Annotated in this window: 103 protein-coding genes (1 of these 103 cut by a window edge); 59 read left to right on the top strand and 44 right to left on the bottom strand. The window is 28.4% G+C overall.

The genetic code is table 11. The features are described 5' to 3' along the window. From HW276_RS06225 to HW276_RS06140, 19 genes are all read left to right on the top strand, one after another. Positions 1–192, top strand: partial view of a hypothetical protein gene (locus HW276_RS06225; protein WP_147003649.1) — the end only. Its footprint begins 351 nt before the window's first position; only the last 192 of its 543 coding nucleotides appear in the window; its start codon lies beyond the left edge, outside the window; it ends in the stop codon at positions 190–192. A gap of 46 nt (positions 193–238) precedes the next feature. Further along, positions 239–1,141: a UTP--glucose-1-phosphate uridylyltransferase GalU gene (gene galU / locus HW276_RS06220; RefSeq protein WP_147003648.1), complete on the top strand. Its 903-nt coding sequence runs from the start codon at positions 239–241 to the stop codon at positions 1,139–1,141. A 411-nt stretch (positions 1,142–1,552) separates the two neighbouring features. Next, entirely contained in the window at positions 1,553–2,206 is a 654-nt protein-coding gene (locus HW276_RS06215) for a hypothetical protein (RefSeq protein WP_178937822.1), read from the top strand. A gap of 383 nt (positions 2,207–2,589) precedes the next feature. After that, the gene (locus HW276_RS06210; RefSeq protein ID WP_178937821.1) at positions 2,590–14,211 is read left to right on the top strand and encodes a YadA-like family protein; all 11,622 of its coding nucleotides are present in this window, start codon (positions 2,590–2,592) and stop codon (positions 14,209–14,211) included. A gap of 501 nt (positions 14,212–14,712) precedes the next feature. Then, positions 14,713–15,063: a dihydroneopterin aldolase gene (gene folB / locus HW276_RS06205; protein WP_147003643.1), complete on the top strand. Its 351-nt coding sequence runs from the start codon at positions 14,713–14,715 to the stop codon at positions 15,061–15,063. A gap of 14 nt (positions 15,064–15,077) precedes the next feature. Continuing rightward, entirely contained in the window at positions 15,078–15,575 is a 498-nt protein-coding gene (gene folK / locus HW276_RS06200) for a 2-amino-4-hydroxy-6-hydroxymethyldihydropteridine diphosphokinase (RefSeq protein WP_178937820.1), read from the top strand. A 345-nt stretch (positions 15,576–15,920) separates the two neighbouring features. Then, complete coding sequence (gene folE / locus HW276_RS06195; RefSeq protein ID WP_178937819.1) at positions 15,921–16,526, top strand: GTP cyclohydrolase I FolE; 606 nt, start codon at positions 15,921–15,923, stop codon at positions 16,524–16,526. Between the two features lie 78 nt (positions 16,527–16,604). Continuing rightward, a complete protein-coding gene (locus HW276_RS06190; protein ID WP_178937818.1) occupies positions 16,605–17,984 on the top strand; it encodes a folylpolyglutamate synthase/dihydrofolate synthase family protein in 1,380 nt (459 codons plus the stop codon). Positions 17,985–18,250: 266 nt separating this feature from the next. Continuing rightward, positions 18,251–19,333, top strand: coding sequence for a dihydropteroate synthase (folP, locus tag HW276_RS06185; RefSeq protein ID WP_178937817.1), 1,083 nt, complete (start codon positions 18,251–18,253; stop codon positions 19,331–19,333). A 165-nt stretch (positions 19,334–19,498) separates the two neighbouring features. Further along, on the top strand, positions 19,499–20,596 hold the full coding sequence (locus tag HW276_RS06180; protein WP_178937816.1) for an RNA-guided endonuclease TnpB family protein: 1,098 nt from the start codon (positions 19,499–19,501) through the stop codon (positions 20,594–20,596). A 432-nt stretch (positions 20,597–21,028) separates the two neighbouring features. Next, complete coding sequence (locus tag HW276_RS06175; protein WP_178937815.1) at positions 21,029–21,823, top strand: M48 family metallopeptidase; 795 nt, start codon at positions 21,029–21,031, stop codon at positions 21,821–21,823. 42 nt (positions 21,824–21,865) lie between these two features. Further along, positions 21,866–22,846, top strand: coding sequence for a tRNA dihydrouridine(20/20a) synthase DusA (gene dusA / locus HW276_RS06170; protein ID WP_370464629.1), 981 nt, complete (start codon positions 21,866–21,868; stop codon positions 22,844–22,846). 303 nt (positions 22,847–23,149) lie between these two features. Next, on the top strand, positions 23,150–23,575 hold the full coding sequence (locus HW276_RS11815) for a formate/nitrite transporter family protein (RefSeq protein ID WP_255460369.1): 426 nt from the start codon (positions 23,150–23,152) through the stop codon (positions 23,573–23,575). Positions 23,576–23,597: 22 nt separating this feature from the next. Next, positions 23,598–23,900 (top strand): formate/nitrite transporter family protein, encoded by a 303-nt coding sequence (locus HW276_RS11810; RefSeq protein WP_255460367.1) that lies wholly within the window; start codon positions 23,598–23,600, stop codon positions 23,898–23,900. A gap of 77 nt (positions 23,901–23,977) precedes the next feature. After that, positions 23,978–25,042: an anaerobic sulfite reductase subunit AsrA gene (gene asrA / locus HW276_RS06160; protein WP_178937814.1), complete on the top strand. Its 1,065-nt coding sequence runs from the start codon at positions 23,978–23,980 to the stop codon at positions 25,040–25,042. Continuing rightward, the gene (gene asrB, locus HW276_RS06155) at positions 25,039–25,911 is read left to right on the top strand and encodes an anaerobic sulfite reductase subunit AsrB (protein ID WP_178937813.1); all 873 of its coding nucleotides are present in this window, start codon (positions 25,039–25,041) and stop codon (positions 25,909–25,911) included. The genes asrA and asrB overlap by 4 nt, the downstream gene beginning before the upstream one ends. Before the next feature lie 42 nt (positions 25,912–25,953). Then, positions 25,954–26,931, top strand: a complete 978-nt coding sequence (gene asrC, locus HW276_RS06150; protein ID WP_178937812.1) for a sulfite reductase subunit C — start codon at positions 25,954–25,956, stop codon at positions 26,929–26,931. A 39-nt stretch (positions 26,932–26,970) separates the two neighbouring features. Then, the gene (locus HW276_RS06145) at positions 26,971–27,114 is read left to right on the top strand and encodes a hypothetical protein (protein WP_169458045.1); all 144 of its coding nucleotides are present in this window, start codon (positions 26,971–26,973) and stop codon (positions 27,112–27,114) included. A 193-nt stretch (positions 27,115–27,307) separates the two neighbouring features. Next, complete coding sequence (locus HW276_RS06140; protein ID WP_178937811.1) at positions 27,308–27,733, top strand: hypothetical protein; 426 nt, start codon at positions 27,308–27,310, stop codon at positions 27,731–27,733. A 268-nt stretch (positions 27,734–28,001) separates the two neighbouring features. Here the strand turns inward: HW276_RS06140 and HW276_RS06135 are convergent, their stop codons facing one another. Continuing rightward, positions 28,002–29,183, bottom strand: coding sequence for an IS110 family transposase (locus tag HW276_RS06135; protein WP_255460366.1), 1,182 nt, complete (start codon positions 29,181–29,183; stop codon positions 28,002–28,004). Between the two features lie 286 nt (positions 29,184–29,469). Between HW276_RS06135 and HW276_RS06130 the strand changes: the two genes are divergently transcribed. The 17 genes from HW276_RS06130 to HW276_RS06050 all read left to right on the top strand — a co-directional run bounded on the left by HW276_RS06130 (position 29,470) and on the right by HW276_RS06050 (position 47,560). Further along, positions 29,470–30,006, top strand: a complete 537-nt coding sequence (locus HW276_RS06130; protein ID WP_178937810.1) for a HEAT repeat domain-containing protein — start codon at positions 29,470–29,472, stop codon at positions 30,004–30,006. After that, positions 30,003–30,179, top strand: coding sequence for a hypothetical protein (locus tag HW276_RS11805; protein WP_255460365.1), 177 nt, complete (start codon positions 30,003–30,005; stop codon positions 30,177–30,179). The genes HW276_RS06130 and HW276_RS11805 overlap by 4 nt, the downstream gene beginning before the upstream one ends. A gap of 442 nt (positions 30,180–30,621) precedes the next feature. Further along, a complete protein-coding gene (locus tag HW276_RS06120) occupies positions 30,622–31,296 on the top strand; it encodes a hypothetical protein (RefSeq protein WP_178937809.1) in 675 nt (224 codons plus the stop codon). Positions 31,297–31,302: 6 nt separating this feature from the next. Beyond that, positions 31,303–31,641 carry a transposase family protein gene (locus tag HW276_RS06115; RefSeq protein ID WP_178937808.1) on the top strand — a complete coding sequence of 113 codons (339 nt, stop codon included), beginning with the start codon at positions 31,303–31,305 and terminating at the stop codon, positions 31,639–31,641. Then, on the top strand, positions 31,638–34,283 hold the full coding sequence (locus HW276_RS06110; protein ID WP_178937807.1) for a hypothetical protein: 2,646 nt from the start codon (positions 31,638–31,640) through the stop codon (positions 34,281–34,283). Before HW276_RS06115 ends, HW276_RS06110 begins: the two co-directional genes overlap by 4 nt. Before the next feature lie 24 nt (positions 34,284–34,307). Next, on the top strand, positions 34,308–35,111 hold the full coding sequence (locus HW276_RS06105) for a hypothetical protein (protein WP_178937806.1): 804 nt from the start codon (positions 34,308–34,310) through the stop codon (positions 35,109–35,111). A 2-nt stretch (positions 35,112–35,113) separates the two neighbouring features. Next, positions 35,114–36,868, top strand: coding sequence for a hypothetical protein (locus HW276_RS06100; RefSeq protein WP_178937805.1), 1,755 nt, complete (start codon positions 35,114–35,116; stop codon positions 36,866–36,868). Further along, positions 36,868–37,458: a 4Fe-4S single cluster domain-containing protein gene (locus HW276_RS06095; protein ID WP_178937804.1), complete on the top strand. Its 591-nt coding sequence runs from the start codon at positions 36,868–36,870 to the stop codon at positions 37,456–37,458. The genes HW276_RS06100 and HW276_RS06095 overlap by 1 nt, the downstream gene beginning before the upstream one ends. Positions 37,459–37,472: 14 nt before the next feature. Further along, a complete protein-coding gene (locus HW276_RS06090) occupies positions 37,473–38,936 on the top strand; it encodes a hypothetical protein (protein WP_178937803.1) in 1,464 nt (487 codons plus the stop codon). 12 nt (positions 38,937–38,948) lie between these two features. Further along, entirely contained in the window at positions 38,949–40,109 is a 1,161-nt protein-coding gene (locus HW276_RS06085) for a hypothetical protein (protein ID WP_178937802.1), read from the top strand. 56 nt (positions 40,110–40,165) lie between these two features. Then, positions 40,166–40,903, top strand: a complete 738-nt coding sequence (locus HW276_RS06080) for a hypothetical protein (protein ID WP_178937801.1) — start codon at positions 40,166–40,168, stop codon at positions 40,901–40,903. Between the two features lie 9 nt (positions 40,904–40,912). Continuing rightward, entirely contained in the window at positions 40,913–43,447 is a 2,535-nt protein-coding gene (locus HW276_RS06075) for an AAA family ATPase (protein WP_178937800.1), read from the top strand. After that, positions 43,437–44,144, top strand: a complete 708-nt coding sequence (locus tag HW276_RS06070; RefSeq protein WP_178937799.1) for a hypothetical protein — start codon at positions 43,437–43,439, stop codon at positions 44,142–44,144. Before HW276_RS06075 ends, HW276_RS06070 begins: the two co-directional genes overlap by 11 nt. Positions 44,145–44,400: 256 nt before the next feature. Beyond that, positions 44,401–44,901: a HEAT repeat domain-containing protein gene (locus HW276_RS06065; RefSeq protein WP_178937798.1), complete on the top strand. Its 501-nt coding sequence runs from the start codon at positions 44,401–44,403 to the stop codon at positions 44,899–44,901. Continuing rightward, positions 44,898–45,479: a DUF4291 domain-containing protein gene (locus tag HW276_RS06060; RefSeq protein ID WP_178937797.1), complete on the top strand. Its 582-nt coding sequence runs from the start codon at positions 44,898–44,900 to the stop codon at positions 45,477–45,479. The genes HW276_RS06065 and HW276_RS06060 overlap by 4 nt, the downstream gene beginning before the upstream one ends. Before the next feature lie 161 nt (positions 45,480–45,640). Beyond that, positions 45,641–46,972 carry an FAD-dependent oxidoreductase gene (locus HW276_RS06055; protein ID WP_178937796.1) on the top strand — a complete coding sequence of 444 codons (1,332 nt, stop codon included), beginning with the start codon at positions 45,641–45,643 and terminating at the stop codon, positions 46,970–46,972. 45 nt (positions 46,973–47,017) lie between these two features. Further along, complete coding sequence (locus tag HW276_RS06050) at positions 47,018–47,560, top strand: hypothetical protein (protein ID WP_178937795.1); 543 nt, start codon at positions 47,018–47,020, stop codon at positions 47,558–47,560. Positions 47,561–47,644: 84 nt separating this feature from the next. Here HW276_RS06050 and HW276_RS06045 read toward each other — a convergent pair whose 3' ends face one another. Together HW276_RS06045 and HW276_RS06040 are read right to left on the bottom strand one after the other, a co-directional pair. Beyond that, entirely contained in the window at positions 47,645–48,013 is a 369-nt protein-coding gene (locus HW276_RS06045; RefSeq protein WP_178937794.1) for a pheromone cAD1 o protein, read from the bottom strand. Between the two features lie 89 nt (positions 48,014–48,102). Then, positions 48,103–49,008 (bottom strand): toxin-antitoxin system YwqK family antitoxin, encoded by a 906-nt coding sequence (locus tag HW276_RS06040; RefSeq protein WP_178937793.1) that lies wholly within the window; start codon positions 49,006–49,008, stop codon positions 48,103–48,105. A gap of 183 nt (positions 49,009–49,191) precedes the next feature. Here HW276_RS06040 and HW276_RS06035 point away from each other — a divergent pair, with 183 nt between their 5' ends. The 11 genes from HW276_RS06035 to HW276_RS05985 all read left to right on the top strand — a co-directional run bounded on the left by HW276_RS06035 (position 49,192) and on the right by HW276_RS05985 (position 63,323). After that, the gene (locus HW276_RS06035; RefSeq protein ID WP_178937792.1) at positions 49,192–50,085 is read left to right on the top strand and encodes a hypothetical protein; all 894 of its coding nucleotides are present in this window, start codon (positions 49,192–49,194) and stop codon (positions 50,083–50,085) included. 15 nt (positions 50,086–50,100) lie between these two features. Continuing rightward, complete coding sequence (locus HW276_RS06030) at positions 50,101–51,024, top strand: hypothetical protein (RefSeq protein WP_178937791.1); 924 nt, start codon at positions 50,101–50,103, stop codon at positions 51,022–51,024. A gap of 403 nt (positions 51,025–51,427) precedes the next feature. Continuing rightward, positions 51,428–53,413, top strand: a complete 1,986-nt coding sequence (locus tag HW276_RS06025) for a lipopolysaccharide assembly protein LapB (protein ID WP_178937790.1) — start codon at positions 51,428–51,430, stop codon at positions 53,411–53,413. Positions 53,414–53,416: 3 nt separating this feature from the next. Continuing rightward, positions 53,417–54,082 (top strand): hypothetical protein, encoded by a 666-nt coding sequence (locus HW276_RS06020; RefSeq protein WP_178937789.1) that lies wholly within the window; start codon positions 53,417–53,419, stop codon positions 54,080–54,082. A 107-nt stretch (positions 54,083–54,189) separates the two neighbouring features. Continuing rightward, positions 54,190–55,158 (top strand): N-acetylmuramoyl-L-alanine amidase, encoded by a 969-nt coding sequence (locus HW276_RS06015; RefSeq protein ID WP_178937788.1) that lies wholly within the window; start codon positions 54,190–54,192, stop codon positions 55,156–55,158. Between the two features lie 104 nt (positions 55,159–55,262). Further along, a complete protein-coding gene (locus tag HW276_RS06010) occupies positions 55,263–56,474 on the top strand; it encodes a pyridoxal phosphate-dependent aminotransferase (RefSeq protein WP_147003619.1) in 1,212 nt (403 codons plus the stop codon). A 117-nt stretch (positions 56,475–56,591) separates the two neighbouring features. After that, positions 56,592–57,308 carry an epoxyqueuosine reductase QueH gene (locus tag HW276_RS06005; RefSeq protein ID WP_178937787.1) on the top strand — a complete coding sequence of 239 codons (717 nt, stop codon included), beginning with the start codon at positions 56,592–56,594 and terminating at the stop codon, positions 57,306–57,308. Between the two features lie 180 nt (positions 57,309–57,488). Continuing rightward, positions 57,489–58,688: an acetyl-CoA carboxylase biotin carboxylase subunit family protein gene (locus tag HW276_RS06000; RefSeq protein WP_178937786.1), complete on the top strand. Its 1,200-nt coding sequence runs from the start codon at positions 57,489–57,491 to the stop codon at positions 58,686–58,688. Between the two features lie 21 nt (positions 58,689–58,709). After that, positions 58,710–59,447 (top strand): esterase family protein, encoded by a 738-nt coding sequence (locus HW276_RS05995; RefSeq protein WP_147003613.1) that lies wholly within the window; start codon positions 58,710–58,712, stop codon positions 59,445–59,447. 238 nt (positions 59,448–59,685) lie between these two features. Then, complete coding sequence (locus HW276_RS05990) at positions 59,686–61,425, top strand: ABC transporter ATP-binding protein (RefSeq protein WP_178937785.1); 1,740 nt, start codon at positions 59,686–59,688, stop codon at positions 61,423–61,425. Beyond that, positions 61,425–63,323, top strand: a complete 1,899-nt coding sequence (locus tag HW276_RS05985; protein ID WP_178937784.1) for an ABC transporter ATP-binding protein — start codon at positions 61,425–61,427, stop codon at positions 63,321–63,323. Before HW276_RS05990 ends, HW276_RS05985 begins: the two co-directional genes overlap by 1 nt. Positions 63,324–63,396: 73 nt before the next feature. Here the strand turns inward: HW276_RS05985 and HW276_RS05980 are convergent, their stop codons facing one another. The 4 genes from HW276_RS05980 to HW276_RS11795 all read right to left on the bottom strand — a co-directional run bounded on the left by HW276_RS05980 (position 63,397) and on the right by HW276_RS11795 (position 64,954). Continuing rightward, positions 63,397–63,651 carry a Txe/YoeB family addiction module toxin gene (locus HW276_RS05980; RefSeq protein ID WP_071124928.1) on the bottom strand — a complete coding sequence of 85 codons (255 nt, stop codon included), beginning with the start codon at positions 63,649–63,651 and terminating at the stop codon, positions 63,397–63,399. Then, positions 63,644–63,898 carry a type II toxin-antitoxin system Phd/YefM family antitoxin gene (locus HW276_RS05975; RefSeq protein ID WP_178936481.1) on the bottom strand — a complete coding sequence of 85 codons (255 nt, stop codon included), beginning with the start codon at positions 63,896–63,898 and terminating at the stop codon, positions 63,644–63,646. Before HW276_RS05975 ends, HW276_RS05980 begins: the two co-directional genes overlap by 8 nt. A gap of 161 nt (positions 63,899–64,059) precedes the next feature. Beyond that, a complete protein-coding gene (locus tag HW276_RS11800) occupies positions 64,060–64,443 on the bottom strand; it encodes a hypothetical protein (RefSeq protein WP_255460358.1) in 384 nt (127 codons plus the stop codon). Between the two features lie 13 nt (positions 64,444–64,456). Continuing rightward, the gene (locus HW276_RS11795; RefSeq protein ID WP_255460356.1) at positions 64,457–64,954 is read right to left on the bottom strand and encodes a hypothetical protein; all 498 of its coding nucleotides are present in this window, start codon (positions 64,952–64,954) and stop codon (positions 64,457–64,459) included. A gap of 270 nt (positions 64,955–65,224) precedes the next feature. Here HW276_RS11795 and HW276_RS05965 point away from each other — a divergent pair, with 270 nt between their 5' ends. The 5 genes from HW276_RS05965 (at position 65,225) to HW276_RS05945 (ending at position 73,267) form a co-directional block, all read left to right on the top strand. After that, positions 65,225–65,875, top strand: coding sequence for a YdcF family protein (locus tag HW276_RS05965; protein ID WP_178937783.1), 651 nt, complete (start codon positions 65,225–65,227; stop codon positions 65,873–65,875). 150 nt (positions 65,876–66,025) lie between these two features. Beyond that, positions 66,026–67,822 carry a translation elongation factor 4 gene (gene lepA, locus HW276_RS05960; protein WP_178937782.1) on the top strand — a complete coding sequence of 599 codons (1,797 nt, stop codon included), beginning with the start codon at positions 66,026–66,028 and terminating at the stop codon, positions 67,820–67,822. A 225-nt stretch (positions 67,823–68,047) separates the two neighbouring features. Next, positions 68,048–68,686 carry a 3'-5' exonuclease gene (locus HW276_RS05955; protein WP_021746583.1) on the top strand — a complete coding sequence of 213 codons (639 nt, stop codon included), beginning with the start codon at positions 68,048–68,050 and terminating at the stop codon, positions 68,684–68,686. A gap of 51 nt (positions 68,687–68,737) precedes the next feature. Next, complete coding sequence (locus HW276_RS05950) at positions 68,738–71,998, top strand: DUF3427 domain-containing protein (protein WP_178937781.1); 3,261 nt, start codon at positions 68,738–68,740, stop codon at positions 71,996–71,998. Positions 71,999–72,145: 147 nt separating this feature from the next. After that, positions 72,146–73,267: a site-specific integrase gene (locus tag HW276_RS05945; protein WP_178937780.1), complete on the top strand. Its 1,122-nt coding sequence runs from the start codon at positions 72,146–72,148 to the stop codon at positions 73,265–73,267. Positions 73,268–73,617: 350 nt separating this feature from the next. On the opposite strand, the gene HW276_RS05940 is transcribed toward HW276_RS05945, so the two are convergent. The 19 genes from HW276_RS05940 to hisB form a co-directional block, all read right to left on the bottom strand. After that, positions 73,618–73,986, bottom strand: a complete 369-nt coding sequence (locus HW276_RS05940) for a helicase (RefSeq protein WP_178937779.1) — start codon at positions 73,984–73,986, stop codon at positions 73,618–73,620. 4 nt (positions 73,987–73,990) lie between these two features. Then, entirely contained in the window at positions 73,991–75,496 is a 1,506-nt protein-coding gene (gene murJ / locus HW276_RS05935; protein WP_178937778.1) for a murein biosynthesis integral membrane protein MurJ, read from the bottom strand. A gap of 47 nt (positions 75,497–75,543) precedes the next feature. Further along, a complete protein-coding gene (locus tag HW276_RS05930; RefSeq protein WP_178937777.1) occupies positions 75,544–76,254 on the bottom strand; it encodes a ScpA family protein in 711 nt (236 codons plus the stop codon). 3 nt (positions 76,255–76,257) lie between these two features. Continuing rightward, complete coding sequence (locus tag HW276_RS05925) at positions 76,258–77,259, bottom strand: bifunctional riboflavin kinase/FAD synthetase (RefSeq protein WP_178937776.1); 1,002 nt, start codon at positions 77,257–77,259, stop codon at positions 76,258–76,260. A gap of 214 nt (positions 77,260–77,473) precedes the next feature. Next, entirely contained in the window at positions 77,474–77,977 is a 504-nt protein-coding gene (locus tag HW276_RS05920) for a polymer-forming cytoskeletal protein (RefSeq protein WP_178937775.1), read from the bottom strand. Between the two features lie 202 nt (positions 77,978–78,179). Beyond that, entirely contained in the window at positions 78,180–79,028 is an 849-nt protein-coding gene (locus HW276_RS05915) for a hypothetical protein (RefSeq protein WP_178937774.1), read from the bottom strand. 25 nt (positions 79,029–79,053) lie between these two features. After that, positions 79,054–80,577 carry an NAD(P)H-hydrate dehydratase gene (locus HW276_RS05910; protein ID WP_255460355.1) on the bottom strand — a complete coding sequence of 508 codons (1,524 nt, stop codon included), beginning with the start codon at positions 80,575–80,577 and terminating at the stop codon, positions 79,054–79,056. 20 nt (positions 80,578–80,597) lie between these two features. Then, positions 80,598–81,449 carry a histidinol-phosphatase HisJ gene (gene hisJ / locus HW276_RS05905; protein ID WP_178937773.1) on the bottom strand — a complete coding sequence of 284 codons (852 nt, stop codon included), beginning with the start codon at positions 81,447–81,449 and terminating at the stop codon, positions 80,598–80,600. 42 nt (positions 81,450–81,491) lie between these two features. Next, on the bottom strand, positions 81,492–81,914 hold the full coding sequence (locus tag HW276_RS05900) for a hypothetical protein (protein WP_178937772.1): 423 nt from the start codon (positions 81,912–81,914) through the stop codon (positions 81,492–81,494). A 30-nt stretch (positions 81,915–81,944) separates the two neighbouring features. Then, on the bottom strand, positions 81,945–82,598 hold the full coding sequence (hisIE, locus tag HW276_RS05895; RefSeq protein WP_060918006.1) for a bifunctional phosphoribosyl-AMP cyclohydrolase/phosphoribosyl-ATP diphosphatase HisIE: 654 nt from the start codon (positions 82,596–82,598) through the stop codon (positions 81,945–81,947). 120 nt (positions 82,599–82,718) lie between these two features. Next, positions 82,719–83,039 carry a nucleotidyltransferase family protein gene (locus tag HW276_RS05890; protein ID WP_218974997.1) on the bottom strand — a complete coding sequence of 107 codons (321 nt, stop codon included), beginning with the start codon at positions 83,037–83,039 and terminating at the stop codon, positions 82,719–82,721. A 48-nt stretch (positions 83,040–83,087) separates the two neighbouring features. Continuing rightward, positions 83,088–83,843 (bottom strand): imidazole glycerol phosphate synthase subunit HisF, encoded by a 756-nt coding sequence (hisF, locus tag HW276_RS05885; RefSeq protein WP_178937771.1) that lies wholly within the window; start codon positions 83,841–83,843, stop codon positions 83,088–83,090. Between the two features lie 72 nt (positions 83,844–83,915). Further along, positions 83,916–84,632 carry a 1-(5-phosphoribosyl)-5-[(5-phosphoribosylamino)methylideneamino]imidazole-4-carboxamide isomerase gene (hisA, locus tag HW276_RS05880; protein WP_178937770.1) on the bottom strand — a complete coding sequence of 239 codons (717 nt, stop codon included), beginning with the start codon at positions 84,630–84,632 and terminating at the stop codon, positions 83,916–83,918. A 325-nt stretch (positions 84,633–84,957) separates the two neighbouring features. Further along, positions 84,958–85,626, bottom strand: coding sequence for a hypothetical protein (locus HW276_RS05875; protein WP_255460354.1), 669 nt, complete (start codon positions 85,624–85,626; stop codon positions 84,958–84,960). Positions 85,627–85,698: 72 nt separating this feature from the next. After that, positions 85,699–86,334, bottom strand: a complete 636-nt coding sequence (hisH, locus tag HW276_RS05870; protein WP_178937769.1) for an imidazole glycerol phosphate synthase subunit HisH — start codon at positions 86,332–86,334, stop codon at positions 85,699–85,701. 219 nt (positions 86,335–86,553) lie between these two features. Beyond that, entirely contained in the window at positions 86,554–88,203 is a 1,650-nt protein-coding gene (locus tag HW276_RS05865) for an AAA family ATPase (RefSeq protein WP_178937768.1), read from the bottom strand. 194 nt (positions 88,204–88,397) lie between these two features. Further along, on the bottom strand, positions 88,398–89,210 hold the full coding sequence (locus HW276_RS05860; RefSeq protein WP_178937767.1) for a hypothetical protein: 813 nt from the start codon (positions 89,208–89,210) through the stop codon (positions 88,398–88,400). Then, positions 89,210–89,905 carry a DNA alkylation repair protein gene (locus tag HW276_RS05855; RefSeq protein WP_178937766.1) on the bottom strand — a complete coding sequence of 232 codons (696 nt, stop codon included), beginning with the start codon at positions 89,903–89,905 and terminating at the stop codon, positions 89,210–89,212. Before HW276_RS05855 ends, HW276_RS05860 begins: the two co-directional genes overlap by 1 nt. A 177-nt stretch (positions 89,906–90,082) precedes the next feature. Next, a complete protein-coding gene (hisB, locus tag HW276_RS05850; RefSeq protein ID WP_178937765.1) occupies positions 90,083–90,673 on the bottom strand; it encodes an imidazoleglycerol-phosphate dehydratase HisB in 591 nt (196 codons plus the stop codon). 162 nt (positions 90,674–90,835) lie between these two features. Here hisB and HW276_RS05845 point away from each other — a divergent pair, with 162 nt between their 5' ends. Beyond that, entirely contained in the window at positions 90,836–91,237 is a 402-nt protein-coding gene (locus HW276_RS05845; protein ID WP_178937764.1) for a hypothetical protein, read from the top strand. Between the two features lie 123 nt (positions 91,238–91,360). Here HW276_RS05845 and hisC read toward each other — a convergent pair whose 3' ends face one another. The 9 genes from hisC to HW276_RS05800 form a co-directional block, all read right to left on the bottom strand. Beyond that, on the bottom strand, positions 91,361–92,452 hold the full coding sequence (gene hisC, locus HW276_RS05840) for a histidinol-phosphate transaminase (protein ID WP_178937763.1): 1,092 nt from the start codon (positions 92,450–92,452) through the stop codon (positions 91,361–91,363). A gap of 184 nt (positions 92,453–92,636) precedes the next feature. Beyond that, entirely contained in the window at positions 92,637–93,365 is a 729-nt protein-coding gene (locus HW276_RS05835) for a hypothetical protein (protein WP_178937762.1), read from the bottom strand. A gap of 222 nt (positions 93,366–93,587) precedes the next feature. Next, positions 93,588–94,868, bottom strand: coding sequence for a histidinol dehydrogenase (gene hisD / locus HW276_RS05830; RefSeq protein ID WP_178937761.1), 1,281 nt, complete (start codon positions 94,866–94,868; stop codon positions 93,588–93,590). A 90-nt stretch (positions 94,869–94,958) separates the two neighbouring features. Continuing rightward, on the bottom strand, positions 94,959–95,576 hold the full coding sequence (hisG, locus tag HW276_RS05825; protein WP_178937760.1) for an ATP phosphoribosyltransferase: 618 nt from the start codon (positions 95,574–95,576) through the stop codon (positions 94,959–94,961). An 18-nt stretch (positions 95,577–95,594) separates the two neighbouring features. Next, on the bottom strand, positions 95,595–96,734 hold the full coding sequence (locus tag HW276_RS05820) for an ATP phosphoribosyltransferase regulatory subunit (protein ID WP_178937759.1): 1,140 nt from the start codon (positions 96,732–96,734) through the stop codon (positions 95,595–95,597). A 161-nt stretch (positions 96,735–96,895) separates the two neighbouring features. Continuing rightward, positions 96,896–97,387 carry an NUDIX domain-containing protein gene (locus HW276_RS05815; RefSeq protein ID WP_255460353.1) on the bottom strand — a complete coding sequence of 164 codons (492 nt, stop codon included), beginning with the start codon at positions 97,385–97,387 and terminating at the stop codon, positions 96,896–96,898. 66 nt (positions 97,388–97,453) lie between these two features. Beyond that, the gene (locus HW276_RS05810) at positions 97,454–97,639 is read right to left on the bottom strand and encodes a hypothetical protein (RefSeq protein WP_018498016.1); all 186 of its coding nucleotides are present in this window, start codon (positions 97,637–97,639) and stop codon (positions 97,454–97,456) included. Positions 97,640–97,934: 295 nt separating this feature from the next. Continuing rightward, positions 97,935–98,792 carry a YlmH/Sll1252 family protein gene (locus tag HW276_RS05805; protein ID WP_178937757.1) on the bottom strand — a complete coding sequence of 286 codons (858 nt, stop codon included), beginning with the start codon at positions 98,790–98,792 and terminating at the stop codon, positions 97,935–97,937. Between the two features lie 606 nt (positions 98,793–99,398). Beyond that, a complete protein-coding gene (locus HW276_RS05800) occupies positions 99,399–99,803 on the bottom strand; it encodes a YkvA family protein (RefSeq protein WP_178937756.1) in 405 nt (134 codons plus the stop codon). A 228-nt stretch (positions 99,804–100,031) separates the two neighbouring features. Here HW276_RS05800 and HW276_RS05795 point away from each other — a divergent pair, with 228 nt between their 5' ends. Further along, positions 100,032–100,523 carry a hypothetical protein gene (locus HW276_RS05795; protein ID WP_178937755.1) on the top strand — a complete coding sequence of 164 codons (492 nt, stop codon included), beginning with the start codon at positions 100,032–100,034 and terminating at the stop codon, positions 100,521–100,523. Positions 100,524–101,038: 515 nt separating this feature from the next. Here HW276_RS05795 and HW276_RS05790 read toward each other — a convergent pair. The 3 genes from HW276_RS05790 to HW276_RS05780 form a co-directional block, all read right to left on the bottom strand. After that, positions 101,039–102,556: an ABC transporter permease/substrate-binding protein gene (locus HW276_RS05790; RefSeq protein WP_178937754.1), complete on the bottom strand. Its 1,518-nt coding sequence runs from the start codon at positions 102,554–102,556 to the stop codon at positions 101,039–101,041. Further along, complete coding sequence (locus HW276_RS05785; protein ID WP_178937753.1) at positions 102,549–103,295, bottom strand: ABC transporter ATP-binding protein; 747 nt, start codon at positions 103,293–103,295, stop codon at positions 102,549–102,551. Before HW276_RS05785 ends, HW276_RS05790 begins: the two co-directional genes overlap by 8 nt. Before the next feature lie 75 nt (positions 103,296–103,370). Beyond that, complete coding sequence (locus HW276_RS05780) at positions 103,371–103,820, bottom strand: MarR family transcriptional regulator (RefSeq protein WP_178937752.1); 450 nt, start codon at positions 103,818–103,820, stop codon at positions 103,371–103,373. Positions 103,821–104,048: 228 nt separating this feature from the next. On the opposite strand from HW276_RS05780, the gene HW276_RS05775 reads away from it, so the two are divergent. The 5 genes from HW276_RS05775 to HW276_RS05755 all read left to right on the top strand — a co-directional run bounded on the left by HW276_RS05775 (position 104,049) and on the right by HW276_RS05755 (position 108,138). After that, positions 104,049–105,038, top strand: coding sequence for a zinc-binding dehydrogenase (locus tag HW276_RS05775; RefSeq protein WP_370464628.1), 990 nt, complete (start codon positions 104,049–104,051; stop codon positions 105,036–105,038). Between the two features lie 155 nt (positions 105,039–105,193). After that, the gene (locus tag HW276_RS05770; protein WP_147003572.1) at positions 105,194–105,550 is read left to right on the top strand and encodes a Fur family transcriptional regulator; all 357 of its coding nucleotides are present in this window, start codon (positions 105,194–105,196) and stop codon (positions 105,548–105,550) included. 37 nt (positions 105,551–105,587) lie between these two features. Beyond that, the gene (locus HW276_RS05765; protein WP_147003571.1) at positions 105,588–106,502 is read left to right on the top strand and encodes a metal ABC transporter substrate-binding protein; all 915 of its coding nucleotides are present in this window, start codon (positions 105,588–105,590) and stop codon (positions 106,500–106,502) included. Between the two features lie 52 nt (positions 106,503–106,554). Continuing rightward, positions 106,555–107,253, top strand: a complete 699-nt coding sequence (locus HW276_RS05760) for a metal ABC transporter ATP-binding protein (RefSeq protein WP_147003570.1) — start codon at positions 106,555–106,557, stop codon at positions 107,251–107,253. A gap of 42 nt (positions 107,254–107,295) precedes the next feature. Further along, positions 107,296–108,138 carry a metal ABC transporter permease gene (locus HW276_RS05755; protein ID WP_147003569.1) on the top strand — a complete coding sequence of 281 codons (843 nt, stop codon included), beginning with the start codon at positions 107,296–107,298 and terminating at the stop codon, positions 108,136–108,138. Positions 108,139–108,225: 87 nt separating this feature from the next. Here the strand turns inward: HW276_RS05755 and HW276_RS05750 are convergent, their stop codons facing one another. From HW276_RS05750 to HW276_RS05725, 6 genes are all read right to left on the bottom strand, one after another. After that, positions 108,226–109,233 carry a LacI family DNA-binding transcriptional regulator gene (locus HW276_RS05750; protein ID WP_178937751.1) on the bottom strand — a complete coding sequence of 336 codons (1,008 nt, stop codon included), beginning with the start codon at positions 109,231–109,233 and terminating at the stop codon, positions 108,226–108,228. A 224-nt stretch (positions 109,234–109,457) separates the two neighbouring features. Further along, positions 109,458–110,864 (bottom strand): 6-phospho-beta-galactosidase, encoded by a 1,407-nt coding sequence (gene lacG / locus HW276_RS05745; protein ID WP_147003567.1) that lies wholly within the window; start codon positions 110,862–110,864, stop codon positions 109,458–109,460. Between the two features lie 59 nt (positions 110,865–110,923). Then, the gene (locus HW276_RS05740) at positions 110,924–112,627 is read right to left on the bottom strand and encodes a lactose-specific PTS transporter subunit EIIC (RefSeq protein WP_178937750.1); all 1,704 of its coding nucleotides are present in this window, start codon (positions 112,625–112,627) and stop codon (positions 110,924–110,926) included. Continuing rightward, a complete protein-coding gene (locus HW276_RS05735; protein ID WP_146964330.1) occupies positions 112,627–112,944 on the bottom strand; it encodes a PTS lactose/cellobiose transporter subunit IIA in 318 nt (105 codons plus the stop codon). The genes HW276_RS05740 and HW276_RS05735 overlap by 1 nt, the downstream gene beginning before the upstream one ends. 140 nt (positions 112,945–113,084) lie before the next feature. Beyond that, on the bottom strand, positions 113,085–114,062 hold the full coding sequence (gene lacD, locus HW276_RS05730; protein WP_147003565.1) for a tagatose-bisphosphate aldolase: 978 nt from the start codon (positions 114,060–114,062) through the stop codon (positions 113,085–113,087). Between the two features lie 294 nt (positions 114,063–114,356). Next, entirely contained in the window at positions 114,357–115,295 is a 939-nt protein-coding gene (locus tag HW276_RS05725) for a tagatose-6-phosphate kinase (protein ID WP_178937749.1), read from the bottom strand. Between the last annotated feature and the right edge of the window lie 48 nt (positions 115,296–115,343).

The following is a 115,343-nucleotide window of genomic DNA, read 5'->3' as shown; positions in this document are numbered from 1 at the left end:
ATTGTACGATTTTATGTACAGTTTCCAGATGAAAAAAGTATTATTATAATTGGAAAATATGAATACGACTTGAAAACAAAGGAATATCAGATGATAGCCAATTCAAAGGCAAAGGAATATTTTGATAAATTAAACTTATTTGAGCCATTGGCAGTAAAAGTTAGTTATTCTGATGAAGGTCATATATTTTAGTTCTTTTTGAAAAAGATGTTCTTATAAATATAACAGGAGGTAGTTTATGGGTGTGAAAAAAATAAGGAAAGCTGTTATTCCAGCAGCAGGACTTGGAACAAGAGTATTGCCTGCGACAAAGGCACAGCCTAAGGAAATGCTTGTAATCGTGGATAAGCCGGCATTGCAGTATCTTGTGGAGGAGCTTTTGGCAGCCGGAATTGAAGAAATTTTAATTATTACTGGAAGAAATAAGGGATCAATTGAAAATCATTTTGATTATTCGTATGAACTTGAAAGAACTTTGGAAGAAAATGGGAAAAAAGATCTTTTGAAAGTGGTAAATCATATTTCTGAAATGTCAAATATTTATTATGTGCGTCAGAAAAAGCCATTGGGATTAGGGCATGCGATAAGCTGTGCTGAAGCCTTTGTGGGAGATGAGCCATTTGTTGTGCTTCTGGGAGATGACATTATTTACACAGATAAGGAAAAAGGACAGCTTCCTGTTACGAAACAGCTTGTGGAGAAATATAAGGAACTGCAAGGCGGAACAATTTTAGGAGTTCAGGAAGTTCCTCATAAAAATGTTTCGAAATATGGAATAATAAAGCCATTGAAAAAGATTGATGAAAAAACAGTGGCTGTGGAAGATTTTATTGAAAAGCCGTCTGTTGATGAAGCGCCAAGTAATCTTGCCGCACTAGGACGTTATGTGCTGGAGCCTGAAATTTTTTCATATTTAAAAAATACAAAACCTGGAAAAGGTGGAGAAATACAGTTGACAGATGCAATTTTGGCAATGAAAAATAATGGTGAAAAATTATATGCATATAATTTTGATGGATTGAGATACGATACTGGAGATAAATTTGGAATGTTTGTTGCAAATGTCGAATTTGGACTTAGGCATGAAGAACTAAAGGATAGAGTAAAAGAATATTTAAAAGGCTTAATAGAAAAATTATAGTTCTTTGCAGGGATTGCCTGAAGAGATTGGTAGTAAAAGCAGATACTTCCCAAGAAGCTTCCGTTTCTAAAAGTAGGAGCAGTTCGCTGGAACCTGATTAATAAAGATTAATTTCTGCATAAAAACAGAAGTTAGTCTTTTTTTATTTATTCTATATCGTTTTCCATTGAGTGACAGAACTGTTGTGAATTTCTTTGTAAGGGGGAAAGGTATTTTGTTAGTAAAATTAACAAGTATAATAAAAATTTAGTAAATGTAATTGACACAAATATGTAAATTATGATAGAATTTTTTGAGAAATTAATTTTAGGGGTTTTAAAGAGGAAAAGCAATGTCTCGAAAGTTGAATTTTTATTGAAATAAAATAGACTTTTGCAAGTAACTACAGTAAATAGAAAAGGAGAAATGGAAGTGAAGAAAAAAGGATTAATAATTGCAGGAATGGCTTTAATTGTAACAAACTTGTATTCGACAGGGATTGTGGGGGAATCTCGTGAAATTGAAGGAAAGAGATATGTAGTGCCATATTCTAGGGAAAGTAATGGATTTCCTAAGATGGGGTCAGACGGGAAACAGTATAGAACAAAATTTTTGAATGAAAGAGATAAAAGCAATGAAATAATAGTCTATTCAGATTTGGATGATGCTCCGGCGAAACATTGCAGAAAGAAAAGAGGGCATTCGATTTTGAGAGAGGACAGCATTACTGGGGAAATGGTGAGATTGTGCAGGCTTGATACGCCAGGTGCCAGAGTGGAAGGTTCGAAAATGGAAGTTGATGAAATTCAGTATTATGTGACAAATACCGAAAATAAATATGTTTGGAAAAAATTGATAGAAGACAAAAAGTTGGATCCGTCAGATAAGGTTTACAGCGATTTGCCTTATACAGCTTATGCAAAATATACAAGGCCAGAAAAAGAGGCAGAAATAAAGAGAAGATATTTGGAGCCAAAGAATGTTGTTCAAAAGGAATTGAGAGATTTATTCCATCAAAAATTTGAAGAGCAGTATGGAAAAAAATATGGAATGACATTAGAGGAAGCGAATATTGAAAAAAGATAAATATTAATAAGGTCAAAAGAAATCAATAATAACAAACAATTAAGTGAATATCAGTTATAAAAAGTGTGATATAAGCCTAAAGTTTTTTTATTTTTGAGATTTTTTGACCTTTTTTAGAAATATTAAGATTTATATTCTGACGATAATTAACTGGAAAATAAAAAATAATAAAAAAAACAGGTGTTATATAAAAAAAAAACTTGTTAAATCTTAAAAAGTAAAGTATAATATATTCTAAAATAAGAGAAATAAAAAGAGAGTTCTAAATAATTTATAAAATTTAATATGTGAAATTTAAAAAAAGCAATAAATGGAAATAAAAAAAGTTATCAATAATAGAAAACTATGTAATCTTTATAAAAAGGAATTGATTTGGAGGTCGAATGAAAACGAAAAAGAAAAATAAGAAAAAAATTTCAAAAGTATTATTTAATAAAGTGGCGAGAGTGGCATCACTGGCTACGACTGTAGTTGCTAGTGAAATACTGACAAGCGAGAAAGCAGAAGCATCAATAACAATAGGTGAAACTGCCGGATCACCTAATAACCAGTCTGTAAAAAAAACAAGTGCGGCAGCGGTATCTACTGCGATAGCGATAGGTAATAATGCAAATGCCTCAAATTCTGGATCAGCATTTGCAATAGCAATAGGAGGAGATACAACATCTACTGGAAATGGTGCAATATCGATTGGTAAGGATGCCCAGTCGCTAGCATCTTCAGGAGTGGCCGTGGGTTATAATTCTAAAGCTTCAGGTGGTCAAGCGGTAGCAATTGGTGGAAATATTCAAAATGCTGGAGGAGCGCAGGCAACGGGAGACCAATCTATAAGTATAGGTGGAGACACAATTGCAAGCGGATCTTCTTCAATAGCAATTGGTGGAGATGACTTGAATCAGGCAAACAGTATAGCTGGAGTAGTTTTTAAAAATTTAACAGGAGTAGATTTGATAGGAACAACTACATATGTAAAAACAGAATCAGGCGGAGCGGGATCTATAGCAATTGGAGTGCAATCTACTTCATCAGGACACCTGTCAACTGCATTCGGGACAAAAACAAAGGCATCAGGAGCATATTCAACAGCATTGGGAGTAGGTGCGAGTTCAGAAGGAGAGGGCTCTATAGCATTAGGAGGAGCAGCAAGTTCTAAAGGAAAAACATCAATTGCCATAGGAACAAAAGTAAAGACAGTTGGAGAATCTGCAACATCAATGGGATATGGTGCGGAAGCCAGCAGCAAAGGGGCTGTAGCAATTGGACTGGATTCAAGAGCTGGAGATGGAAATGCTGCAACAGGTACAGCTGGTGCTAATGGGATAAATGCAGTAGCAATAGGAACAGGTGCACAGGCAATAGCTAAAAATACTATTTCAATTGGGACAGGAAATGTTGTAAGCGGGGTTGGTTCAGGAGCGATTGGAGATCCGACTACTATTACAGGAACTGGAACTTATTCATTAGGGAATGATAATGGAAATATTGCTGCAAGTAATTCAGGAGTATTTGGTAATAATAACAACATAAAAGGAGCAACTTCAGGAAACCGTGTTATAGGGAATAACAATACAGTAGAGGTGACTGCAAACAATGCTCTTATTTTTGGTAATAATGCTGGCGTAAGTGCGGCAAATGGTATAGCAATTGGTGAAAAATCAGCTTCGACTTCAGAAGGATCAATTGCATTTGGATTAAATTCTAAAGCTGGAAATGGTTCAGGAGCTACTTTTGGATTAGCAAAAGATGCAATAGCGATTGGTACAAATTCTAGTGCAAGAGGAGATAAAGCAGTTGCAATAGGAAAGGGAACGCAGGCTAATCATGATAGTAATATAGCAATAGGTAATTCTGCAGAAACAGGCCGTGATTTAACTGTAAGTAATTATGATATTAAAAATATTTCAATAGGTTACGAAGCTGGAAAAGGAATGAATGGTCAATTTAACAGCTATCTGGGAACTAATGCAGGTCAAGATAGCAAAGGAGATGGGAATTCAGCATTTGGACTTAGAGCAGGAAAAACTGTTACTGGAAATACCAATACAGCAATAGGAATGGATTCGGGACAAAATGTTAAAGCGTCATCTAATACAGCTATAGGATTAAATGCAGGACAAAATGTAACTGCAAATGGAGGTGGAAGTAATGTAGCCATAGGAACAAATGCTGGTCAAAATGTAACAACAACGAGTTCAGGTGGTGGAGATAACATTGCTATAGGAACAAATGCCGGAAGAAATGTAACATCGTCTATAGGACATAATACAGCCGTAGGACATAGTGCTGGTCAAAATATAATTGGGACTAATAACGTTGCATTTGGGTCAGGTTCAGGACAAAATGTAGTTGGTGACAACAATACATCTATGGGGATTAATGCAGGAATTGGAGTAAAAAGCAGCAGTAATGTATCGATAGGATCAGATTCAGGACAGAATACTGATGGAGTAGGTAATACAGCCATAGGATATCAAGCAGGACAAAAAGTAACTGGCGGACATAATATTTCTATGGGATATCAGTCTGCTAAAGGTTTAAATGGAGGTTCTAACACTATAATAGGATTTCAGGCAGGACAAGAAATAGTTGGAGGAAATAATATCATAGTTGGAACAAATGCAACTAAAAAAGTGACAGTAGATAATGTTGTAAGTATCGGTACAAATTCTACTGCTTCTACTAATAACTCGGTGGCTGTTGGTTCATACTCGAAAGCAACAGGAAATGCAGCGATAGCAATTGGTCAAGGTTCAAATGCAAGCAAGGATAATTCAATGGCTATTGGAAACAGATCAACAGTTAATGCGGTGAAAGATGTTGCAATCGGTTCAGATTCTTCTACATCAGCGACAACAGGTGTTTCAAAAGCGACAATAACAGTACCTGGAACTGGAAAGAGCATTACTTATGGAACTTTTGCAGGAAGTAATCCTGATGCTGCATTTTCAGTTGGATCGGCTGGAAGAGAAAGACAAATTCAAAATGTTGCAGCTGGTAGAGTAACAGCAACAAGTACAGATGCAATCAATGGTTCACAATTATTTGCAGTAGCAAACGAACTTGGGAAAACTTGGAAGGCAAATGCTGGTGGAAATTTAAGCGGTTCCGCAACATCAACACAGGTTATGCCTGGAGATGAAGTTCAATTTGTTGCGGGTAAAAATTTGGAAGTAGAGCAAAATTTGGCGACAGGTTCGCAAAAATATACATATTCATTGAAAAAAGATGTGGATTTAGGGTCAACTGGAAGCTTAAAAGTAGGGCCTGTGACAATAAATAACAACGGAATTGATGCTGGAAACAAAAAAATAACAAATGTCGCTCCTGGAACGGCTGATACGGATGCAGCAAATGTGAGCCAAGTAAAAGCAGCAAAAACAACAGTATCTTCAGATGATAATTCAATAACAGTGACAGAAACTACAAAGCCAGATGGACATAAAAACTATGACCTGTCAGTAGATGTTACAAAACTGGATGCGGCAAACAAAAGTTTAAGCAATATCAATAATGATGGAAACAAAGTAATAAGCGGCATTGCAAGAAAATCAATAGATGTAGTAGCAGGAACGAATATAAAAGATATAGTTAAAAATGATGTTCAAAATTCAGATGGAACAACAACGACTACATATACAATAAATGCGAATGGAGCGAGAGTAGTAGCAGGAGATGGAGTGACAGTGGCGACAGGTACGCCAGGTTCAAACAATATTACAGATTACACAGTGTCAGTAAAAAATACGACATTGACAGCTACACCAGGCTCAACGACAGTAACAGCAGGGGATAATAACAGTTATGCGAAAGCAGGAGATGTGGCAACTGCAATAACTAATGCGGCAAAAGCAGCAAAAACAGAAGTAAAATCGCCAGACAGTTCAATAAATGTAGCTACTGACAATACATCACCAGACGGACATACAATTTACAATATTACAATAGATAAGTCAGGGAAAGTAGCGGCAGGAGACACTAAATTAGTGACAGGAGATACTGTAAATACAGCAATAACTAATGCAAAAACAGACTTAATCAACAATAATCCTTTAAAATTTGGAGGAGATAGCGGAACAGTTGTAACTAGAAAATTGGGAGATCAGCTAAATATAAAAGGCGGAGCAACAGGAGCAACAACATCAGGGAATATAGCTGTTATAGCAGATGGAAATAATACTTTAAATATTCAATTAGCAAAAAATTTAACTGGATTGGACAGCATCTCAACAAATGGTGGAAATACGGTAATTAACGACAATGGAATTACAACGCCGAAAGTTACAATAAACAATGCACCGATAGCAGGAACGGATGCGACAAATAAAGATTATGTAGACAGCACGAAAACGAAAGTGACATCAAATGACAGTTCGGTCGTAATAAATAAAACGACAAGCGGAAATCAAGACGTGTATGATCTGTCAGTAGATGTTACAAAACTGGATGCGGCAAACAAAAGTTTAAGCAATATCAATAATGATGGAAACAAAGTAATAAGCGATATTGCAAGAAATTCAGTGGACGTAATAGCGGGAACAAACATAAAAGATGTAACGAAAGCGAACACAACAAATCCAGATGGTACAACAAAAACTACATATACAATAAATGCAAACGGAGCAAGAGTAGTAGCAGGAGATGGAGTGACAGTGGCGACAGGAACTCCAGGTTCAGACAATATTACAGATTACACAGTGTCAGTAAAAAATACGACATTGACAGCGACACCAGGCTCAACGACAGTAACAGCAGGGGATAATAACAGTTATGCGAAAGCAGGAGATGTAGCTACAGCGATAACAAATGTAGGGAAAGCATCGAAAACGACAGTAACTTCAAATGACAGTTCAGTAACTGTAGTTTCAAAGGTGGATTCAGGAGATGGACATGTAAATTATGATTTGTCGGTAGATACAAGTAAAGTGGCTGCGAATACAAACTTGACTTACAAGGCAAACAGTGGAACAGGTTTAACAACGACATTGGCAAACGGATTGGATTTCAAAGATGGAGACAATACGGTAGCAACAGTTGGACCGAATGGAGAAGTGAAATATAGCTTAAATCCAACAGTTGCAGGAATTAATAGTATTACGACAAATGGTGGAAATACAGTAATTAATGATAATGGGATTACGACACCAAAAGTTACAATAAACAATGCACCAACAGCGGGAACAGACGCAACAAATAAAGATTATGTAGATAGCACGAAAACGAAAGTGACATCAAATGACAGTTCGGTTGTAGTAAATAAAACGACAAGCGGAAATCAAGACATCTATGATTTGTCGGTAGATGTTACAAAACTGGATGCAGCAAATAAAAGTTTAAGCAACATCAATAATGCAGGAAATAAAGTAATAAGCGATATTGCAAGAAAATCAATAGATGTAGTAGCAGGAACAAATATAAAAGATATAGTTAAAAATGATGTTCAAAATTCAGATGGAACAACAACGACTACATATACAATAAATGCGAATGGAGCGAGAGTAGTAGCAGGAGATGGAGTGACAGTGGCGACAGGAACTCCAGGTTCAAACAATATTACAGATTACACAGTATCAGTAAAGAATACGACATTGACAGCGGCGCCAGGCTCAACGACAGTAACAGCAGGGGATAATAACAGTTATGCGAAAGCAGGAGATGTTGCTACAGCGATAACAAATGTAGGGAAAGCATCGAAAACGACAGTAACTTCAAATGACAGTTCAGTAACTGTAGTTTCAAAGGTAGATTCAGGAGATGGACATGTAAATTATGATTTGTCGGTAGATACAAGTAAAGTGGCTGCAAATACAAACCTAACTTACAAGGCAAACAGCGGAACAGGTTTAACAACAACATTGGCAAACGGACTGGATTTTAAAGATGGAGATAATACGAAAGCGACAGTCGGACCGAATGGAGAAGTGAAATACAGCTTGAATCCGACAGTTGCAGGAATTAACAGTATTACAACAAATGGTGGAAATACAGTAATTAACGACAATGGAATTACAACGCCGAAAGTTACAATAAATAATGCGCCGACAGCAGGAACGGATGCGACAAATAAAGATTATGTAGACAGCACGAAAACAAAAGTGACATCGAATGACAGTTCGGTTGTAATAAATAAAACGACAAGCGGAAATCAAGACATCTATGATCTGTCAGTAGATGTTACAAAACTGGATGCGGCAAACAAAAGTTTAAGCAATATCAATAATGATGGAAACAAAGTAATAAGCGGCATTGCAAGAAAATCAATAGATGTAGTAGCAGGAACGAATATAAAAGATATAGTTAAAAATGATGTTCAAAATTCAGATGGAACAACAACGACTACATATACGATAAATGCGAATGGAGCAAGAGTAGTAGCAGGAGATGGAGTGACAGTGGCGACAGGTACGCCAGGTTCAAACAATATTACAGATTACACAGTATCAGTAAAAAATACGACATTGACAGCTACACCAGGCTCAACGACAGTAACAGCAGGGGATAATAACAGTTATGCGAAAGCAGGAGATGTAGCTACAGCGATAACAAATGTAGGGAAAGCATCGAAAACGACAGTAACTTCAAATGACAGTTCAGTAACTGTAGTTTCAAAGGTGGATTCAGGAGATGGACATGTAAATTATGATTTGTCGGTAGATACAAGTAAAGTGGCTGCAAATACAAACCTAACTTACAAGGCAAACAGCGGAACAGGTTTAACAACGACATTGGCAAACGGACTGGATTTTAAAGATGGAGATAATACGAAAGCGACAGTCGGACCGAATGGAGAAGTAAAATACAGCCTAAATCCAACAGTTACAGGAATTAACAGCATCTCAACAAATGGTGGAAATACGGTAATTAACGACAATGGAATTACAACGCCGAAAGTTACAATAAATAATGCGCCGACAGCGGGAACAGATGCGACAAATAAAGATTATGTAGACAGCACGAAAACGAAAGTGACATCGAATGACAGTTCGGTTGTAATAAATAAAACAACAAGCGGAAATCAAGACGTGTATGATTTGTCGGTAGATGTTACAAAACTGGATGCGGCAAACAAAAGTTTAAGCAATATCAATAATGATGGAAACAAAGTAATAAGCGATATTGCAAGAAATTCAGTGGACGTAATAGCGGGAACAAACATAAAAGATGTAACGAAAGCGAACACAACAAATCCAGATGGTACAACAAAAACTACATATACAATAAATGCAAACGGAGCAAGAGTAGTAGCAGGAGATGGAGTGACAGTGGCGACAGGAACTCCAGGTTCAGACAATATTACAGATTACACAGTGTCAGTAAAAAATACGACATTGACAGCGACACCAGGCTCAACGACAGTAACAGCAGGGGATAATAACAGTTATGCGAAAGCAGGAGATGTAGCTACAGCGATAACAAATGTAGGGAAAGCATCGAAAACGACAGTAACTTCAAATGACAGTTCAGTAACTGTAGTTTCAAAGGTAGATTCAGGAGATGGACATGTAAATTATGATTTGTCGGTAGATACAAGCAAAGTAGCTGCGAATACAAACCTAACTTACAAGGCAAACAGCGGAACAGGTTTGACAACGACATTGGCAAACGGACTGGATTTCAAAGATGGAGATAATACGAAAGCAACAGTTGGACCGAATGGAGAAGTGAAATACAGCTTAAATCCAACAGTTGCAGGAATTAACAGTATTACGACAAATGGTGGAAATACGGTAATTAACGATAATGGAGTTACAACACCGTCATTGACATTGACAAATTCAACACCGCTAACTTCTTCGACAGGTGGAAAAGTTACTGTACCAGCTGGAACAGGAAATCAGGCAGTAACAGGACAGACAGTTGCAAATGCGATAAATAAACTTGGGGATAATACAATAAATTTAAAGGCTTCAGATGGAAATATAACGACAAAACAGTCATTGAATAAAGATGGGGGACTAGAATTTAACATAACAGGAAGCAATGGGATAACAACAACGGCAAGTGGAGATACGATAAATGTTACAATTGCACAGTCTGGACTGAATACATCGACAACAGGCGGGAAAACGACAGTAACACCAGTAACAAGCGGAAATACTTATGCAACAGCAGGAGATGTAGCAACAGCAATTCAAAATGCTGTAAATAATTCGGGATGGAATGCAGTAGCAGGAAGTACAGGAACAGGGACAACATCTGGAAGTGTGTCAAATAAATTGATAACGCCGGGAGAAACAGTAAAATTACAGGCTGGGGATAATTTAAATGTAGATCAGTCAGGTGGAACATTTACATATAGCTTGAAAAAGGATATTTCGCTTGACAGTGTGACAACAGGAGATACGAAAGTTGCTAATGGCGGAATTACAATTGGAACTGGATCGAATCAAGTATCATTGACAAATAATGGCTTAAATAATGGTGGCAATAAAATTACAAATGTAGCTGCAGGGACAAATAAAAATGATGCAGTTAATGTTGGTCAGTTGAATGCGGCAAAAACAGAGCTTGAAAATGGGACAAATACGACAGTGTCTAGCAGAACTGGGTCGAATGGACAAACAATTTACAAAGTTAATACTGATTTTACATCAATAGCAGATGCAATTGGCGGGAATACGAAATTTGATCCGACAACAGGAAAAATAGATACGAGTGCAGCAAATATTGGAGGAACAGGACAGACAAATATAAGCGATGCGGTTAAAGCGGCGATAACAACAGTTTCTTCGAATGATGCTTCAGTAACAGTAAATAAAGTACAAAAATCAGATGGACACTATAATTATGATTTATCAGTAGACACAAATAAGATAGCTGCGAATACGAATTTGACTTACAAAGCAAATAGTGGAACAGGTTTAACAACGACATTGGCAAACGGACTGGATTTTAAAGATGGAGATAATACGAAAGCGACAGTCGGACCGAATGGAGAAGTGAAATACAGCTTAAATCCGACAGTTGCAGGAATTAATAGTATCACAACAAATGGTGGAAATACGGTAATTAACGATAATGGAGTTACAACACCGTCATTGACATTGACAAATTCAACACCGCTAACTTCTTCGACAGGTGGAAAAGTTACTGTACCAGCTGGAACAGGAAATCAGGCAGTAACAGGACAGACAGTTGCAAATGCGATAAATAAACTTGGGGATAATACAATAAATTTAAAGGCTTCAGATGGAAATATAACGACAAAACAGTCATTGAATAAAGATGGGGGACTAGAATTTAACATAACAGGAAGCAATGGGATAACAACAACGGCAAGTGGAGATACGATAAATGTTACAATTGCGCAGTCTGGACTGAATACATCAACAACAGGCGGAAAAACGACAGTAACACCAGTAACAGGTGGAAATACTTATGCAACAGCAGGAGATGTAGCAACAGCAATTCAAAATGCTGTAAATAATTCGGGATGGAATGCAGTAGCAGGAAGTACAGGAACAGGGACAACATCTGGAAGTGTATCAAATAAATTGATAACGCCAGGAGAAACAGTAAAATTACAGGCTGGAGATAATTTAAATGTAGACCAGTCAGGTGGAACATTTACATATAACTTGAAAAATGATATTAATGTTAATAGCATAACTGCTGGAAATAATAAGTTTGATACCTCAGGATTGGCAATTAGTGATGCGGCTGGAAATAAAGCGATAACTACACCATCAGGAACTACTTATACAAATGCGGCAGGAAATACAACTGTTATAAATCCTACAGGAGTAGTGATCAATAAATCAGCAGCAGATCCTAGCAAGTCTGTTTCACTTACAGATAATGGACTTGATAATGGTGGAAATAAAATTACAAATGTTGCAGCAGGAGTAAATCCAACGGATGCAGTAAATGTTAGTCAATTGGATAAAGCTATAAATAAATCAACTTATAATGGACCTGTAGTTTATACAAATGCTGCTGGAGAAAAAATTGTTAAAGTAAACGGAAATTACTATAAAGCATCGGATGTTGATGTAAATGGAAATCTATTGCCAGGTGCAGTAGCAATTAATCCAAGTGATATTCAACATAGTTTATTAAATGCTGATGGAAGTACTACAAATCCAAGTACATTAGATAATGTAGGAAAAGGAAAGATTTCTTCATCTTCAAAACAGGCCATAAATGGAAGCCAGTTGAATAATTTGGGAACTCAATTGGGATTGACAGTTGATCCGTCTGGAACTGGGTTTTCAAATCCAACATTTGCTGGACTAAAAAATGTAAATGGTTCGACTGGAGCAGCGCCGACAACATTTAAAGATGCTGTTGATCAAACGATAGCTAAAGTAAATGAAGGAATAATTTATGGTGCTGATAATAATACGGCTGGAACTAGACAGCAATTGGGAAGCAGATTGACTGTTGAGAGCGGAGATTTTGCAAGTGGCGGAGTAAATTATAAAGGACAAAATCTTGAAACATCATATGTGTCAGATGGAGCAGGAAATGGTAAAATTATAGTTGGAATAACTGAAAATCCAGAATTTAATTCTGTAAAAGCTAAGACATTTACGGCGGATGATGGAGCAGGAAATACAACTGTAACTAATGGACAAGGTACAACCATTACTGATGCAGCTGGAAATAAAAATGTGGCAACTGCGGCAGGAAACACTTACACAAATGCAGCAGGAAATACAACGACCGTAAATTCTTCTGGAGTGACAATTAATAAGTCAGCAGCGGATCCTAGCAAGTCAGTTTCACTTACAAATAGCGGACTTGACAATGGTGGAAATAGAATTACAAATATTGCTGCAGGAGTTGCTCCGACAGATGCAGTAAATGTTAGTCAATTAGGAAATGCTGTAAATAATTTAACAACAACTATTAATGCTTCAAAATCGGAAGTAGTTGGCGGAACAAACACAAATGTGACTAGTTCAACAGGTTCAAATGGACAGATAGTTTATAAGGTTGATGCTGATGGAACAACAGTTTCAGGTGGAAGCAGCTTTGTTTCTGTAACTCAGGGAACAAAAGATGCAAATAATATAACTGATTACAAGATTGACCTGGCACAAGGAACAAAAGACAAACTAAACAGTATTGGAACTGGAAATATTGCTGCAGGAGACAATAATACAGTAACAGGTTCTACAGTGCATAATTACATTCAAAATAATCCTTTGACTTATACAGATGATAATGGAACGACAGTTACTCGTAATTTAGGACAAAATTTAAATATTATGGGTAGAGCAACAGGACCGCTTACTACTGGAAATATTGGAGTTGTAGCAGCTGGACCAGATACATTGGAATTGAGACTGGCTGAAAATGTTGATTTAGGACCAAATGGAAGAGTTACTATGGGAAAAACCGTTGTTAATGATGACGGAATTAAAATTACAGGTGGTCCAAGCGTGACATCGTCAGGAATTGATGCTGGAGGAAAAAAAGTTACGAATATTGCTGAAGGTGATATAAGTCCAACAAGTAACGACGCAGTAACAGGACGACAAGTTTACAATGCTATAAGTGCTGGTGCTGCTGACAAAGCGACAAGAGCAGAACTGGCAGGAGTAAATAATAACTTGACAGCTGGAATTGCAGGAGTTGCGGCGATGGCTAATTTACCGCAAATCAATGACTCGGCTTCAAATAGATTTAATATAGCAGTGGCTGGAGGAGCATATAAAAATGGTAGAGCTATGGCTTTAGGATTTAGTGGAGTTTCTGATGGCGGAAGATTTGTTTACAGAGCTAGTGCAAGTTTGAACAATAAACGAGATGTGGCGGTAGGTTTAGGAGTTGGGTATCAATTTGGTAAAAGAGATGTTATGCCGAATGAACTTGACAGAATGAAATCTATGGTTGCACTTATTGAAGAGCAGAAAGATAGCTACAGTCGACAATTGAAACAGCAACTTGAGCAAGAATCTAGGAAAAATCAGGAAAATTCAGAACTTATTAGACAATTAATGCAAGAAGTTCAAGAGTTGAAGAGCAAGAGCAATGTGAGTAATAGAAGCAATAGAAGTTAGATTTATATTGCAGATAAAAATTAAACTAAAAAATATAGAAATAATTATAACTATAAAATTATTTATGATGACTGACAGCGAGGGGATTAATCCCCTTGCTCAAAAAAAGATTATTTATATCTTAATTGTATTTTTGTAGATTTCTTTAAATTAAAATAGATTAAGATAGGAGAATAAAAATTAGTCATCATATTTTTTAGTACCAAAAAAAATTATAAATCCAATATTTATTATCGGACGCTATTTTTTTTTAATATTATTAATATACACTTCAATATACATATAATATTAATTATAAGAAAAAATTGTAACTAATCAATCTCGATAAATCTGATTAAATTTCTTTTTATATAGATACTATTTATTTTTAAAGTTTTATGTGTTAAAATAATAATAGTATATTTAATTAAATAGAAAGCAAAAAAATCAAATGTAAAAAATACTGTGTTTATCGTTAGGTTTTTAGAATTATAATAATAAATAAAAGTGAAGGAGATTTAATTGTATAAAATAAAAATTAATAATATGAAATTTCATTCGTATATAGGTGTTTACGAAGAAGAGAAAAAAATTGGGCAGAACATTGAAATTGACTTAATTATATCGCTTTCAAAAGAAATTATTAAAAATGATGATATAAATAGTACGTTAAGTTATGGTGACTGTTATAGGAAAATTAAAAAGATTGTAGAAGAAAGTAATGTTGATTTGCTGGAGACGTTGGCTTTGGATATTATTAAGGAAATAAAGAAATTGAATGAGAATATTGAAGATGTTCAGGTAAATATTAGAAAATTGGCAGTTCCGATTAATGGGATTTTTGATAGTGTTGAAATTCAGATAAAGGATTAGGCGGGAGTGAAAAAATGGAGCAAAAAAATAAAGTTTATTTAAGTTTAGGTGGAAATATTGGAGACAGGAAAGAGTATATTCAAAAAGCTGTTGACATGATTGGAGAAATTGATGGAATTAAGATATTAGAAAAGTCTGGATTGTATGAAACGACTCCAGTTGGATATTTGGAGCAGGATTTGTTTCTGAATGGAGTAATTAAAATTGAAACTGAATTTTCAGCAAGGGATATTTTGAAAATTATAAATAAAATTGAAATTGAACTGGATAGAAAGCGTGAAATTAGATGGGGACCGAGAACAATTGATATTGATATTTTGATTTTTTCAAATAAAAAAATAAATGAAACTGACTTAATAATTCCACATAAAGAAATGTTAAATCGACTATTTGTTTTAGTTCCATTAATTGAAATTTACGATGGAGATTATTTTGGAAAAGAAGTAATTGCTAAAAGAATAGATGAACTGCTTAAAATAGGAGATCAGAAAATACAAAAGGTAGAAGGATAATTTTTTGAATATATAATTAATTTAATTTAAAAAATGATTTGAAAAGAATTACATAAATAAATATATTTTTTTGTAGTTGCGTTAGTAATAATATAATATTATTAAAAAGAAGAGAAATATAGTGTTTGTTGTAATTCTTATTCTTATATTTTTTAAATTTTATATTTTTATTATCGGACGTATTTATTTTTTAATTAATACATTTTATACATGATATTCTATCACCAATTTGATAATAATTACACTACAAAATTAAAAAATTAAATTTTTTAGAATTTTTTTTAAAGAATATAAAATTAGAAACTAAACTTAATTTATTTAAAACAAAAGAAAGGAAAAAATGTAATGGGGAAAAACAAAAATAATTTAGATAAAGAAACAAGGCTAAAAAATATAGAAAATGCGGTACGTGAAATTTTAATAAATGTTGGAGAAGATGTGGATAGGGAAGGGCTTATTGAAACACCGAAAAGAGTTGCTAAAATGTATGAGGAAATTTTGAGTACAAAAAATGTAGATGATTTTGAAAATTATAAATTATTCGATGTAGATTTGGGGGATTCGCAGGAGATGGTGCTTGTGAAAGAGATTCCGTTTTTTTCAATGTGTGAACATCATATGTTGCCATTTTTTGGGAAAGTGCATGTTGCCTATATTCCACAGGATAATAGGGTTATTGGGCTTAGTAAGATTCCTAGATTAGTCGAATTTGTTTCTAGAAAATTGAGTGTTCAGGAAGAGATTACTGTGAATGTGGCTAAGAAACTGATAGAGATATTGAATCCGCTGGGAGTTGCGGTTGTAGTTGAGGCACGGCATATGTGTATTGAGATGAGAGGGGTTAATAAGATTGGGTCTGTTACTAGGACTTCATTTTATAGTGGGGAATTTAAGGAAAATGCAGACAGGAAGAGAGAGTTTTTGGATGGTATAAGAGATGGGAAATTTTAGTTTCTTGTTAAATTTAAATAAAAAAATTAAGTTATCTAATAGATTTAATAAATTTTTATAAAAATGGGAGAAGAAATGATGAAAGAATCATTGTATGGAGAGAAGAAAAGAGTAAGACTGCTTGCGGAAATTTTGAAAAAAATGGATAATCCAGTTAATGATGTTAAGGTTATTCATGTTAGCGGAACAAATGGAAAAGGTTCTACTTGTTATATGATTAACAGTATTTTATGTGAAATGGGGTATAAGGTTGGATTATTTACAAGTCCGCAAATATTAACAGTTTATGAATTAATCAAAGTTAATGGAACTGAAATTACAAAGTTAGAATTTGAAAATTGTAAAGGTGTACTGGAAAAAGTTTTAAAAGAATTGGATTTGGATTTAGAAAGTGATTTGTCATATTTTGAAATGGTATTTTTGATTGCAATGATACATTTTAAAAATAAGGATGTGGAAATGTTGATTTTAGAATGTGGACTTGGTGGTGAACTGGATGCGACTAATGCGGTTCGTAGGATTGATTATACCATTTTTACAAGGATTGGGATTGATCATAAGAATTTTTTGGGAAATACGATTGAGGAAATTTGTCGAACTAAGTCTAAAATTATGCGAAAAGATAGCAATGTGATAGTTGCTCCAAATCAGAGAGATGTTGTTTATGAAATTTTGAAAAAGGAAGCTCAAAATAAAAATTGTAATATTTTTTTGACGGATGAAAATATAAAAGTTTACGAATTGATGAATGCAGAGGAAAAAATTGTTGAAAATAGTGGAAAGAAAATTACTGGAAATGAAAATTCTGATTTTGCAGATTATACAGAAGTGGAAGCTGAAATAATTGGAAATTGTAATTTTGAAAAAAATTTAAAAAATAAATATTTTTTTAGATTTGGTTTAAGAGGAGAACAGCAACTGGAAAATTTGGCTACAGTTTTGGCTTGGTATTTTAGATTTTTTGAGGATTTGGAAAATAGGAAATCTGAAGAAATATTGGATAAGGCTTTAAGAACGTTGAAAATACCAGGACGAATGGAAAAAGTTGGAAAAATTAAGAACGTTTATTTGGATGTGGCACATAATGAGGACAGTGTTGAGGCTTTTGTGAATTATGTTGGGGGAAATTTTCAGGATAGGAAAAAAATTTTTGTGGTGGGATTTTTGAAGGATAAGGAAGTGGAAAAATGTGCTAATCTTTTGAAAAAAGCTGGAGATAATTTTATATTGACAGAACCTAAAAATGAAGAGAGAAAACTGGATTCACAAATTTTGAAAAAATATTTTGAAGATAAAAAAACTGAAAATCCTGAAAATATAATAATTTCTGAAAAAAACATTGAAAAGGCTTTTTTAAAAGCATTGGAATTAAGAAAAAATGAGGATGAATGTATTTTTGTGGTGGGATCGTTTTATTTGCTTGGGGAAGTGAAACGAGTAATTAAGAGTTATTTTTAATGTAATAAACTTGTTTTGAATTTATAATTATTTTTTTACAAGTTATTAAATAAATATAATATGTTTACTATAATACAATAAATAAGAAAAGTTAAATTAATTAAAATTCTATATTGTTTAAAATCTAGAAAAAAGATAACAACAATTTTTATCTTCTTAATTATCTGAAAGGTATTAAATTTTTTGATTTTTATGAATGATTATAAAATAATTAAGTTAAAAAGTGAAAAATAAAAAATATATACAGAGAAAGGGAAAATGTTGAAATGATTAAAATTAATGAAATAAAAAATAGAGATTCTAAAAATATTGTTATTGAATTTGATGGGGAAAAAAATGAATTGAATAAATTTGGAAATTTTTTGGAAGATAAAAATGTATTTTCTTTTAATCAAGATAAAAAGATTGTGGGAATTTTTAAATATTCTGAGTTAAAGCAGTTGTCTGAAATCTTGAAAAAGGAAAATAATTTTGAGTTTGAAAATGGGATTAATAAATTGGAAGATATTTTGCAAAGGGATAGGATGATTTGGAAGGGGAATAATTTTGAGTTTGATTTGACAACTGAGTCGGTTATTTATTCAATTTTGAATATTACTCCAGATTCATTTTATGATGGTGGGAGAAATTCGAGCATAGATAAGGTTTTGAAGAGAATCGAAGAAGATATTAGAAATGGGGCTAAGATATTTGAGTTTGGGGGAAAATCATCGAAGCCTAATTTTGATGATATTTCGGCACAGGAAGAATGGAATCGGATTGAAAAATATATTGAAGCTGTGAAAAAGGAGTTTCCAGGTATTGTACTGGCTTTGGACAGTGATACTGAAGAAGTTATTGAAAAAGGATTGAATACTGGAATTGATATTATTAATGATTTTAATGGGTTTACTTCAGAAGGAAAATTGAAATTAGTTGAAAAATATAAGCCTGCATTAGTTGTTATGAATAATGGAAGATTTGATAAAATTCCAAATTTGAAGAATTATTTGGAAGATTATTTTGACAAGAGAGTAAAGGCAATTTTGGAAACTGGGATTGAAAAGGAAAAAATTTCGATAGATCCAGGAGTTGGGTATTCTTCAAATAATAGTATGAATACTCCTGAAGATATGGAAAGAATTAAATCGGTAAAATATTTGCGGGATATGAAGCTGCCAATGATGGTTGCAATTTCAAGAAAGAGTTTCAATGAAAAGATATTTGGATTGACATTGGAAGAAAGACTGATGGGAACGTTGATATTTGAAAGTTTAATGGTGCAGGACGGGGGAAGAATTTTGAGAGTACATGATGTGAAGGAAACTAGGGATATTTTGAATATGCTGGAAGTTTATAATAAATTTTAACAAAAAGATAGCAAGAAGTCTCCGACTTCTATAAGTGAGAGATGAATTGCTTTTTTTGTAAAAAAAATTGAAAAAAGGATATGCCTGTGATACAATTTTTGTATATAAAATATCGAAGAGAAATAATTAAAAATAATATTCAAAATCAAAAGGAGGTGTAATTTCATGAAATATAATTTAGCATTCAAATACAGAATTTATCCAAATAAAGATCAAGAATTATTGATAAACAAGACTTTTGGATGTGTTCGTTTTGTCTACAATACGATTTTGTATATTGCTAATAAAATTTATGAAGAAACTGGAAAAAATAAAATAATTACACCTGCCAGTTTGAAGAGTGAAAATCAATTTCTAAAAGAAGTAGACAGTTTGGCACTTTCAAATGCTCAATTAAATGTAAGACGATCGTTTACGAACTTTTTTCAGAAGAGAGCGAAATTTCCAAAGTTCAAATCTAAAAAGAATAATGTTAAAAGTTACACGACAAATTGTGTGAACAATTCAATACGAATTGAGGAAAAAAAATATTTAGTTTTGCCAAAATTGAAAAGAATAAAATTAAAATATCATAGAGAAATACCAAAGAATTACAGAATAAAGTCGGTAACATTGACAAACTGTAATGGAAATTACTATGTTTCTGTTTTGACGGAATTTGAAAAAGAAATTCAAAAAAATCCAAGTAATGATAAAGTGATTGGACTTGATTTTTCGATGTCTGAATTATTTATCAGTTCTGAAAACCAAAGGGCTGATTATCCAAAATATTTTAGGATGTTGGAAGAAGAATTGAAAAAATTACAGAAATCATTATCGAGAAAAGTGAAATTTTCTAAAAATTGGTATAAGCAAAAAGCGAAAATATCAAGATTGCATGAGTATATCAAAAATTGCCGAAGAGATTTTTTGCATAAATTATCGAAAAAATTGTCTGAAGAATACAATGCTGTGGTTGTCGAGGATTTGAATATGAAAGGCATGAGCCAGGCATTAAATTTTGGGAAAAGTGTAGGAGATAATGGATGGGGAATGTTTTTGAGAATGCTTGAGTATAAACTGATGTTTTTAGGGAAACAATTTTTGAAGATAGATAAGTGGTTTCCATCGTCGAAAACTTGCAGTAAATGTGGAAATATTAAAGAGGAACTGAAATTATCAGAAAGAAGTTATAAATGTGAGTGCTGCGGGATTGAAATTGATAGGGATTACAATGCGGCACTGAATATAAAAAATATTGGAAAAGCAATGTTGAAATATTAAAAAATAAAAGAAGACAGGGTAGGAACTACCCGAAGAGCTTGGTAAATATATTTGGCTAACAAAAGCAGATACTTCCCAAGAAGCTCCCGCTTCTAAAAGCGGGAGTAGTTCACTAAAAATTGAAAAATTGAAACATTTTATTTTGTGTGGTATAATAAAAAAGTGTAAAATTGAAAAATAGAAAAGTTTAAATTGTTAAATCAATCTTTTTGAAAACTTTACTGTATGTAGAAATAAAGATTAAACTTTTTAAAATTATATATTTTAAGTTTGACAAAATAAAAATTTTTAGTAAAAGAATTTAAAAATCAGAAGTTATAAAAATTTAATAATGGGAAGAAGGAGTTTTGATATTTTATTAATTCAAAAAAATTATTTTTGTTAATATTTTTAGACTTTTGAAAATGAAAGATAAATGGGAGGAATCTAGAAATGAAAAAATATTCAAAAATATTATTTTTAATTATAGCGGTAACAATGATTTCCAGTTGTACGGTAGCACCGCTTACAGGAAGAAGACAATTAAAATTGGTTAGTGATGAAAGTGTGGCAGAAAGTTCAATTTCTTCATACAGAGAACTTATTCAACAGGCTGGAGCTAAAGGGCTATTGGCAAATAATACTCCTGATGGGCAACGGTTGAGAAGAATTGGCGGAAGAATGTCGGCGGCAGTTGAAAAATATTTGAATGAAAATGGGATGTCTAAAAAAATATCTGGTTTACAATGGGAATTTAATTTGATAAAAACGAAAGAAATAAATGCATTTGCTATGCCAGGTGGAAAAATTGCTTTTTATACTGGAATAATGCCAGTCTTGAATAGTGATTCTGGAATTGCCTTTGTAATGGGGCATGAAATTGGACACGTTATTGGAGGACATCATGCTGAGGCTTCAAGTAATAATGCTCTTGCTGGAATTGCGGCAGGTGTGACAGATGCGTTGACAGGTGGAAATATTATATCTTCTTTAGTTTCCGATGGACTTTCTATTACTCTTTTAAAATTTAATAGAACTCAAGAATATGAAGCAGATAAATACGGAATGATATTTATGGCAATGGCTGGCTATAATCCATCTGAAGCAATTACGGCTCTTGAAAGAATGGATTCGATAGGTGGAAGTCAAGGTGCAGAAATTTTATCTACACATCCATCGGGAAAAAACAGAATTGAAGCAGCTAGAAAATTTTTACCTGAAGCAATGAAATATTACAATGCAAAATAGATAATAAAAAAAATGTGAAAATCAAATACGAAAGGAAATGCAGTGAAAAATAAGATAAGTATAGCTCCGATGGTTGACAGGACAGATAGAAATTTTAGAAATTTTGTGAGAATGATAAACAAAGATGTTTTATTGTATACAGAAATGATAACGGCACAGGCAATTCTTAATGGAGATTTGGACTACATTTTGGGATTTGATGAAGTGGAACATCCAATTGTGCTGCAAATTGCGGCAACTAATCCAAAAGAGGCTTATCAGGCTGTAAAAATTGCTGAAAGATATGCTTATGATGAAATTAATCTGAATGTTGGATGTCCATCAGATAGAGTTTCGGGAAATATGATGGGTGCTTATCTTATGGCATTTCCAGAAGAAGTTGCAAATATTGTAAAAGCAATGAAAGATGCAACAAATAAGCCAATTTCTATAAAGCATAGAATTGGAATTGATGGAAAAAATATATTACCTGATATTTTTGAACGAACATTGCTTGACAAATATGAAGATATGATGAATTTTATTCATATTACTGAAAAAGCTGGAGTAAATAAATATATTATTCATGCACGAATAGCGATATTGGCTGGACTTGATCCAAAACAAAACAGAAGCATACCGCCACTTAGATATGATGAAGTTTATCGTGTGAAAAAAGAAAATCCTAATTTGCATATAGAAATTAATGGTGGAATAAAAACAGTTGAGGAAATTGATGAGCATCTAAAACACGTGGATTCTGTAATGCTAGGTCGTGAAATTTATGACAATCCTATGATTTTGACTGAATTTGAAAAATATTATGGAAGTGAAGAGAAAATAAATATTACACGTAAAGAAATTATCGAAAAGATGATTCACTATGTTGAAAATATGGAAAGGAAGAATCTTCGTCCACATTTATTTTTAATGCACACTCATGGATTGTTTCATAATGTACGTGGCAGCAAGGCTTGGAAAAGAGCAATTAATGAGACAAATGCAAATTCTGAAACATTAAGAAAATTGTTAAAAGAAATGTAAAATTTTAGATAGTAAAAAGTCTTAATAGGTTTAGCATAAATTTAAATTATTTGATCGTTGTTGTAAAAGGCAGCGATTTTATTTTTATTTATACGAATCAATAATTAGAAAATCAAAATATTCTAAATACAAATATAAAAAAAATATTTTTTTTGTGGACTTTTTATTATAATTATGTAATAATTTAATGAAAACAAATTATGAATTTTTTCACAAATAAATTTGATTTAAAAAAGAAACTTTTATAAAGACAAAAAAAATTAGAAAGGAGATGTGGTAAGTTATCTTATCACGATATAAAAAATGAGAAATAATCAAACTTTGGAACAAGTGTCAAATGCTGCGGAAAGTAAGGTTCAGTTACTAAAAAATTCTAAGGGAAAATATTTTTTATCGGCATTTATGGCAGGGATGTTTATTGGATTGGGGATTTTGTTGACATTTACGGTTGGAGGAGTTAGTAGCGGATTGCCAACTAATAAAATTCTTATGGGAGTCAGTTTTGGGATAGCACTTAGTCTTGTAGTTGTGTTTGGAACGGAGCTTTTTACAGGAAATAATATGGTTGGAGTTACAGGAATGTTAAATAAGGCAATAACTTTTAAAGATATGATTTTTATGTGGATAGCGGCTTATATTGGAAATGTTGTTGGATCAGTTGTACTTGCCATTATATATGTGTTTTCAAATTCTGCTTCAAAGCCTGTTGTAGATTGTTTCAAAAGCTAAAGTTGCAGCTCTGCCGCAAGAATTGTTTTTTAAAGGAATTTTATGTAATATTTTAGTATGTCTTGCTGTTTTGGCTGGAATAAAGTTAAAGGAAGAAACTGCTAGGCTAATAATGGTTTTTTGGTGTCTTTTTGCATTTATCACTGCTGGATTTGAGCATAGTGTTGCTAATATGACGCTTTTAATGATGGGAATCATGTATAAAGGAATTACTTTGAATGGATATTTCTATAACTTGCTGTTTGTAACTTTGGGAAATATTGTTGGTGGAGGCTTTATTGGGTATGCCTGTTATTATTTGGGAAAAAAAGAAATAAAAAAATAAGAATAAAAAATTGAAATAATTGGAGAGAATATAACAAGGGGCTTAATCCTTTGTTTATGAAAAATTTAGGAGGAGTAATGAAAATTAGCTTAAATCGTGAAAATTTTAATTCAGCACTTGAAAAGCTGAAGAGGGAGTATAAAATATATGCCCCAATTGAAATACCATTTCGTGGGACATTTTCAGATACTTCTGTAATTAGATATTCTGAAATTGATAAGATTGAAGAAATATGTTTTGATAAAAAATCTCATTTTTCAGCAAAGGAAGTAATGCTGCCAATAACACAGACAATGTTTTACTTTACAGAAGATGGATGTACAATGCCTAAAGAGCAGGATGAAAAGTATCTTATTTTTCTTAGAAGTTGTGATTTACATTCTGTAAAAAGAGTTGATGAAGTTTATTTAAACAACAAATTTTTGGATATTTACTATAAAAAAGTAAGGGATAAAGTAAAATTTGTAGTATTTGGATGTCCAAATTCGTTTGAAAACTGTTTTTGTGTGGATATGAAGACTAATAAGACTGATGAATATAATATTGGGATAAAAGTTACAGATGATAAAATATTTGCCGATATAAGAGATGATGAATTAAAGGCATATTTTGATGAAGTTATTTCTGAAAATAAAGAAAATAGTAAAATAAATGAAAATGTAGAATTTGAAATGGAATTTGTGAAAGATAATGAAATTCACGTAGATATTCCAGATAACATTGAACTTTCCGATATTATAAATTTAGATTTATGGCGTGAATATGACAGCCGTTGCATAGCTTGTGGAAAATGTAATTTCGTTTGTCCAACTTGTACTTGTACGACAACGCAAGATGTGTTTTACAGTGAAAATGACAATAATGGAGAGCGAAGAAGAGTGTGGGCTTCGTGCCATGTAAATGGGTTTACTGATATGGCTGGTGGACATTCGTTTAGACAAAGACATGGAGATAGAATGAGATTTAAAGTCATGCATAAAATTTCTGACTTTAAAAAGAGATTTGGTTATCAGATGTGTACTGGATGTGGACGATGTGATGATGCTTGTCCTGAATATATTTCATTTTCAAATTGTATAAATAAACTAAGTGCGGAATTAAAAAGAATTTCAGCTGAAAAAAGAGGTGAAAAATCAGAATGAATACTAATACATTAAATACAATAAATATGGATGAACAGGATATAATAGATATGAATGTATACTTGCCAACTGTTCACAAACTTTTATTCATTGAAAAAGTTACAGAGCTGGAATGGCTATTTCGTGTAGAATATAAAAATGGAAAAGTAAATGCTGGGCAATTTATGCAAGTTTCGCTGCCAGGAGTTGGAGAATCTCCTATTTCTGTTGCAAATTTTGATTTAAAGGAAGGTTATCTTGATTTTTTGATTAGAAAAGTTGGGAAGGTTACAGATAAGATTTTTGAATTAAAGGCAGGAGATAGAATTTTTTTAAGAGGTCCTTATGGAAATGGATTTCCAATTGAGGAATATAAAAATAAACATATTGTAATGGTCGTTGGAGGAAGTGGAATTGCACCAGTTCGTCCGATTATTGAATATTTTACAAAACATCCTGAAAAAATGAAGTCTTTTAAAATAATTGTAGGTTATAAAAATTATGAAAGTGTTATTTTTGAAAAAGAATTTTCACGTTGGAGAAAAAATATTGAAATTTTAGTCACTTTGGACAATGCTGAAAGTGCAAGAAATTTAGGAAAAACGGAAAATGAGTTTCACGAAGGAATGGTGACTAAATATATCCCAGATTTGAAAATTGAAAATATGGATGAAACTGAATTTATCGTAGTGGGACCGCCAATAATGATGCATTTTGCTTGTCTTGAAATTTTGAAATTAAATGTGCCAGTTGAAAAAATATGGGTTTCATTTGAGAGAAAAATGTCGTGTGCAGTTGGGAAATGCGGGCATTGTAAAATTGATGAGACATACATCTGCTTAGAAGGACCTGTATTTAAGTATGATAAGGCACAAAAATTGTTGGATTAAAAAAATTTTTAGAAATTTGAATTTAAGAAAGAAGGCAATAAAATGAGTATTGATTTAAATAGAAAAGTTGTTACAAAAAATGCATATAGAGTGACAAAAGACAGATCAAAAACTGCACTTCGTGTAAGAGTTCCAGGTGGAGCAGTTACAGCGGAAATAATGGGCTTAGTTGCAGACATAGCAAATACTTACGGAGATGGAAATGTGCATATTACAACTCGTCAAGGATTTGAAGTTTTGGGAATCAATTGGAAGGACATTGAAAAAGTCAACAAAATGGTTCAGCCAATTATGGAAAAATTGGATATTAATTACAAGGATAAAGATAAGGGATATGCGGCTGCAGGGACAAGAAATGTGGCAGCTTGTATTGGAAACAAAGTTTGTCCAAAAGGGGCCTACAATACAACTGAACTTGCAAAAAAAATAGAAAAAGTAATTTTCCCAAATGATTTTCACTTTAAAGTAGCTCTAACTGGTTGTCCAAACGACTGTCAAAAAGTGAGAATGCACGATTTTGGAATAATCGGAATGGCAAAACCTGAACTAGACGAATCAAGATGTGTTTCGTGTGGAATGTGTGAAAGAAAATGTAAAAAAGTATCAACAGGAGCAATTTCATATAAAAATTATAAACCTGTGAGAGATCATCAAAGATGTATTGGCTGTGGTGAATGTGTTTTAAACTGTCCAACAGGTGCATGGACAAGATCACCTAAAAAATATTATAAACTTGCAATAATGGGAAGAAGTGGAAAACAAAATCCAAGACTTGCTGAAGATTGGCTATTTTGGGCAGATGAAGAATCAATTATAAAAATTATGAAAAATACTTATGAATACGTTGACAAATATATTGATAGAAGCCTTCCAAAAGAGCATATCGGTTATATTGTTGACAGAACTGGATTTGAAGAATTTAAAAAATGGGCTTTAAAAGGTGTAAATTTACCTGAAGAAACTGTTATGGTAAATAATATTTATTGGGGAAATGGTATAAAATATCAAGGAATATTGTAAAATATTTTAAATATGAAAGAAGTGATTTGAATGTCTTGGATGGATAAATATAAAAAATTAAAAAATGATTTTAACAAAAAAGATTATCATGGTGAAGATCCTAGTGAAGTTAATGAATATGATGAATATGACGAGTATGAAGAACATCAAGATAAGGATAATGATGATTGTGATAAAGATTAACTTATAAAAATAATAAATTTGAACTGTACTTGGTTTTTGAATAATAGAAAGTACAGTTTTTTTATTTAAATTTAAATATTGAAAAATTCTATATATTATAGAAATTTATAATAATTTTATGTTAAAATATTAGAGTAAAAATAGAAATTATTTATGATGAGCTGAAAAACTTTTAGAATAAAGGGTGATTATAATGGAAAATTTTTGGAAAAAAGAAGAAAGTAATATAGAAATACAAAATATTGAAATTTTAAACAATGGAAAAATAGAAAAAAGTAAACTATTTTTATTAGAAATTGAAGATGAAATTAATTTGAAAATAGAAATTGAAAATATGGTATATTTTTCAAAAAGTGATAATATATTTGATTCTGTTGTAGAATTACGAAAAAAATTAGAATTAAAAAACATTTATTTACTTTGTAATGCTTCGGTTATTAATGTTTATCCTTCTGGAATGCAAAAAGAATTTGGAGGGACAAAGGCGTATAAATTACAAATGGGAAAACAAGCAACTTTATCTGATGTAGTAGATATTTTTGATTACGATAGTGAATTAAAAATTGGCAGTGTTAAGGAACAAGAAGAATTTTTTGAAACTTGGATAGAAAGTTTTTAATGAGAAATTGTTATTTTGCGTTAAGACATATTACCAAATATGAACAAAAATAACAATACATTGTCAATACAACGAAACCATAGAGAAAGTTTTGAAATTTACCAAAATAATAAAGAAATATACTTAATCCAAATAAAATATTTCAAATTAAGAAAGACTAACTATAAAAAGTCAAGCATAAATTTTAAAGTTTTTAGATAAAATTTATTGAAAAATTTATGCACAACAAAAATACCTGTCAGTTAGGTTAATGTATTTTCAATTTATTCTATTTTTGTTCTACATAAGGTTCATTCTTTTTTAGTACTGCATAAATAACATGGCACATTTTACGGGCAACTGCATTTACAGCTACTAAATGATGCTTTCCTTCCTTGCGTTTTTTGTCATAAAAATCTTTAAAGATGGTGTCATTCGTACTTGCAACAAAAGCAGCTTGAAACAAGGCTTTTCTTAGGTGTGTTGAGCCACGTTTGCTTAAATGTCCATGCTGTCCGTCAGATTGTCCTGACTGATTAACAGTTGCATCTAAACCAGCATATGCGACTATCTTCTTATCGCTGGAAAATTTGTTGATGTCGCCTAATTCAGCGAGTATGACAGCTCCTGTCACATAGCCTATGCCAGGTATTGTAAAAATTGGTGTATTCAGGTCTTTTACAATTGATTCTATTTCATTCTCAATGAGTTTTGCCTGATCTTCGATTACCTTAATCTGTTCAATTAAGCATTTAATCTGTATAGAATAGGAACTAAGGGCAAATTTAACTCCAAAAGAAGATTGGGACATTTGTTTAAGACTGTTTAATTTAATAGTTGCAGATTTTTTTAAGGTAATATTCCTTAAAACTTTTTCAAAATCTCTTGTCTTAAGATTTTTAAAATCTTCAGCAGTATTGAAGTTAAGCAATATTTCTTTGGAAGTTTGTCCAAAAATATCACTAAAATATGATGAATATTCAGGAAAAACTAGATCCAGGTTGGCAATAATTTTTCTTTTCAGATCACCAATTTGCTTGATTAAAGAATGTCTAAATCTAGTCATATTACGAAAATTTAAATATTTTTCATCGGCAATGGAAGAAGTTTGAAAGTTTCCAAAGCGGATAAAGTCAGCAATCAGGACAGAGTCGCTGCTATCTGTCTTACGTTTTCTGATCTCAGTTGCATGATGCCAGGCATCAGTTTGAATGGGATTTATAACAATAATATTGAAATCTTTTTCTGAAAGGTATGAGTATAGGGCTAGCCAGTAATGTCCAGTAGCTTCCATACCGATGATGATATCATCTGTAGAATATTTTTTTAATTTGTCAATTAAGGAATCAGCCCCATTGCTGGAATTAGAAAAAGAACAGGCTTTAAAAATAGAGTTGCCGTTATCATCAATTAATGACGCAACATGATTATGCTTAGCAATATCAATGCCTAGGAAAAACATAAAAAACATACTTTCCGTTAATATATTTTAGATAGAAGTCCTCAAGAGCTGATAAAAGTCACTACCTTGTTCAAAATGCGAAGTACACAGGAAGCGTCAACATCTAACTAATCCGTAAACACTTTATCAGAAGAGGCATCACTCTTTCTAACGAAGTTAAAACAACAAGGAAAAACCGATGTCACTCTATCTAATTAAGTATATTATATAAATAAAAAAATATATAATCAATATAAAAAATTTAAAGAAAGGAGCTTGTATAATGTAACTATATTATACAAGGAAATAATAAAAAATGGAGAAAAATAGTCTTGAAGAATTGAAAAAATTAATGTTGAAAAAATATAGAAAAGAAATAAGCTTTCAACAATTACAAAAGGAATTTTTAAAAAATGATGATGAAAGAATAGAGTATATAAAAACAGAGTTGGAAAAAGCATGTTATGAAAAAAATGGAAAAAGTATGAATACTCTGATTTTAGCAATATATATGTTTGAATTATATAGTGAAAGATTTGTTGACATTTTATGTAAATTGACTAAAGAAAAATGGCATGGAAAACATGAAGACATAGTATTTTATCTCCAGCAACTAGAATTACCTTCTACGATAGATTGCATTTATGAATTAGCAATTTCAAATTTTGAAAAATACCGTTGGGATGATAATTTTGCATTAGTGAGAAAATGCTGTTTTGCTTTAGGAGATATAAACACTCCTAAGGCAAAAGAAAAATTGGAACTATTGTTGCAAAGTGATGAAGAAATGATAAGAAAACATGCAATGGAGCAATTAAATAGATGTGATTTCACAAATAAGGATGTTGAATGAAAGGATTAATTATGAAAAAAGAAGAGGAAAGAAATATTTACGCAGTATTTGATGAAAAGACGATAAAAGTTTATCAGGCGTATAATAATGAAATGAAGTTATATAAAAGAGAGTGTACAGAATTTTGTGTAAACTCAAAATATAATATAAGGTGTGTAAAAATTTTTGTGTAACCCTTCAAATATTGTTATTTTACCGTACATTATTTAGATATTATAAATCTTTTTAGTAGATTAAACCTGAATTTAATTTTTAATTTTTAAATAGAAAATAGTGTTAAATATAATAGCTTGATAATATTTTTTTGTTCTAATCAATATACTATTTAATACGTTTTTTTTGATTTAATGTATAGTTATTGGATTTATTTAAAAATATTGTATAAAAGTAAATAATGGGGTATAATAGTAACATAAGACTTAAAATCAAAGTATTTAGTATAGAAATTTTCATATAAAATTTAAAAACTTATTTTAACTGTAAGGGTTAAAGACAAACTTTTTTTGAAAAAAATTGAAGATTTCTTAAGAGAAGTAAAAAGTCTACAGTAATAATAAATATAAAGAAAGGAGTGTGTGATATTTTATATAAATAATATATTTATCATACAAAAAAATGGAAGAAAGTAATAAATTATACGAAAGTAGAGTACATTATAATTATACATATAGATTTAATTCATTTTTTAAAAAACAAAAATATTATTATGAATGGATTACAAAAAAATATGAAAATAAAAAATTTTATAAAAATTTATCAGAGGAGTTAAAAAATTTTGATTCATTTCTTGATGTAAAAGATGAACTGGTAAGTAGAGATTTACAGGATTATATCGAAGAACTAAAAAATATAAATTTGAATATAGAAATAGAAAAAAACCTTCATCCTTTTAGATTAAAGAAAATAGAATTTAAGAAAGAATATATAGAAACTTTAACACTATTTCTTTCAAATTATTACAGTATAACATCCAAAAATATACTTCAAATTGAAAAAATAAGTAGACAATTATGTATATCTTCTTGTGATCTAGATAAATATATAAAGAAAGCTCATAAAGAAAATAAAATGGATATTGAAAAATTTATTGAAGAAATATTGCTGAAGATAAAAAAAATGAAATTTACAGAAAAAGAAATAAGGATACTAAAATTAGATTTTATGATTTTTAATTTTTATCAAAACTCGGAAATGAATTATTTTGAAAAAAAAATTCTAGAAGGTCTAGAAACTAATAAAAGAGAAATTAGATATCTTAAGAAAGAAATAATAAAAAATTTAGGCAAGTGATGAAAAATGATTAATAAAAATATGTCAAAATTAAAAGAAAAAGATTATATACGATTGTTTGGTGTTTCAAAAGAAGTCTTTGAAAAAATGTTGAAAGTTCTAGATAATAAAAAAATTAGTTTAAGATCTAAATTAAGTACTACTGAAAAACTAATTATTACAATTTTGTATAGTCGTGAATATCGTACGCTGGAAAATTTAGCATTTGAATATGGTGTTTCTCAAAGTACTGTTTATAAATATATAAAAGATACTGAGAAAATACTTCTTGAAGAAAATTTTTTGTTACCAAGTAAAAAGAAATTAAAAAAGATTTTAAATAAAAAAATAGGAGGAAAAAAATGAATAATGAAATTACAGTAAAACATAATGAACAAGGAGAAAATGTAGAATTCGTATATAAGAATAAAGAAGCAATAAATTTCTTTAGATTTTTTTCTAATGATGAAGTTGAGATAGTTGATTTAGAAAATGAGGATAAAAAATATACAATTAGACATTATGAAGATTTAAAAAAAATAAAAGGAATGACATATGATGATAATGAAAATTTATCAAATTACATAAAAGAAAAAATAACACAAAAAGATAAAGAACGAATTTTAGATATAATTAGACCTTTGGAAATAGAAGAGATTGACGAAGAAGTTCCTGAATTAAATTTTTTTGATTATACAGAAAATTATTTACTTGGAACGTCAAGTATAAGTAAAAATTTTTTAGAAGATAAAGAACAAGGAATTTGGGCAAATTTTGGAATTAGAAAGTTAAAAATTGAAATTAGTAACTTAGAAAGATATAAACATTTAAAAATAAAAAATTCTTTAAGATTTTTTCAAAAAGATAATGATTCTCTTGATGAAGAAATAGAAGCAATTTCCAAAAATTTATATTTTGAGGAAGGAAAGTTAATACTCGATATTGAATTAAATTCTAATTCTTTCATAAAGGAATTTAAAGAAAAAGAACAATATGCAAAATTTAAAGGAAATCTAGAATTAAAATTAGAGGAGAATGAGGGAAGTTTAACTATTTGCTTTCCAATACAAATAATTTTTCATAATACTGATTTAGCAATGGAAAAAAATAAAGGAATTATAAAAAATACTGATAGAGTATCAATAGATTTTGGAACTTCGTCTACTTGTGTAGCTATTTCTAATAGTGGAAGAATAGAGTTTATGACATTGTCATCAGAAAATGAGATAGAAGAAGGATATAATAAATATGAAAATCCTACAAATATTATGATTTATAGATGGGGAGATTTATATAAACAATGGAAAAATGAAAATAAAAATTTACCATTATTTTATAGAGGAAATAAAGAAGATAATGATGAAGGGAAAAAAATAAATTACGATTCTGGTTATACAGTAAAAGAATTAATAAAAGATGCTAATAAAAAAGAACTCAATTCTATATTAACTCAAATAAAATTAATACCTTATGAATTAGAAAAAGAAACAACTTTAACACTAGTTTCTTTGTTAAAAGAAGATAATAATGAGAAAGATGTTATAAAGTTAGTAAATGATTTTGAACTTCAAAATGATGAATCTTTTGATCCAATAGCTTTTTATAGTTATCTATTAGGAAGAACCATTAACAATCCAAACAACTCAAAAATTTATACTAAATTTTTAGTTACTTATCCTGTAAAATTTAATGAACAATTGAGAAAGAAATTAAAAAAATCTATTGAATACGGATTAAAAAGATCATTGCCTATTTCTTTACAAAATGCAGTTGATGAAAAAAGAAGACCAATATTTAGTGTAAATATGAAATATTCTGAACCTGTAGCATATGTAGGAGCTATTTGTGGTAATTATTTAAAATTAGATAAAAATCCTAGAGAGTATTTTGCAATATATGATTTTGGTGGAGGAACTCTTGATTTTTCATTTGGAATATTTAAAGAAAGTGAAGATGAGGATGATGATGCTGTTATTGAGATATTAGGTGTAGATGGTAATGAAGAAATTGGTGGAGAAAGACTTATAAATAGAATGTCTTACTGGATATATCAAGATGAAACTAATATTGAATCTTTTAAAGAAAATAAAATACCATTTCCTAAACTTAGAGAAGAAAAAATAACAGATGGAATGCAAGAAAATTTACTAAATAATTCAGTTGTTGCAAAATTAAATCTGATTATTGTAAATGAAGCAATCTCTAGATTGCTATTTGAAGGTAAAGAAGATGAAGTTGCTGATACACTTTCATTATCACTATATACAATAACTGGAAATGAGACTGTTGAAGTAAATGTAACTACAAATAAAGATGTAATATTAGATAAATTGAGAAATGTTCTTGAAGAAAATGTTAATCATTTCTTTAATGCTTTAAGATCATCGTTTGAAAATAATATTGACAATATAAAAGAAAATGATAAGTCAATAAATTCATTTGAAGATATATTAAAAAAAGTAAATATATTTAAATCGGGAAATGCAGTAAAAAATAAAATATTGAGTGATCTTATTGAACAAAAATTTCCTGAAAACAAAATATATTTAGTGGATGAAACAAATCCATATTCTGAAAAAATAGAAGAAAAGAAATATGCAATTACTCCAAAAACAGCAGTTGCTTATGGGCAATTAAATATAGAAACTTTCACATTAGATGACAGTAATATAAAAAATAAAGTATTTGCTTGGAATGTGTATAAATTTCTTCCTAAAAATGGAGAATTAAGAGTTATTATTTCAAGACAAGATAAAGAAAATGATTGGAAACTTTTCTCAAAAATTAAAAATGAAAAAGCTGTAATATATTTTTCAAGTGATTTTAAAGAAGAAAAAAATGATGTATTTGAAATGCCGTTAGAGTTTGATGAAGAAGAAAATGGTAAATTTTTATACATAAGAGCTTTTAGAGACGATGAATTAGAATATATTGTTAAAGAAAATAAAGAAGAGGATATTTTAGAAACATCTGAGATAAAAAGAGTGGTTTTAAAGAATAATAATTAAGTGAAGATTTAGAAGGTGAAAATAATGTCTGATGTTATTAATAAGATAATAAAATTTCTTACTGGTGAAGATATTAATGAATTAAAAAGAAAAATAGAAAGATTAGAAAGAGAAATTGAAAAACAAAAAAATGAAAATAATTTTTTGAAATTTCAAAATTTAAAACAACCAGTCCAGGAAAATTCAAGAGAAGATTTAAAAAAAAAAGAAGAAAAAGTTAAACTAGAAAATTATTTTAAGGAAAATTGGAATAAAAGAGAGAAAGAAATACTAGATGAAAAGGAACAAGAAATAGCCAAAAGAGAAAGTATCTTTAAGAAAAATATAGAAGAATTGAACTTAAAAATAGAAAATTTGAATAATCAAGTGAAGGAATACTCAAAGATGGAAGAAATTTTATATAGATATAAACCGTTGGTACAGAAAATGTCAAAATGTCCTTCATTGATATTTTTTAATAATAAAATTAAATCAGAAAATGAAAAAGAGGGCCTTTTAAAGTTTGTTGAAATTTTTGGAAATGGAGAAGATTTTTTAAGAGATTTATATAAAGAGCTTAAACAAATTAAAGTGACTGAAAAAGAACCATTGACAAATGAAGAATTAGAATTTATTAAAGAAATAAATAAATATTTTAAAAATTATTTATTGGCGACAGAAGATGTTTTAATAATTGTAAATCCAGGTGAAGATAGATTTAATAAGGGAATAATGCAAGATATATTAAAAGCAAGTGATTTTAATTTTAAAACAGTAGAAACTTTTTATGTTCCAGGAGTAAAAACAAAATCATATACAATGAAAGCTATTGTGAAAGGAAGAAAATAGAAATGGAAAAAGGACTTGATAACAGTAGTGGTTTAGGTAAGGGAAAAGATAAAATATTAGAAAAAAATGGAGGAAAAGATAAAATGAGCGAAGATTATAGAGATGGCAATTGTCAACCAGCATGTCAAGATAATAATAGGGAAGATGAGAATAATGATCAACAAGAAAGTATAAAAATAGTAGGAGAGACAGATGAAAATATTCGTAGTAGAAGTAGAATGTCTGATACTGAAAAAGATAGAGAGCAATTTTATGAAGAAACTGGAAAAGTTGAAAATGATACTCAACAAGAAAATAAAAGGAATGATACAATAGAAGAAATAAAAAAAATAGTTGAAAATAAATTAGAAGCTTTGGATAGTAGATTAGAAAAAATAGAATCAAACCAAGAAGAAAAATTAGAAGCTTTGAATAGTAGATTAGAAAAAATAGAATCAAACCAAGAAGATAGATTAGAAGCTTTGAATAGTAGACTAGGAGATATAGAATCTAAGCAAGAAGAAAAATTAGAAGCTTTGAATAGTAGACTAGGAGATATAGAATCTAAGCAAGAAGAAAAATTAGAAACTTTGAATAGTAGACTAGGAGATATAGAATTTAAGCAAGAAGAAAAATTAGAAACTTTGAATAGTAGACTAGGAGATATAGAATTTAAGCAAGAAGAAAAATTAGAAACTTTGAATAGTAGACTAGGAGATATAGAATCTAAGCAGGAAGAAAAATTAGAAACTTTGAATAGCAGACTAGGAGATATAGAATCTAAGCAAGAAGAAAAATTAGAAACTTTGAATAGTAGACTAGGAGATATAGAATCTAAGCAGGAAGAAAAATTAGAAACTTTGAATAGCAGACTAGGAGATATAGAATCTAAGCAGGAAGAAAAATTAGAAACTTTGAATAGCAGACTAGGAGATATAGAATCTAAGCAGGAAGAAAAATTAGAAACTTTGAATAGCAGACTAGGAGATATAGAATCTAAGCAGGAAGAAAAATTAGAAACTTTGAATAGTAGACTAGGAGATATAGAATCTAAATTTAAAACTCAAAAAGAATATGAAGAGAAATTGAAAAAAAAGGAAGTAGAATTACACTCAAAAGAATTAGAATTAAAAGGTGTAAGAGATAATTTAAAGTCAAAAGAATCAGAACTAGCTGAAACAAAAAGTAATTTAGAGACAAAAGAGAAAAAATTGGATAACACAAAAGAACAATTACAATTGAAAGAATCAGAACTAGCTACAACAAGTAGTAATTTAGAGACAACAAAAATTAGATTAAATGAATCAGAAACTAAATTAAATACAATAGAAAATTATTTATTTAAATTTAAACCACTAGTAAGAAAAATGGAAAAATGTTCATCATTATCAAAAATTAATAGTCAGATTAATTCTGAAAGTGAAAATAAAAAACTTTTAAAATTTGTTGGAATTTTTGGGAATGGGGAAGATTTTTTAAGAGATTTATACAAAGAATTTAAAGATAATAAAATGAATGAAAAAATAGCTTTAACAACAGAAGAATTAGAATTTATTGATGAAATAAATCATTATTTTAGAGAAAATATTTTAGAGGAAGGCCAAGAGGAAGATGTCTTAATAACAGTAGATCCTAATCAAGATAAATTTGACAAATCAATAATGCAGGATATACTAAAAGCGAGTGATTTTAGTTTTAAAACAGTAGAAGAATTTTATGTTCCAGGAGTAAAAACAAAATCATATAATATGAAAGCAATAGTAAGAGGACGAAAATAATGCCAAAAATTCAAAATTTTTCTGAAGAAGTATATGTATTAGGTCCTGGCAAGAGGTTTGTAATTTGGTATCAGGGATGTTTAAAAAACTGTAAACATTGTGTTAATCAAGAAGGAAGATTGTTAGAAGGTGGAAAAGAATATTCTAATAAAGAACTTTATGAAATAATACTAAATGAAAAAAATTTGACAGGAATTACTTTAAGCGGGGGGGAACCATTTTTACAGTTTAATGATGTATTTAATTTAATTAAAATGATTAAGGAAAATACAAATTTAGATGTGATGGTATATACGGGATATAAACTAGAAGAACTTATTAAAAAATATGGTAATGAATTTTGTAAATATATTGATATTCTTATTGATGGAGAATATGTAGAGGAATTAGATAATGGAGAAGAATTGAGAGGAAGTAGTAACCAAACTATACATTTTTTATCAAATAAATATCAAGAAGCTATGTTAAAGTTAAAAAAAAGTAAAAAGAGAGAAATTCAATTTGATATATTAGAAGGAGAAACAGTATTTATGATTGGAATTCCTCCTAAAGGATTTTATGAAAAACTTTTGAGAGAATTAGTAAAATAGGAGAGTGTATAAAAATGAGTGGAAGAAAAGCATCAGAAGTAAGTAGTGTATTAAATAGAGCAAATAAATCTAGAAATGTATTTGATGAAAATATTACAAAAGGCTTAAATATATTAAAAGGAAAAACAGTAGAATATGAAAGAGAGTACTTTGTAGTAGAAAATATGAGTATTTCAGAATTTTCTGTAGATGCAAAAAAAGAACTTTCTAATGAAGTAGAGATTGTACTTAGAAAATATAAAAATGTTGAAATAATTAATAAAAAAAATTATACTTCAGTTTATAATGAATATAAAAATAAAAATGAAGAATTAGATAAAAAAGTTCGAGAAAACGATAAAGAAGTTAAGAAAATATTTGATTCTATTAAAGGTAAAGACTGGTATTGTGATCAGGAATATAGGGATGCTGAAAAAGTAGAAAAAAGTTATAGAGAAATTTCTAATGAAAAAAATATACTTGAAAACAATTTAAACAAAACAAATGGAGAAATTGAACTGTTAAAAGGTGAATTACAAGCTGCAAAAAAAGTTAAAAATCAAATAAATGAAGAAATAAAAAAAATTAATGAGAAAGCTAAAAATATAATAGAGATTAGAAATCAAGCTAATTCTGTAAAAGTGTATATAAATAATGAGATAAATGATATTGATAAAAATATAGCTGAGAAATTTTTGAAAGAAGGATATTTTGAAATTGTACAAATATTAAAAGAAATAGAAACAACTTCAAATGAAGAAATTGTAAAAAATGTAGAAAAATATGAAAAAAAAATATCAAACTATAAAGAAGAATTAAATGAAAAATATCAAGAATTTTTAAAAATAAAATCTGAGTGTGAAATAAAAATTCAAAATTTAAAAAATAAAATAGATGAAAAAAGATTGTATAGACCGATGGATTATTATAAAAGTGAATCTAAAGCTGAAAAAATAGGATTAATTACATATTTAAAAGAATTTGTTAAAGGTGAATATGTAGAAAAAATCGAAAGTAAAATGAAACGATTAGAATTAGCTTTAAATAACGAAGAATTTGACTATATTTTAGCTAATGAGAAAGAAATAGACAATCTTGTAGATGAAGCGATAACATATTCAAAGTTAAAATTTGATCAACAAATGAAAACTATTGATGTTACATTTGGGATAAGAAAGGTTATGAGAAATTTAGGTTATCAAGTGGAAGCAAGAAAAATAAATGGAGATATTAATAATGGGTTTAGAGTTGTTGCTAAAGTAGGAGATGAAACAATTGATTTTGATGAAGTGAATGTTGATGAAGAAGGTAAAATTAAAATAGATATAGATCATACTGAAAGTAGAAAAGGAAATTGTGGAACTACTTGGAAAAATTTAAAAGATAAATTTGAAGAAGAAGGTATAATGATACAAGATATAACAAAAAATAATAGGAGTGTTCTATATAATTCATCTCAAACAAAGGAAGAAAATAATAAGACATCATTAAAGAAATAAGGGAAAAAATGGATGAGTAATAATTTAGATTTAGATGATTTAATAAAAGTATTAAAAAAAAAGAATTCGAAGCAAGAAATAGTTGAATCTAAAAAGTATATAAATAATTTGTTATATTTTTTAAGAGACGATAAAGTTTTGTTGTTTTATAAAGAAATAGAGAAAAGTTTTAAAACAAATGAAAAAAGCATTGAATATGAAAATATAATTACAAATATTATTCAACTTTTTCCATTAACTGAAAAAATTGTAAAAAAAATTATGTATCATATGAAGAGAAATGAAAAAAGATATATAGTACAAAGTTACGATATAAACAGAATTTTAATTGATGGACTAAAATATTTTTTAAGTAATTTTGATATTATAGAAAATGAGGAAATTGAAATTATTAAAGAATATAATTTACAAATAAAAAAATATAGAAGTAAGAAAGAAAAATTAGAATCTGAAAAAAAAGAACTTGAAAGTAAAATAATTGAAAATAAAATTCTTTTTAATGAAAATCGAAATTTAGAAGAAGAAGTTAAAAAATTAAAAATAAGAATTGCTGAAGAGAAAACAGAAATAGAAAACAAAAGAAAAAAATTGAAAGTAGAAAAAGAAATAACTGAAAATGGACAAAGAATGAAAGATAAAATTCATGAAGAGATAAATGATATTGATAAAAATATAGCTGAGAAATTTTTAAAAGAAGGATATTTTGAAATTGTACAAATATTAAAAGAGTTAGAAACAACTTCAAATGAAGAAATTGTAAAATATGAAAAAAAAGTATCAAACTATAAAGATGAATTAAATAAAAAATATCAAAATTTTTTAAAAATGAAATCTGAATGTGAAATAAAAATTCAAAATTTAAAACATAAAATAAATGTAAAAATTTTTTTACCCAGTAGTCATAATGTATCAATAAATGTATCAATAAATGAATTTAAATCAAAGAAAATAAGTTTAATGGAATACTTAGAAGAGTTACAAGATGTGCAAAAAAGTTATAAAAGTTATGAGTATAAAGTTAAAATTGAAGATGGAATAAAAGAACTAGAAAAAGCTTTAAAGAATGAAGATTTTGATTATATTTTAAAAAATACAGAAGTAAATGAAATCATAAATGAAGCAATATCGTATGTAAAAAACCATAAAAAAGGACCTTTTCATTTTTTGTACTAAAAGAATAAATGTCAACAAAAAATAATGAAGAAAATAATAATAAGGAGGAAAATAAGATGACTAATAGTCCAGATTTAGAAAATCTAGTGGAAATTTTAAAAAAAGAAAATTCAAAACAAGAAATATTTGAATCAGAAGAAAATATAGGTAATCTATTATATTTTTTGAGGGAAGAAAACATTGGAACATTTTATAAAGAAATAGAGAAAAATTTTGAAATAAGTGAAGAAAATAAATATGAAAATATAATTGTAAATCTTGTACAATTTTTCCCATTAACTGAAGAAATTGTAAAAAAAATTATATATCATATGAAGAACAATGAAAAGAAATATATTGATCAAGGTTATGATATAAGTGGAATTTTAATTACTAATTTGAGGTTTTTTTTAAGTAATTTCGATAAGATAAAAGATACTCAAATAAAAAAGATTAAAACTTATAATTTACAAATAGAAAAATATAATAAACAAAAAGAAGAATTAGAGTCTAGAAAAAGAAAAATTAAGGAAAAAGGAGCTGAAAATCAATTTCTTTATAATGAAGTTGAAAATTTAAAAAAAGAAGTTGAAGAATTGAAAATAAGTTTTTCTGAAGAAGGATTAGAAAATAAAAAAATAGAATTACAACAAGAAAGGGAAAATTTTAGAAAGAAAGAAAAAGAATTTGCAGTTATACAAGGTGAAATTGAAAAAATAGCAAGAGATATTGCTAATTTAGAAGGTTTTGATGACAATGAAGCATTTGAAGAATTTAAGAGATTTACAAAAAAAATAATAAAAAATAATGATTAGGGGAAAAAAATGTTAAAACATAGACTTATTGAACCATTAAGAACAGAATTAGATAAAGGGAAAAATATTATTTTTTTTCATGGAATGAAAGAGGATGAGACTTTTTTCTATGATTATGTTAGAGGTACACTTAATGCAGAAGAAACTTTTAAAATAGCTTCTTTAAGTACTAATAATGATGATATTATATTTTCTAATAGATACATCTATATTAATTCAAAAAATATAAACGTATTCGAAAATATAAATAATATAGAAGATGTGACAGAAAATTATTTTGCACAAGAACAACCTGATGATGATTTTGAAGGAGTAGAAGATCAAGAGAATAAAGGGAATTCAAAAGAAACAAAAGATGCAACAAATAATCAAGGTTCTTTATTTGAAAATAGATTAAAATTGATTGAAGAAAAGATAAATCAATATCCAGGGAAATATTTTATTTTTATAGATGAAATGGAATGGCTTGCTAATCTTTATTCATCTCAAGCAAAAGATAATGCTTTAAATTATGTGAAATATATAAAAGATTGGTCAAAAATAAAAAATGTTAAAATAATTGTAAAAGTTTCTAATATAGATTTAATTAAAGGATTTGATTTTGATTTAGAGAATAACTCTATATTTATAGGAAATCCTTCTAGTGAAGAAATACAAATAACTTATTTGAGAAAATATTTATCAGAAACAGAACTGGATAACCAAAAAATGAGAACGATTGTAAATGATTTAAAAGAAATTTCTTCAGCTATTTCTTCAAGTAATAATAATTTAAAATCAGCTATTAGGATTTATAATAATATTGTTAAACAAAATCCTCGGTACGAAATAGATAAAAAGCATTTTGAAATAGCGACTGAAAAGCTAATCGAAGAAAAAGTTTTGTTAGACGATGTAATATTGAAAGAAGATATTAAAAAATCTATTCTTGCAGCAGTTGATAATTTTATTAATGATGATGAAGGTAAAAGTTCTAGGAAAGGATTTATTCTTACAGGACCTCCGGGAACTGGTAAAACATTTTTGGTAAAAGCTATTGCAAATGAAAAAAATTGTTTCTTTTTAGCACCAACATTAGCTGATTTAAAAGGTGAATTTATAGGACATACAAGTGCAAATGTTAAAAGATTATTTGAAAAAGCAAGAGCAAATCAGCCAACAATATTATTTCTTGATGAAGTTGATACTTTATTTGGTCAAAGAGGAAGTACAGATACAGATAGTTTTGTTGAAGATTTAATAAATCAATTTTTAGTCGAAGTTGATGGAATGCAAACTGGAAAACAAAAAATATTTATAATTGCTGCAACAAATAGAGTCGATGTAATTGATTCAGCAGTTAGAAGTAGATTATCAGAAATTATAACAATAGACTTACCAGAACATGAAGAAAGAAAAGAATTGTTTCATAAAAAATTACTAAAACATAATTTTTCTTTTAAAGAAAAAAGTTTTCAATATGAAATATGTCAAAAAACAGAAAATATGTCAGGAAGAGACATAGATAACTTTATTAAAAAATTATGTGAACTAGTTAGAGAGAGATATGGTGAAATAGATTTAAGTTTTTTAAAAGATGATGAAGTAACAGAAAGACTATTTTTAGAAGTTTTAGAACATCAGGAAGAGGAATTAATTAAAAGTTTAGAACGAAAAATACGAGTACAAATTTTAAAACCTGAAGAAATAAATACAAGATTTTCAGATATACTAGGATATGATAAATTAAAAGAAGATATAACTGTTACTCTAAGTTATTTAAATGATACAAGTGAAAGAAGAAATAGAAGAAAAGATTTTGGTATAGAAAATCAATATGGAATACTTCTTTATGGACCTCCAGGAAATGCTAAAACTATGATTTCAGAAGCTATTGCAAAGGAAAATAATCTATATTATGTTAAAGTATTAAGCAAAGATTTTTCTTCGAATGGAGATATACTTGGAAATATACAACTTATTTTTAATGAAACCAAAAGGCTTTCGGAAATGACAAATAAATATAAAGGAGTATTATTATTTTTTGATGAATTTGATTCGTTAGCAGGAATACAAGTTCTTAATCCAATGGTTAGAGGAACTTTACTAGATTATTTAGCAAAAAATCAAAAAGGCGGAATACGACATGATACTTCCAAAGTTGTTTTAATGGCAGCAACAAATTTTTATGATCAAATAGATGAAGCAATAAAAAGAAAGGGCAGAATTGATAAAAATCTTAAAATGGATAACCCTACTGAAGAAATTGGTAAAGAAATGTTGCAGGATTTTTTTGAAAAAGACAAAAGTATTGGAAATATCAGTGAAGAAATAATTTCTTCGATTTATGAAAATCTTTTAAATGAAAAAAATACAGAGATAGATAGAATTAATAAATTATTGAAGCCAGAAGAACAAGTTGTTAGAGTAAGACCTTCAGGAGCAGATTTGAAAACCATTTATAAAGAAATCAAAAATACAGCTTTCAATATAAATAATATTGAAAATAATAAAATTAAAATTAATGAAAAAGTTTTGGAAGTGGTGTTTAATAGTGAAGGATAAAAAAAATATTTATAAAAACAATTGGATAGAAACAGGAGAAATCCCAAAAGGATTTAAAGCTTATGAATTGAATGATTTTATAAACAAAAAAAATTTTAAAATTATAGTTATTATAATTTCTGTTTTAGTTTTGATATTGGCAGTATTTTCTATGAATTTCAAAAAAAAAGAGGAGAAAAAATCACCAATAGCTACAATTTCTGGAAAAAAAGTAGAAAATACTAATATTTTAATGAAATTTGAAAATGGTTATGTGAAAAAAGCAGATAAAAATGAAAAATACAATGTTTATATAGATAAGTTATTCAATTTTTATTGTGCTATTCCTCAAGATTATAAAATTAGTAATTCTGGGGATAGTGTGAATAGGGTAGTTTTAGAAAATAAAGATTCAGACATTAAAATATTTGTTGGCGCTTCTGAAAATAAATTTAATTTAAAAATAAAAGAACTTATGGATCAGTATATTTCATCTTTTGGGAAAGTAGATTATAAAGCAAATGGAGATAATTGGTATGCAGTCTCTAAATATTATAATGGAGTATCGTACTATAAAAAAACTTTTTTAAAAGAAGGTAAGATATTGTGGTTTGAATTTAATATTAAAGATGATCCAACTAAGAATCCAGAAAAGAAAAAGAATATAGAAGAAATGATTGAATTTATGGAGGATAATTTTAATATTATAAAGAAATAAATAATTCTGAATTTATTCGAGAGTGTCCGTAAGTGTGTAAAAATTTTTATATAAATTTTATAGCATATGGAAACTCTCAATTTTTTTATTTGTGATGTTTTAGAAAGAAACATAAATAAATTTTTAATTTTATCATTAAATTTCTTACTTATTTAAAAAAGATAGTTTTTTATTTTTTCTTCCAAATATAATAAAATTTAGTTTGAAATTTTATAATTTTAGTAATACTATCTTTTCTTAAGAATTAAAAAAATTAATGTTGGAAAAATATAAAAAACAAATAAGTTTTCAACAATTACAAAAGGAATTTTTAAAAAATGATGATGAAAGAATAGAGTATATAAAAACAGAGTTGGAAAAAGCATATAATGAAAAAAATGGAGACAGCGTATATATTTTAATTTCAGCAATTTACATGTTCAAATTATACAGTGAAAAATTTGTTGATATTTTATGCAAATTAACAAAAGAAGAATGGCATGGAAAACATGAAGACATAGTGTTTTATCTCCAGCAACTAGAATTACCTTCTACGATAGATTGCATTTATGAATTAGCAACTTCGAATTTTGAAAAATACCGTTGGGATGATAATTTTGCACTAGTCAGAAAATGCTGTTTTGCTTTAGGAGATATAAATACTCCTAAGGCGAAAGAAAAATTGGAATTGTTGTTACAGAGTGAAGAAGAGACTATAAGAGAACATGCAATGGAACAGCTGAACAGATGTGACTTTACAAATAAGGATGTTGAATGAAAGGATTAATTATGAAAAAAGAAGAGGAAAGAAATATTTATGCTGTATTTGATGATAAAACAATAAGAGTTTATCAGGCATATAATAATGAAATAGCAGACGAGGCTTTAAAATTAGGAAAGTTTGGAAGTAAATTCAGTCTTACAAGAATGACCTGGATAAAGCCATCATTTTTATGGATGATGTACAGAAGTGGCTGGGCCAGTAAGCAAGGACAGGAAAGAATACTGGCAATTGACCTGAAAAGGGAAGGATTTGATGAAATAGTGAAAAATTCTGTACTTTCATCTTTTAGAGAAGTTTCTGATTTATCTAAGGAGGAATGGAAAGAAAAATTGGAAAATTCAGAAGTGAGATGTCAATGGGATCCTGATAGGGATATTTATGGCAATCCAATAGGAAGAAGAGCGATACAGTTAGGCATAAAGGGAGAAACGGTAAAAAAATATGTAAATGAGTGGATTGTAAATATAACGGATATAACAGAGGAAGTTATTGAGATGAGAAACAGTATTCAAAATGGAACTTTTTCAGAATCTATGCTTCCTCAAGAGAAAAAATATATTTTGAATGATTAGATTTTAAAATATTATTTAAATATAAATTTGTAAAAATTACAAAAAACTATTGATTTTTTTCTAAAATATAGTATAATTAAATAGATTGAGAAAAAAATAATTTGACATACTAATTGTTATTATTTAAATAATAATATCTTGATAGAAAAGGAGAAATAGATATGAAAGTTGTAGTAATTGGATGTACACATGCTGGGACGGCGGCAATTTTGAATTTGAGAAAGATGAATCCTGAAGCGGAGGTAACTGTATTTGAAAGAAATGATAATATTTCGTTCCTTTCTTGCGGGATTGCATTGTATGTTGGAGGAGTGGTGAAGGATCCTAAAGGGTTATTTTATTCTTCGCCTGAAAAATTAAAGGAATTGAATGTTGATACAAAGATGAAACATGAAGTTAAAAATGTTGATATTGAAGGTAAAAAAATTCATGTTGTAAATCTTGAAAATGGGAATGAATTTGATGAAACTTTTGATAAATTGATTATTACATCAGGTTCTTGGCCGATTATTCCGCCAATTGAAGGAATTGATCTGAATAATATTTTGCTTTGTAAAAATTATAATCATTCAAATGAAATTATTGAAAGGGCAAAAAGTTCTCAAAAAATTGTTGTTGTTGGTGCTGGGTATATTGGAGTGGAACTTGTGGAAGCATTTAGGGATAATGGGAAAGAAGTTGTGCTGGTAGATGCTGAAGAAAGAATTTTGAGTAAATATTTTGATAAGGAATTTACAGATGTTGCTGAAGAATCGATTAAACAAAGGGGAATTGTGCTTGCAACTGGGGAAAAGGTTTTGAAATTTGAAGGAAGTAATGGAAATGTGGCAAAAGTAATTACTGACAAAAATGAATATGAAGCTGATATGGTAATTATGTGTGTTGGATTCTTGCCAAGTACTTCACTATTTAAAGGACAGCTGGAAATGTTGCCAAATGGAGCGATTAAAGTTGATGAGTATATGCGAACAAGTAATAAGGATGTTATGGCGGCAGGAGATTGCTGTTCGGTATTTTATAATCCTTTACAAAAGGAAGTATATATTCCGCTTGCGACAAATGCTGTGAGAATGGGAACATTGGCAGGTATAAATTTATTTGAAAATAAAATTAGACATATTGGGACACAAGGGACTTCTGGAATAAAAATTTATGAAAATAATATGGCAGCAACTGGATTAACAGAAGAAAGTGCAAAAGAAGAAGGAATAGAAGTGGAAAGCATAATTGCTGTCGATAATTACCGTCCTGAATTTATGCCAACTTATGAAAAAGTGACATTAAAAGTAATTTATGACAAAAACAGCAGAGTAATTTTAGGGGCACAATTAACTTCTAAGATTGATCTGACACAATCAATTAATACATTGTCAGTATGTATTCAAAATAAAATGACAATAGAAGAATTGGCATTTGTTGACTTTTTCTTCCAGCCTCATTATAATAAACCTTGGAATTTCTTAAATTTGGCAGGATTGAATGCTTTAAAATAAAATTTAAGATATTAAAAATTAAAACTGCATATAGGTGAGAGAAAAATGATATATGACATATTAGATTTTTTAGAAGAGTTATTTTGGAAAGTAAGAGCTTACTACAGGAAAAGAAAAAGTATAGTTATAAGTATTTTTATTTTTATAATTTCAATTTATGCAGGAAGTTTAATTTATTTTCTAAAAGATGAGAAAATTAGTCTTGTAAAAGAAAATCGAAAATATAATTTCTGGTTTGTTCACGATTTTGATTTCAAAAGAAAACTTTACGCAATGAATTATGGATTTTCACTTAATGAGACAGTTAGGCTATATAATTTTAATTTTAAAAGGCATTTAGTTGGATGGAAATGGAAGATAGGAAGTAAAGATGTATTTTATGTTTTTATATTGCCATATAATAGAAAATACTTTTATGTTCCAGAAAGACAGATATTGTATTTGAAAAAAGCTGATTATTCAAAAGAATTTGAAAAAGAAGCTATAGATTATAAAAATATTGGAGAAATTCTTGAAGTAAAATTAGTGGAAGATGAAAAAGATAGAAAAATACGGAAATTTTTAAAATTTTTAGAAGAAAATAATTAAGAAAAAAAGGAGCAACCTCACAGATTAACTATGAGAGAACTCCTTTTTAGTTTTTTATAAAAATGAAAAATTTTAATTGCCTAACTACATTTGAAAATCTCCAGTTTCGCCATTATTTGCTTTATCTATCAAAAAGTTTGACATTTCTTTAAATTCTGATACTGCTTTTGCATCTTTTCCTGTTACAGAACTTACGCTTTGTGAATTTATAAGACTTCTTGAGATTTCAAGAGCTATATCTCTGAATGAATTCTGGCTCATTGAAAATAATTCACCATTTTGGTTTTTTCTATCATATTGAGCGCCAATTATTTTCCCATCTCTAACTGTTAATTTTACAAATGAATTCCAATTTCCGTCATATCTTTTTTCAACAGAATAAATACCGTTTTTTAATGCTGAAAATCCTAAGGCATTTAATAAAAACATTAAGATAACTAAAAATTTTTTCATATTTACCACCACTTTTCTAAATAAAAATTTTTTTCTAAAATCTCCCTCTAATATATTATACACTATTTCTTAAAAAAATCAATCATTTTTTAATAAAATGCTTGTGTATCTGTCACATAACCATCTTTGTTATAAAAAGTCCAGTTTCCATAAGCCTTGTAATTTTTCAAAGCTCCTTGTGCTTTGACTTTTCCGTTGTCATAATATTGAGTGAAGTTACCATTTCCATTTACTAATTTCATTTCACGTTCCTTTGAACCGTTTCTTGAATAGCCTAAAATGTCGGTAATAATACCATTTTGATAATTTTCGATTAATTTTTTTGTACCATTTTCATAGTTCCAAGTCCATTGCCCATTTCTGTAATTACGGGAATAATTTCCATTTGAACGTACAATACCGTTGGAATAGTATGATTTTGTTTCTCCGTTTAATTGTCCATTTGCATAAGTATTTTCATTTGTGACAATTCCATTTGAAACTTTTACTTCTTTTCCATTTTTTATATTGTTTGCATATTCAAGCGATGAAGTTAAACGTCCAAATTCATCAAAATCGTAACTTGCACCATTTAACATTCCATTTTTGTAATTTCTTATAGCTTTAGAATTACCATTTCCGTAAAAGTCGATATCTTCACCTTCTCTTACACCATTTGCATAATTTACAACTTTTTGCAAATTACCATTTTGATAGTATAAAAACATAGGCCCATTCAATGTACCGTTTTGATAATTTCTAACAGCCTGAGCATTTCCAGTCTTGTCAAATTCAACGTATACTCCAGTAAACGGCTGTCCAGTTTCTTTTACTGTAGCAAAATTTCCAGCAATTGCAACATTGTCAACTGTGCTATAGTATGAAGTTAATGCACGTGAAGACTGGGCTGAATATTCACTGCTTCTTTTAGCATAAACTTTTGGAACTGCTGCCGCTGATGACAAGATATTTATAGATAAACATGAAAATAATACTATTATTGATTTTTTTAACATAATAAATTTTCCTCCTTTTTTAATCATTGCTTTTATTATACCAGCAAAAAATTAGATTTACCTTAGAAAAAATGTGGTTATAAAAAAATTTTAAAAAATAAATAAAGTGTGCTATAATTTTAATGCTTGTTAGAACACATTGCAACTTTAGTAAATAAAATAAAAAAGGAGAGGAGAGATTTAATGAATTTATATAATTTGAGAAATAATATGAGAAGCAGATATTTTTCAATGCTGGAATATTTGAATAATGGATTTGAAATTTTTAAAATGTTTGTGAAAAAGCATCCTTTATTAGTTTTTTCATATTTTGTATTTTCAACTGTTATGGTACTTTTTATTACATTTCCATTTACAGAACAGGCAGTAAAAATGTATGAATTTGCAAAAAAAGTGAATAATACAAAGATGCAGAAAAATATAAATATAAATGAATATGCTTCCCTTTTATCCAGCCTATTTTCCATGCTTTTGCTATATGCTTTAATTTCACTGATTCTTCAGTTTGTGGCAGTAATTATACGAAAAAAGGCAGGCCTGGAAATTGAGATGGAAGAAGATGCTGAAAAAGAGAAAATAAAAAAAGATAAATTTAAATTGGGGAAAATTACACTTAAATTTATAATCATGATGGCTGTATACTTAATTATCGGATTGGCTCTAATAATGCTTATTGTCATATTTTCATTAGTTTTAGACAGTTCTTCCGCATTATTTATAGTGTCTGTCATATATTTCACTTTATTTTTTAATGTGCTATATTTACAGCAAATATACTATTTAAGGGATGTCAATTTAGTAGAAGCATTCAGATATAACTTATATTTAAGCAAAGGAAAAAGATTAAGAATATTGCTTCCAATAATAATGATTGCACTAATTACTTTTTTTATCAATTATGCTTTAAATTATTTTACTGGAATAACAATTGGGAAATTACAAAATTTACAAATGTTAGGAATAGTTACATCAGCAACTGGCGGTATTGTTAAGACTTTTTCAGTTTTATATACAATAATAGCAGAAAATCTTGTATATTTTAATGTGGAATATATGGATTTGAAGAAATTAAAATAAAAAAAGGAGAGAACTATGAATTTTGAAAATCTACAAAAAGATCTATTTGAAAGAAAACTTAATTTAGGAGAATATTTTGCAAAAACATTTGAACTTTTAAAAGTGTTTCTGAAAGAAAATAAGTTATGGTTTATTTTGCTTGCACTTGGAAATGCTTGGCTGCTTTTTTCAAATATATTGATGCAGCATATTGGAATAAGTTTAAAAATTGCAGAAAGTACTGGAGATAATCGTGGTATTATTGGAGCACTTTTTTCAAATTTTTTAGTACTTTTTGGCATTGTTATAGTATCACTTGGATTAGGACTTTTAAGAGTAATAATTTATATGAAGTCAGGTTATAAAATTGAAGGAAAGGAAAAGGAATACCGTTTTGAAAATGCTTTTTTTAAATATCTTAAATATATTGGACTGTACTTACTGTTTGTAATTGCAATTACAGTTGTAGTGATGATCTTGATATTAATAACAACAATTCTTGGCATTGCTATTAATAAAGCGACTAATTCGGTTTTTGTTGGGTATACTATAATTGCAATACCAATTATAATTTATATTGCGATTATTCTTGCCTTTATCCTAAATACTCTTTACTTTTTTCAAATATTCTATATTAGAAATATAAAAGTATGGGAATCATTTAAGTATAATTTGAAATTATCTAAAAAAAATAGACTTAGAATAATTGTTCCAGTAATTATAATTGTACTGGCAAGTTTAATATTTGTAGTTCCTTTTGTTTTTTCAGTATTTGATTTTATGCCAATTTATGTAGGATTTGCAGCTTCTGTTATATGCGGATTTTTTTCAGGAATTTTGGGAGTTGCTGGAATAATAATGAATATTGTAGTATTTTTAAACGTTGAATACGATTATTTAAAAAAGCAAGCTGAAATAAAGAATGAAAATAATGATGATTCGGAATTAAAATCAGAATAAATATAAATAGTTGAAGTGGAATTTTTAGCGATTCCACTTTTTTTAATAAAAAAAATAAATATTTTTCATTTTGAGTACGTTGTGTTTTCAAAATATTTGTGATAAAATAATAAAGTATTATTTAAAAAAGATGTATTATTTAAAAAATTGTGCTATACTATTTATAGCATAACAATAATATAGTGATTACATTTTAGATTTTTAAAAAATTTTTAAAAAAGAAAAATAATCGCTATAAATATTATATTTAGGTATTTGTAAAAGTCATAAAAATTGAATAACGTATATTATAATGGCAGGAAACAAAAGAAATGAGTTTTCTTGTCTCGTCAAGTAAAAATATTATGCTTATTGAATTTTTAGATTTTTTACTGTATAAGTATTATATTAGTTAGGAGGATGTATGGGGATTTTTGATTTTTTTAAATCTTCCGAAAAGAAGGAGAAAGAAAAGGAAAAGGAAACAGCTGGCAGCGGAAATAATAATGCCGCTAAAAATGCTCAAATCAGAAGGCAAATTTACGATATTGCAAATAATGAGTCTGAAATGATGGAGAGTGGCAATTATTCAGATGACTTTACAGAAATTTCCTATTACGATGATTTTGGGAAAGAATTTAAGATGCCAAAAAAAGACTGGCTTGAAAAAAAATTGTATCCATCTATAAGAAAAAACTGGAATAATATGGATGGGCTGTACCCAATAATCCAAGATGCTTTTTCCAAGGGAGTTTATACGGAAGTAAAGGAAGCTGTATTAAGATTTTATGCGGCAGATGAAAATTTTGAAAGAAAAATGATTTTACTTGGAACTTATCATACAAAAACTGGAGCTTATCAAAATGCACTTGAGCTATATGAAAAAAATTTGAATATTGACAATATTACAGAAGGACTTTGTATAGCATATGCAGAAGTTTTGGAGCTTTGCGGAAAAGTTCCTGAAGCTGAAAGAAAATACTATGATGCGCTTGAGATTAATCCAAATTCAGCAACGGCATTTAAAAAGTACTTTGACATTGTTAAACGGAGAAATGTTAAGGAATATGAAAGCAAACTTGAGAAGTTGTCTGAAATAAGCGGGAACTGGCGCGCTAAAATGATGAGAGCGATGGTTTTCTTTAAAAAAGGCGACAAGGAAAGCGGAAATTTCTTTTTAATAAATGCATTAAAGGAATCTGGATACAATTCAGAAGTTATGTATATTACATCAAGTATTTATATTCTTAATGAACTTTACGATGAGTTTAAGCAATATGTGCTTGCATACTATAATCCAGAAAAGCATAATGCGTATACTGCCTTAAATGTTCTAAAATACTATAAGGTGAGAAACTTGTATAAGGAAGGGCTGGAATTATGTAAATTTACATCTAAGTTCCCTTGGATTGAGCATTATAAGAAATTTATGTATTATGAAGATTATTTTTGGAAAATGAAAGTAAATTCTGAAAGTTTAAATAACGATGAAAGTGCTTCAAATCACTTTTTTTCAACAAATAAGCCAATTTGGTATTATGAGTTCAATCATCCGGAGTTTATGTTAAATCAAAGCAGAAGGGTAAAGCCAAATGTCCTTATACTGACATTCACTTCGATAGGAGAAAAATCAGAATTAGCTGAAAATCTGGCTGTTTCGCTGCCATTGTACTTAAACGAGAATTTGCATTATAAGACAAACTTAAATTATCAGCTGGCAGTAGCCTATAACAAAGAAAGTTTATTCGTATCTAAAAAACGTTACAGCATAGATTATATGAAACTGATAAGACAGCAGAATAATAACTTGAACTTTGTTTTAGCAGGAAATATTTTAAAAATGCCGAATGTGGAAAAATATGAGATTGAAATTTATCTTTATGATACATTTAATGAACAAAAATCAACTTTAGTTAATAAAATTTATGATGAAAATAATATTTATAGCGTTCAGAACGACCTGCTAAAAGCTGTGAGCACTTTCTTTGAAAGGGATTTTTCTATAAAATATGAAAGAAATTTACATAACCTGATTTTATTCTCGCCTAAATTAAAATTTTTGATACAAAGCAAAATTCATAAGGAACATCAGTCCTGGAGATATAAAAAACTTCTTTCAGACCAGATTGACATAGTGCTTGAAGACAGAAACAATGATCTTAAAAAAATAAATCTTCTGGCGCTTTTATATGAGATAAAACAGACAAACAGCCAGCTTTTAAAATTTCAAAAACCTATTATTTACAGCATGAATATTCACGGAATATTTGAAACGCAGACATTAAAGATACTTGCACCAATTATATTCAAGATATATGATGATGATGTTAATTTTCAGGCAAATATAGAGGCCCTAAATATTACAGATTCAAATTATCTAAGCTGGATAAATAGATTTTCGGAGGAGTAGATTATGTTTTCTTACAAAAAAATAGTGGCAATAGTGACATCTGTTCTTTACATATTTGTAAATTATGATTTTTATAACTCAATTTTTCATGAATATACAAATGACAGGCTGTTTCATACAACAACATATTTGGGCATTGTAGAACTGGTTTTCTTTATCATGCTATTTCTTTCAGTATTTCAGCTTGAAAATATGGAAACTAAAAAAAAGGGTGATAAAACTAGGGCAGAAAAAGAAAAGGAAGGTAAAAAAGATGCAAGAGATCTGACAATTTGCTTCCTTATATTTATAGCGGGCCTTATCTGCATAAATATTTCCCGTGTAATTTTGACAAGTTCACCCTATATAAATGACATAGCTTCAACTGCAAGTTCCTACACTACGTTTATTGGCGGCACAAGAGTATTATTTATTTTTTCATCAATAATGCTTATTTTCATTGCGGCAAGCAGAAGAAATGCACTGTTAATAATAATTTCAGCAATAAATTTTATAATTTCTATAATGATATGGCTAGATTTTGATGCAAATGTCACTGCAATTATGAGAATTTTCATTGCAATATTAGCAATCATTTACTATTTTCAATTAAAAGATGGAAATACTGTTAATGCAAATAAAAAATATAAAATAAAAAGCAGCAAAAAGCAAATTGGAAATAATCAATAAATTGAATTTCTGGATAATTCACCATAAGTTAAAAATTAATCAAATAAATTATCGGGCAATTAAGTTTATTAATACAATAAAAATTAAAACAGGAGGATAATAACTAAATGAAAAAAAATATAGCAAATTTATTATTTTTAGCATCAATATTATCTGTTGGAAATATATTGAATGCACATAATCAAAATGTTTCAAACGATGTAAAAAAACCAATAGAAATACGTATTGATAATAACGGGCAAGTAATCAGGGATCAGTCTGGTTACGGCAGAAATGACAATAATAACGGACAAAATACAGATGCTCAAAGAGGCGGAACTGAAACAATATCAAATTCAGCAGGAACAATCAGAGTAGATACTTCGTATAGTTCTCAAGGGCAAGATTATAGACAGAAATTCATAATCTTGCATTATACGGCAGGGAATAGAGATTCATCGTTAAAAACTTTGACAAAAAATGAAGTAAGTGCACATTATATGGTTTCAGATGACAAATCAGAACCAGTTTATTCATTAGTAGATGAAAATAAGAGAGCTTGGCATGCTGGAGTTAGTGAGTGGAAAGGAAGAAACAATTTAAATGACACTTCAGTTGGAATTGAAATTGTAAATGGTGGAGATGTCAGTGGAACATTTGTGCCATATAAAGATTTTCAAATAAAGGAAGTTGCTGTTTTAGTTAAATACTTGGCTGATAAATATGAAATTCCTGCAACGAATATTTTAGGACATTCAGACATTGCGCCACAAAGAAAATCTGATCCAGGTCCATTATTCCCTTGGAAAGAATTATATACAAAATATAATATCGGAATGTGGTATGATAATGACACTAAAAATAATTATGAAAGAGAATATTCGACTAAATTGAGTATGATGCCTGTTTCTGAAATTCAAAGAGAGTTAAACAAATTTGGATACGGTATAAGTATAACTGGAACTTGGGACAAACAGACTAAAAATGTAATAAAGGTATTCCAACACCATTTTAGACCATCAAATTATAGTGGAGAAATGGACGTTGAAACTTTTGCTATTTTAAAAGCATTAAATGAAAAATATAATAAGAAGTAGTATTTTGCAAAAAGTTTATTATAGCAAAAGAAAAACATTCTTTACAGACAGTAGAGCTTTTTAGCAAACAGATAATTTAAGAAGAAGAAAGGAAAAATTATAAAATGAAAAAGTTTTCAAATAGAGCTTTAAATATGCACTATTCACCGATTAGAAAATTAGTTCCATACATTGATGAGGCTAAAAGAAATGGAGTGAAAGTGTATCAGTTGCATATCGGACAACCTGATGTGGAGACGCCAGATACATTTTTTGAAGGATTGAATAACTACAAAGAAAAAATTGTAAAATATACAAATTCAGCTGGAATAATAGAACTTAGAGAGTCATTTTCTAAATCTTATAAAAAAGTTGAAATTGATCTTTTACCAGAAGAAATTTTGGTTACTCAAGGTGGAAGTGAAGCAATTCAAATTACACTTCAAACTCTTTGTAATCCTGGGGATGAAGTTTTAGTACCAGAGCCATATTATACAAATTATGACAGTTTTTTGAGAATTGCAGATGCAAAATTGGTTCCAATTGAAACTTCAATTGAAAATCATTATCATTTACCAGCAAGAGAAGAAATTGAAAAATTAATTACCCCAAAAACTAAGGCAATTATGTTTTCTAATCCAAGTAATCCGACAGGGATTGTTTTTAGACCAGAGGAAACAGAATTAATAAAAGAAATTGCGATAAAATATGACTTATACATAGTTACAGATGAAGTTTACAGACAATTTATTTATGATGAAGAAATTGCAAAAAGTTATCAATCATTCATGTCGATTCCAGAAATTGAAGATAGAGTAATTCTTGTGGATAGTATTTCTAAGCACTACAGTGCAACTGGAGCAAGAATTGGTGTTATTGCTTCTAAAAATAAAGATTTTATGGCACAAGCATTGAAATTTTGCCAGGCTAGATTATCAGTTTCAACAATTGAACAATATGCTAGTACAAACTTGATAAATACGCTGGATACATACATTGATAATACAAAGTTGGAGTATAAAGTTAGACGGGATATGATCTACAACAATATTACTAAAATACCTGGTGTTGTAACATACAAGCCAAGTAGTTCATTATATTTAATTGCTGAATTGCCTGTAGATGATATTGAAAAATTTGCAATTTGGCTATTAACAGAATTTAGATATGAAAACCAAACGTTATCATTTGCACCTGGGCCTGGATTTTATACAACACCTGGAAAAGGTATAAAGGAAGCCAGATTCTCATTCTGTACACATAACTTAATTGAAATTGAAAATGGAATGAAAGTATTGAAAAAAGCGTTGGAAGAGTACAATAAAATAAATAAATAGATTTCTTTAGACTTGTTTAGTAATTCAAAATTAGTTTTGCAATTATTTGAGCAAGTCTAATTTTTTATAAATCAAAAGTTTAAAAAATGTAGAAATAAAAAGGAGAAAACAATTTTTATGGAAAATAAAGAAAATTTTATTGAAAAAGATATAAAAAATGCAAAAGAAATTTTAGAGAGAATGAATCCAAATCAAAAAATCAATTACCATACAATTTTGACAAAATTAATTTCAGATTGGAAAAGTAAAAATATTCGTCCTAAAATAATGATTCACAGCTGTTGTGCGCCTTGTAGTACGTATACTTTGGAATTTCTTACGCAATATGCTGATGTAACCGTGTTATTTGCAAATAATAATATTCATCCGAAGGCTGAATATGAAAAAAGAGCTTTAGTGCAACAGGAATTTATAAATAAATTTAATGAAAAAACAGGAAATAAAGTCGGATTTATTGAGGATGAGTACAAACCAGCTGACTTTTATCGAGCTGTGAAAGGGTTAGAGAACGAAAAAGAAGGTGGAGAAAGATGTACTGTTTGCTTTCAAATGAGATTAGACATTGTTGCAAAAAAGGCCCAGGAGTTGGGATTTGATTATTTTGGAAGTGCATTAACATTAAGTCCTCATAAAAATAGTCAATTAATAAACACTCTTGGATTAGAAATTCAAGAAATTTTTGATGTAAATTATTTGCCATCAGATTTTAAGAAAAATAATGGTTACAAGCGTTCAGTCGATATGTGTGCAGAATATGATGTTTATCGTCAATGTTATTGTGGATGTATTTTTGCAGCATTGGATCAAGGGATTGATTTGAATGAGTATAAGTAAAGTTTTGATAAAATAAATTAATTCTATTTTTTTTGTTGCACTTGATTATACATGCATCAAAAAAAATTTTGAGAAATTTGTATCATAATCGACTTGTAAAATATATATTTTTTATGATATAATGAAATACAGTTAATTTAATTAAATCATTTATAAATAAATTAAGGAGATGGATAGAAAATGAATTTCGTTTATATTTCACCACAATTTCCAAAAACAAACTGGGAATTTTGTGACAGATTGAAAAAAAATGGAGTAAATATATTAGGGATAGCAGATGTAGAATATGATCAGCTGGATCAAAAATTAAAGGACAGCTTGACTGAATATTATAAGGTTTCTAGTCTTGAAAATTATGATGAAGTATTGAAGGCAGTGGCTTTTTTTACTCATAAATATGGAAAAATAGACTGGCTTGAATCTAATAATGAATACTGGCTTGCACAAGATGCACAGCTTCGTTCTGATTTTAATATTACAACAGGAATAAAAGCTGACAAGATTGCTAATATTAAAGAAAAATCGAAAATGAAAAAAGCATATAAGAAGGCAGAAGTGCCGTCTGCAGATTTTTCATTAGTGACAACACCTGCAAAAGCGAAAAAATTTATTGAAAAAGTTGGGTATCCAGTTGTAACTAAGCCTGACAATGGAGTTGGAGCGAGTGATACTCATAAAATTAAAAATGAAGAAGAGTTAAAGGCATTTTTTGAAAATCGTAATAAAGATGTAAAATATATTATGGAAGAGTATGTTGATGGAGATCTTGTATCTTACGATGCCATTATTGACTCTAATGGCAATCCTCTTTTTGAAACTGGTATATTTGAACCTGCAATTATGGATGTTGTAAATGACGGGCTTGATGTTTTTTATTATGTGGAAAAGGAAATGCCTGAAAAATTGCTGGATGCAGGAAGAAAATCTATAAAAGGATTTGGAGTGAAAAGCAGATTTGTTCACTTGGAATTTTTTAAACTTAATGAAGATAAGGATGGATTAGGTAAAAAAGGTGACTATATTGGGCTGGAAGCAAATATGCGTCCTGCAGGCGGGTATACTCCTGATATGTACAACTATGCCAATAATACAGATGTTTATCAAATTTGGGCTGATATGGTAGCTTTTGATGAAATTAGAAATGCAAACTTGAATGAAGACTTAGAAAAAAATTACTGTGTTTATGCCAGCCGTCGTGATAATAACAATTATGTTCATTCACATGATGAAATTAAGCAAAAATATGGAAATGCGATTGTAATGGATGAAAGAATGCCTGACATTTTTTCAGAAGCTATGGGAAATTATATGTATACAGCAAAATTTGCTACAAAAGAGGAAATGGAAGAGTTTATAAACTTTATACATGAAAAGGCATAAAAAAAATTATAGGGAGAAAAAATGCAAGTAGAATACAGAAAAGAATATAGTCATAATCTTGGAAGAGAAATGGAATTTAAAAGATATGGGCATGCTGGGAAGCCAGTTTTAGTATTTCCTTCACAAGATGGAGATTGCAATCAATATGAAGAATTTGGGATGGTAGATGTCTTATCAGACTATATTGAGCAAGGAAGATTGCAATTATTCTGTGTGGGAAGTGTTGACAGGGAAAGCTGGTCAGACATTAACGGTGACCCAAGATACAGAATAGAAATGCAGGAAAGATGGTTTAATTATATTGCAAATGAATTTGTACCTAGAATTCAGGATATTTCTTGGAGAAGTGACATTATTGTGACAGGGTGCAGTATGGGTGGAGCACATGCGGGAATTTTATTTTTCCGTAGACCTGATTTATTTGACACATTAATTTCACTAAGCGGAATGTTTGATGCGTCAATGTTCTTTGGAGATTATAAGGATGATTTAGTTTATAACAACTCTGTTGTTGATTTCTTGAGAAATATGCCTTGGGATCATTATTATTTAGATTTGTATAGACAAAAAAATATCATTATATGTATTGGGCAAGGTGCATGGGAAGGTGAACTGCTTCCAAGTAATAGGGAATTAGCACACATTCTTTATGAAAAACAAGTTCCAGCATGGACAGATTTCTGGGGTTATGATGTAGCCCACGACTGGGACTGGTGGAGATTGCAAATAAGATATTTTATGGAACATTTGGATATTTAAGTTTGAATCATAAATATTAAAATTTTTAAATAATTAAATAAAAAAGCACTGAGATTTATTAATTAAAAAATAAGTTTCGTGCTTTTAAATTTATATTGATTATTCTACTAAAATTGAGAGTAATATAAAATATAAAAAAAGAAATTTATATCCAGTTCGCTGGTTAATAAATGGAAATAGTATAAGTTAATTTATTTTAATAAAAAAAAATCAAAAGAAAGGAAAGGTGTTTATTCAAATGTTAAAAAAATTATTTTCCAGTCTTAGGGAATATAAAAAAAGTACATTGATTTCGCCGATATTCATTGGAATAGAAGTTATTTTTGAAATGCTTATTCCGACACTTATGGCAATGATTATAGATAATGGACTTAATGGAAACAATGGAAAAGGTGATATGAATTTTATTATCGTTATGGGCCTTATAACGCTGGGAGTGGCGATGTTGTCGCTGTTATCGGGAATACAAGCCAGTAAATATGCTTCTTATGCTTCGGCTGGATTTGCTAAAAATTTGAGAAAGGATTTGTTTTCTAAAATACAGTCATTTTCGTTTACAAATATTGATAAATTTTCTACAGCTGGACTTATTACAAGATTTACAACAGATGTTAATAATATCCAAAATTCATTTCAGCTGTTAATAAGGGGATTTGTAAGGGCTCCACTTATGATGTGTGTTGCAATATTTATGTCCTTTATGATAAATCCAGGACTGTCAATGATATTTGTTGTTGCAGTTTTATTTTTGGGAACTTTTTTAGCCTTTATTATTTTTAAAGTTCATCCAATATTTACTGCAGCAATTAGAAAATATGACGACATTAATGCCAGTTTGCAGGAAAACATTAACGGAATCCGTGTTGTAAAAGCATATATCCGTGAAAAATATGAAACAGGAAAATTCAAAAAGGCAACGGAAAATTTGAAGAATATGCTATTAAAGGGAGAAAACATTATAATTTTTGTATCTCCAGTAATGCAGCTGACTGTATTTTCATGTATTTTACTGCTTTCCTGGTTTGGTGCAAAGATGATTGTCGTGCATGAATTGACAACTGGAGAATTGACAAGTTTATTTGCCTATACAACAAACATTCTTATGAGTCTTCTTATGCTTGCAATGATGCTTGTAAACATTGTATTTTCAAGAGCATCAGGAGATAGAATTGCAATGGTTTTAAATGAAGAGCCTAGCATTAAAAACCCTGAAAATGGAATAACTGAAGTAAAAGATGGTTCGATTTTATTTAAAAATGTTGACTTTAGTTACAGCAATAATCCTGAAGTGCTAAATTTGACAAAAATAAATCTGGAAATAAAATCTGGAGAAACTATTGGGATTATCGGTGGAACTGGAAGTGCAAAATCGGCTCTTGTTCAGTTAATTCCAAGACTGTATGATGTTTTAGATGGAGAACTTTTAGTTGGAGGAGTTAATGTTAAGGATTACGATATAAAGACGCTTCGTGACAATGTGGCGATGGTTCTTCAAAAAAATGTGCTGTTTTCAGGAAGTATAAAGGACAATTTACGTTGGGGAAATGAGAATGCGACTGATGAGGAAATGGAACATGCCTGTAAATTGGCACAGGCTGATGAATTTATCCAAAAATTTCCTAAAAAGTACGATACTCGTATTGAACGTGGCGGAGCAAATGTGTCTGGAGGACAAAGACAAAGGCTATGTATTGCAAGAGCTTTGCTAAAATCTCCGAAAATATTAATTTTAGATGATTCAACCAGTGCAGTTGATACAAAAACGGATAAACTAATAAGAGAAGCCTTTAAAAATGAATTGCCACATATTACAAAAATTATTATTGGTCAAAGAATTTCATCAATAAAGGATTCTGATAAAATATTAGTCTTGGAAGATGGAGTTATTACAGCTGCAGGAACACACGATGAACTAATTAAAATGAGCAACGTATATCGTGAAGTTTACGAATCTCAGACAGAAGGGAGTGATGAATAATGGCTAAAGATAACAAAAAATCCCAAAAATCTGAATCTAAAAATCAGATAAAAGGGTTAATAAGACTACTGGGGTATATGTTTAAGCATTACAAGATTCGTACATTATTTGTCATTGCATTTATTTGCCTTAGTTCATTTGGAATGGTTGTCGGAACGATGTATTCAAAGGAATTAATAGATGGAGTTATTATTCCAAACATTGGAAAAAATAATCCAGAGTTTTTAAAAAGCCTAATTTCAATAATTTTTAAGATGATAACTGTTTATGCCGGAGCAGTTGCATGTACATATATTTATGAAGTTTTTATGATTTACATTGCACAAGGAACATTAAAAAAATTAAGAGATGATGTATTTATACACATGGAATCGCTTCCTATAAAATATTTTGACACGAATGCACATGGAGATATAATGAGCGTCTATTCAAGTGACATTGATGCATTGCGAAATATGATGGTAGAAAGTTTATCACAGGTAATATCTTCAATCATTACAATTATAAGTGTGCTTATTTCAATGTTCATCCTAAATGTTCCATTGACATTCTTTGTAGTAGTAATGATTATAATTATGATTGTCACAACAAAGACTATTTCTGCAAAAAGTTCAAAGAACTATACTGCACAGCAAAGAAATATCGGTATTGTAAATGGATATGTAGAGGAAATGATAGAAGGTCTGAAAGTTGTAAAAGTATTTTCGTATGAGAAAAAAGCTGATGAACGTTTTAACAAGCTGAATACGGCATTATTTAACAGGGCAAACAATGCAATGAAATTTGCAAATATTCTAGGCCCTGCTGTCGGAAACCTTGGAAATATAAACTTTGTACTTACAGCGGTCCTTGGTTCAATAATAGTGTTTAATAACATTGCAGGATTTACAATCGGTGGACTTGTATCATTCTTGCAGTTCATAAAAGTAATAAATCAGCCTGTTTCACAAATTGCACAGCAATTAACATCAGTAATACTGGCATCGGCTGGAGCTCAAAGGGTATTTAACCTGCTAGATCAGACACCTGAGCAAGATAACGGCTATGTAACTCTTGTAAATGCAAATATTGATGAAAATGGAAAAATTACAGAAACAGAAAAGCACACAGGTGCATGGGCCTGGAAATATCCACATTCTGACGGAACGATTTCTTATGAAAGACTAATGGGAGATGTTGTTTTTGAAGATGTAACATTTGGCTACAATGATGAAAAGACAATACTTCACAATATCAATCTTTATGCAAAGCCAGGAGAAAAAATTGCCTTCGTTGGTGCAACAGGAGCTGGAAAAACCACAATTACAAACTTAATTAACAGATTTTACGATATTAATTCAGGAAAAATCCGATATGATGGTATTAACATTGAAAAAATAAAAAAACATGATTTAAGAGAATCTCTTGGAATTGTACTACAGGACACACACTTATTTTCTGGAACGGTTGCCGACAACATTAGATATGGAAAACTTGATGCAACAGATGAAGAAGTGTATGCGGCCGCAAAACTTGCCAATGCCGATCATTTTATAAAACACTTGCCACAAGGCTACGACACTTATTTAAGCGGTGACGGTTCTAGCCTTTCACAAGGACAACGGCAATTATTATCAATAGCAAGAGCAGCAATCGCCGATCCGCCAGTCTTAATTCTGGATGAAGCAACTTCAAGCATCGATACAAGAACAGAAAAAATCGTGCAGGAAGGAATGGATAAGTTGATGGTGGGAAGAACAGTATTTGTAATTGCCCACAGGCTTTCAACTATTAAAAATTCTGATGTGATAATGGTACTTGATCAAGGAAAAATTATTGAACGTGGAAATCACGATGAACTGATTGCACAAAAAGGAACTTATTATCAGCTTTATACAGGTGGATTTGAAAATCAGTAAATTAAAATATTTGTGTAAAAAATAAAGAGTGGATTAAGTGCCACTCTTTTTAATTTATTGTAAAAAATTAATTTTAATAATGTCCTCTACAAGAAATTATCCATAAAACCCCATTTTCATCAATGGCATAAACAAGCCTGTTAGTTTCGTCAATTCTTCGACTAAATCCTTTTCTATATTTCAAAGCTTCAGGTTTGCCTATTCCATTCAATGCTCCATTTCTTTCAATATCTTTTATGAGTTCGTTAATCCTTTTTAAAGTTTTTTTATCTTGAGATTGCCAATATAAATAATCTGCCCAGCCATCATCAGTCCATAATTTATTCATCGTCAACCTCGATTAAATCGTGGACTTGTCCTTTTCCACTTTTCATCTGAGAAAATCCTCTATCTATTTTTGCAAGATATTCAGCATTTTGGACTGCTTTCAAAAATTGATTATATTTTTCAAGATTTATTAAAACTACATTTTCTTCATTTTTTCTTGTTACAATTACATCTTCATTTTCTTTCACTGCTTTATCACAATAACTTTTTAAATTATTTCTCATAGTTGAAAAACTTACCGCTAACATATTTATTACTCCTTTTATAATTTCTTGTACAATTTATTATAGTTCTTTTTGTACAAAATGTCAATTAAAAAATAAAATAATAAATTGACAATTATGATAAAATCTACATTTTTCATCTGAGAATATCATCTATCCTTTTTTGGAAGATAATGTATTTTTATTTAAAAATTTTCTTTAAACCTTTCAAATATTTCTTCTATTTCAATATCATTATAAATATCTTTATAGGCAACAATAATAATTTCAAGCTCTTTTAAAAAATCTTCTTTTGAAATTCTTTCTAAATTCATTTCATCCCTATTATCTCTATATCGTTCAAAGTTTAATTCCTTACCTTTTAAACTTTTATTTTCAATATCAAAATTTTTCTCTTTGTATAAAAAGCCAACATTTCCAAAACTTTCATATTCTAAATCTTTTGAATAATATTCTATTTTAATATCATTTTCTATTTCTATTCTATATATTTCAGAATATTTTTCTTTTTCTTCAATTTGAAAATAATCAACTCCATTTATTCTAAAAATTCTCTTTTTGTTAAGCATAAATTCTTTTAATCTATCTTTTCCAAGAAGACAAGAAAAAAATTTCTTTTTTATACTCGTTATATTTTAATAAGAAATTTCTTAATTTATCTCTTTTAAATAAATTTTTTAAATCAACATTTATTCTAAAATTTTTAAATTTTTCCATATATTTTATATAATTATGCAATTCTTGTTCAACAAAACTTATTAAGTTAGCATAATTAGCAATATTTTCAAAATAGTAAATTAAAAAATAAGAAAAAAGTTCTTCATAACCATAATAAACTCTAATTTCACTATCAGAATTACACTCAGAAATATATAATGCTGTTTCATCGGTTTCATTCCAGCCATTATTAATATACATACCCTGATCTTCAACTATTGTAGTTTTTGTTGAATTATCTTCGTATATATTTGAAACTACATATGGAAAATTTCCTATTTCATTTACTAAATTATTAAAAAAATCATATTTATTCATTCCTAATTCTTCATAAAAATTATCTTTTATTTTTTTGATTCTCATTTTTATCTTTTCCCTTTTTTTTATTTTCTTAAATATTTCAATAGTTTTTATATAATTTATTATAGTATTTTTTAAAGAAAACATCAATAAAAAAATAAAAACAAAAAATTGACAATTATTGTAAAATATAATAAAATATTTAAAAGAGTTTTTAAAGTTCAGGACTATAGTGATTTTACATCTATCGTGAAAGAATAATTATTTAAATGGTTGTTTCAGAAATGAAACAGCCTTTATTTTAAGAAAGGATATTTTTAAAATCGAAAATTTATGAAGAATACAATTATAACATTAATAAAAATTTCTATCATCATATTTATTTTTTTATTTTGCTTTGTACAATATTTCATAATAAAAGAATATATAACTGATAGAAAAGCCGTAAATGAAAATAAAAAAGTAGATTATGTAATAATACTGGGGGCAAGAGTAAAAGGAGAAAAGCCTGCTAAATCACTTATGGAAAGGATAAAGGCGGCAACGGAGTATTTAAAGGAAAATCCAGAAGTTAAGGTTATTGCAACTGGAGGGAAAGGGAAAAATGAAGGTATTGCAGAAGGGGTAGCCATAAAAAGAGAACTCTTGAAAAATGGAATTAGTGAAGATAGGATTATTTTGGAGGATAAATCTAAGAATACGGTTGAGAATTTTAGATTTAGTCTTGAAAAAATAAGAAATAGTGAAAATGGCAAGAATAAAAATTCTGAAAATAATGGAAATCGAAAAATAAAAGTATTGATTGTAACGAATGATTATCACATTTTCCGTTCTAAAAATATTGCTAGAAAAGTTGGATTTGATAATAAAGATTATGAAATTTATGGTCTTCCGGCAAAAACACCATTGATTTCAATTCCACAATCGTATTTTAGAGAGTTTTTATCGAATGTGAATTATTTTCTTTTTCAGTTTAAAAATTAAATAATTTTGGTAAAATATTTTTTATAAAGACTATGAAAAAATACAAAATTATTATATAATATAAATAATGTTGAGTAACTGGGCTTGGATAAAGTAGTTGCTCATTTTAAAAATACACTAAAAAAATAATAAACGGAGGAATTAATATAAATGTTGGATCAAAAAAATAAAAGAAACTTTTCGATAATTGCACATATTGATCACGGAAAATCAACTATTGCAGACAGGCTATTGGAAAAAACAGGGACTGTGACTCAGAGGGAAATGGTAGATCAGCTTCTGGACAGTATGGATTTGGAAAGGGAAAAAGGGATAACTATTAAGGCACAGGCGGTTACGTTGAAATATAAGGCTAAAAATGGAGAAACTTATGAATTAAACTTAATTGATACTCCAGGGCACGTTGACTTTATTTACGAAGTATCGAGATCGCTTGCAGCTTGTGATGGGGCCTTGCTTGTAGTTGATGCTGCTCAAGGGATAGAGGCACAAACATTGGCAAACGTATATTTAGCTTTGGAAAATGATTTGGAAATATTGCCTGTAATAAATAAGATTGATTTACCATCTGCAGATCCTGATAAAGTTAAATTGGAAATTGAAGATGTTATAGGATTGCCGGCTGATGAGGCGGTTCTTGTTTCTGGGAAAACTGGATTTGGGATTGAAGACTTGCTGGAAGCAATTATTAAATATATCCCAGCACCTAAAGGAGAAATTGACAGTCCTTTAAAGGCATTGATTTTTGACTCGCATTATGATGACTTTAGGGGAGTTATTACATACATCAGAATAATTGAAGGTAAAATTGCAAAAGGAGACAGAATTAAGATTATGTCTACCGAAAAGGAATTTGATGTACTGGAAGTTGGAATTTTCTCACCTAAAATGAAGGAAGTAGATGAATTAACAGTTGGATCAGTTGGATATATTATTACTGGAATTAAGTCAATTAAGGATACACAAGTTGGAGATACCATTACACATGTGCAAAATCCGACAAATACTGCACTTGAAGGATACCGTCCTGCATTAAGTATGGTTTTTGCTGGAATTTATCCAGTTTCAACAGATGACTATGAAGATTTAAGAGAAGCATTGGAAAAATTGCAGTTGAATGATGCTTCATTATCTTATGCTCCAGAAACTTCACTTGCGTTAGGATTTGGATTTAGATGTGGATTTTTAGGACTTTTGCATATGGAAATAGTTGTGGAAAGATTGCGCCGCGAATTTAACATTGACTTGATTTCAACAGCACCATCTGTTAAATATCACGTAACACCTGAACAGGGACAAATGATAGTAATTGATAACCCTGCAGAATTTCCAGAAGGGAAAAAATATATTGAAGAGCCTTATGTAAAGGGTACAATTATTGTTCCAAAAGACTATGTTGGAAATGTGATGGAACTTTGTCAGGAAAAAAGAGGAACATTTATTAATATGAATTATCTTGATGAAACGAGAACTATGATCAGTTATGACTTGCCACTTGCAGAAATTGTAATTGATTTTTATGATAAATTAAAATCACGTACAAAAGGTTATGCTTCATTTGAATATGAAATGATTGGATACAAAGAATCAGATTTGGTAAAAGTAGATATTTTGGTAAGTGGAAATCCGGTAGATGCCTTTTCATTTATTGCACATAAGGATAATGCCTATTACAGAGGTCGTGCAATAGTTGAAAAATTAAAAGATGTAATTCCAAGACAGCAATTTGAAATACCATTACAGGCTGCATTGGGTACAAAAATAATCGCAAGGGAAACAATTAAGGCACTTAGAAAGAATGTGCTTGCAAAATGTTATGGTGGAGATATTACACGTAAGAAAAAATTATTAGAAAAACAAAAAGAAGGTAAAAAACGTATGAAAGCGATTGGAAATGTAGAAATTCCACAAGAGGCGTTTTTATCAGTATTAAAATTAAATGACTAATTTATATCTTATATAAATATGAATATAAAAATTAGACTTGTTCGATAATTATACAAACTTAGAATTTATGAAATAAAAATATTTTGGAAGAAATGGTATTGATTCCTTGTGTATAGATAAAAAGTTTTATATTATCGAACATATCTATTGATTAAATAATCCAAAAGTTTATTCGATGTAAAATTATAAAAAAGGTAGGAAAAAACAAAAAGGAAAGAGAAAATAGTGAATAAAGAAATAAAATTAAATAAGAACATTATATTTTTTGATGTGGAAACAAACGGATTTCAGGGAAGTTCTGTTTTGTCGATGTCTGCGATAAAGGTTAATTATAATTCTGAAAATTCTGGAGAAGAGAGAAACAAATGGAAAAAAGTTTCTGAATTTAACAGATTTTATTTTAGAAATGAAGGCGAAGAATTAAATGAAGGTGCAATTAATGTAAATGGATTGACAGATGATGTAATTTTAAGTGAAAGGAAAAATATTATTCAAAATACAGGAATTGAATATCCTTTGACTTTTAAGGAAGATATGGATAATTTCTTTTTATTTTGTCAGGATACAAGCCATTTTGTCGCTCATAACATAAAATTTGACAGAAGTTTTGTAGATTTTCCATTGCAAAATCAATTTGATACAATGCTAACAAATATAGATATTGTAAAAGTAACAGGTTCTTCCTATGGAAACTACAAATGGCCAAAATTAATGGAATGTGCCAATTATTATAATGTTCCATTTGAAGAAAGTCAATTACACGGAAGTTATTATGACGTTTTAATAATGTTTAGAATATTTTTTAAAATGATGAAGCATAAAACTGGAAATAAGAGAATTTTAGAATTTTTAGAAAAAGAATAATTTAAAGAACTTAAATTCTTGTAAAAATTAATTAAAATAAAAGGGGTGAAAATGAGTATTTTAGCAAAGAAATCTGAGTCAAGTAATTTAGTAAATGCAAAAGAAAAAAATGATAATTTTCTGGAAATGACTGAATACAAGGAAAATTTGGAATTTGAAGTTCTGGAAACTTTTTCAGATAAAATTTCTAATTTTATTGAAAAAAATGATTATCAAAAAGTTATTGAATTTACTGAAAAACAATTGTATTTGTTAAATCAGGCATTTACAGATGAATCAGAAAAAATAAAAATTCAAAATACTGATTTTCACTTTGAGTTGCCGTTAAAACGAAAAAATAAAGATATAATCGGAAATATAAATGAATTAATTATAAACGAAAAGGCTAAATTTCGTAATTTTTTTATTTATTTAAAGCAGGAATTGCTAAACTGTAAAAAATTCTATTTTATTGTAAGTTTTATAAGATATTCGGGGATTCAGTTATTAATAAGCACTTTGGATGAACTTGAAAAACAAGGGATTCAAGGAGAAATTATAACATCTGTTTATCTAAATATTACGGATTCAAAGGCATTACGAAAACTTTTATCGTATAAGAATATAAAAGTTAAGATTTATAATAATTCAAGTGAGAGTTTTCACACAAAAGCATATTTATTTGAAAAGGAAAAATATCATAGTGTTGTAATCGGATCATCTAATATTAGTCAAAGTGCATTGTATTCGGCAGAGGAATGGAATGTGAAGCTAACAGATAGCAGTTTTTTTAATATTTATGGAAAATCGCTAAATCAGTTTGAGAAGTTGTGGCATAGTAATGAAGCAATAGAATTGACACAAGATTTTATTGATGAATATGAAAAATATAAAAAATCTGTAAATGTACAAAATACTTTTGATTATAGAAAAACCAAAATTGAACAAGAAAATGAATTTGTACCAAATAGCATGCAAAAAAGAGTTTTGGGAAAGTTGAAGGAAACAAGAGAAAATGGAAATAAAAAGGGCCTTGTAATTTCTGCAACTGGTACAGGAAAAACCTATCTTGCCGCAATGGATATAAAACAGTTTTTTGAAATTTCTAATACTGAAAATAAATTATTTGAAATAAATGATAAAAAATCAAAAACTTCAAACATAAAATTTTTATTCATTGCTCATCGTGAAGAGTTGCTAGAAAATGCAACAAATGTTTTTTCAAAAATCCTTAAAATTGACAAAAATGAATTTGGAAGAATTTATGGCGGTTTAAAGGAAATTGATAAAAATATAATTTTTGCTTCGATTCAGTCTTTAAGAAATTGTTACAATGAATTTAAGCCTAGTTTTTTTGATTACATTATAGTTGATGAATTTCATCATTCAATGTCAGACAGTTATTTAAAAATATTATCATATTTTAATCCAAAATTTCTATTAGGATTGACAGCGACTCCAAAACGTATGGATGGCAAAGACATTCTATCACTTTGTGACTATAATATTGTGGATGAAATTGGAATAAAAGAGGCTTTGGAAGAGGACTTGGTTGTGCCTTTTCATTATTTTGGAGTAAATGATTATATGATTAATTATGATAATATTCCTTACAAAAATGGGAAATACAATGAAAAAATATTATTAGAAAATTTATTATTGAACACACGTACCGATTACATTGTTAAAAAAATCAATAAATTTGGCTTTGATGGTGATGAACTAAGTGCTGTTGCATTTTGCCAGAATATAGAGCATGCTTTTTTTATGAAAGAAGAATTTTTAAAAAAAGGTTATAAATCGGCTGTGATCACAGCAAATACAAGTCCAAACGAAAGATCAGAAATTTTAGAAAAATTCAAAAACAAAAAAATTGAAATTTTATGCGTAGTAGATATTTTAAACGAAGGAATTGATATTCCAACAATTAATTTACTGCTATTTTTACGTCCCACAATGTCGTCAACAATTTTTATACAGCAAATTGGGAGAGGATTGAGAAAGGCTAAAAATAAAGACTTTGTGACAATTATTGATTTTATTGGAAATCACAAAAAAGATTATTTATTAATAAATTATTTTTCAAGTGAAGTTGATAATAAAGATACTTTATTCACAAAAAAAGAAAAAATTATAAATGAAATTAAAAATCAATTTTCAAATATTCCAAAATCTTGTTATGTGGAGTTAGATAGAATTTGCCAAAATCGTATTATTGAAAAAATAGAAAAAATCAATTTTAGTTCAAAAAATATTTTAAAGGAAATGTATTTAGATTATAAAGCTGAAATTGGAAAATCAGAAAATGAAATTTTAAAAGTGAGTGACTTTGATACAAATATTGAATTATTTCAAGAGTTATCCCTAAAGTTAGGCTCATTTCATAATGCACAATTACAATTTGAAAATTCTGAAATTAAACAAAATAAAATATTTTTATTAAATTCAGAAGAAACTGAATTTTTGGCATATTTAGAAAAAAAATTAACGATTGTAGAGCCGTTTACGTATTTGATTGTAAAATATTTGATAAACAACGATTTTATAAATTTAGAAATTATTGTTGATGAATATAAAAATTATTTTAATATTAAAGATAATTTTCAAAAAGAATATGTAATAAATCGTATTTTTACGGAATTAGTTGAAGATGAAATTTTGGAAAAAAATTCAACAAAAAATAGATTATTTAAAATTTCAAAAAAATATAATAAAATATTTGAAAATAAAAAAGAAAATAATGATGAAATAAATTTAAAACTTATAGATTTAGATAATTCTCAAAACACAAATTATAATTTTAAAAACAGGCTAGAAGATTTACTATATTTAGGATTATCAGAATTTAAGAAAAACAATAATCTTTCAATATTTAATGAAAATATCTTGATTCCATATAAAAAATATAAAAGAATTGAACTGCAAATCTTACTGGACTCAAAAGTTCCAAAAGGAAGCTGGAGAGCAGGTTATGCCAATACAGATAAAGATATTTGCCTTTTTGCAACAATTGATAAAACTCATATTTTGCAGGAAAATTTAAAATACGACAATTCTCTTTTTGCAGACGACATAATTCAATGGATAAGCCAGCCTAAAACTGCTCATACTTCAAGTGTAGGAAAAATGTTTATAAATCATAAGAAATTGGGATATAATGTGCATATATTTATAAGAAAATTTGCCTTTATGGATGGCAATAAAACTAATCCATTTATTTATTTGGGAAAAGCTGATTATTATAAAAGTTCTGGAGATAAGCCAATGAGGATTTTGTGGAAATTAGAAGAAAAAATACCACAGGAATTGATATATGAATTGTATAATTTATAATATATAGGTTAAGAGTTTTGCGTAAATTCAAAATATAATATATTATAGTACAGGATGGTATTTTTATGATAAATTTTTCGATTATTTTATTAAATAGAGATAAAAATATGGTATAATTATTTAAGATTAAAAATAAGGAGATTAAAAATGCCAGTTTACTATAATGCAGATAAAAAAACATGGTATGCGATGTTTTATGCTAAAGATTACAAGGGTGTAAATAAAAAGTACAAAAAAACTGGGTTTAAGAAGAAAAAGGAAGCTCAGGAATATGAATATGAGTTTAAGAAAAAAATTGCTAAATCTGTAAATATGTCATTTCAATCGTTGTATGAACTTTATTTTGAGGATTATAGCAAAAGACATAAACCTACAGCTATCAATACTGTGGAAAATTTTTTTAGGTTACATATATTGCCTTTTTTTGGCGATGTTGAGATTAGTAAGATTAATTCCTATATGATTCGGGAATGGCAAAACGAGATGCTGGAAAAGAAAAATGAAAATGGAAAGCCGTTTAGTGAGAATTCTAAAGCTAATATTTATGCAGCTTTAAAAAGTTTGTTTAATTGGGCTACAAAATATCAAGGATTGAATGAAAACCCTTGTAGAAACATTGGATCGTTTGGAAGTAAAAAAAATCGGTCTGAAATGAAGATCTGGTCTGTTGGAGATTTTGAAAAATTTATAGATTTTCTTGAATTAAAAAATAAAGAAAAAAACGGTAAATATTCTGACGCAATTATTATATTTAAAGTCTTATTTTGGACTGGATTACGAATTGGAGAAGTTTTGGCGCTTACATTTGATGACATTAATTTGGAGGAAAAATTTATAGATGTAAATAAAACTATTTCTCGAATAAATAAAAAAGAATATGTAACCACTCCAAAAACTTTGGGGTCAATAAGAAAAGTTCTTCTTCCTGAAATTCTTATTTCAGATTTAAAATCATACTTTTCTAAATTTGAATTAGAATTACAATTAAATAAATCAAAGACTTTAAACTCTCAAAAAGTATTTAATTTAAAAAATTCTCAATTACGTTATATTTTAGAAAAATATAGCATCCAGGCAGGTGTTGAAAAAATAAGACTTCACGATTTTAGACATTCCCATGCTTCATATTTGTTATTTATCCAAGCCGACATTACCGCAATCAGCAAACGCCTAGGACATGATAATCTACAAACTACCATAAATACTTATTCTCATTTATATAAAGATGCTAATAAACAACTTGTGAAAAAGTTAAATAATAACAGTTGAATTATTGACATTTAAGTGTTATACTATAAATATAAAGGTAAATAAAGTTTTAGGCAGAAAAAACATACATTGAGAAAAAAACTAAAAAAATAGAACTTTTATAGAACTTTTAAATTTTAAAAATGGCAAAGTAACCCTTATTTTATAATATATGTGGCCAAAAATTCTATTTAAGGTTCACATAAATCAAAAAAAGTTCTAAAAATCAATGAAATACAAAATAAAAAACTGTTTTATCAAAATAAAGCGATTTAAAGCAATAAAAAATCATCGACGATAAAAAGTATGGCTTAATCAATTTTAAGCTCTTATATGGCTTTTTACACGATGATTTTTTTTAGATCTTATTTTTATTTTTTATAATATCTATAGTGTATATTTTTTTCTTTTAAAAAATTTGAATCTTTTGCCATAAAGGCTGTCAGAACAAATCTGAGATTTTTTACATTTTTGTGCTGCGAAATTACTACAAAATAATTTAGCTTTCCAATTTTTTTCTGATAAAAATGTTCTTTACGGGATTTTGACTGTTTTGTTACGAAATCTGGATTTTCCAAAATTTCTTTTATAATTTCCAATGATATTTCAGGATGCTTTGGAAAAATATGTTCTTCAAACTGATTTTTGCTCATTACAACTTTTTGATGCAGTTTCGCTTTAAATTCATAAACTTCTATTCGTTTTCCTGTCTTTGTATATCTAATTTTTTCTTTTATCATAACTTTACCATTTTCTTCTTCTTTTCAAAACTTTTCTTATTAAATCTTTTCTAAAAGTAAATATCAAAGCAAACCAAATAATCAAATATATTATTGCAAATATAGTTAAATTAACAACAATTCCATATTTATTCTGAAATTTTATCACGCTTGAACTCCAATAAGAAATCATCGAAGTTACAAATGTCACTCCTAAAATTGCAATGTATTTTAAGTTTCTTAATTTTACATATTTTTTGTTTAGCGAAATATATAAAATTATAAAGTTTACCATTGCAGAAAATGAAGTTGCGAATGTCAAACCAACATGTCTATATTGCTTATACAAAAGTGAATCTAAAACTATGTTTATAAATATTGCAGTAAAAGATGAAATAACAGGTGTTTTTCTATCTTTGTAGACATAATGGCTTCTTGTAAGAAGGTGTATTGTTGAGAAAAACAGAAGTCCCAAAGCATAAAACTGTAATGTTTCTGAAGTAACTTTTACAGCTGCCGCATTAAATTTCCCTCTTTCGTAAACTAATCTTACTATTTCTTTTGCATATCCAAATAAAATTACACTTGATGGAACGATTAGAAAAGATAGCATATATAATCCTTGATGAACAACTCTTCTCACTGTTCTGTTATCATTTTTTACAACAGCTTTTGACAATGTCGGGAAAATTACAACTGCTAGTGAAATTGCAAAAACTCCTATTGGAAGCAAGTATAATCTACTTGCATAATTTAATGCACTTGCGGTTCCAGCTGGAAGTGAAGTTGCAAACCTGTTGTCAACAATTTCATTTATTTGATAGCCAAAAATTCCGACTAATGTTGGAACCATTAAAACAAACATTTCTTTTACATATTCATCTTTTAAGTTTAAAATAAATTTATATTTTTTCATAATTTGAAAAAATTGTGGAAGCATTATCACTAACTGAAAAACTCCTGAAAGCAAATAAGCTACACCAAGTCCATAAATTCCCATTTTATTTTTTAGCATTAAAGTTCCAACTATGATTGTCAAGTTAAATACAATTCCCATCGACGCTGAAACTGCGAATTTTTTGTAATTATTTAATAGTGACGATACGACTCCAGATAGTGCAATAAATAAAAAATAAAAAGCTACGATTTTCAATAAGTTATTCGCTGCATCAAATCTTTTTGGATCGTTAAAACCTGTTGTCACTTTTAAAATTTGTTTAGAAAAGAATATCATAATTACAGAAAGTGTCGATGTAAATGCAACTATTAAGTTTAAAAGTGAAAATACAAAGTCATCTGTTCTCTCTTTTCCCTCTTCTGCCATTCCACGGTTATAAATTGGAATAAATACCGTTCCAAGCGATCCTTCCCCAAATAATGTCGTAAAAAAGTTTGGAATTTTTGTAGCGCTGACATAGGCATCTGTCATTCCAGTCGCTCCAAAAACGCTTCCGATAATCATTTCTCTTATGAGTCCTAAAATTCGACTTAACATATTTATTATCATTACTATAAAACTAGATTTAAACATTAAAATTAATTTCCTTTCTTTCTTTTGATTTTCTATTTTTATATTTCTTATTTTATGGATTTAATAAAAAAATTCTTTTCTTCTACAATTATATCAATTTCTCCATTTTTAAACATATCTAAAATGCAAAGAAATAAAGTTACTATCCTAGATTTAGAAAACTTATTTTTTAACAGATGATTAAATTCTACTTTTCGATCTCCCTTTATAATTTCAGAAATTTCATTATGAGCTTCTTCTGTTGAATAATTATCATCTTCTAAATTTAGAATCATCCTTTCTTCAAAATTATTTTTTTTTATCATTTTTGAATTAATCAAATTCTTTAGGCTTTTGAATAAATTATCTAAATTTAGGCTTGAAATGTCATATTCAATTTCACTTCCTATACTTTCTGTTCCTGTTCTTGTATAAGGAACATTATATTCGTTTTCATATTTTGAAAACAATTCAGAAATTTCCTTAAATAATTGATATTCAATTATTTTTTTCTCTAAATTTTCAATCTTTTCAAATTTTTTATCCCTATTTAATATCGAATAAGCCTTAATTTCAATTAAATCAGTTGCCATTATTAAAAATTCAACCTTTATTTTTAAATTTAATTCCTTTTGCGCATGAATATAATTTAAATAGTCATCTATTATTTGTGAAACATTTATCGAATTTATATCCATCTTCTTTTTTTCAATTAAATGAAGAAGCAAATCAAGAGGCCCTTCAAAATTTTCAATTTTTATTTGTATCATATTTTCCATATTCTACCTAATTTCTTCTTCTTTTTGATATTTATCTGAAATTTTATTTTTCCAGTACTTAGCATCTTTTCCAATCTGCTCCTTCAGTTCTTCAACCGAACTAAATTTTTTTTCATATCGAATATTTTCCAAAACTTCAATCAAAATAATTTTTCCATAAATATCTTCACTAAAATCAAAAATATTAGTTTCAACACTAAGAACTCCAACATCAACTGTAGGATTTCTCCCAATATTCATTACTCCGTTATAAACCTTGTCATCACCTTGAATATGAATCTTCACCCCATAAACTCCAAATTCTGGATAAATCTTATTTTCAAATTTTAAATTTGCCGTAGGGAAGCCAATAACTCTTCCAAGTTGTTTCCCATAAATAACCTCCCCAAGAATAATGAAATTATGTCCAAGAAGTTCCCTGACCTTATCAAAATTACCTTTCTTAATATAATTCCTAATTCTTGTACTGCTTATAACTTCTCCTTCTTCATCCAGCACAGCATCTTGAACATTTAATTTTATATTTCTCTCTTTTAATAATTTTTCAAGTATGCCAACATTCCCAGATTTCCCTTTTCCAAAAGTAAAATTAAATCCACAATAAACTTCATCTGCATTCAATTCATTAACAATTACCTTTTCCACAAATTCTTCAGGCGAATAATTCCTAACTTTTTCAAACTGCTCCAAATAGAGATAGTCAATTTCATTTTTATTTAGTAAATAAGCCTTTTCAGAGCAAGTCGTTATTTTAGTCTGCTGATTTTTAGGATATTCACTAAAAGTATAAACTATTGTTTTTAATCCTTTTTCCCTTGCCCTCTTCACAGCCTTTCTCAAAATTACTTGATGTCCTTTATGAATCCCATCAAAATTTCCTAAAACAGCAATATTTTTATTACATTTTATTTCTTCAATATTTCTATGATAATCAGGAATTTCTGCATTAACACAATATTCAATAATCTCCTTTATTTCTGCTAAATTTTTTGTAATAAATTTCATCAACTTTCATTCCTTTTTTATTTTTTTATTATTTAAAAAATATCTTATAGACATATGCTTAATATTCATAATATTTACTTTATTAGATTTTATCATAATTTCAATTTAATGTATAGTGAAAAAAGAACAATGCTGAAAATTAATACAAAAAAAATAGTTATAGACTTAATCAAATCTATAACTATTCCTTTAATTAATTTTTATTTTTAAACTTTTACAGTTCCTTGCTGTTCTTTCCATTAGCATCTGCTTTTGGTTTTCCTTCAACTTTTTTATCTTCTTTTTTACCTTTGTTTTCTTCTTCCTTTATAAGAGCAATCTTTATTTTTTTTCTTCCTTCAAACAATCCACCCTCTTGAATTACAAACACAGCCGATGTTATTGTAGCATAAACCTTTCCTGTATTTCCAATTTCAACTTTATCTGCCACAATTTCTCCTGAAACTTCTCCATCTACAATAACTGTTTCAGCAGTAATATTCCCTTTCACTTGCCCAGTTTTTCCAACATGAACAAGTTTATTTCCTTTAATATCACCATTTAACACACCTTCCATATTAAATACAGAATTTGTTTCAATAGTCCCTGTTATTGTTGTTTCCATTGAAATTGTACTAATTCCATTTGTATTTTCATCACTATCTGCTGAAAATTGTCCGTTAAATCCTGTGTTTTCTCTTTTTTCCTTCGCTTTTTTGTCACTAGAAAATAATGCCATTTTTCTTTCCTTCTTCCTTCTTTTATTAAGTCAAATATATGTTATAGTATACTACATTTGCTTTGATTTTTCAAATGTTTTTTTAATAATTTGTGTTTAGATATGTTATTATAGTTCTATTTATTTTGTTTTTTTTCTTTATTTAATTTTATATTAGTAAAAATATAATTTTAATTTGTCGTATCTTAGTAAAAACTGCTATTTATTTTTTAAAAAATCGGCTATAACTAGCCAAATTAAATTTTTCAATATTATCCATAAATTCATCAAAACTCTTTGCAACTTTTACCAACTCAAATGAGAAAAGTACCATATCATCTGCAAAATAAATACCTTTATCAATTTTATTAAGAAAAAATAAATTTGAAAATGCTCCATTATCGTCATAATCGTTATCTAAGTACAGATCATTCCAAACACAAACATAATTTTGTAAAAAATGTCTCTCATATTGAATATTCAATAAATTTTCCAAGCTGACAAGTTTATATAATAAAATCTTTTTGTGAAATAAACTTTCAGATTTCTTTCTTAGCTTTTTCATTTTTTCCCAAGTTGTCCCAGCATACTCCTTGATAATCTCTCGATATTCTTTAACTTCTTCCAATGAAAATCTTTTCAAAACTTTAGAAATTTCCAGTTTTAATTCATTCATAAAATCTATAACTTTTTTATCCCCTTTATCAATTTTTTCATTAAAAATTTCTCTATATATTTTATCAAATATCTCTTTAAATTTTTTTATTTTTTCAAAATCAATAAAATTATCAAAACTTTTTTCTGAATCTTTTAAACGAATAATTCCAAACAAAGTTAAAAAAATTCTTTCAACAAAACTGTACTCTCCATCATAAAGAAAATCATCAGAAAAATCCATACTTAAAAATGAAGTTTTTACATTGTCTTTAAACAAAATAACTTCATATTCTCGCAATAGTTTTTCATATTTAGTTGGAAACATTTCAAAAAATTTAGAATTAAAATAATCACTCTCACATTCTCGTTTTCTGCTATTCTCAAAATCAATATTATTGTAAATACTACTTCTCATTAAGTTTCTCACCTTAAAAATTAAATTACACTTCAAAAATTTCTTTCATACATTCTGAAACATTTTCAATAATATGACTTGCATTCACAATATACTGTTGCTCTACCAATTTATCAGCTATTTTACCATGCAAATATGCCCCTATACAAGCAGATTCCACTAACCCATATTTTTGCCCCGCCAATGAACAAATTATGCCAGTCAAGCAATCTCCCATTCCTCCATTTGCCATACGGGAATTTCCTGTACTATTTACAAAAAGAGTTTTCCCATCTGTAATAACTGTATTTTTTCCCTTTAAAAGTAAAGTTATTCCATATTTTTGAGAAAAATCTTTTGCTATTTCAAATTTATTCCTATTAATTTCTTCTGGAGAAAATCCTGATAACCTTGAAAATTCAACTAAATGTGGAGTTAATACGCTTCTATTTTTTACTTTTTCAAAAAGTCCTTTATTTTTAGACAATAAATTCAAAGCATCTGCATCCAGCACAAGTTTTATCACATTTCCTTTATTATTTTTCTCAATACTAATTAGTTTTTCAAATATTTTCAATGCCTTCTGACTTTTCCCAATTCCAGGCCCAATAGCAATCACATCACTATTTAAGATTTCATTTTCCAGTTTTTCAAAATTTTCTTCTATGTTTTCAAAATTTATCGGAAAACTCATGGCTTCAGGAACAAATACGTTAAGTGAAAAATTATTTTTATCAGTAATTACAGTTGTAAGCCCAGCTCCACTTCTTACACACGATTTTGCCACAATATTCCCTGCACCATAAAATCCACTACTTCCAGCAAAGATTAATACTTTCCCAAAATCTCCCTTATGGGAATTTTCATCTCTTTTTATATGAAAACCTTTTATTATTTCAGATGTCAAGTAATACTCACTGACAATATGATCAATATTATTTTTATTCAATCCAATATTTTCAATAATCACTTTTCCTAAATATTCTTTTATATCTGATTTTAAAAAGCCTTTTTTGTATGTGACAAAAGAAATGGTAACATCAGCTTTAACAGATACTCCCATTATTTCTCCAGTATCGCCATTAATTCCAGATGGAATATCAATCGCATAAACTTTTTTATTTTTAGAATATTCATTTATCTTCAAAACAATATCTTTATAAATGCCTTTTATTTCTGAATTTAACCCTGTTCCAAAAATCCCTTCAACAACAACATCACATTCTAAAAGCAGCTTATCCAATTCTTCCAACTTATAAAAAATTTCAATTCCTGAATTTTTACAAATTTCATAATTTACAAAACAGTCATTGCTCATATTTTCATCACTAATACAAAAAATTTTAACATTCTTATCTTTTGAAAATAACTGCCGTGCAATCGCATATCCATCGCCTCCATTATTTCCCTTTCCACAAATAATAAGAAAATTATCTTCATTCTTTCCAATATGCTTTGTAAATGAAATCGCCGCATTTTCCATAAGCACAATACTCGGTATTCTCAATTCATTAATCGCATAGCTGTCAATTTTTCTTGTAGTTTCATTTCCACCTAATAACATTTTCATCACCCCATTATGTCCTGTTTTTAAATATTAAAATCCTGAAACTTTCCATCTTTTAATATTTTAACACTTTTAAATCCAATTTTTCGTATAATTTCCAAACTCTCATCAAAATAAAAATCAATGTTTTTAGTTTCATGTGCATCAGAAGAAATGGTAATTGGAATATTTTTAGCTAAAATTCTTTCAAGTATAAAAAAACTTGGATAAGGTGTCTGAGTCCATCCACGTGACATTCCTCCTGTATTAATTTCAATAATTGCTTCAGACTTAGCAATTTCATCCAATACATATTCGACTTTATTTTTATACCATTCAGTATTTTCATCAAAATATTTAAAATCTTTATTAAATTTTTTTACCAAATCCAAATGCCCAATAATATCAGGCTTTTGAGTGTGCACCATTTCCACAATATTATCAAAATATGCTTCAATAAATGCCTTTTCATCTCCATTTGCATAATTTTTTATTCCATACTCTAAAATTTCAGGCGTATTATCAACACAGTAATACTCATCTTTTTCTTTATCCTTTATATAATGAACCGATCCAATTCTAAAATCAAGTCCTAAATTTTCATCAAGTTTTGGATTAAATCCTGAATAGAAATCAGCCTCAATACCAATATAAACTTGAATTCTATCTTTATATTTCTCTTTCAAATCTTTTAATTCTTTCAAATATTCCAATGTTCCTTTTTCAGACATACAATATTCCGTATCAAATTTTGTAAAAGAATGCCCTGAAAGGCCAACACTTGTAAATCCTTTTTCTATTGCTGTTAGAATATAGTCTTCAGGATTGTTTTTACCATCGCAATAAAATGTATGAGCATGAAGATTTGATGGGAAAATTATTTTTTTAATTTGCATTTTTATCAGCTCCCTGTATTGTGATATTCTGTATTAAGTGACTTAATTATTATTTAAATAAAGTCCATCTATTAATTCATCAAAACTATATGCAATTGTAATAGATTGAAACTCTGCTCTTGTATGAGTATCAAATACTAAACGAATTTTTTTGTCGCGTTTTGAAAGTGTTAGCATATTTTCATATCCGTCTATATCATTTAATACAAATATAAAAACCGAATGCCACTGATACTGATATTTATCGGAAAAATTTAATTTTTCAATAAAGAAAATATTACCCCTCCAATTTTTACAACATGTTCCAAATTTAAAATATAAAATATCATATTCTTCAAAAAGAAAACGATATTTCACTATTTCACATTCGTTGAAAAATTCATCATTAAAAATTAAACTTTTTCCAGTTCTTTTTATACTTTTCTCAAAATCTATGATTTCTTTTAAATGATTTTTATTTTCCATATTGAATCCCCTTTTTAAACAAATATTTTTTTACTTTTCTCCACCCATCTTTTCCTGCTTAACTTTATGGTCAACAACGTGTCTTTTAGCTAGTTCATCTTTCACGTCTTGAATAGTAAGCCCTTGCTCAATCATTAAAACCAAAGTGTGATAATATAAATCTGCAATTTCATATCTCAATTCATCATTATCATTATTTTTAGCCCCAATTATAACTTCCGTACATTCTTCTCCAACTTTTTTCAAAATTTTATCAAGCCCTTTTTCAAATAAATAAGTCGTATAAGATTTTTCATTTGGATTAATTTTTCTATCTTTTATCAATTCATAAAGTTTTTCAGGCGTAAAACTGCTATAATCTTCTGCTTCAAATAACGAGTTAAAAAAGCAGCTCTCAGCACCAGTATGGCAAGCAGGCCCATCTTTTTTTACTTCCACAAGCAAAGCATCCGCATCACAATCATATTTTACCGAAACAACATGCTGATAATTCCCTGAAGTTTCCCCTTTTAGCCAAAGTTCTTGTCTACTTCTGCTAAAAAAGCAAGTTTTCTTATCTCTTAAAGTTATTTCAAGACTTTCTTTATTCATATATGCAAGTGTCAGTACTTCTTTTGTATAATAATCCTGTATTATCGCAGGAACAAGCCCTTTTTCATCAAATTTTATTTGCTCTATATTCATTTTTACCTCTTTTCTAAAATTATTTATTTTAATATTTTAATTTTTCTCTCAATAAGTAAATATATTTTAATAAATCTTCCATTTCAAAAACAGAAACTTCGTAAATCATTTCTCTTTCTTTTACACATAAATTACACTCCGTAAAATTTCTTCTTTTATTTCATCTTTATATTTCTGAACTTTTGGATTTTTAAATTTATACTCAAACATACTTTCATCAACTAAATCCACTTTTTTTTGAAAAATTTCTTCAAGTCTTTTGTGTAAATTACAAAAATTTTGATACATTCCCTTTTTAAATTCCATTTTTACAAGAATATCGATATCACTATTAGCAGTATCACTATTTTTAGAAAAACTACCAAAAAGTCCTAATTTTAAAATTGAATATTTCTTTTTATTAATTTCTTTTAATTTTTTTAAAATTTCTTCTTTTTTCATAATAATTTCCTCTTAGTTCATTTTTAAAATTTTTCTTATTAAAAAATATCAAATTCTCATATCAACACCATTACTCTTCAAATACTTTTTTAACTCCATAATTTCCACTTCTTTAAAATGAAAAATCGAAGCTGCAAGTCCCGCATCAATTCCTGGAATTTTAAATAAATCTCTAAAATGCTCCATATTTCCAGCTCCACCTGATGCAACTATTGGAATTGACAATTTTTTTGATAAAATTTCAAGTAATTCTAAGTCAAATCCATTTTTAACTCCGTCTGTGTCAATACTGTTTACAACAACTTCTCCAGCACCATTTTCCTGACCATTTACAAACCACTCTATCGCGTCAATCCCAGTATTTTCTCTTCCACCTTTTGTAAAAACTTTGAATTTCCCATCAACTCGTTTTACATCAACTGACAAAACTACACATTGATCTCCATATTTTTTCGCAGCCTCTTCAATTAATTTTGGATTTCTTATTGCCCCAGAATTAACACTCACTTTATCAGCCCCAGCTTTCAAAACTCTATCAAAATCATCCAGCGTATTTATTCCACCGCCAACAGTAAGCGGAATAAAAATTTGACTTGCTACTTTTTTCAAAATATCTGTAAACAAGCCTCTTTCCTCAACCGAAGCCGTAATATCATAAAAAACAAGCTCATCAGCTCCAGATTTATTGTAAAATTTAGCAAGCTCAACTGGACTGTCAACTTCTTTTATCCCAGTAAAGTTCACACCTTTCACCACTTTTCCATTTCTCACATCAAGACATGGAATTATTCTTTTTGCAAGCATTCTTATACCTACTTTCTTTGTTAAATTTATTTATTTAGCTTATTATAAATTTTCATACATAATTAAAAAATATTATTTACTAATTTCTAAAACTTCCTTCAAATCAAGATTTCCCGAATAAATAGCCTTTCCCACAATTGCTCCATAAATATGATTTTTGTTAAGCTCTTTAATCTCATCTAAAAATGTAATTCCGCCTGAAGCAATAATGTCTGAATTGACTACTTTCGACAATTTTTTATAAATTTCAAGATTTGTTCCGCTTAACATTCCATCTTTTGAAATATCAGTATAAATTATTGTTTTCACACCTATATTCGATAATTTTTTGCAAAATTCAACCGAGTTCAATTCTACAGTTTCAGTCCATCCTTTAACCGCAACTTTTTCATCTTTCGCATCTACAGAAACTGCAATTTTATCGCCGTATTTTTTTACCATTTCCTTCAAAAATTTTTCATTTTCAACGGCAATCGTTCCTAAAATAACACGATTTACTCCCAATTCAATATATTTTTTTATTCTTTCTTCATCACGGATTCCACCACCAACTTGAACAAAAAAATCACTTTTTTCAATCAATTCTTTTATAACTTCATAATTTTTTGTATTCCCATCTTTTGCCCCATCCAAATCCACAATATGAAGATTTTTTGAATTATTTTTATTAAAAAAGTCCAAAACTTCAACAGGATTTTTAAAAAATACTTCCACTTGGTTATAATCCCCTTGTCTTAATCTAACTGCCTGTCCGTTATGTAAATCTATCGCTGGAAAAATTTCTATCATTGTTATTTTCTCCTTTTATTTTTAAAATTTTTTATCATTTGTTAAACTTTGAAATTTTTAACAATAATATTTAAGATAAAAATTCTTTTATTGAATTTTTATGTTGTTACTTTTACAATGATTATTCATTTTTAAAATATCAATCAAACATATTTATTTTTTTTAAATTTTCTTCAAACAATTTTTTATTATTATAGAAATCATTTTTATTTGCCCTTGCCAACTCTGATTTTATAAACCAATTCTGATACTTACTATAATCTAATATTTCTTTATCAGGCTTATTTTTTCCTTCAAAATTTTTATAATAAAAATCAATTGCATCCTATGTACGATTCTCATTTAAATAGAAACTTATTGCAAACCATCCCATTGTTAATTTATATGCCCAAGCCTGTTCATCAGAAATATGTGATTCTTCCGTTTTTTTCTTATCATCACACATTTTCATAATAGAATTTAAGCTTGCAAGTGCTGTTTTTTCATCTGTTTGCATAATATTCCAAATTGCATCTTCTCCTATTGTATATGTTACAGCAATTCTAGTAATCAAATAATCTGGATATTTTTCTTTAAGTATTTCATAATTTTTATTGTAAGAATCAAAATCTCCCTTATTGGAATAATACATATTTGAAAAAAACAATTTCGACACTTCATAAGGATTATATTTTTCATATCGTTTTAAATTATTTAATTTCTCTGCATCACTTTTTCCAAGTGCATTATAAATATTTATCAAGTTTTCTGACAGAACAAAATTCTTCTCATTCTTTTTCAACAATTCTTCAATCTTTAATGCCAATTTTTTTACTTTTTCTCTGTCAGGTTCACTCACTACATTAGGCATTTCCTTATCCAATTCTATTGTTTTTAATATTATTTCTTGAGAAACTTCTAATTTTGATAAATCCTGACTTATCATCTCGCTTCGACTTTTCGCATTCAAATTCACTATTGCAAAAATACTCATCAATAATATTATCTTCTTCATAAATACCTCTTTCTCAATTAATCAAAACCAATTAAAAATGATAAATTAAGTAAAATAATCACAATGTTATTTTTACTTTGCTAATTCACCCCAATTTTTCAACAATTTCAATCCAGTATCTCCAGATTTTTCAGGATGAAACTGCATTCCATAAACATTTTTATTTTTTACAATTCCAGGAATTTTTGTTCCATATTCTGAATATGCAACAATATTTTTCATATCCGTTTTTGCAAAATATGAATGTACATAATACACATATTCTTCATTTTCAACATTCACATTTTTCAAAATTTTATCATTTCTAAATTCATCATTTATTTTCAAGTTGTTCCATCCCATATGAGGTATTTTCAAATCAGAATTTTCTAGAATATATTTTTTTATTTCCTCAACAGTTCCTTTTATAAGTCCAAGTCCTTCAAATTCACCGTATTCATAACTTTTCTCAAAAAGCATTTGCATTCCAAGACAAATTCCTAAAAACGGTTTCCCATTCTTCGCTTCATCTATCAAAATATCTTTTAACCCATATTTTTCAAGATTAGAAACAGCATCTCTAAAAGCCCCCACTCCTGGCAAAATTATCCCTTTCGCACTTTTAATCTCTTCAACATCATTAGTCAGTTTTGTATCAAGTCCAACATAATTTAATGAAGATAGCAAAGAGAAAAGATTACCCACTCCATAATCAATAACTGCGATCATAGTTTAAACTTCCTTTCTTTATACTTTTATTTTATTTTTTTGATAAATTTAAATCTTTTTACTTACTTAAATTATATCAAAAAAAATATATTGTTGCAATTAAGAAAAATTTTTTCATAAATAAAAAGGCCCCATTTTTTATGAGACCTTTTTTGCTCCCCTGCCAAGGAACATAATTTTACATTATTTTTTATACAATGTCAACTATTCAAAAAAATTTTAATTTTTCACAACTTTATATTTCACTTTAACTCTTTTTCCAAAAAATGCCATTCCAATATTTGCAATTTCTTTTACTCCACATTCCTTTAATAAAACAGGATATTTTTTATTTTCAATTTGACTTAATGCTTCCTCTGCTCTTTTTTCAAGCGATTCTTCAGTTTTAGAAACTTTAAATTCAAATATATATCCAACATCTCTTTTATTTATTGGATTTAAAGCTAAATCATTTCTTCCATAGCCAGTTTCATTATTCGATAAAACTGTGTACTCATTATCAAGATACAACATCATTCCTAAAATAAAAGTATGATACGGTTTTTCTGTTTTAGAAGTATCGTGATAACTCATTGACACTAAAAATATTTCATTTAAAAGTTCTTCAAATCTGTCAAAATCGAAGTTTTTAAATGCTTTTATCATTTCTCTAAATCTGCTAAAACCTCCTAAATTTTGGACAAACATATCTTTAAAAAATGTTTTAATTTCATAATTTGGCAATTTTAAAGCATATTCATTCATAGCAATTTTTTCTTCAACAGTCAAATACCCTCCAAAAAGTAATAACTGCCAAACTTCTTGTGGATCTTTCAATCTATCCATATTCGATGAAGCCATTACCATTTGCTCTGTTGTCCCATTATTGAATAAATCTTTTAATTCATCAAATAGATCTTTATCAGCATTTTCTATTGCTGAATGAATAAGCCTGTTATCTGATGTATTTATCCAGTAAACGTTTATTTCTTTTTCATCGAGATAGTTAATTATACTCCACGGATTATAAATTTGAATATTCCCAAACTTATAGCCGTTATACCATTTTCTTACTTTTTCAATATTTTGCTCTAATCCATAATATTCCAAGGCATTTTTCACTTCTGTTTCAATCAATCCAAAACTTTCTGCATATTTATTATTCAAAACCGTATAAGTTTTCAAATTATTCAATCCAGAAAAAATCCCTTCCTTTGCTACCCTAAGTATTCCAGTCACAACTGCAAATTGTAAATATTCATTATCCTTCAATGTATTTGAATAAAAACTTTTAAAAAATCTTCGCGACTTTTCATAATATCCTTCGTTCCAAGCACTTGTCATTGGAGTGTCATACTCATCTATTAAAATTATGACTTTTTTCCCGTAATATTCATATAAATATCTTGATAAATTCTTTAATGAATTTTCCCAATCTGCATTATCCTTTTTGAGCCATATATTTTCAAACTCAACTAAATCTCTTTTTTTTAAATTGCTAGAGATATATTCAAAATTATCGTACAAACTAGAGATAAGATTCTTAATATTAAAAAAACTATCCTCCCAATTTTCTGCTTCGGCATTTCTCAGGCTTATAAGAATCACAGGATTTTGTCCTTGATTTTCCATATACTCACTTTTTGAAATATACAAATTTTCAAATAATTTTCTATTTTCTTCCGCATTTCTAACATCAAAAAAATACTTTAACATAGACAAATTTAAAGTTTTTCCAAATCTTCTGGGCCTTGTAAAAAGTTTAACTTTTGATAAGTCTTCCAGCAAATCTTCTATGAATTTTGTTTTATCGACATAATATCCGTTTTCTTGTATAATCTCCTTAAAATCAGAATTTCCAATTGCTAGTCCTTTTTTCTTTTTTTTCATAATTAATCCCTACTTTCCCTTTAATTACTTAAATTATATCAAAAAAAAATTGACATTACAATGAAAATTACTTTTCACTTTTCTTCCACGATATTTTCTTGATTCTCCCTTGAAAGATTCTCAAAAAAACGGATTCTAATTCTTTTTCCATTTTATCTCCTTGTCTATTGCATAATCTTTTTTACTAGTATTCATTATTTCCCAAACTTCAATATTTTGTCTTTTATATTTTTTTCTTCTTTATATCTATCGCTTTTTTTTATATTATTTATAATATCCTCAAAGTATTCGTTCTGTTTTTTTGTTATTTCAAAAAGTTTTCCAAAATAAATTTTCTCATCTTTTTTATTTTCCAATTCAGAATAAAATAATGCTTCATCTTCCCTAAATTTTAACCATTTTTCTTGAAAATCTTCTAAATTGCTATAATAATGTCTAGGATAGCATCCATAACCAATCATTCCACCATAATTTACATATTCATTTCCCATTAAATCATGTAATTCAGTATACTTATCATTCATTTTTTTATTCTCTGTTTCATATTCTTCTTTTGACTTTCTCAATTGATCAAAAGATAAACTTTTTGTGTTTTTTAATTTTATAGCTAACTCCATTAATTTTTTTATTTTATTATTATCTTCTTCTCTATAAAATTCATACAAATTCGTATTAAAGCCATATTTTCTTTCTAAATCATCAAGAAAAGAAATATTGCTTTTCCAAACAGCATCCCAACTTTCCTTATTTTTTTCTAATAATTCGCTACTTTTTTCAGGAAAATTATCAATTATAAATTTTTTTAATTTATACCTTTTTGAATTTTCTTCATTTATATTGTGATATTTAGTAGTCGTATCATTGTTATAAATATCAATTTTTTTTATTTCTTCTAATTTTTCTAGTACATACTTTTTAAAATCATTTTCAGAATTTGTATTTGTAAATGAATTTATTGAGCACAACAAAGAAATCAATCCTACAAACATAACTTTTGTGATTTTCATTAAATTAATTCTCCTTCTTTCTTTCTTTTCAACCCCTTCAAATACCCCTTCTTGTCTTCCAAAATCTTCAAACTTTCTCTAGCCTTCTGTATCGTCTTATTATGCACCCAAACATCTAACCTATTATTTTCTAAATAAATCACCGCATAATCCCACTGTTTTACAAGTGCTGTCGCAAAAAACCAGGCAACTACCATTTTCACATAATACTCTTCAGAATGAATATTCGCTACTATTTCCAAATATTCCTTTTTAAAGTCTTCATCCAAAAAATGCGTCATCAACATTTCTACACCAAACCTACAAGTATAAGTTTTATCTGATTGAGACCATTCCTTTATTTTTTCAATTAATTCTTTTTTATGCTTTTTAAAAATTTTCGGAGAAATTGTATCACAAACTGCCCAATTATCAACAAATGGCAAAAAACTATCAAGCGATTCAATACAGTTCTCAAAATTTTTGCTCTCTGAAATAATTGCTCCATGCAACAAATTCTCATCGTAATATTTATGTGGCAACTCCTTCAAAAAATCTTCATATTCATTATTCTTTACCAATTTTTTAGCCAATTTTCTTATTTCAGGAATTCTCACTCCGATAATTGTATCCTCCGATACATTTGGCGTCAATTTACTTAAAAATTTCATGTATTCTTTATCTTGACGTGAAAATAATTCTTTTTGTATTTTCATTTAAATCTCATCCCTTTAAAATTTTTATAATTTACAACATCAAATATCTTTTCTATAACAATATTTTTCAAATTTTTTCCTTTTCTTATGATTTTACTTATAAATAGTATAATCTATTTTTTTATTGTTTTCAAGATTTTTAACAATTTCTATTTTATTAGTTGTTAATAAATTTGATTAAACCAAAACTCCCTTAGTCGAAGGAATCTCATCCCTATATTTCTCATTAATACTCACCGCTTCTGCCAAGGCCCTAGCAACTCCCTTAAAAATTGACTCAATTATATGATGCGAATTTTTTCCTGCCATATTCTTTATATGCAATGTCGCATTTAAGTGCCGTGTAAATCCAATAAAAAATTCTTCTACCAATTCAGTATCAAAAGTTCCTACTTTTTCAGTCGGAATATTTACATCAAAATTCAAAAAATATCTCCCACTCAAATCAACTGCAACCAATGTTAACGCCTCATCCATTGGCAAAAGAAAGTTCCCATATCTCTTAACACCTTTTAAATCTCCCAAAGCCTCATAAAAACATTTTCCAAGCGCAATCCCAATATCTTCCGTACTGTGATGATCATCAACTTGTGTATCTCCATCACAATAAACCTTCAAGTCAAATCTCCCATGCTTCGCAAACAAGTCAAGCATGTGATCCAAAAATCCAACCCCTGTATTATTCTCATATTTCCCAGTTCCATCAATATTCAATTCAACTTTTATTTTTGTTTCAAATGTATTTCTTTCAATTTTAGATTTTCTCATAATTTTATCCTTTCATTGCAAATTTATTTATAAATAGTATAATCTATTTTTTTCTCTTTTTCAAGATTAACAGAAAAATAAGAAATTTATTTTGAAATATTAAAAATCGTGGTATAATTTACTGGATAATTTAACGTATTTTAAAATATAGGAGGTGAAAATATGCTTTATGATGATGCTAAAAATATACTTTATGCTTCAGAAAGAGCTGAATTTTTTATAAGAAAATTAGGTTTTGATTTTGATAAAATTGATAAAAATGAAATAATTTTTCTTCTTAATAAAGAATTTGAAAGAGCAATTACAGAAAGAGAAAGCAAATTTTATGATAGTTCCGAATGTCTACGTGTATTGTGCGGATATTTGTATTGTCTAGGGGATATTTCTGATGTTTCGTTACTAGAAAAAGTAAAATATGGTATTGATATGGATGTTGGAACTATGATTGATGGCGAATGGATTGATAGCTTGAAAAATGGTGGGATAGAAGATAAATATACTCAGACAAGAAAAGAAATTATAGAAGGTTTTATAGATTACTACAAGTTTTTTTATAATTTATGAAGTATTAAAATTACAGATTTCAGCAAAAAAGATTTATTTAATAACAAAAACTTAGCAAGGGGCATTGAATTTCCCCTTGTCAAAATAAAAATCACTAATAAATCATTGATATAAATCTTCAAATCAAAATTTTTCCCTTTGAAAAATAATTTCTTCCAATTTCTCAATAAAAATCCCCATTTCCTCATCAGTTCCAATCGTAACTCTCAAATAATTATCAATTCTATCTTTTGAAAAATATCTTACTAAAACTCCATTTTCCTTTAGATCTTTATACAAATCACCTGCATAGACATCTTTATGTGAAATAAAAATAAAATTAGCACTCGAATTTAATACTTTAAATCCTAACTTTTTCAATTTTTCAGATGTTTTCTCTCTAGTTTGAATAATTTTGGCATTAGTTTTTTCAAAATATTCGTTATCTTTAAAAGATTCAATTCCAGCTTCAATTGAAATTCTATCGATTGTGTATGAATTAAATGAAAATTTTAATCTATTCAATCCTTCAATTATACTTTCACAACCAAGTGCATATCCAAGCCGTATTCCTGCCATTGAACGTGATTTTGAAAATGTCTGAACGACAAGAACGTTATCGTATTTATTTATTAATTTTACAGCACTTTCTGCACCAAAGTCAACATATGCCTCATCAACGATAATTAACTGATTTGGATTATTTTTTACTATTTCTTCAATTTCATCTAGTTTCAAAGCAATTGAAGTTGGTGCATTCGGATTTGTAATAATTATATGTCCATCCAATCCAAAATATTTCTGAATTTCAATTTCAAAATTATCATTTAATGGAATCTTGATTTCCTTCACATTAAACAAATCAGCATAAACTGGATAAAAACTATATGTAATATCTGGATAATACACTTTATCTCCTGTATTAAAAAATGTCATAAAAATAAATGCTAGAATTTCATCTGATCCATTTCCAATAAATACTTGCTTATGTATAATTTCATCATTTATTTTATTAGAAAAATATTCAGCGATAACCTTTCTAAGCTCTGTTACATCTGGATCTGGATATAGTTTCAAATCTTCCAAATTCATAGATTCTATTTTTTCTATAACTTTTGCTGATGGCGGATAAGGATTTTCATTTGTATTAAGTTTAATATATTTTTTGTCTTTTGGTTGTTCACCTGGTGTGTAAGGCTCTATTTCTTTTATTTTATCACTCCAAAATTTGCTCATTGTAACTCCTCCTTTTAAGTACTTTAAAAATTCGAGTGTGTTTAGAATAATTTGTGTAAACTGATAGATAACTCTATTAAATTTCAATACTTTGCTGTTTTATTCAAACAAAAATTTTTACACACTCACTTTAAAATTCTATAAATTTTTTAAAATTTTTTATTTAATAAAAATATTCTTAATTTTAATCATCAAAGTCATTTTCTGCATTTTTAAAATTATTTTCCAAACTTTTTGTAATTTCATTTATAAAATAGTCATAATCAAAATCAAATTGCCATTTTCCATTGACTTTTTCAATTTCCATTTCCATAGTGTCTTCATTATAATCTGAATTTTTTATTTCTTCTTTTATTTTATTTTCAAAATAGTTATAGAATTTATCAATTTTTACTTTATTAATTTTTTCAAAATGTTCAGTTTCTTTGCTTGTAATACCAGATTCTTTAAATGTTTCATCAAAAATTTCACCAACATCAATATCATCCAAATCTTTATATCTAACTAATACATTAACTTTAGCTTTATTTTTTTCTAAAAATGAAATTTCTTTAACAGAAATCTCTATTTTGTTAATTTCATTAAAACCATTTTGTGCTAAAATACCACTTAATTTTCTTAAAAATTCTTTTAATGCCTGTTGTTGATTTTTTGGAACATCCTTTATTATGTTATCAATCAAATCGTTCAGATATTCATTGTAAAGTTTTTTTGACTTTTCCATTATAACTTTTTTTCCCTCATTGTTATATTTTGAAATAATCTTATCATTAATAATTTTTTCAATCTCTTTGCTATCTCTATCTGCTTCACTTTGGGAAATTTTAATCCCATTTTTCACATAAACTTCATAATTCTGCTGTGCCATTCCTAACGTTCCTAAAATAAATAATCCCAGTAGTATTTTTTTCATTTATCCTCCCATTATTCTGTTATTAGTTTTTCATTTTAGTTATTTTTAATTTTCAAAAAATCTTAGGTTTTTATTTTCTATTCAAAAAACTTTCTAATTTTACAAATTTTTTCTTCTCTGAAACAAAAAATTCCAATGTTTTGAAAAAGCCTGAAAACTAGAAATTTATAATTTTCTTATCAAAAAATTATTAAAAATCAGTTTTCAGACTAATTATATTTTTTATTTCTCAAATCTTTTAGAAACTGAACGAGCGTGTGCTGTAAGTCCTTCATTTTCAGCGAATTTAATTACTTTATCTTTAACTTCTTCCAATCCTTGTTTAGAATAATAAATAAATGAAGATTTTTTAATGAAATCATCTACTGATAAAGGTGATGAAAATTTAGCTGTTCCACTTGTTGGTAATGTGTGATTTGGACCTGCCAAGTAATCTCCAATTGGTTCAGGTGTATTATGTCCCATAAAGATTGAACCTGCGTTTTTTATTCTTGGCAATAATTCAAAAGGATTATCTACTGCTAATTCCAAATGTTCTGGTGCTATAAAATTACTTACAAAAACTGCTTCATCCATATTTTCTACAATTATAATTCTACCTTGAGTTTCAATTGAAGTTCTAGCAATTTCTTCTCTAGGTAATTCCCTTAGTTGTTTTTCTACTTCTACCGCTACTTCATCTGCTAATTTTTGTGATGTTGTAACTAGTATACTGGCTGCTAATTTATCGTGTTCTGCTTGTGATAATAAATCTGCCGCTGTATGAACTGGATCTGCACTTTCATCAGCAATAATTAATACTTCGCTTGGCCCAGCTATCATATCAATTGAAACTTCTCCGTAAACCATTTTCTTAGCCATTGCAACGTAAATATTCCCTGGTCCACCAATTTTATAAACTTTTGGAATAGTTTCTGTACCATAACTAAGAGCGGCTATAGATTGGGCTCCACCTACTTTAAAGATTCTATCAACTCCAGAAATTTTTGCAGCAACTAAAAGAGATGGTAAAATTGATCCATCTTTCGTTGGAGGGGTTACCATTACAATTTCTTTACATCCTGCAATTTTCGCTGGAACTGCATTCATTAAAACAGTTGATGGATAAGCAGCTGTACCTCCTGGAACATAAAGCCCAACTTTTTCAATAGGATTAATAACTTGCCCCAAAACTACTCCATTTTCCTGTCGTATTAAAAAATCATTTCTAACTTGCTTTTCGTGAAATTTTTTAATATTATCGTGAGAATATTGAATAACTTCCAGTAATTCCTTATCAATCAAATCAAAAGCCTTTTTTATTTCTTCTTCCGTAACTTCCAAATTTTCTAGTTTCACTCCATCAAATTTTTCAGTATATTCAATCAAAGCCTTATCTCCTCTTGCTCTAACATCTTTTAAGATACTTTCCACAGTTTCATTTACATCATCATAAGAAAATTGACTTCTAGCAAGTTCCTTTTCCAAATCAACATTTTTTGAATATTTTATAGTTTTAATCATAACAGATCACTCCATTTCATTTTTTTATTTTAAAAATATAAATTTTTTAAATTGTACAATCTATGATAAACAAAATAATACTAACCATTTTTATAAAATTTCTTTTATACTTTTAACAATTTTTTCTATTTCTTCATTTTTAAATCTATAGCTTGACTTATTAGCAATAAATCTAGCACTTATATCTTCAATAGTTTTCAATACTTTCAAGTTATTTTCCTTTAAAGTTGTTCCAGTTTCAACAATATCCATAATTACATCAGAAAGTTCTAAAATTGGTGCTATTTCAATAGAACCATTTAGTTTTATAAGTTCTACATCTCTATTAATTGAATCAAAATATCTTTTTGAAACATTTAAATATTTTGTCGCTACTACCAATGGTCTATCAAAATTTTCCTTAAAATTCACAGGCCCCGCAATCGCAAATTTACATTTACCAAATCCCAAATCCATTAGCTCATAGATATCAGGATTTTCCTCAAGCAGAACATCTCTTCCCACAACTCCAATATCTGCACTTCCCTTTTCAACATAAACCCCAACATCTGACGGTTTTACCAAAAGAAACCTAATATTTCTTTCTCGATTTTCAAAAATCAGTTTCCTGTTATCTTCCTTTATTTCTGAACTTTCATAACCTATTTTTTCAAACAAATCATATACTTTATTCCCTAATCTTCCTTTAGGAAGAGCAATATTTATCATAAAAGCTCCTTTCATTCTTTACATTGATTTTTCATTAATTAAATTTCCGTTTTTAAATAAATATTTTTCATCGTAATTAAAAATTTCGCTATCATTTTCTTTTAAATTCTCAATATTTTCAGTTCTCACTCGAAGTCCTTTTTCCTGAAAATCATTTACAATTTCTACCAATTTTTCAAAATCGCTATTGTCATAAGCAATCAATATTTCAAAATCATTTTTATCCTCATCTTTATAATAACCCTTCAAACTATCAGTTAAAATTGCAAAACCAACTGCTCCCGTGTCAACTCCAAATTTTTCAAATAATTTGTCATATCTTCCACCAGTCAAAATCACGTTTGGAAATCCTTCAATGTATCCTTGCAAAATAATTCCATTGTAGTAATTTAAATTTTTTACGATGGAAAAATCAAATACAATTTTCGATTTTTTATGAAATTTAAACAGTAAATTATTTAATTGTTTAAGTTCAAGCAAAATTTCCTTTATATCATCATTCATTTCATATTTCAAAAGTTCTTTTTCAATATCCTCTAAATCTCCAGATAATTCAGGAATTTTATAAATCAATTGTTTTACATTTTCAGAAATAAATTTATTATTTTCCAGTATCTTTTTTATATCATGACTATTTTTCTTGTTTATACAATCAAAAATTTCTTCCTTTATTTCATATTCTAAATTAAGATTATCAAAAATCGAAGAAATAAATCGAGCATGTGACAAAGTAATCATACTTTTTTCATTTATAATATCTAAACTCTTTATTGCAAGATCCACAATTTCAAAATCCAAAAATGTAGATTCTTTCCCAATCAGCTCAATCCCTAGCTGTTCATCTTCATCATATCCCACATATTTTGTCAGATTATATGTATTTTCCTGATAATAAATTTTACTATATTTCAAAGACTGATCCTTAGAAATTTTTTTAGCAACTGACAATGTAATATCGGGCCTTAAAGCTAACAACTTCCCATTCGGACTCATCACAGTCAAAACATTTCTATCAATAAAATCCTTATTTTCATTATACAAATCATATTCCTCAAAACTAGGAAGTGAAATCCTTTTATACCCATACGAATCATACATTTTACGTATATCCAATAATATTAAGTCTTTCTTGCTCAAATTTTTTATATAATTTTTCACAATCTACCTCACTTTCCACATGCATTATTTTATTATTTTATCTTGTTATATAATTATCTTACCATATAATCACAAAAAAAGGAAGTTTTTATGTGTCTATTTACTTTATTGAATTTTATTTCTGAACAAATCTAATAAAAACCAATTCAAAAATTTACAATTTATAAATATCTATAATATCTTTTAAATTCCTCATCAGCCTCATCTTCAGCCAGTAAAAAGCATTCCAATTCAGCTTCCTGTCTCTCTCTTTTTTCATCTAACAAAAGCTTATACCGAAAATCAATATGAATATGTTCTCCCTCATTTTTCAAAGGATTTTCAGGAATCTCAATCACATTAACATCAATCAGCCCAAAGTTCTTCATCTTCTTATTAACCACAGCACTAAATCCCGTTTCTTCAAAAAACTCACGAATAGCTGTATCCAAAGGCATCTCATCATTTTCCACATGCCCCGCTGGCAACAAAATTGTTTTTAAATAAGGATGTCTTATAAAATAGCATTTTTCATTTTTAAAAACTGCCGCACTTGCTGACAAATGCACCTTTGACTTCCTATTTGTCAAATTTTTTGCTTCCGCCTTTAACAATATTTCCAAAATACTTTCAATTTTTTCAGTTAATTCAGGCTCATATTCTATCAAGCTCATCACATGATTTTTCAAAAAATTTATATTTTCCATCTTCAATTTAAAATTCCCTTCTTATAAATTTTTTCAATATCTGTCATTAAATTTTTGATAAATAAACAATATTAAAGTAATCGGAATTATCCATATTGCAACGGATAAAAATATTCTAAGTGCCAATTTCAGCAATGCAATCACAGCTACAATCCCAATCGCTATTCCCAAACATTTTATTAATATTTCTAAATTACTTTTTGGTGTTACATCTTTCATTTTTTTACCTTCTTTCTTATTTATTTTAGACTATAGACAAATATAATCTCAGTTATTTTGAAATTATATTTTTTATACTCAAATCCATTTAAAATAGAACTGCTACTAAAAATTATATAAATCTACAGTCATAATTTTTGAGTTCAGTTTTAAGTCAGTTTTATTGTATAAAAATTTAAAAATTTAAATTCCCTCTAAAATTTTTACTCTACAAATAATTTAATTCTTTAGAATAAAATATATTTATGCTAATAGAATAATTTCCATCAATTTATTTTGTATTTTAAATAAAAAATCAAATATATTTTTTTACAAGTATCCGTTCTTTCCCCTTCCTAGTTTCCCCTTTATCCAAAAACAATTTATATTTCCCAAACCCTCTAATCGTAATCAAACTCCCAATTTCAAGCAATTTAGATTTATCTTTTTCTTCCACATAATCAACAAAAACTTTTCCCTTTTCAATCGGATCAATTACTTTTGCACGAGATAGATTTGTGATTGTCGAAACTATACTATCTAACCGCTTTGATGGAACTGTAATTAATTTATCATCATATCTATACTTAGGAAGATCGTTTTTATTTTTAACATCCACAATCTCAATTTCACAAGCCACCTTCCCAATCTGCTTCAACTCTGAAACAATATAATCCGAAATTTTTTCAGAAACTGGAATATATCCACAAATCCATCTTTTTTTATCATCTTCAAGGATCAAGTCCCCCATAAGTTCTCTTCTTACATTAAGCCCCATAAGACTTCCCAAAAAATCCTTATGTAAATACTCTCGAAATCTTGAATCTATTGATATTTTTAACAATTTATTTGGAAATTGAAGTTCATTTCGATTAAGTCCAAAATTTTCAAGATCACTCTCATTATTCTCAAATCCAAAATTATTATTACCATCTATAAAACCATCAGGAACAAATGCAATCTGTCTTCTATCACTATCCTCAAAAATTCCATCACAAATAATATTTACTCCTCCAAATTTCTTCCCTAATTTCTTCCAAAAATTTGGTGTATAAAATTCCTCTGTAAAACTAATAATTTCATAATCTTGTGCGATTTCATAATAGTTATATAATTTACTAACCAAATATTCCTGCTCTTTTGGAAATTGTTTTAAAAAGTTTTCTTTTTTCATTTGTTGTTCCCTTTCTTAATTTTATTTATATAATTTTTCTATTTTTCGCTCATTATTGCTTATTATTTTTACTTATTTATTTAATTTAAATATTATAATATTTATTATTTAAATGTTTATAATACAATATATAAGTATACACAATAATAGTTATAATTATTAATTAAAGTATAAGTTAAGTTATTGTGTATAATATAGGTATAAGGGTATATAATATATAAATTAAATAAAAAAAAATATAGCGTCCGATAATTTTATTTTAAATTTTAAAAAATAATAAAATTAGTCAATTAAGTCAATTATACATTGATTTGCTCTTATTATTATCCTAATTTAATTATCCTAATTTACATTACGATGTTTATGTTCTTTTTTTTTATTTTCACTTCCACTTCGCTTTATCTCCATTTTTTTTTCAACTTACTTCTAATTAACTCAAAAAACAAAAATATAAAAAATATTACTACTCTATAATTTTTTCTTTGCTATGTACGTTAAATATTTTTTAGTTATTAATGGAAACTTTCTCTTATTTTTATTTAATATTTTTTATCAATTTCTTCTCTTATGATAAAAAAAATTTTTGAAAAATATTTCTTTTCATTATTAATCTTCACTAACAACTCTCAGGTTATCCCAATTAGTATTTTCACTTTTCTCTTTTTTCTTCTGCATTTCAAATTTTTCATATTCAGAAATTAAGTTGCCTAATTTAGAAATCACATAAGCTACGACACCAATATCATCACCAAATCCAATAATTGGCAAAATATCAGGCACTGCATCAATTGTTGAGATAACATAAATAATTGCTCCCACAATCTTTACCTTATCCATTGTTGGAATCTTAAATTCTCCTCTTCTATCTGATTTCACCATTCTCACAAGAAGTTCAAATTTCGTTGCAACTACTCCCAAATTATTTTTCAATTTTCCAGCTTTTTTCAGATCTTTTGCTGTAATTTTTATTTTTTTATATTTTTCATATAATTTTTTTGCATTTTTTAACATAATTTTTCCTCTTTCATACATTTAGGATACTTTATTTGCTTAATTATACTAAAAAAATCTTTTTTATTCAATTATATTGGCTTATTATTATCAAAGTAAAAAAATTTTGAAACTTCACAAAAAAGACACAAATTTTACATAATTTTGTCAAAATTTATTGATATTATATTCTTGTCGATAAGGAAAGGACATAAAAAATAAAATTATAAATAAATTGGAGGAATTATTATGAAAAAAATAGGAAAAAAGAAAATTTTAGGAATCGCTTTATTAACATCGTTATCTATATTTGCAGGTACAACAGCAAATAATATTACCAGAACAGCAACTACAACAAATAACACAGTAAATGATGAATGTAGACCGCCACATAAATTACAAAAAGATTCAAATGGAAATCTTGTAGATGAAAATGGAAATATTATAAAAAAACCTGACCCAGCTAGAATTGAAGAATTAAAGACAAAATTAAACAATGGAAAAATTACAAAGGCTGAAGGAGCCGAAATCGCAAAAATGCTAGATAGAAGAGGTCCTCACAAACCAAACGATAAATGTAAGCCAAAAGATGCTCCAAAAAGATTGACTGACACAGAAATTCAATCATTAACAGATTCATTAAATAGCGGAAAAGTTACAAAAGATGAAGCAGCTAAATTAATAGAAATGTTAAATCATAGACCTAAAGGACCTAGACCTGATGATGCACCTTTAAATTAAAAAGTTAATTACTCTAACATGATCATACTAAACTAATTAATGCTAACAAATATATAATCTTTGATATTCACAACTTAAATGACAGTTCTATATTAACTCTCTCTACTGCTATTTAAGTTCAAAAATGGCAATCTTGTAAATTATAAAAAATAAGAACTATAATTTATTAAGACTGTCATTTTCTTTTATTATTATAATTATTAATTTACATTTTTTCTCACTTTTGTCTATCTGTGCTGTTGTGAACTTTTTATTTATTATATGAAAATCAGCATTTTACTAGTAAGTAATATGTAATAATAAGTAAATATAGATATTATTATAATTTACAATATAATTTTGTTATATTTTGAGATAAGTGAAATAATAAAATAAACAAAAAAATAATGAGTCCGATAATTTAATTAGTTTATTATAAAAAATTAATAAGAAAATAGATTTGATTTTTTCAGATTTTTCATAAAAAAAAGCCAAATTTTCACTTGGCTAATTTTTTTAATTAATTAATTTTCTATTTATTTTTTAATAATTCCAGCATTTCTCAAATATTCTCTAGCAACATCTTCCGCTTTCTCACCTTTCACAGAAACACGGTAATTCATTGTCGACATTTCTTCATCTGAAATTTTGCCACTCAATTTTTCCAAAATCTTTTTCAATTTAGGATATTTTTTCAAAGTTTCCTCACGCATCATTGGAGAACCTTGATATGGTGGGAATAAATGCTTATCATCTTTTAAAATAACCATATTATACTGAGCAAGTTCAGGATCAGTAGAGTATGCGTCAACTAAGTTAATATCGCCACTTTGAACAGCAACATAACGAAGTTTTGGCTCAAACTCTTTAATATTTGGAATTTCAAATTGATACAATTTTTTAAGTCCAAGATATCCATCTTCACGGTCATTAAATTCTCTTGTAAATCCAGCTTTTATCTTATCCTTCACTTTCGCCAAATCAGAAATCGTCTTCAAATTATTTTCATCGGCAAACTTCTTGCTAACAGCGATTGCATAAGTATTGTTATATTTCATAGGTTTTAACATAATCATTTTAAATTTAGTTTCCATTCCTTTTTGTGCTTGATTAAAAACATCTTCAGCATTGTTATTCACAGGAGTTTCGTTCAAGAAAGTGAAAACGGCAGTTCCTGAAAATTCAGGATAAATATCAATATCGTGATTTTTCAAAGCATTGAATACGAATGAAGTTTTTCCAAGTCCAGGTTTTAACTCAACGCCAAGTTTACTATTTTCTTCAATCAAAATTTTATACATATTTATCAATATTTCTGGCTCCGAACCAAGTTTTCCAGAAATTATCAATTTGTCTTTTTTTGTATTATTAAAACTGCTAATTGACCCAAAAAGACACGCAAATGTGATTAAAATTAGGAAAATTAATATTTTTTTGATACTCAATTTTTCCAATTGCTTAAAGATGAAATCGAATAAAATTGCAAGCAAAGCAGCAGGAATTGCTCCTAACAAAATCAAATAGTTATTATTCCTATCAAGACCAAGTAAAATCAACTTTCCAAGTCCTCCAGCTCCAACAAGTGAAGCCAATGTGGCAGTCCCAATAATCAAAACTGCAGCCGTTCTAACTCCGGTCATTATTACAGGCATAGCTAGTGGAAGTTGAATTTTTGTAAGTTGCTGAAATTTATTCATTCCTAAAGCTCTTGAAGTTACCATATACATTGGATCCACGCCAGTAATTCCAGTGTAAGTATTATGTAAAATTGGAAGCAGAGCATAAAGTATTAAGGCGATTATAGCAGGTTTTCTCCCAATTCCAACAATAGGAATTAGAAGTGCTAAAATTGCTAAAGATGGTATAGTTTGAATAACGCCGTTAATTGCAATAACGATATTTGCTAATTTTTTGTGGTAGCTCAAATAAATTCCTAGTGGAATGGCGATAATAAGAGCAATTATTAGTGCGATAAACGAAATTTGAATATGCTCCACAATTCCGCTAAAAAGTTCATCTTTCTTCTCTAAAAAAGTAAAAATTAATTTATTCATAAATTTCACCTTCTTTCTTTTTGATAGCTATAAATTTTTTCACAAAATTATTTTTAGGATTTGATATTATTTCGTGTTTGGTTCCAGCTTGAACTAACTCGCCGTCTTGAATAATACAAATTTTATCCCCCAATAAAAATGCTTCCTCAATGTCGTGAGTTACAAAAACAATTGTTTTGTGAATTTGTTTCTGAAGTTTTTTCACATCTTCCTGTAAATTTGCACGAGTGATGGGATCTAATGCACTAAATGGTTCGTCCATCAAAATAATTTTTGGATCAGCAGCTAGAGCTCTTGCAATTCCAATCCTTTGTGCTTCTCCACCAGATAATTCTGAAGGGTTTCTCTTTCGATATTTTTCAGGCTCAAGCCCAACCATATTTAATAACTCATTAATTCTCGCATCAATTTTTTCTTTCTTCCATTTTTTCAATTCAGGCACAATCGCAATATTTTCTTCAACCGTCATATGCGGAAAAAGTGCCACTTGCTGCAAAGCATATCCAATATCCCAACGCATTTTGTCAATATTATAATCCTTCACATTTTTCCCATTAATTTTCACTTCCCCAGTCGTATTATCCTCTAACCGGTTAATCATTTTCAAAAGCGTAGTTTTCCCGCTCCCAGACGGTCCAATAAAAACCGTAATTTCAGACTCCTTTATAGTCAAGTTTATATTTTTTAATCCAACATTCCCATTTGGATAAGTCATTCCAACATTGATAAATTCTATCATTCATTTACCTCCAGTTAAATACCAAATAATTTTTTATAAATTTTATAAATTTCAAATTTTGTTCAGTATTTTAAATTATTTTTTATTAAATTCCTGTTCAGCTTTTTCAAAATTATACAAAACTTTTTCTAAAGTCACCTCAAAAGCCAATCTCTTCTCATCTGAAATTCCTTCAAAAGAGATTTCAGTCATTTTGTCAGAAATTTCATCATATTCACTTTTCAAGGATTTAGCATAATCCGTTAAAAAAATTAAACTTTTCCGTTTATCCGTCGGACAAAATTTTCGTATCAATAATTTTTTTTCTTCCATCCGTTCAAGCATCGTTGTAAGTGAACTCATAGCAAGACCAGATTTTTTCGACAATTCTCTATTACTAATCCCATCATTTTCCCAAAGCACATGCAAAATTCGACCTTGTTCCCCATTAAACGCCGTTATATTTTTTTGTGCCAAAAATTTATTCAAAAGTCTAGTATTTACTTGTTTTATTCTACTTATATAAAATCCAGAGTTTGATTTCATAGATTTCCTCCTTTACAAAAATATTACTATATCGTAAATTTATGTTACCATATAGTAACATGAAAGTCAAATATTTTTTATAAAAATGATAAAATGTTTTAAAAATAAAAAAACAAAAGGAAGGAAGTTAAAATTTATGAAAAGAAAATTTATGAAAGCAATGGTGCTTGAAAAACCGTGTAGTGCTGAAGAAATGAAAATAAAAAATAAAATGTTCCAATTCCAGAAGTGAAAAAAGATTGGATTCTTGTGAAAATAAAAGCATTTGGAATAAATAGAGCTGAAATTTTTACTCGTCAAGGAGATTCGCCATCGGTAAAACTTCCAAGAGTAATTGGGATCGAATGTGTCGGCATTGTGGAAGATCCGTCTAACAGCGATTTTAAAAAAGGTGATAAAGTTTTTTCGATGATGAATGGCATGGGAAGAGAATTTGACGGAAGTTATGCAGAATATATTTTGATTCCGAAAAATCAAGTTTATAGATTGCCTAATGAAAAAAGTTTCTTCAAGAATATTGATAATATCGAGTTAAAAAATAAGGAGCAATTAAAAGAAAAATTTTCAAAAAATTTGGAAATCACAGAAGAAAATATTTTCTGGTCAGAAATTGCAGCGTATCCAGAACTTTATTATACAGCGTACGGTTCACTTTTTAAAAGTTTGAAATTAAAGGAAGGAGAAACACTTTTAGTTCGAGGTGGAACAGGGTCGGTGGCATTAGCAGCTATTCAGTTGGCAAAAGCTATCAATGTGAGAGTTATCGCTACGAGCAGAAGTGCATCTAAAGAGCAGTTTTTGAAGGAAAAAGGCGCAGATGAAGTAATTGTTGGGAATGAAAATTTTGATGAAAATTTGAAAAAATTATTCCCAGATGGCGTGGATAAAGTTTTAGAATTAATTGGAAGACCAACTTTGAAATCGTCACTAAAATCAGTAAAGCAAGGTGGAATCGTCTGTATGACAGGATGTCTTGGAGGATGGATAATTGAAGATTTTGAGCCATTGGTTGATATTATTTCAGAGTCATATTTAACTTCATTTGATAGTACAAATGTCAATAAAGATACAATAAAAGAAATGTTTGAATTTATTGAAAAATATAATATTAAACCATGCATTTCAAAAATATTTACATTAGATGAGATTTCTTTGGCACATAAATATTTAGAATCAAATAGTGCTAATGGAAAAGTTATTATAATGACAGAACAATAATTTTTTAGTCCGTATAATCTGAAGTTTTTTATAAAATATATGAAAACCTATTCATTTGACAAATAGGTTTTTTTAATATATAATAAATTATATTTTGCGAATGATTTGCAATTTATTGAAATAAAAAACGTTTTTTATTATTAGGAGATGTTATTATGAAATTAACTAAGAAAAGGCAACAAATACTTAATCTTATACAGTCTTCAGACACTCCAATAAATGCCAAGTTTTTAAAATCAAAAGTAGATTTTGACTTATCGACAGTTTATCGGGCTTTGGAATTTTTAGAGAAAAATAATTATATTTTTTCGTTTGACTTTGAAAATGAAAAATGTTACTTTAAGGAAGAAAATGCCAATTTTTTTATTTGTGATTCTTGCAAGCATATTGAAACTGTGCCAGAATTTTCAAATGAAGAAACAGAAAAGGAAAAAAGCGAATTAAAAAAACGAGGCTTTTCACTATTGTCACATCTTTCTATTTTTAAAGGAAAATGCAACGATTGTGATTAAATTTATGATTTACAAAATACATATAGGAGGAATTAAAATGAAAAAATTATTATCATTACTTTTATTATCAGCTCTGTTTATTTTTTCTTGCGGAAATAAATCAGAAACTAAAAAAGAGCAAGGAACTGCAGGAACAAGGGAAAAAATTGTAACAAGCGTACCACCTTTGAGATGGCTCACTCAAAAAATTGCAGGAGATGATTTTGAAGTTATTTCAATTGTGCAGCCAAATATGAATCATGAGTTATTTGAACCCAAACCTTCAGACTTGAAAATTTTGGAAAATTCAAAAGTATTTTTTACTTATGATATGCTGGGATTTGAAGAAACTATTTCTGATAGTTTGAGTGATAAAAATAAAATTGTTAATGTTTTAGATGGTGTTGATAAAAACTTGTTTATCAAAGGAGATCATGACCATGAACATGAGCACGAACATGGGAAAAATGAAAAACACGAGCATGAAGAACATGAAGGAATTGATCCACATGTTTGGTTTTCGCTTGATATGATGCCTAAAGTTGCTGAAAATATAAAAAATGAATTGTCAAAACTTTATCCAGATAAAAAAGAAACTTTTGAAAAAAATTACAACGCTTTCATTACAGAACTTAATCAAGTAAAAGCAGAACTTTCACAAAAAATGGCTTCAAAAACTAAAAAATCATTTATGATTTATCATCCTGCATTAAACTATTTCCTAAAAAATTATGCCATTGAAGAAATTTCAATCGAGCAGGAAGGAAAAGAACCATCAGCACAGCAAATAAAGGAAATTATTGACGAAGCAAAAGAACATAACGTAACTACAATCTTAGTTCAACCTCAATTTCCAAAACAAAGTGCTGAAGCTATTTCAAAAGAAATTCCTAACTCAAAAGTCGCTGAATTTAATGTTGACAAGGAAAATGTCTTTGAAAATCTAAAACAGTTTGTAGACTATTTAAATTAAAAATTTTTATTCAAAAAAAGAACGAGAAGAAAAACGAAAGGATAAAAATTTGATGGCTAATGGACAGAATAAAAAACTTGTGAGTGTACAAAATCTTAATTTTAAATACAACAATGACTATATTTTGAATGATATAAATCTAGATATTTTTAAAGGAAAAAATGTTGCAATTCTGGGAAGAAATGGTGGCGGAAAATCGACTTTAGTAAAGGTTATGCTTGGATTTTTAAGAAAAAATTCTGGCAGTATTAAATTTTTTACAAATGAAAACAAAATTGGTTATTTGCCACAAATAAGGGAGTTTGACACTTCCTTTCCCATTAACATTTTTGACTTGGTAATATCGGGATTGACTAATAAAAATAATCTCTTCAGAAGATTTAACAACGAAGAAAAAAAAGGTGCTGAAATACTCTTGAAGGAATTTGATATTTTTCATTTAAAAAATAAATTGATAAACGAAGTATCTGGTGGACAGCTTCAAAGGGCATTAATTGCACGTGCCTTAATTTCTTCGCCAGAACTTATTTTTCTTGATGAGCCGGAATCATTTCTGGATAAGGAATTTGAATTTAAACTTTTTGAAAAAATAAAGGAATTGTCAGATTCAACAATAGTTGTAATTTCTCACGAACTTGAAAAAATCTACGATTACATTGATTCAATTTTTGTCGTGGAAGGCAATATTCGAGTTTACGAGAAAAAGGAAGATTACGTGTGCAACAATCCTTATTTACATTCACACAAATAAAATTTACAAAATTAAAGATAAATTATTAAAGATTGGGGAATTATGGAATTTATAAAAATTTTTGAATACGCTTTTATGAGAAATGCCCTTATTGTAGGGCTTCTTTCAAGTATATGCTGCGGAATAATAGGAACTTATATTGTAAATAAAAAAATGGTCTTTATTTCATCAAGTATTAGCCACGCCTCTTACGGCGGTATCGGAATAGGAATTTACCTGATTTACTTCTTTAACTTGCCAATAAAAGATCCATTATTTTTTGGACTGATTTTCTCAATATTGTCAGGTGTGCTGATTTTGATTCTAAAAGACACTCTTCACGTTGACGGTGATTTGGGAATAGGTATCGTTATGTCAATGGGAATGGCTATTGGAATTATTTTTTCCTTTTTGACGCCAGGCTACCAGTCCGATATGTCAACTTATTTATTCGGAAATATCCTTTTATCCAACAGCCTAAACATAATTTTACTGCTAATACTGGACATCATCACAATCACATTTTTCATCATCTTCTACAAAAGCATCGTCTACACCAGTTTTGATGAAAACTTTTACAAAATCCACAGCGTCCCAGTAACCTTCATAAACTACTTTATGATAATCCTAATATCCTCCGTCATAATAATAAACATAAAAACAATAGGAATTATCCTAATAATCTCAATCCTGACAATCCCGCAGGCAATCGCAGCCTCACTCGCAAGAAAATACTCAACAATCATAATTCTATCCATAATTTTCTCATTCATCGGAATACTATCAGGATTATATTTTTCCTATACGCTGAATATTCCGTCAGGCCCTTCGATTATTGTATTGCTTACGATTTTATTGGCGTTAGTTAAGGTTGGGGGATTTTTTAAACAAAACTTTAGAAATTAATATAAAATAGGTAATCTGATAAAAATTTGATTACCTATTTATTAAGTATTAAATGTAAAAAACTATTTTCATTTTTTTATTTTTAATTTATATTTTTTGACAACTTTGCCTTTCTATTAATTCAATAGGTAAAAAAACTTTTTTGTGGTAATCTCTTTTTCCTTCTAATAATTCAACCAGAGAATTTACTGTTTCTTGAGCTATTAATTTTGTATCTATTTTTATAGTTGTCAAAGGCGGTGTATAATATTTTGATAATTTTAAATCGTTAAATCCTATTATTGACATATCTTCTGGAATTTTCAGCTTTTTTTCCCGAATTGCTCTATATGCTCCCATTGCAATCGAATCATTTCCACAAAAAACTGCTGTCGGCTTATCTTCCAATTTTAAAATTTCTTTCATCATAAGGTAGCCACTTTCCATCGAAAAATCGCCAATTTTAAGATATTCTTCTCTATACAGTCCATTTTTTATCATTATTTCCTTAAAATATCTTTCTCGAAAATCCACTAAATTTTCCACAACTTTATTCCTTCCTACTAGTAACCCTATTTTTTTATGTTTTAATTTAAACATATAATTTAAAACCATTTCAACTGAATTTCTTGTGTCAAATTTTATATAATCTGTGATATTATCCGTGTCATACACATCTACACAAATAATATTTTCATTTAAAGTTTTAAAAAATTTTAACTTTTCCTTATTTATTTCACCGACAAAAATAATTGCATCTGTAAAAGAAAAAATTGACATTTCATTGGATTTTATTAATTTTTGGATTTCATATAAATTAAAAATCCTTATTCTAGAAAAAATTTTTTTTAATTTGTTTTCTAAATTTATTTTTAAAGAGACAAAATAAGGATCTTCTTTTTCAATTTTTTCATCAAAACATTTTATTATTGCAATATTTGACTGTGAAATTTTATTTTTCTTTCTTTTTTTTACATAATTTAGCTGTTTTACAGTTTTTAAAACTTTTTCTTTTGTACTTTTACTCACATAAAAACTATCGTCGTTATTTAATATTCTGGAAACTGTCGTTATTGAAACTCCTGCTTTTTTTGCAACTTCTCTGATCGTAGCCATTTTATCCTCCTTTCTATTAATTTAAAAATTTTTATAATATTTTATTTTTTTATTTTATCAAGATTTTTTGAATAAAAATACACCAAAAGTAAGAACTTTTTAAAAATTATAATAGAAATAAACTTATAATGAATATATTGTATAATAAAAAAAGCAAAAAATCATTTATTCAATCAAAAATTTTTACTGCAAATGGGGATAACCCAAACTATCCCCAAATTTTATTATTCAATTTCTTTTGTTTTTGCCACTTTTTTATACCAATATGCACTTTTTTTAGGATAACGTTTTTGTGTTTCAAAGTCAACATAGAATAGTCCATATCTCTTTTCATATCCATTTGACCAAGAAAATACATCCATTAATGACCATAAGAAATATCCTTTTACGTTAGCTCCATCTCTTATGGCGTCTGAAATTACTTCTAGATGTTGTTTTATATAGTCAATTCTAGCATCATCATAAACTGTATTATCTTCAAAAACATCTTTATATCCTAAACCATTTTCAGTAATATAGATTTTTTTATAGTTTGGATAATCTCTTTTAACTCTAAAAATTTGATCATAAAGACCTTTTGGATAAATTATCCAATCCCAGTCAGTTCTAGGAATACTTTCGTTAGCTCTTCTTTGTCCTATACCTTTTAATTGATATTTAGAGCTTCCTTTATTTCCAGTGGCATTATGAATAATTTCATTTTCACCATCATATTCAGTCATCCAATCACTCATATAATAATTTATTCCAAGGAAATCATTTAAGTCTTTTGCTGCTTTCAATTCTTCAAAATCTTCTTCTCTTAAATCTAATTTTCCACCATTAACTTTTAAAATATGATTTACACCTTCCATTGTTTCTTTTGAATATTCACCTTTAAAAGTAGCATCTAAAATAAATTTATTATGAATGATGTCATCCAATTCAGCGGCTCTAACATCTCCAGGATTATTTGGATCATAAGGATATTTTGTTGGCAAAGCACAAACCATTCCTATTTCTCCGTGATAGCCATTTTTCTTAAATAAATTAACTGCTTTTGCATGTGCTAAAACCATATTGTGATGTGATTGAAATAATTTTTCAAAATCATATTTTATTCCTGGAGGGAATTTCCCAACAAGATATTGTCCTTCTCCAATAGGTCCTATTTCATTAAATGTTGTCCAGTAATTTACTTCAGTAAATTCTTCAAAACAAAATTTAGCATAATTCAAAAAATGTTCTATATTTTCACGATTTAAAAAGTCTCCATTTGAATGTAAAACTTCTGGTGTATCAAAATGATGAAGCGTTATAAAAGGTTCAACTTTTCTTTTTTTACATTCAGCAAATAATTTATGGTAAAATTCTACTCCTTTAGGATTTACTTCTCCATATCCATTTGGAAAGATTCTAGACCATGCAATTGAAATTCTTATTCCATTTATTCCAAATTCTTCACAAAGTTTCAAATCTACTGGATATTGATTGTAAAAATCACTTGCTGGCTCAGCTGTATACCAATAATTTTCTTCCAAAAAAGTATCCCAAGCCACACGACCTTTACCATCTGTTTTTGTTGCACCTTCAGCTTGATATGCTGCTGTTGCTCCACCAAAAATAAAATCTTCTGGTAATCTTTTTGACATAATTAAACCTCCATAATTATATAAAACTACTACTATTACTTAGTATTAAAATACATTAATTAATCTTGAAATTGTTTTTGTACAAAATCTAATGCACCTTTACCATCACGAGTCAATTTAATATACTGAGCTCCTTCAGTTTTAGCTAATTTAATTCCTAATTTATCAGTTTCTGCTTTCATATCTTCAAAATTTGATGCAACTTGTGGTGCAAGAATAACTAAATCAAATTCAGGAAGTATTTCACGATGTGCACCATATCCACCTGCTGCAGCTTTAACAGGAACATTAAATTCTTTTGCTGCTTTATTTAAAGCGTTAGCTAGAAGTCCACTTGTTCCTCCACCGGCACACAATACAAGTACATTTGTTTCTTTTGTTATATTATTTTTAACAGCTTCAGTTTTTTCAACACCAGCTTTTTTAAGAATATTATCTGCTTTTTCAGTATTAAAGTTAGCAGCTACTTTATCTTTTAATTCGTTATTTGTAGTTCCTAGACGTTCTTCTTCAAGAATTTGCTTATCGTATACTTTTATGAATGGATAATAAATAATAAAGTCCACAACTATTAAAAGTGCTGCTAAAATAAATGATAATACTTGAAGATTTGTCCCCAAGATTATTCCCAACGGTCCTGGAGTTGTCCATGGAAGGTTAGCAGTAAAGCTGTTCATTCCAAACACATCTATAAATATTTTAAAAATCCAAACATTTACTATTGGTGCAAAGATAAATGGTATAAAGAATACTGGATTTAATACAATTGGAGCACCAAATAAAAGTGGTTCATTTACACCAAAGAATGTAGGTACTACAGAAGCACGTCCAATAGCTTTATTTCTCTTAGATTTACAAATCCACATAAACATAAATGGCACTATTAAAGTTGCTCCAGTTCCTCCCATTGTAACTATAAACATTTGTGTTCCTGAAGTTAAGATTTTATCCGCATGTTGTCCAGCTCTCATAAGATTTAAGTTTGCATCTATATTAGCATAAGTAACAACTGCAATAGCTGGTTCTACAATTGAAGGTCCATGAATTCCAACAAACCAGAAGAACGCAAAAGCTCCAAAAATAATAGTAATTCCTACATATCCATCGGCTGCTGAGAATAAAGGTCCAAAAAGTTTACCTACTGCTTCTGCAACTCCTGTACCAATAAAATGTCGTACAAGAATATCAAGAATATAAAGCGATACAACTGATAAAGTAAATGGTATTACATCTTTAAAAACTTGTGAAATATTAGGCGGAACTTCTGAAGGCATTTTAATAGTTACTTCATTTTTTATACAAATTTTATAAATTGTTACAGTTACAAATGATGCTAAAAATGCAGTTAAAAGTCCTTTAGTCCCCAAGAATCCAGTTGCAACTCCAGTTTTAGTTGGATCTGCTGCTAATAACAACAAACCAACCATTGAAGCTAAAAGCGTAGAAATATAGTTAACTTGATTAGTTGCTGGCATAGAACGGTTCACAGAATCTGTTAACGATTTAGCTGTTGTTCCAGCTACTAAAAATGCTAAGATACCCATAGAATAACTATATGGTTTCATTAATAAAGCTTCTATACTTTTTGGCCAAAAAAATCCAAAAGCATTTGGAACATAAGCAATTAAGATAAAAATACTAGAAAACAATATAACTGGCATACCAGCTATAAAACCATCACGAATTGCTCTTAAATATATATTCCGAGATAATTTTTCAAAAAAAGGCTTCCCTTTTTCTATAAATTCAATCAGTTTTTCCATTACTTTGCTCCTCTTTTATATAATTCTATTAAATGTTTCATTAATTCTTTCAGTAATATTGTTGTCATTAAATGGTCTTGTCCATGAACCATAATGAAACTTATTTCCAAATTTTCTCCAGCTGCTTCTTTACCTAAAATATCTGTTTGTGCATTATGTGCACCAACTAAGCATTCTTCAGCTTCTTTTACTAAGTTTTCTGCTTCTTCAAATTCTCCATTTTGAGCTTTATTTAATGCAATCATTAATTTAGATCTTGCATCTCCTGCGTAAGCTACTATTTCAAATCCAACCATTGTTACATCTTCTTTAGTCATAGTGATTTTCTCCTTTTCAATTATTATTTGGTTATTTATACGTATTTGCAAAATACAATTGTTTTTATTTGTAACAAGGGGTAGACTCCCCTTGCTAATACTACTGTTTAATTTTTTTATTACATATAATTTATATTATTTTATTTTTCTTTCCAAGATGTAGCAGTTTTTGCAACTACTTCATTTAATTCTTCAATATTTTTTCTTCCAACTGTATTTAACCAGTTTACTGTAGCTTCTTCTCCGTCTTTTGCAAATACTTCTACTCCGTTTGCCCAAGTTGCTCTTCCACATAATACTCCATTAAATTTAGCTCCTGAATCATGAGCGAATTTCAATGTATCTTGGAATAATTTTGCACTAACTCCAGCACTTAAATAAATGTATGGCAAGTTTGTTGCTTCATCTTGTTGTTTGAAATAGCTTGCTGCTTCTTCTTTAGTATAAACAACTTCTCCATCAGCAAATCCTTCAACATATTTCATATTTACAGGAACTTCTACTTTCAATACATCTACATTATATCTTGGTTTAGAGAATTCTTTCATTGCTTCGATAACTTTTCTTGGTTTCAATTTTGCAAATTCTGCTGTGCTGTTGTCAGCATCTTTGTAGTTATAGCTTAAAATTTCTAAGAAGAATGGAATATCTTCAGCTACGCATTCAGCTCCAACTCTTTCCATGTATGCTCTTTTTTGATTGTTGATTTCATCACTTTCATCTACGTCATAGTATAATAAGAATTTTACAGCATCTGCTCCTTCTTCTTTTAATCTTTTTGCAGACCAGTCAACAAGGCAATCTGGCAATCTTCCAACTGCATTTGCATCATATCCAGTTTTTTCATAAGCTAATAACAATCCTGCATTTTTATCTCTAGCTTTTGCTGCATCCAATCCATATTCAGGATCTAACAAGATTGAAGAAGAGTATTTTGTTAAATGTTTTGAAACTAATACTTTAAATTCTTTTATTTGTTCAGCTGTTGCTTCTGAAGCTTGGTGTTTATTCAACATTTTTTTCAAAGCTCCTCTTTGGTCAATTGCTAAAGCTGATATAAATCCATTTTCATCACTTAAATTTTCTAAATATTTTCTTTTTTGATCTGTTAATTTCATCCTTATTTCCTCCTAAAAACATTATTATCTTTATCAATTTCTGATTTATTTTGTACTTAACTTTATTTAAATTATATAAAATAAAATATAGTCATAATAAAATTTAATTTATTTTACAGCATTCAAAATCAATTTTAAAACTATTAGCTTGATTATGAAAAAATCCAAGCATATCCACCTATTCTGAAAGTTGGAAATGATTTTTAATATACTGTATTTAGCTATTATTAAAAATCTAGATATAAATTTCAAATTTTATTCTTACACTATATAAACTTCTTTAATAAATCTTTCTTACAAATTAACTACTTCAATTTTTCCAAACAATTCTTCATATCTTTCTAAATTTACAAATCCTGTTAATTTTTCCATTGCATTTAGCATTCCAAGAACGTTTGCTTTTCTTAATAAATCTTCATCATTTGCATTTTCATGAATTGCTGATGTTATTCCTGCAACTGTTGAATCTCCTGAACCTACAGGATTTACGACTTCTATTTTAGGAACATTCACTTTATAAAATTTATCATTGTGTTTTGCAAATGCTCCATCTGCTCCAAGTGAAACAATTATCCACTCAATATTTTCAAATAATTTATCTTTTAAAACTTCTTTCAATTCATCTGGATTTTTAGACACATCTTTTCCAATTAATTGTGACAATTCTTCTGTATTAGGTTTTATCACTTTTGGTTTGTGCTCATTTTCCAAAACTTCTACTAATGCTTTTCCTGAACAGTCTAAAACAACTGGTTTCCCATATTTTTCACAGATTCCAATCATTTTTGAATAATAATCAGTTTCCAATCCATCTGGTAAACTTCCTGAAATAGCGATAATTTTAGTATTTTCGTTTTTTACTAATTCTTCGAAGTGCTTTAAAAAATTTTCACTTTCAGATTTTGTTATAGTTGGCCCTTTTTCTAAAATTTCAGTTTGATTCCCTTCATGCAAAATTGCAATACAGTTTCTAGTTTCCCCTGAAATTTCAAAAAAATCATTTTTAATTCCTGTTTGTAATAATTTTTCTTTAATATCAGTTCCTAAAGCTCCACCTATAAGTCCAGTTGCAACAACTTTGTCATTTAATTGTTTTAATACTCTTGTAACATTTAAGCCTTTTCCACCAGGGGTTTTGCTAACTTTAGTCACTCTATTTACAGTATCTAAATTAAATTCTTCCAAAGGATATGAAATGTCAACAGAGGGATTCATTGTTACTGTTAAAATCATTTTAACTAACTCCTTTCTTTAAAATCGAACTTAAGAAAGAAAAGAATA

This window comes from Leptotrichia sp. oral taxon 417, from assembly GCF_013394865.1.
Taxonomy (GTDB): domain Bacteria; phylum Fusobacteriota; class Fusobacteriia; order Fusobacteriales; family Leptotrichiaceae; genus Leptotrichia; species Leptotrichia wadei_A.
The sequence above is the reverse complement of the archived record's forward strand: the minus strand, read 5'-3'. Positions and strand labels throughout refer to the sequence as shown.

Excerpts from the sequence above, each read along its gene's own strand:
- galU (WP_147003648.1), top strand. The coding sequence starts at position 239 with ATGGGTGTGAAAAAAATAAGGAAAGCTGTTATTCCAGCAGCAGGACTT.
- HW276_RS06210 (WP_178937821.1), top strand. The coding sequence starts at position 2,590 with ATGAAAACGAAAAAGAAAAATAAGAAAAAAATTTCAAAAGTATTATTT.
- folK (WP_178937820.1), top strand. The coding sequence starts at position 15,078 with ATGGAGCAAAAAAATAAAGTTTATTTAAGTTTAGGTGGAAATATTGGA.
- folE (WP_178937819.1), top strand. The coding sequence starts at position 15,921 with ATGGGGAAAAACAAAAATAATTTAGATAAAGAAACAAGGCTAAAAAAT.
- HW276_RS06190 (WP_178937818.1), top strand. The coding sequence starts at position 16,605 with ATGAAAGAATCATTGTATGGAGAGAAGAAAAGAGTAAGACTGCTTGCG.
- folP (WP_178937817.1), top strand. The coding sequence starts at position 18,251 with ATGATTAAAATTAATGAAATAAAAAATAGAGATTCTAAAAATATTGTT.
- HW276_RS06180 (WP_178937816.1), top strand. The coding sequence starts at position 19,499 with ATGAAATATAATTTAGCATTCAAATACAGAATTTATCCAAATAAAGAT.
- HW276_RS06175 (WP_178937815.1), top strand. The coding sequence starts at position 21,029 with ATGAAAAAATATTCAAAAATATTATTTTTAATTATAGCGGTAACAATG.
- HW276_RS11815 (WP_255460369.1), top strand. The coding sequence starts at position 23,150 with ATGAGAAATAATCAAACTTTGGAACAAGTGTCAAATGCTGCGGAAAGT.
- asrA (WP_178937814.1), top strand. The coding sequence starts at position 23,978 with ATGAAAATTAGCTTAAATCGTGAAAATTTTAATTCAGCACTTGAAAAG.
- asrB (WP_178937813.1), top strand. The coding sequence starts at position 25,039 with ATGAATACTAATACATTAAATACAATAAATATGGATGAACAGGATATA.
- asrC (WP_178937812.1), top strand. The coding sequence starts at position 25,954 with ATGAGTATTGATTTAAATAGAAAAGTTGTTACAAAAAATGCATATAGA.
- HW276_RS06145 (WP_169458045.1), top strand. The coding sequence starts at position 26,971 with ATGGATAAATATAAAAAATTAAAAAATGATTTTAACAAAAAAGATTAT.
- HW276_RS06140 (WP_178937811.1), top strand. The coding sequence starts at position 27,308 with ATGGAAAATTTTTGGAAAAAAGAAGAAAGTAATATAGAAATACAAAAT.
- HW276_RS06135 (WP_255460366.1), bottom strand. The coding sequence starts at position 29,183 with ATGTTTTTTATGTTTTTCCTAGGCATTGATATTGCTAAGCATAATCAT.
- HW276_RS06130 (WP_178937810.1), top strand. The coding sequence starts at position 29,470 with ATGGAGAAAAATAGTCTTGAAGAATTGAAAAAATTAATGTTGAAAAAA.
- HW276_RS11805 (WP_255460365.1), top strand. The coding sequence starts at position 30,003 with ATGAAAGGATTAATTATGAAAAAAGAAGAGGAAAGAAATATTTACGCA.
- HW276_RS06120 (WP_178937809.1), top strand. The coding sequence starts at position 30,622 with ATGGAAGAAAGTAATAAATTATACGAAAGTAGAGTACATTATAATTAT.
- HW276_RS06115 (WP_178937808.1), top strand. The coding sequence starts at position 31,303 with ATGATTAATAAAAATATGTCAAAATTAAAAGAAAAAGATTATATACGA.
- HW276_RS06110 (WP_178937807.1), top strand. The coding sequence starts at position 31,638 with ATGAATAATGAAATTACAGTAAAACATAATGAACAAGGAGAAAATGTA.
- HW276_RS06105 (WP_178937806.1), top strand. The coding sequence starts at position 34,308 with ATGTCTGATGTTATTAATAAGATAATAAAATTTCTTACTGGTGAAGAT.
- HW276_RS06100 (WP_178937805.1), top strand. The coding sequence starts at position 35,114 with ATGGAAAAAGGACTTGATAACAGTAGTGGTTTAGGTAAGGGAAAAGAT.
- HW276_RS06095 (WP_178937804.1), top strand. The coding sequence starts at position 36,868 with ATGCCAAAAATTCAAAATTTTTCTGAAGAAGTATATGTATTAGGTCCT.
- HW276_RS06090 (WP_178937803.1), top strand. The coding sequence starts at position 37,473 with ATGAGTGGAAGAAAAGCATCAGAAGTAAGTAGTGTATTAAATAGAGCA.
- HW276_RS06085 (WP_178937802.1), top strand. The coding sequence starts at position 38,949 with ATGAGTAATAATTTAGATTTAGATGATTTAATAAAAGTATTAAAAAAA.
- HW276_RS06080 (WP_178937801.1), top strand. The coding sequence starts at position 40,166 with ATGACTAATAGTCCAGATTTAGAAAATCTAGTGGAAATTTTAAAAAAA.
- HW276_RS06075 (WP_178937800.1), top strand. The coding sequence starts at position 40,913 with ATGTTAAAACATAGACTTATTGAACCATTAAGAACAGAATTAGATAAA.
- HW276_RS06065 (WP_178937798.1), top strand. The coding sequence starts at position 44,401 with ATGTTGGAAAAATATAAAAAACAAATAAGTTTTCAACAATTACAAAAG.
- HW276_RS06060 (WP_178937797.1), top strand. The coding sequence starts at position 44,898 with ATGAAAGGATTAATTATGAAAAAAGAAGAGGAAAGAAATATTTATGCT.
- HW276_RS06055 (WP_178937796.1), top strand. The coding sequence starts at position 45,641 with ATGAAAGTTGTAGTAATTGGATGTACACATGCTGGGACGGCGGCAATT.
- HW276_RS06050 (WP_178937795.1), top strand. The coding sequence starts at position 47,018 with ATGATATATGACATATTAGATTTTTTAGAAGAGTTATTTTGGAAAGTA.
- HW276_RS06045 (WP_178937794.1), bottom strand. The coding sequence starts at position 48,013 with ATGAAAAAATTTTTAGTTATCTTAATGTTTTTATTAAATGCCTTAGGA.
- HW276_RS06040 (WP_178937793.1), bottom strand. The coding sequence starts at position 49,008 with ATGTTAAAAAAATCAATAATAGTATTATTTTCATGTTTATCTATAAAT.
- HW276_RS06035 (WP_178937792.1), top strand. The coding sequence starts at position 49,192 with ATGAATTTATATAATTTGAGAAATAATATGAGAAGCAGATATTTTTCA.
- HW276_RS06030 (WP_178937791.1), top strand. The coding sequence starts at position 50,101 with ATGAATTTTGAAAATCTACAAAAAGATCTATTTGAAAGAAAACTTAAT.
- HW276_RS06025 (WP_178937790.1), top strand. The coding sequence starts at position 51,428 with ATGGGGATTTTTGATTTTTTTAAATCTTCCGAAAAGAAGGAGAAAGAA.
- HW276_RS06020 (WP_178937789.1), top strand. The coding sequence starts at position 53,417 with ATGTTTTCTTACAAAAAAATAGTGGCAATAGTGACATCTGTTCTTTAC.
- HW276_RS06015 (WP_178937788.1), top strand. The coding sequence starts at position 54,190 with ATGAAAAAAAATATAGCAAATTTATTATTTTTAGCATCAATATTATCT.
- HW276_RS06010 (WP_147003619.1), top strand. The coding sequence starts at position 55,263 with ATGAAAAAGTTTTCAAATAGAGCTTTAAATATGCACTATTCACCGATT.
- HW276_RS06005 (WP_178937787.1), top strand. The coding sequence starts at position 56,592 with ATGGAAAATAAAGAAAATTTTATTGAAAAAGATATAAAAAATGCAAAA.
- HW276_RS06000 (WP_178937786.1), top strand. The coding sequence starts at position 57,489 with ATGAATTTCGTTTATATTTCACCACAATTTCCAAAAACAAACTGGGAA.
- HW276_RS05995 (WP_147003613.1), top strand. The coding sequence starts at position 58,710 with ATGCAAGTAGAATACAGAAAAGAATATAGTCATAATCTTGGAAGAGAA.
- HW276_RS05990 (WP_178937785.1), top strand. The coding sequence starts at position 59,686 with ATGTTAAAAAAATTATTTTCCAGTCTTAGGGAATATAAAAAAAGTACA.
- HW276_RS05985 (WP_178937784.1), top strand. The coding sequence starts at position 61,425 with ATGGCTAAAGATAACAAAAAATCCCAAAAATCTGAATCTAAAAATCAG.
- HW276_RS05980 (WP_071124928.1), bottom strand. The coding sequence starts at position 63,651 with ATGAATAAATTATGGACTGATGATGGCTGGGCAGATTATTTATATTGG.
- HW276_RS05975 (WP_178936481.1), bottom strand. The coding sequence starts at position 63,898 with ATGTTAGCGGTAAGTTTTTCAACTATGAGAAATAATTTAAAAAGTTAT.
- HW276_RS11800 (WP_255460358.1), bottom strand. The coding sequence starts at position 64,443 with ATGCTTAACAAAAAGAGAATTTTTAGAATAAATGGAGTTGATTATTTT.
- HW276_RS11795 (WP_255460356.1), bottom strand. The coding sequence starts at position 64,954 with ATGAGAATCAAAAAAATAAAAGATAATTTTTATGAAGAATTAGGAATG.
- HW276_RS05965 (WP_178937783.1), top strand. The coding sequence starts at position 65,225 with ATGAAGAATACAATTATAACATTAATAAAAATTTCTATCATCATATTT.
- lepA (WP_178937782.1), top strand. The coding sequence starts at position 66,026 with ATGTTGGATCAAAAAAATAAAAGAAACTTTTCGATAATTGCACATATT.
- HW276_RS05950 (WP_178937781.1), top strand. The coding sequence starts at position 68,738 with ATGAGTATTTTAGCAAAGAAATCTGAGTCAAGTAATTTAGTAAATGCA.
- HW276_RS05945 (WP_178937780.1), top strand. The coding sequence starts at position 72,146 with ATGCCAGTTTACTATAATGCAGATAAAAAAACATGGTATGCGATGTTT.
- HW276_RS05940 (WP_178937779.1), bottom strand. The coding sequence starts at position 73,986 with ATGATAAAAGAAAAAATTAGATATACAAAGACAGGAAAACGAATAGAA.
- murJ (WP_178937778.1), bottom strand. The coding sequence starts at position 75,496 with ATGTTTAAATCTAGTTTTATAGTAATGATAATAAATATGTTAAGTCGA.
- HW276_RS05930 (WP_178937777.1), bottom strand. The coding sequence starts at position 76,254 with ATGGAAAATATGATACAAATAAAAATTGAAAATTTTGAAGGGCCTCTT.
- HW276_RS05925 (WP_178937776.1), bottom strand. The coding sequence starts at position 77,259 with ATGAAATTTATTACAAAAAATTTAGCAGAAATAAAGGAGATTATTGAA.
- HW276_RS05920 (WP_178937775.1), bottom strand. The coding sequence starts at position 77,977 with ATGGCATTATTTTCTAGTGACAAAAAAGCGAAGGAAAAAAGAGAAAAC.
- HW276_RS05915 (WP_178937774.1), bottom strand. The coding sequence starts at position 79,028 with ATGAGAAGTAGTATTTACAATAATATTGATTTTGAGAATAGCAGAAAA.
- HW276_RS05910 (WP_255460355.1), bottom strand. The coding sequence starts at position 80,577 with ATGAAAATGTTATTAGGTGGAAATGAAACTACAAGAAAAATTGACAGC.
- hisJ (WP_178937773.1), bottom strand. The coding sequence starts at position 81,449 with ATGCAAATTAAAAAAATAATTTTCCCATCAAATCTTCATGCTCATACA.
- HW276_RS05900 (WP_178937772.1), bottom strand. The coding sequence starts at position 81,914 with ATGGAAAATAAAAATCATTTAAAAGAAATCATAGATTTTGAGAAAAGT.
- hisIE (WP_060918006.1), bottom strand. The coding sequence starts at position 82,598 with ATGAATATAGAGCAAATAAAATTTGATGAAAAAGGGCTTGTTCCTGCG.
- HW276_RS05890 (WP_218974997.1), bottom strand. The coding sequence starts at position 83,039 with ATGAAAAAAGAAGAAATTTTAAAAAAATTAAAAGAAATTAATAAAAAG.
- hisF (WP_178937771.1), bottom strand. The coding sequence starts at position 83,843 with ATGCTTGCAAAAAGAATAATTCCATGTCTTGATGTGAGAAATGGAAAA.
- hisA (WP_178937770.1), bottom strand. The coding sequence starts at position 84,632 with ATGATAGAAATTTTTCCAGCGATAGATTTACATAACGGACAGGCAGTT.
- HW276_RS05875 (WP_255460354.1), bottom strand. The coding sequence starts at position 85,626 with ATGAAGAAGATAATATTATTGATGAGTATTTTTGCAATAGTGAATTTG.
- hisH (WP_178937769.1), bottom strand. The coding sequence starts at position 86,334 with ATGATCGCAGTTATTGATTATGGAGTGGGTAATCTTTTCTCTTTGCTA.
- HW276_RS05865 (WP_178937768.1), bottom strand. The coding sequence starts at position 88,203 with ATGAAAAAAAAGAAAAAAGGACTAGCAATTGGAAATTCTGATTTTAAG.
- HW276_RS05860 (WP_178937767.1), bottom strand. The coding sequence starts at position 89,210 with ATGAAAATCACAAAAGTTATGTTTGTAGGATTGATTTCTTTGTTGTGC.
- HW276_RS05855 (WP_178937766.1), bottom strand. The coding sequence starts at position 89,905 with ATGAAAATACAAAAAGAATTATTTTCACGTCAAGATAAAGAATACATG.
- hisB (WP_178937765.1), bottom strand. The coding sequence starts at position 90,673 with ATGAGAAAATCTAAAATTGAAAGAAATACATTTGAAACAAAAATAAAA.
- HW276_RS05845 (WP_178937764.1), top strand. The coding sequence starts at position 90,836 with ATGCTTTATGATGATGCTAAAAATATACTTTATGCTTCAGAAAGAGCT.
- hisC (WP_178937763.1), bottom strand. The coding sequence starts at position 92,452 with ATGAGCAAATTTTGGAGTGATAAAATAAAAGAAATAGAGCCTTACACA.
- HW276_RS05835 (WP_178937762.1), bottom strand. The coding sequence starts at position 93,365 with ATGAAAAAAATACTACTGGGATTATTTATTTTAGGAACGTTAGGAATG.
- hisD (WP_178937761.1), bottom strand. The coding sequence starts at position 94,868 with ATGATTAAAACTATAAAATATTCAAAAAATGTTGATTTGGAAAAGGAA.
- hisG (WP_178937760.1), bottom strand. The coding sequence starts at position 95,576 with ATGATAAATATTGCTCTTCCTAAAGGAAGATTAGGGAATAAAGTATAT.
- HW276_RS05815 (WP_255460353.1), bottom strand. The coding sequence starts at position 97,387 with ATGAGCTTGATAGAATATGAGCCTGAATTAACTGAAAAAATTGAAAGT.
- HW276_RS05810 (WP_018498016.1), bottom strand. The coding sequence starts at position 97,639 with ATGAAAGATGTAACACCAAAAAGTAATTTAGAAATATTAATAAAATGT.
- HW276_RS05805 (WP_178937757.1), bottom strand. The coding sequence starts at position 98,792 with ATGAAAAAAGAAAACTTTTTAAAACAATTTCCAAAAGAGCAGGAATAT.
- HW276_RS05800 (WP_178937756.1), bottom strand. The coding sequence starts at position 99,803 with ATGTTAAAAAATGCAAAAAAATTATATGAAAAATATAAAAAAATAAAA.
- HW276_RS05795 (WP_178937755.1), top strand. The coding sequence starts at position 100,032 with ATGAAAAAAATAGGAAAAAAGAAAATTTTAGGAATCGCTTTATTAACA.
- HW276_RS05790 (WP_178937754.1), bottom strand. The coding sequence starts at position 102,556 with ATGAATAAATTAATTTTTACTTTTTTAGAGAAGAAAGATGAACTTTTT.
- HW276_RS05785 (WP_178937753.1), bottom strand. The coding sequence starts at position 103,295 with ATGATAGAATTTATCAATGTTGGAATGACTTATCCAAATGGGAATGTT.
- HW276_RS05780 (WP_178937752.1), bottom strand. The coding sequence starts at position 103,820 with ATGAAATCAAACTCTGGATTTTATATAAGTAGAATAAAACAAGTAAAT.
- HW276_RS05770 (WP_147003572.1), top strand. The coding sequence starts at position 105,194 with ATGAAATTAACTAAGAAAAGGCAACAAATACTTAATCTTATACAGTCT.
- HW276_RS05765 (WP_147003571.1), top strand. The coding sequence starts at position 105,588 with ATGAAAAAATTATTATCATTACTTTTATTATCAGCTCTGTTTATTTTT.
- HW276_RS05760 (WP_147003570.1), top strand. The coding sequence starts at position 106,555 with ATGGCTAATGGACAGAATAAAAAACTTGTGAGTGTACAAAATCTTAAT.
- HW276_RS05755 (WP_147003569.1), top strand. The coding sequence starts at position 107,296 with ATGGAATTTATAAAAATTTTTGAATACGCTTTTATGAGAAATGCCCTT.
- HW276_RS05750 (WP_178937751.1), bottom strand. The coding sequence starts at position 109,233 with ATGGCTACGATCAGAGAAGTTGCAAAAAAAGCAGGAGTTTCAATAACG.
- lacG (WP_147003567.1), bottom strand. The coding sequence starts at position 110,864 with ATGTCAAAAAGATTACCAGAAGATTTTATTTTTGGTGGAGCAACAGCA.
- HW276_RS05740 (WP_178937750.1), bottom strand. The coding sequence starts at position 112,627 with ATGGAAAAACTGATTGAATTTATAGAAAAAGGGAAGCCTTTTTTTGAA.
- HW276_RS05735 (WP_146964330.1), bottom strand. The coding sequence starts at position 112,944 with ATGACTAAAGAAGATGTAACAATGGTTGGATTTGAAATAGTAGCTTAC.
- lacD (WP_147003565.1), bottom strand. The coding sequence starts at position 114,062 with ATGAAATTAACAGATCAAAAAAGAAAATATTTAGAAAATTTAAGTGAT.
- HW276_RS05725 (WP_178937749.1), bottom strand. The coding sequence starts at position 115,295 with ATGATTTTAACAGTAACAATGAATCCCTCTGTTGACATTTCATATCCT.